The 111,046-nt window shown below is 69.4% G+C and carries 120 protein-coding genes, 4 tRNA genes and 1 pseudogene (2 of these 125 only partly in view); 27 read left to right on the top strand and 98 right to left on the bottom strand.

Annotated features, from left to right (window positions below):
* Positions 1-1,065, top strand: the 3' portion of a protein-coding gene (locus tag AB0C82_RS04405) for a class I SAM-dependent methyltransferase (RefSeq protein WP_362837043.1). Its footprint begins 159 nt before the window's first position; only the last 1,065 of its 1,224 coding nucleotides appear in the window; its start codon lies off the left edge, out of view; its stop codon occupies positions 1,063-1,065.
* Here the strand turns inward: AB0C82_RS04405 and AB0C82_RS04410 are convergent.
* The 8 genes from AB0C82_RS04410 to tsaB all read right to left on the bottom strand — a co-directional run bounded on the left by AB0C82_RS04410 (position 1,028) and on the right by tsaB (position 6,824).
* The gene (locus AB0C82_RS04410; protein ID WP_362836152.1) at positions 1,028-1,699 is read right to left on the bottom strand and encodes a hypothetical protein; all 672 of its coding nucleotides are present in this window, start codon (positions 1,697-1,699) and stop codon (positions 1,028-1,030) included. The genes AB0C82_RS04405 and AB0C82_RS04410 overlap by 38 nt on opposite strands.
* A gap of 188 nt (positions 1,700-1,887) precedes the next feature.
* Positions 1,888-2,349 carry a VOC family protein gene (locus AB0C82_RS04415; RefSeq protein ID WP_362836154.1) on the bottom strand — a complete coding sequence of 154 codons (462 nt, stop codon included), beginning with the start codon at positions 2,347-2,349 and terminating at the stop codon, positions 1,888-1,890.
* 108 nt (positions 2,350-2,457) lie between these two features.
* Entirely contained in the window at positions 2,458-3,699 is a 1,242-nt protein-coding gene (locus tag AB0C82_RS04420) for an RNA polymerase sigma factor (protein WP_362836156.1), read from the bottom strand.
* Positions 3,700-3,773: 74 nt separating this feature from the next.
* Entirely contained in the window at positions 3,774-4,130 is a 357-nt protein-coding gene (locus tag AB0C82_RS04425; protein WP_362836158.1) for a YciI family protein, read from the bottom strand.
* A 105-nt stretch (positions 4,131-4,235) separates the two neighbouring features.
* On the bottom strand, positions 4,236-4,502 hold the full coding sequence (locus AB0C82_RS04430) for a hypothetical protein (protein ID WP_362836160.1): 267 nt from the start codon (positions 4,500-4,502) through the stop codon (positions 4,236-4,238).
* The gene (tsaD, locus tag AB0C82_RS04435; RefSeq protein WP_362836162.1) at positions 4,499-5,599 is read right to left on the bottom strand and encodes a tRNA (adenosine(37)-N6)-threonylcarbamoyltransferase complex transferase subunit TsaD; all 1,101 of its coding nucleotides are present in this window, start codon (positions 5,597-5,599) and stop codon (positions 4,499-4,501) included. The genes AB0C82_RS04430 and tsaD overlap by 4 nt, the downstream gene beginning before the upstream one ends.
* Positions 5,599-6,108, bottom strand: coding sequence for a ribosomal protein S18-alanine N-acetyltransferase (rimI, locus tag AB0C82_RS04440; protein ID WP_362837045.1), 510 nt, complete (start codon positions 6,106-6,108; stop codon positions 5,599-5,601). Before rimI ends, tsaD begins: the two co-directional genes overlap by 1 nt.
* A 53-nt stretch (positions 6,109-6,161) precedes the next feature.
* Complete coding sequence (gene tsaB, locus AB0C82_RS04445; RefSeq protein ID WP_362836163.1) at positions 6,162-6,824, bottom strand: tRNA (adenosine(37)-N6)-threonylcarbamoyltransferase complex dimerization subunit type 1 TsaB; 663 nt, start codon at positions 6,822-6,824, stop codon at positions 6,162-6,164.
* A 128-nt stretch (positions 6,825-6,952) separates the two neighbouring features.
* Here tsaB and AB0C82_RS04450 point away from each other — a divergent pair, with 128 nt between their 5' ends.
* The gene (locus AB0C82_RS04450) at positions 6,953-7,537 is read left to right on the top strand and encodes a hypothetical protein (RefSeq protein ID WP_362836165.1); all 585 of its coding nucleotides are present in this window, start codon (positions 6,953-6,955) and stop codon (positions 7,535-7,537) included.
* A gap of 30 nt (positions 7,538-7,567) precedes the next feature.
* Here AB0C82_RS04450 and AB0C82_RS04455 read toward each other — a convergent pair whose 3' ends face one another.
* The 8 genes from AB0C82_RS04455 to glmS form a co-directional block, all read right to left on the bottom strand.
* Positions 7,568-7,771, bottom strand: coding sequence for a hypothetical protein (locus AB0C82_RS04455; protein WP_362836167.1), 204 nt, complete (start codon positions 7,769-7,771; stop codon positions 7,568-7,570).
* Positions 7,772-7,935: 164 nt separating this feature from the next.
* On the bottom strand, positions 7,936-8,472 hold the full coding sequence (gene tsaE, locus AB0C82_RS04460; RefSeq protein WP_362836169.1) for a tRNA (adenosine(37)-N6)-threonylcarbamoyltransferase complex ATPase subunit type 1 TsaE: 537 nt from the start codon (positions 8,470-8,472) through the stop codon (positions 7,936-7,938).
* Between the two features lie 11 nt (positions 8,473-8,483).
* Positions 8,484-9,698: an alpha/beta hydrolase gene (locus AB0C82_RS04465; RefSeq protein ID WP_362836171.1), complete on the bottom strand. Its 1,215-nt coding sequence runs from the start codon at positions 9,696-9,698 to the stop codon at positions 8,484-8,486.
* An 83-nt stretch (positions 9,699-9,781) separates the two neighbouring features.
* Positions 9,782-10,921 (bottom strand): alanine racemase, encoded by a 1,140-nt coding sequence (gene alr, locus AB0C82_RS04470; protein WP_362836173.1) that lies wholly within the window; start codon positions 10,919-10,921, stop codon positions 9,782-9,784.
* Positions 10,922-10,993: 72 nt separating this feature from the next.
* Positions 10,994-11,374: a DUF488 family protein gene (locus AB0C82_RS04475; protein WP_362836175.1), complete on the bottom strand. Its 381-nt coding sequence runs from the start codon at positions 11,372-11,374 to the stop codon at positions 10,994-10,996.
* 42 nt (positions 11,375-11,416) lie between these two features.
* Positions 11,417-12,871 carry an NAD(P)H-hydrate dehydratase gene (locus AB0C82_RS04480; protein WP_362836176.1) on the bottom strand — a complete coding sequence of 485 codons (1,455 nt, stop codon included), beginning with the start codon at positions 12,869-12,871 and terminating at the stop codon, positions 11,417-11,419.
* Positions 12,872-12,875: 4 nt separating this feature from the next.
* Positions 12,876-13,244 (bottom strand): holo-ACP synthase, encoded by a 369-nt coding sequence (locus tag AB0C82_RS04485; protein ID WP_362837047.1) that lies wholly within the window; start codon positions 13,242-13,244, stop codon positions 12,876-12,878.
* Positions 13,245-13,256: 12 nt separating this feature from the next.
* Complete coding sequence (gene glmS / locus AB0C82_RS04490) at positions 13,257-15,107, bottom strand: glutamine--fructose-6-phosphate transaminase (isomerizing) (protein WP_362836178.1); 1,851 nt, start codon at positions 15,105-15,107, stop codon at positions 13,257-13,259.
* 347 nt (positions 15,108-15,454) lie between these two features.
* Here glmS and coaA point away from each other — a divergent pair, with 347 nt between their 5' ends.
* Both coaA and AB0C82_RS04500 read left to right on the top strand, forming a co-directional pair.
* Entirely contained in the window at positions 15,455-16,450 is a 996-nt protein-coding gene (gene coaA, locus AB0C82_RS04495; RefSeq protein ID WP_362836180.1) for a type I pantothenate kinase, read from the top strand.
* A gap of 19 nt (positions 16,451-16,469) precedes the next feature.
* The gene (locus tag AB0C82_RS04500; RefSeq protein WP_362836182.1) at positions 16,470-17,429 is read left to right on the top strand and encodes a DUF389 domain-containing protein; all 960 of its coding nucleotides are present in this window, start codon (positions 16,470-16,472) and stop codon (positions 17,427-17,429) included.
* Positions 17,430-17,436: 7 nt separating this feature from the next.
* On the opposite strand, the gene glmM is transcribed toward AB0C82_RS04500, so the two are convergent.
* The 4 genes from glmM to AB0C82_RS04520 form a co-directional block, all read right to left on the bottom strand.
* Positions 17,437-18,795, bottom strand: a complete 1,359-nt coding sequence (gene glmM / locus AB0C82_RS04505) for a phosphoglucosamine mutase (RefSeq protein ID WP_362836184.1) — start codon at positions 18,793-18,795, stop codon at positions 17,437-17,439.
* A gap of 248 nt (positions 18,796-19,043) precedes the next feature.
* Positions 19,044-19,580, bottom strand: a complete 537-nt coding sequence (gene rpsI / locus AB0C82_RS04510) for a 30S ribosomal protein S9 (RefSeq protein WP_362836186.1) — start codon at positions 19,578-19,580, stop codon at positions 19,044-19,046.
* A gap of 45 nt (positions 19,581-19,625) precedes the next feature.
* Entirely contained in the window at positions 19,626-20,069 is a 444-nt protein-coding gene (rplM, locus tag AB0C82_RS04515; RefSeq protein ID WP_362836188.1) for a 50S ribosomal protein L13, read from the bottom strand.
* A 224-nt stretch (positions 20,070-20,293) separates the two neighbouring features.
* Positions 20,294-21,916 carry an ATP-binding cassette domain-containing protein gene (locus AB0C82_RS04520; protein WP_362836190.1) on the bottom strand — a complete coding sequence of 541 codons (1,623 nt, stop codon included), beginning with the start codon at positions 21,914-21,916 and terminating at the stop codon, positions 20,294-20,296.
* Positions 21,917-21,983: 67 nt separating this feature from the next.
* Between AB0C82_RS04520 and AB0C82_RS04525 the strand changes: the two genes are divergently transcribed.
* Complete coding sequence (locus AB0C82_RS04525; RefSeq protein WP_362836192.1) at positions 21,984-22,838, top strand: hypothetical protein; 855 nt, start codon at positions 21,984-21,986, stop codon at positions 22,836-22,838.
* Positions 22,839-22,856: 18 nt separating this feature from the next.
* On the opposite strand, the gene truA is transcribed toward AB0C82_RS04525, so the two are convergent.
* The 33 genes from truA to AB0C82_RS04690 form a co-directional block, all read right to left on the bottom strand.
* Positions 22,857-23,711, bottom strand: coding sequence for a tRNA pseudouridine(38-40) synthase TruA (gene truA / locus AB0C82_RS04530; protein ID WP_362836194.1), 855 nt, complete (start codon positions 23,709-23,711; stop codon positions 22,857-22,859).
* Between the two features lie 78 nt (positions 23,712-23,789).
* Positions 23,790-24,296, bottom strand: a complete 507-nt coding sequence (gene rplQ / locus AB0C82_RS04535) for a 50S ribosomal protein L17 (protein ID WP_362836196.1) — start codon at positions 24,294-24,296, stop codon at positions 23,790-23,792.
* A 146-nt stretch (positions 24,297-24,442) separates the two neighbouring features.
* Positions 24,443-25,465 carry a DNA-directed RNA polymerase subunit alpha gene (locus tag AB0C82_RS04540; protein WP_003966937.1) on the bottom strand — a complete coding sequence of 341 codons (1,023 nt, stop codon included), beginning with the start codon at positions 25,463-25,465 and terminating at the stop codon, positions 24,443-24,445.
* Positions 25,466-25,601: 136 nt separating this feature from the next.
* Positions 25,602-26,006, bottom strand: coding sequence for a 30S ribosomal protein S11 (gene rpsK / locus AB0C82_RS04545; RefSeq protein ID WP_003956432.1), 405 nt, complete (start codon positions 26,004-26,006; stop codon positions 25,602-25,604).
* Positions 26,007-26,078: 72 nt separating this feature from the next.
* Positions 26,079-26,459, bottom strand: a complete 381-nt coding sequence (rpsM, locus tag AB0C82_RS04550) for a 30S ribosomal protein S13 (RefSeq protein WP_362836198.1) — start codon at positions 26,457-26,459, stop codon at positions 26,079-26,081.
* Between the two features lie 198 nt (positions 26,460-26,657).
* The gene (rpmJ, locus tag AB0C82_RS04555; RefSeq protein WP_003956441.1) at positions 26,658-26,771 is read right to left on the bottom strand and encodes a 50S ribosomal protein L36; all 114 of its coding nucleotides are present in this window, start codon (positions 26,769-26,771) and stop codon (positions 26,658-26,660) included.
* Positions 26,772-26,831: 60 nt separating this feature from the next.
* The gene (gene infA, locus AB0C82_RS04560; protein WP_014047798.1) at positions 26,832-27,053 is read right to left on the bottom strand and encodes a translation initiation factor IF-1; all 222 of its coding nucleotides are present in this window, start codon (positions 27,051-27,053) and stop codon (positions 26,832-26,834) included.
* Between the two features lie 165 nt (positions 27,054-27,218).
* Positions 27,219-28,055, bottom strand: a complete 837-nt coding sequence (map, locus tag AB0C82_RS04565; RefSeq protein WP_362836200.1) for a type I methionyl aminopeptidase — start codon at positions 28,053-28,055, stop codon at positions 27,219-27,221.
* A 121-nt stretch (positions 28,056-28,176) separates the two neighbouring features.
* Entirely contained in the window at positions 28,177-28,836 is a 660-nt protein-coding gene (locus AB0C82_RS04570) for an adenylate kinase (RefSeq protein WP_362836202.1), read from the bottom strand.
* Positions 28,836-30,155 (bottom strand): preprotein translocase subunit SecY, encoded by a 1,320-nt coding sequence (secY, locus tag AB0C82_RS04575; RefSeq protein ID WP_362836204.1) that lies wholly within the window; start codon positions 30,153-30,155, stop codon positions 28,836-28,838. The genes AB0C82_RS04570 and secY overlap by 1 nt, the downstream gene beginning before the upstream one ends.
* 224 nt (positions 30,156-30,379) lie before the next feature.
* Positions 30,380-30,835: a 50S ribosomal protein L15 gene (gene rplO, locus AB0C82_RS04580; protein ID WP_014047794.1), complete on the bottom strand. Its 456-nt coding sequence runs from the start codon at positions 30,833-30,835 to the stop codon at positions 30,380-30,382.
* A 1-nt stretch (position 30,836) separates the two neighbouring features.
* Positions 30,837-31,019 (bottom strand): 50S ribosomal protein L30, encoded by a 183-nt coding sequence (rpmD, locus tag AB0C82_RS04585; protein ID WP_015610734.1) that lies wholly within the window; start codon positions 31,017-31,019, stop codon positions 30,837-30,839.
* Positions 31,019-31,621, bottom strand: coding sequence for a 30S ribosomal protein S5 (rpsE, locus tag AB0C82_RS04590; RefSeq protein WP_173315042.1), 603 nt, complete (start codon positions 31,619-31,621; stop codon positions 31,019-31,021). Before rpsE ends, rpmD begins: the two co-directional genes overlap by 1 nt.
* 47 nt (positions 31,622-31,668) lie before the next feature.
* On the bottom strand, positions 31,669-32,052 hold the full coding sequence (rplR, locus tag AB0C82_RS04595) for a 50S ribosomal protein L18 (RefSeq protein ID WP_362836207.1): 384 nt from the start codon (positions 32,050-32,052) through the stop codon (positions 31,669-31,671).
* A 3-nt stretch (positions 32,053-32,055) separates the two neighbouring features.
* A complete protein-coding gene (gene rplF, locus AB0C82_RS04600) occupies positions 32,056-32,595 on the bottom strand; it encodes a 50S ribosomal protein L6 (protein WP_362836209.1) in 540 nt (179 codons plus the stop codon).
* 21 nt (positions 32,596-32,616) lie between these two features.
* Positions 32,617-33,015, bottom strand: coding sequence for a 30S ribosomal protein S8 (gene rpsH, locus AB0C82_RS04605; RefSeq protein ID WP_028439249.1), 399 nt, complete (start codon positions 33,013-33,015; stop codon positions 32,617-32,619).
* A 225-nt stretch (positions 33,016-33,240) separates the two neighbouring features.
* Complete coding sequence (locus tag AB0C82_RS04610) at positions 33,241-33,426, bottom strand: type Z 30S ribosomal protein S14 (RefSeq protein WP_003948630.1); 186 nt, start codon at positions 33,424-33,426, stop codon at positions 33,241-33,243.
* A 2-nt stretch (positions 33,427-33,428) separates the two neighbouring features.
* Positions 33,429-33,986 (bottom strand): 50S ribosomal protein L5, encoded by a 558-nt coding sequence (rplE, locus tag AB0C82_RS04615; RefSeq protein WP_073718383.1) that lies wholly within the window; start codon positions 33,984-33,986, stop codon positions 33,429-33,431.
* A complete protein-coding gene (rplX, locus tag AB0C82_RS04620) occupies positions 33,986-34,309 on the bottom strand; it encodes a 50S ribosomal protein L24 (protein WP_018550616.1) in 324 nt (107 codons plus the stop codon). Before rplX ends, rplE begins: the two co-directional genes overlap by 1 nt.
* 2 nt (positions 34,310-34,311) lie before the next feature.
* A complete protein-coding gene (gene rplN, locus AB0C82_RS04625) occupies positions 34,312-34,680 on the bottom strand; it encodes a 50S ribosomal protein L14 (RefSeq protein WP_003966950.1) in 369 nt (122 codons plus the stop codon).
* A 106-nt stretch (positions 34,681-34,786) separates the two neighbouring features.
* A complete protein-coding gene (gene rpsQ / locus AB0C82_RS04630) occupies positions 34,787-35,071 on the bottom strand; it encodes a 30S ribosomal protein S17 (protein ID WP_328905325.1) in 285 nt (94 codons plus the stop codon).
* Complete coding sequence (gene rpmC / locus AB0C82_RS04635; protein ID WP_014047786.1) at positions 35,071-35,295, bottom strand: 50S ribosomal protein L29; 225 nt, start codon at positions 35,293-35,295, stop codon at positions 35,071-35,073. The genes rpsQ and rpmC overlap by 1 nt, the downstream gene beginning before the upstream one ends.
* Positions 35,295-35,714: a 50S ribosomal protein L16 gene (rplP, locus tag AB0C82_RS04640; RefSeq protein ID WP_014154587.1), complete on the bottom strand. Its 420-nt coding sequence runs from the start codon at positions 35,712-35,714 to the stop codon at positions 35,295-35,297. Before rplP ends, rpmC begins: the two co-directional genes overlap by 1 nt.
* Before the next feature lie 5 nt (positions 35,715-35,719).
* Entirely contained in the window at positions 35,720-36,571 is an 852-nt protein-coding gene (rpsC, locus tag AB0C82_RS04645) for a 30S ribosomal protein S3 (protein ID WP_362836212.1), read from the bottom strand.
* On the bottom strand, positions 36,571-36,918 hold the full coding sequence (gene rplV, locus AB0C82_RS04650; protein ID WP_004571827.1) for a 50S ribosomal protein L22: 348 nt from the start codon (positions 36,916-36,918) through the stop codon (positions 36,571-36,573). Before rplV ends, rpsC begins: the two co-directional genes overlap by 1 nt.
* Before the next feature lie 43 nt (positions 36,919-36,961).
* Complete coding sequence (gene rpsS / locus AB0C82_RS04655) at positions 36,962-37,243, bottom strand: 30S ribosomal protein S19 (protein ID WP_003966956.1); 282 nt, start codon at positions 37,241-37,243, stop codon at positions 36,962-36,964.
* A gap of 12 nt (positions 37,244-37,255) precedes the next feature.
* The gene (rplB, locus tag AB0C82_RS04660) at positions 37,256-38,092 is read right to left on the bottom strand and encodes a 50S ribosomal protein L2 (RefSeq protein WP_073718388.1); all 837 of its coding nucleotides are present in this window, start codon (positions 38,090-38,092) and stop codon (positions 37,256-37,258) included.
* A gap of 40 nt (positions 38,093-38,132) precedes the next feature.
* Entirely contained in the window at positions 38,133-38,468 is a 336-nt protein-coding gene (gene rplW, locus AB0C82_RS04665; protein WP_185299090.1) for a 50S ribosomal protein L23, read from the bottom strand.
* A complete protein-coding gene (gene rplD, locus AB0C82_RS04670; RefSeq protein ID WP_362836214.1) occupies positions 38,468-39,118 on the bottom strand; it encodes a 50S ribosomal protein L4 in 651 nt (216 codons plus the stop codon). Before rplD ends, rplW begins: the two co-directional genes overlap by 1 nt.
* A gap of 4 nt (positions 39,119-39,122) precedes the next feature.
* Positions 39,123-39,767 (bottom strand): 50S ribosomal protein L3, encoded by a 645-nt coding sequence (rplC, locus tag AB0C82_RS04675; RefSeq protein ID WP_328905321.1) that lies wholly within the window; start codon positions 39,765-39,767, stop codon positions 39,123-39,125.
* Positions 39,768-39,781: 14 nt separating this feature from the next.
* A complete protein-coding gene (rpsJ, locus tag AB0C82_RS04680; protein ID WP_003948644.1) occupies positions 39,782-40,090 on the bottom strand; it encodes a 30S ribosomal protein S10 in 309 nt (102 codons plus the stop codon).
* Between the two features lie 785 nt (positions 40,091-40,875).
* Positions 40,876-41,490, bottom strand: a complete 615-nt coding sequence (locus AB0C82_RS04685; RefSeq protein WP_362836216.1) for a hypothetical protein — start codon at positions 41,488-41,490, stop codon at positions 40,876-40,878.
* The gene (locus AB0C82_RS04690) at positions 41,487-42,080 is read right to left on the bottom strand and encodes a hypothetical protein (RefSeq protein ID WP_362836218.1); all 594 of its coding nucleotides are present in this window, start codon (positions 42,078-42,080) and stop codon (positions 41,487-41,489) included. Before AB0C82_RS04690 ends, AB0C82_RS04685 begins: the two co-directional genes overlap by 4 nt.
* 550 nt (positions 42,081-42,630) lie before the next feature.
* On the opposite strand from AB0C82_RS04690, the gene AB0C82_RS04695 reads away from it, so the two are divergent.
* A complete protein-coding gene (locus tag AB0C82_RS04695) occupies positions 42,631-44,508 on the top strand; it encodes a PIG-L family deacetylase (protein WP_362837049.1) in 1,878 nt (625 codons plus the stop codon).
* 103 nt (positions 44,509-44,611) lie between these two features.
* Here AB0C82_RS04695 and tuf read toward each other — a convergent pair whose 3' ends face one another.
* From tuf to AB0C82_RS04760, 13 genes are all read right to left on the bottom strand, one after another.
* The gene (tuf, locus tag AB0C82_RS04700; protein WP_362836220.1) at positions 44,612-45,805 is read right to left on the bottom strand and encodes an elongation factor Tu; all 1,194 of its coding nucleotides are present in this window, start codon (positions 45,803-45,805) and stop codon (positions 44,612-44,614) included.
* Between the two features lie 159 nt (positions 45,806-45,964).
* Positions 45,965-48,094: an elongation factor G gene (gene fusA / locus AB0C82_RS04705; protein WP_362836222.1), complete on the bottom strand. Its 2,130-nt coding sequence runs from the start codon at positions 48,092-48,094 to the stop codon at positions 45,965-45,967.
* Between the two features lie 38 nt (positions 48,095-48,132).
* Positions 48,133-48,603 (bottom strand): 30S ribosomal protein S7, encoded by a 471-nt coding sequence (gene rpsG / locus AB0C82_RS04710; RefSeq protein WP_014154599.1) that lies wholly within the window; start codon positions 48,601-48,603, stop codon positions 48,133-48,135.
* Positions 48,604-48,605: 2 nt separating this feature from the next.
* Positions 48,606-48,977, bottom strand: a complete 372-nt coding sequence (rpsL, locus tag AB0C82_RS04715) for a 30S ribosomal protein S12 (RefSeq protein WP_003948652.1) — start codon at positions 48,975-48,977, stop codon at positions 48,606-48,608.
* A gap of 454 nt (positions 48,978-49,431) precedes the next feature.
* The gene (locus tag AB0C82_RS04720) at positions 49,432-53,331 is read right to left on the bottom strand and encodes a DNA-directed RNA polymerase subunit beta' (RefSeq protein ID WP_362836224.1); all 3,900 of its coding nucleotides are present in this window, start codon (positions 53,329-53,331) and stop codon (positions 49,432-49,434) included.
* A 94-nt stretch (positions 53,332-53,425) separates the two neighbouring features.
* Complete coding sequence (gene rpoB / locus AB0C82_RS04725) at positions 53,426-56,911, bottom strand: DNA-directed RNA polymerase subunit beta (protein ID WP_362836226.1); 3,486 nt, start codon at positions 56,909-56,911, stop codon at positions 53,426-53,428.
* Positions 56,912-57,528: 617 nt separating this feature from the next.
* The gene (gene rplL, locus AB0C82_RS04730) at positions 57,529-57,912 is read right to left on the bottom strand and encodes a 50S ribosomal protein L7/L12 (RefSeq protein ID WP_362836228.1); all 384 of its coding nucleotides are present in this window, start codon (positions 57,910-57,912) and stop codon (positions 57,529-57,531) included.
* 84 nt (positions 57,913-57,996) lie between these two features.
* Complete coding sequence (gene rplJ, locus AB0C82_RS04735; protein ID WP_362836230.1) at positions 57,997-58,554, bottom strand: 50S ribosomal protein L10; 558 nt, start codon at positions 58,552-58,554, stop codon at positions 57,997-57,999.
* 407 nt (positions 58,555-58,961) lie between these two features.
* A complete protein-coding gene (gene rplA, locus AB0C82_RS04740; RefSeq protein ID WP_362836232.1) occupies positions 58,962-59,684 on the bottom strand; it encodes a 50S ribosomal protein L1 in 723 nt (240 codons plus the stop codon).
* Between the two features lie 81 nt (positions 59,685-59,765).
* The gene (rplK, locus tag AB0C82_RS04745; protein ID WP_073740413.1) at positions 59,766-60,200 is read right to left on the bottom strand and encodes a 50S ribosomal protein L11; all 435 of its coding nucleotides are present in this window, start codon (positions 60,198-60,200) and stop codon (positions 59,766-59,768) included.
* Between the two features lie 172 nt (positions 60,201-60,372).
* Entirely contained in the window at positions 60,373-61,269 is an 897-nt protein-coding gene (nusG, locus tag AB0C82_RS04750) for a transcription termination/antitermination protein NusG (protein ID WP_362836234.1), read from the bottom strand.
* A gap of 73 nt (positions 61,270-61,342) precedes the next feature.
* Complete coding sequence (gene secE, locus AB0C82_RS04755) at positions 61,343-61,630, bottom strand: preprotein translocase subunit SecE (protein ID WP_362836236.1); 288 nt, start codon at positions 61,628-61,630, stop codon at positions 61,343-61,345.
* Positions 61,631-61,739: 109 nt separating this feature from the next.
* Positions 61,740-61,812: transfer RNA gene (locus AB0C82_RS04760), tRNA-Trp, on the bottom strand.
* A 216-nt stretch (positions 61,813-62,028) separates the two neighbouring features.
* Between AB0C82_RS04760 and AB0C82_RS04765 the strand changes: the two genes are divergently transcribed.
* The 3 genes and pseudogenes from AB0C82_RS04765 to AB0C82_RS04775 form a co-directional block, all read left to right on the top strand.
* Entirely contained in the window at positions 62,029-63,255 is a 1,227-nt protein-coding gene (locus AB0C82_RS04765) for a pyridoxal phosphate-dependent aminotransferase (RefSeq protein WP_362836238.1), read from the top strand.
* Between the two features lie 131 nt (positions 63,256-63,386).
* A complete protein-coding gene (locus tag AB0C82_RS04770) occupies positions 63,387-64,400 on the top strand; it encodes an adenosine deaminase (RefSeq protein ID WP_362836240.1) in 1,014 nt (337 codons plus the stop codon).
* A 135-nt stretch (positions 64,401-64,535) separates the two neighbouring features.
* Positions 64,536-64,661, top strand: a pseudogene (locus AB0C82_RS04775) (epimerase); the annotation flags it as partial.
* 5 nt (positions 64,662-64,666) lie between these two features.
* Here the strand turns inward: AB0C82_RS04775 and AB0C82_RS04780 are convergent.
* The 8 genes from AB0C82_RS04780 to AB0C82_RS04815 all read right to left on the bottom strand — a co-directional run bounded on the left by AB0C82_RS04780 (position 64,667) and on the right by AB0C82_RS04815 (position 69,469).
* Positions 64,667-65,722, bottom strand: coding sequence for a UDP-N-acetylmuramate dehydrogenase (locus AB0C82_RS04780; RefSeq protein WP_362836242.1), 1,056 nt, complete (start codon positions 65,720-65,722; stop codon positions 64,667-64,669).
* Between the two features lie 70 nt (positions 65,723-65,792).
* Complete coding sequence (locus tag AB0C82_RS04785) at positions 65,793-67,223, bottom strand: DHA2 family efflux MFS transporter permease subunit (protein WP_362836244.1); 1,431 nt, start codon at positions 67,221-67,223, stop codon at positions 65,793-65,795.
* Between the two features lie 146 nt (positions 67,224-67,369).
* Positions 67,370-67,930 carry a helix-turn-helix domain-containing protein gene (locus AB0C82_RS04790; RefSeq protein ID WP_362837051.1) on the bottom strand — a complete coding sequence of 187 codons (561 nt, stop codon included), beginning with the start codon at positions 67,928-67,930 and terminating at the stop codon, positions 67,370-67,372.
* A gap of 111 nt (positions 67,931-68,041) precedes the next feature.
* A complete protein-coding gene (locus AB0C82_RS04795; RefSeq protein WP_362836245.1) occupies positions 68,042-68,470 on the bottom strand; it encodes a MaoC family dehydratase in 429 nt (142 codons plus the stop codon).
* A complete protein-coding gene (locus tag AB0C82_RS04800; RefSeq protein ID WP_362836247.1) occupies positions 68,470-68,922 on the bottom strand; it encodes a MaoC family dehydratase N-terminal domain-containing protein in 453 nt (150 codons plus the stop codon). Before AB0C82_RS04800 ends, AB0C82_RS04795 begins: the two co-directional genes overlap by 1 nt.
* Before the next feature lie 102 nt (positions 68,923-69,024).
* Positions 69,025-69,189, bottom strand: coding sequence for a 50S ribosomal protein L33 (gene rpmG / locus AB0C82_RS04805; RefSeq protein ID WP_003956487.1), 165 nt, complete (start codon positions 69,187-69,189; stop codon positions 69,025-69,027).
* An 89-nt stretch (positions 69,190-69,278) separates the two neighbouring features.
* Positions 69,279-69,351, bottom strand: a tRNA-Met gene (locus tag AB0C82_RS04810).
* Positions 69,352-69,396: 45 nt separating this feature from the next.
* Positions 69,397-69,469, bottom strand: a tRNA-Thr gene (locus tag AB0C82_RS04815).
* A 372-nt stretch (positions 69,470-69,841) separates the two neighbouring features.
* On the opposite strand from AB0C82_RS04815, the gene AB0C82_RS04820 reads away from it, so the two are divergent.
* The 3 genes from AB0C82_RS04820 to AB0C82_RS04830 all read left to right on the top strand — a co-directional run bounded on the left by AB0C82_RS04820 (position 69,842) and on the right by AB0C82_RS04830 (position 72,584).
* Entirely contained in the window at positions 69,842-71,200 is a 1,359-nt protein-coding gene (locus AB0C82_RS04820) for an amidohydrolase family protein (RefSeq protein WP_362836249.1), read from the top strand.
* 34 nt (positions 71,201-71,234) lie between these two features.
* On the top strand, positions 71,235-71,891 hold the full coding sequence (locus AB0C82_RS04825; RefSeq protein WP_362836251.1) for an SDR family oxidoreductase: 657 nt from the start codon (positions 71,235-71,237) through the stop codon (positions 71,889-71,891).
* A 186-nt stretch (positions 71,892-72,077) separates the two neighbouring features.
* Complete coding sequence (locus tag AB0C82_RS04830) at positions 72,078-72,584, top strand: cupin domain-containing protein (protein WP_362836253.1); 507 nt, start codon at positions 72,078-72,080, stop codon at positions 72,582-72,584.
* Positions 72,585-72,644: 60 nt separating this feature from the next.
* On the opposite strand, the gene AB0C82_RS04835 is transcribed toward AB0C82_RS04830, so the two are convergent.
* Positions 72,645-72,726 (bottom strand) — tRNA-Tyr (locus AB0C82_RS04835).
* A 188-nt stretch (positions 72,727-72,914) separates the two neighbouring features.
* On the opposite strand from AB0C82_RS04835, the gene AB0C82_RS04840 reads away from it, so the two are divergent.
* From AB0C82_RS04840 to AB0C82_RS04850, 3 genes are all read left to right on the top strand, one after another.
* Positions 72,915-73,403 (top strand): YajQ family cyclic di-GMP-binding protein, encoded by a 489-nt coding sequence (locus AB0C82_RS04840; protein ID WP_185299115.1) that lies wholly within the window; start codon positions 72,915-72,917, stop codon positions 73,401-73,403.
* Positions 73,404-73,600: 197 nt separating this feature from the next.
* On the top strand, positions 73,601-74,128 hold the full coding sequence (locus AB0C82_RS04845) for a methylated-DNA--[protein]-cysteine S-methyltransferase (RefSeq protein WP_362836255.1): 528 nt from the start codon (positions 73,601-73,603) through the stop codon (positions 74,126-74,128).
* A gap of 49 nt (positions 74,129-74,177) precedes the next feature.
* Positions 74,178-74,840 (top strand): alpha-ketoglutarate-dependent dioxygenase AlkB, encoded by a 663-nt coding sequence (locus AB0C82_RS04850; RefSeq protein ID WP_362836257.1) that lies wholly within the window; start codon positions 74,178-74,180, stop codon positions 74,838-74,840.
* 31 nt (positions 74,841-74,871) lie between these two features.
* Here AB0C82_RS04850 and AB0C82_RS04855 read toward each other — a convergent pair whose 3' ends face one another.
* The 14 genes from AB0C82_RS04855 to AB0C82_RS04920 all read right to left on the bottom strand — a co-directional run bounded on the left by AB0C82_RS04855 (position 74,872) and on the right by AB0C82_RS04920 (position 87,453).
* Entirely contained in the window at positions 74,872-75,144 is a 273-nt protein-coding gene (locus AB0C82_RS04855) for a GlsB/YeaQ/YmgE family stress response membrane protein (RefSeq protein ID WP_362836259.1), read from the bottom strand.
* Between the two features lie 132 nt (positions 75,145-75,276).
* Positions 75,277-75,669: a YccF domain-containing protein gene (locus AB0C82_RS04860; RefSeq protein WP_362836261.1), complete on the bottom strand. Its 393-nt coding sequence runs from the start codon at positions 75,667-75,669 to the stop codon at positions 75,277-75,279.
* Positions 75,666-76,529: a zinc metalloprotease HtpX gene (gene htpX, locus AB0C82_RS04865; protein WP_362836263.1), complete on the bottom strand. Its 864-nt coding sequence runs from the start codon at positions 76,527-76,529 to the stop codon at positions 75,666-75,668. Before htpX ends, AB0C82_RS04860 begins: the two co-directional genes overlap by 4 nt.
* Positions 76,530-76,721: 192 nt before the next feature.
* On the bottom strand, positions 76,722-77,186 hold the full coding sequence (mscL, locus tag AB0C82_RS04870; protein WP_362836265.1) for a large conductance mechanosensitive channel protein MscL: 465 nt from the start codon (positions 77,184-77,186) through the stop codon (positions 76,722-76,724).
* Between the two features lie 105 nt (positions 77,187-77,291).
* Positions 77,292-78,839 (bottom strand): NADH-quinone oxidoreductase subunit N, encoded by a 1,548-nt coding sequence (locus AB0C82_RS04875; protein WP_362836267.1) that lies wholly within the window; start codon positions 78,837-78,839, stop codon positions 77,292-77,294.
* Entirely contained in the window at positions 78,836-80,392 is a 1,557-nt protein-coding gene (locus AB0C82_RS04880; RefSeq protein WP_362837053.1) for an NADH-quinone oxidoreductase subunit M, read from the bottom strand. Before AB0C82_RS04880 ends, AB0C82_RS04875 begins: the two co-directional genes overlap by 4 nt.
* 27 nt (positions 80,393-80,419) lie before the next feature.
* Positions 80,420-82,420 (bottom strand): NADH-quinone oxidoreductase subunit L, encoded by a 2,001-nt coding sequence (locus tag AB0C82_RS04885; protein WP_362836269.1) that lies wholly within the window; start codon positions 82,418-82,420, stop codon positions 80,420-80,422.
* Positions 82,417-82,824 carry an NADH-quinone oxidoreductase subunit NuoK gene (gene nuoK / locus AB0C82_RS04890; protein ID WP_362836271.1) on the bottom strand — a complete coding sequence of 136 codons (408 nt, stop codon included), beginning with the start codon at positions 82,822-82,824 and terminating at the stop codon, positions 82,417-82,419. The genes AB0C82_RS04885 and nuoK overlap by 4 nt, the downstream gene beginning before the upstream one ends.
* Entirely contained in the window at positions 82,824-83,432 is a 609-nt protein-coding gene (locus tag AB0C82_RS04895) for an NADH-quinone oxidoreductase subunit J (RefSeq protein ID WP_362836273.1), read from the bottom strand. The genes nuoK and AB0C82_RS04895 overlap by 1 nt, the downstream gene beginning before the upstream one ends.
* Positions 83,429-84,052, bottom strand: a complete 624-nt coding sequence (locus AB0C82_RS04900) for an NADH-quinone oxidoreductase subunit I (RefSeq protein WP_362836275.1) — start codon at positions 84,050-84,052, stop codon at positions 83,429-83,431. Before AB0C82_RS04900 ends, AB0C82_RS04895 begins: the two co-directional genes overlap by 4 nt.
* Entirely contained in the window at positions 84,052-85,020 is a 969-nt protein-coding gene (locus AB0C82_RS04905) for a complex I subunit 1 family protein (RefSeq protein ID WP_362836277.1), read from the bottom strand. The genes AB0C82_RS04900 and AB0C82_RS04905 overlap by 1 nt, the downstream gene beginning before the upstream one ends.
* Positions 85,017-86,444 carry an NADH-quinone oxidoreductase subunit C gene (locus AB0C82_RS04910; protein ID WP_362836279.1) on the bottom strand — a complete coding sequence of 476 codons (1,428 nt, stop codon included), beginning with the start codon at positions 86,442-86,444 and terminating at the stop codon, positions 85,017-85,019. Before AB0C82_RS04910 ends, AB0C82_RS04905 begins: the two co-directional genes overlap by 4 nt.
* Positions 86,441-87,070, bottom strand: a complete 630-nt coding sequence (locus AB0C82_RS04915; protein ID WP_362836281.1) for an NADH-quinone oxidoreductase subunit B family protein — start codon at positions 87,068-87,070, stop codon at positions 86,441-86,443. Before AB0C82_RS04915 ends, AB0C82_RS04910 begins: the two co-directional genes overlap by 4 nt.
* On the bottom strand, positions 87,061-87,453 hold the full coding sequence (locus AB0C82_RS04920; protein WP_362837055.1) for an NADH-quinone oxidoreductase subunit A: 393 nt from the start codon (positions 87,451-87,453) through the stop codon (positions 87,061-87,063). Before AB0C82_RS04920 ends, AB0C82_RS04915 begins: the two co-directional genes overlap by 10 nt.
* 187 nt (positions 87,454-87,640) lie before the next feature.
* Here AB0C82_RS04920 and AB0C82_RS04925 point away from each other — a divergent pair, with 187 nt between their 5' ends.
* From AB0C82_RS04925 to AB0C82_RS04945, 5 genes are all read left to right on the top strand, one after another.
* Entirely contained in the window at positions 87,641-88,834 is a 1,194-nt protein-coding gene (locus AB0C82_RS04925) for a sensor domain-containing protein (RefSeq protein ID WP_362836283.1), read from the top strand.
* A 169-nt stretch (positions 88,835-89,003) separates the two neighbouring features.
* Entirely contained in the window at positions 89,004-90,368 is a 1,365-nt protein-coding gene (locus AB0C82_RS04930) for a sensor domain-containing protein (protein ID WP_362836284.1), read from the top strand.
* A gap of 229 nt (positions 90,369-90,597) precedes the next feature.
* A complete protein-coding gene (locus AB0C82_RS04935) occupies positions 90,598-91,257 on the top strand; it encodes a response regulator transcription factor (RefSeq protein ID WP_362837057.1) in 660 nt (219 codons plus the stop codon).
* A 382-nt stretch (positions 91,258-91,639) separates the two neighbouring features.
* Positions 91,640-93,595 carry a 2-oxoacid:acceptor oxidoreductase subunit alpha gene (locus AB0C82_RS04940; RefSeq protein ID WP_362836286.1) on the top strand — a complete coding sequence of 652 codons (1,956 nt, stop codon included), beginning with the start codon at positions 91,640-91,642 and terminating at the stop codon, positions 93,593-93,595.
* A complete protein-coding gene (locus AB0C82_RS04945; RefSeq protein ID WP_362836288.1) occupies positions 93,588-94,646 on the top strand; it encodes a 2-oxoacid:ferredoxin oxidoreductase subunit beta in 1,059 nt (352 codons plus the stop codon). The genes AB0C82_RS04940 and AB0C82_RS04945 overlap by 8 nt, the downstream gene beginning before the upstream one ends.
* Positions 94,647-94,699: 53 nt before the next feature.
* Here the strand turns inward: AB0C82_RS04945 and AB0C82_RS04950 are convergent, their stop codons facing one another.
* Positions 94,700-95,080: a helix-turn-helix domain-containing protein gene (locus tag AB0C82_RS04950; protein WP_362836289.1), complete on the bottom strand. Its 381-nt coding sequence runs from the start codon at positions 95,078-95,080 to the stop codon at positions 94,700-94,702.
* A 105-nt stretch (positions 95,081-95,185) separates the two neighbouring features.
* Between AB0C82_RS04950 and AB0C82_RS04955 the strand changes: the two genes are divergently transcribed.
* On the top strand, positions 95,186-96,046 hold the full coding sequence (locus tag AB0C82_RS04955; RefSeq protein ID WP_362836291.1) for an SDR family oxidoreductase: 861 nt from the start codon (positions 95,186-95,188) through the stop codon (positions 96,044-96,046).
* Positions 96,047-96,128: 82 nt separating this feature from the next.
* Here the strand turns inward: AB0C82_RS04955 and AB0C82_RS04960 are convergent, their stop codons facing one another.
* Positions 96,129-96,815: an SUMF1/EgtB/PvdO family nonheme iron enzyme gene (locus tag AB0C82_RS04960; protein ID WP_362836293.1), complete on the bottom strand. Its 687-nt coding sequence runs from the start codon at positions 96,813-96,815 to the stop codon at positions 96,129-96,131.
* Between the two features lie 138 nt (positions 96,816-96,953).
* On the opposite strand from AB0C82_RS04960, the gene rarD reads away from it, so the two are divergent.
* Positions 96,954-97,943 carry an EamA family transporter RarD gene (rarD, locus tag AB0C82_RS04965; RefSeq protein WP_362836295.1) on the top strand — a complete coding sequence of 330 codons (990 nt, stop codon included), beginning with the start codon at positions 96,954-96,956 and terminating at the stop codon, positions 97,941-97,943.
* A 66-nt stretch (positions 97,944-98,009) separates the two neighbouring features.
* On the opposite strand, the gene AB0C82_RS04970 is transcribed toward rarD, so the two are convergent.
* The gene (locus tag AB0C82_RS04970; RefSeq protein ID WP_362836297.1) at positions 98,010-98,630 is read right to left on the bottom strand and encodes an ABATE domain-containing protein; all 621 of its coding nucleotides are present in this window, start codon (positions 98,628-98,630) and stop codon (positions 98,010-98,012) included.
* Between the two features lie 21 nt (positions 98,631-98,651).
* Here AB0C82_RS04970 and AB0C82_RS04975 point away from each other — a divergent pair, with 21 nt between their 5' ends.
* On the top strand, positions 98,652-99,101 hold the full coding sequence (locus AB0C82_RS04975; protein WP_362836299.1) for a VOC family protein: 450 nt from the start codon (positions 98,652-98,654) through the stop codon (positions 99,099-99,101).
* Between the two features lie 125 nt (positions 99,102-99,226).
* Positions 99,227-100,045 carry an HAD family hydrolase gene (locus AB0C82_RS04980; RefSeq protein WP_362836301.1) on the top strand — a complete coding sequence of 273 codons (819 nt, stop codon included), beginning with the start codon at positions 99,227-99,229 and terminating at the stop codon, positions 100,043-100,045.
* Between the two features lie 7 nt (positions 100,046-100,052).
* Here AB0C82_RS04980 and AB0C82_RS04985 read toward each other — a convergent pair whose 3' ends face one another.
* From AB0C82_RS04985 to AB0C82_RS05010, 6 genes are all read right to left on the bottom strand, one after another.
* Positions 100,053-102,245, bottom strand: coding sequence for a SpoIIE family protein phosphatase (locus AB0C82_RS04985; protein WP_362836303.1), 2,193 nt, complete (start codon positions 102,243-102,245; stop codon positions 100,053-100,055).
* A 104-nt stretch (positions 102,246-102,349) separates the two neighbouring features.
* Positions 102,350-102,940 (bottom strand): TetR/AcrR family transcriptional regulator, encoded by a 591-nt coding sequence (locus AB0C82_RS04990; RefSeq protein ID WP_362836305.1) that lies wholly within the window; start codon positions 102,938-102,940, stop codon positions 102,350-102,352.
* Positions 102,941-103,136: 196 nt separating this feature from the next.
* Positions 103,137-104,015, bottom strand: a complete 879-nt coding sequence (locus AB0C82_RS04995; protein ID WP_362836307.1) for an ABC transporter permease — start codon at positions 104,013-104,015, stop codon at positions 103,137-103,139.
* Complete coding sequence (locus tag AB0C82_RS05000) at positions 104,002-104,961, bottom strand: ABC transporter ATP-binding protein (RefSeq protein WP_362836309.1); 960 nt, start codon at positions 104,959-104,961, stop codon at positions 104,002-104,004. Before AB0C82_RS05000 ends, AB0C82_RS04995 begins: the two co-directional genes overlap by 14 nt.
* A 146-nt stretch (positions 104,962-105,107) precedes the next feature.
* A complete protein-coding gene (locus tag AB0C82_RS05005; RefSeq protein ID WP_362836311.1) occupies positions 105,108-106,358 on the bottom strand; it encodes a DUF2092 domain-containing protein in 1,251 nt (416 codons plus the stop codon).
* 250 nt (positions 106,359-106,608) lie between these two features.
* Entirely contained in the window at positions 106,609-107,619 is a 1,011-nt protein-coding gene (locus AB0C82_RS05010) for a polyprenyl synthetase family protein (protein WP_362836313.1), read from the bottom strand.
* Positions 107,620-107,775: 156 nt separating this feature from the next.
* Here AB0C82_RS05010 and AB0C82_RS05015 point away from each other — a divergent pair, with 156 nt between their 5' ends.
* The 3 genes from AB0C82_RS05015 to fahA all read left to right on the top strand — a co-directional run.
* Complete coding sequence (locus AB0C82_RS05015) at positions 107,776-108,660, top strand: peptide MFS transporter (RefSeq protein WP_362836315.1); 885 nt, start codon at positions 107,776-107,778, stop codon at positions 108,658-108,660.
* Between the two features lie 10 nt (positions 108,661-108,670).
* Positions 108,671-110,665: a CocE/NonD family hydrolase gene (locus tag AB0C82_RS05020; protein ID WP_362836317.1), complete on the top strand. Its 1,995-nt coding sequence runs from the start codon at positions 108,671-108,673 to the stop codon at positions 110,663-110,665.
* A 147-nt stretch (positions 110,666-110,812) separates the two neighbouring features.
* A protein-coding gene (gene fahA, locus AB0C82_RS05025; RefSeq protein ID WP_362836319.1) for a fumarylacetoacetase crosses the window boundary here: on the top strand, positions 110,813-111,046 show its 5' portion. Its footprint extends 996 nt past the window's final position; 234 of the gene's 1,230 nt are visible here — the first part of the coding sequence; the start codon lies at positions 110,813-110,815; the stop codon falls past the right edge of the window.

Genomic DNA, 111,046 nt, shown 5'->3' on the forward strand with positions numbered 1-111,046 from the left:
CCGGCCGACCTGGTCTCGGCTGCCCTCGGACAGGCCCGGCTGCGGCAGCGGGCCGTGGCCAAGTTCGGCGCCGAGGACGCGTACCGGATGTTCTTCACTCCCAACGGGGTCGAACAGGCGACGCGCACCTCCGTCGCCACCCACCGGGCGCAGCGGTTCGCCGGCCTCGGCGTGCGGAGGGTGGCCGACCTCTGCTGCGGCATCGGCGGCGACGCGATCGCCCTCGCGCGTGCGGGCATCGCGGTGCTTGCCGTGGACCGCGATCCGCTGACCGCCGAGGTCGCGCGCGCCAATGCCGCGGCGCTCGGTCTGGAGGCTCTGATCGAGGTGCGGTGCGCCGACGTCACCGAGATCGACACCGCACCGTACGACGCCGTCTTCGTCGACCCGGCCCGGCGCGGCGGACGCGGCCGGATCTTCGACCCCGAGGCGTACTCCCCGCCGCTGTCCTGGGCCACCGCCGCCGCGCTGAAGGCCCCCCGCGCCGCGCTGAAGATCGCCCCCGGTGTCCCGCACGAGGCGATCGGACCGCAGGCCGAGGCGGAGTGGATCTCGGACGGCGGCGACGTGAAGGAGGCGGTGCTCTGGTACGGCGAGGGCTTCGCACCCGGCTCGTTCCGGGCCACACTGCTGCCGTCGGGCGCCACCCTGACGGCCCCGGCCCCACTGCCCGCCCCGCCCGTCGGCCCCGTGGGCCGCTATCTGTACGAACCCGACGGCGCCGTCATCCGCGCCCATCTGGTCGCGGACGTCGTGGACCGGTGCCACGGCCGGCTGTTCGACGAGATGATCGCGTACGTCACGAGCGACGAGCTGTACGACTCCCCGTACACGACGGCGTACGAGATCACCGACCAGCTCCCCTTCAACATGAAGAGGCTCAAGGCCCTGCTGCGGGAGCGGGAGGTCGGCGTCCTGACCGTGAAGAAGCGCGGCTCCGCCGTCGAACCGGAGGAGCTGCGCCGCAGGATGAGACTCCAGGGACCGAACGCGGCGACCGTGTTCCTGACCCGGGTGGCGGACGCTCCTACGATGCTGGTCGGTCAGCCCCTGAAGCGGCCCTGAACGACGGTTCGCCGGGTGCGGCGGCGAGGACCCTCAGCACCCAGCGACGGTGCGCGAGTGCCTTCACGACGCCGATCAGGCCGGTGAGCCAGCAGATGAGGCCCAGTCCCATGAGGAGGGCCACCTCCCCGTAGGTCTCATCGCCGGCCTCCGCGCCCGCGGGGACGACCACGCACGCGTACAGGCCGAGGGCGCACAGCGCGAAGGACGTCAGCAGCCACAGGAGGCTGATCCCGGGAGCCCGCAGGGGCAGGTCGCGCGCCGGGTCGCGGTCCAGCGCGCCCCACTGGGCGAGCAGCCGGCGGACCTGCCGGTCCCGGCCGAGCCCGACGGCGACGAGCGCGACCGACGGCACCAGCAGGCAGGCGCCCAGGGCGAACCCGACCAGGCCCAGCATCGCGGCGAAGGGGTCGTCGGGCTCCTCGAACGACATGATCGCCCCGCCCACGAACGACCAGCCGAGCGCCGCCAGCATCCCCCACACCCACAGCATCGCGAGCCCCACGTGACCCAGGTGCGCGCGGACCAACTCGGCCAGCACCACCGCCCTGTCGGCGAGCATCGCCTCCCGGTCGGGCCAGGAGCGGAGCTCCAAGGGCGGCGGGGGCGGGGGCAGAGGTGAGCGGCGTGACATGCCCGAGACACTACCGAGCGGACCTGCACGCGGGGATGACGGGCCGTGAACACCGTTGCGCGGGCGGCCACATGGCGAAAGAGGTCGCTCGGTGAAGAGGCCGGGTGGTGAAGGAGGTCGCGGCGCCTGCGTGCTCGCGACCTTCGGTCCGGGGGACGGGCGCGCAGCGCCGTCCCCCGGACGGCCGCTCACGCGTCCCGGAGCGCCTGGATGTCCAGCTTCCTCATGCCGAGCATCGCCGTGGCACGCTCGGCCTTGGCCGGGTCAGGGCCGGACAGCAGCTCGGGCAGGACCTTCGGGACGATCTGCCAGGACAGGCCGTACCTGTCCTTGAGCCACCCGCACTGACCCTCCTCCCCCTCCGCGGTGAACGCCTCCCACAGCCGGTCCACCTCGGCCTGGTCCTCGCAGTCGACGGAGAGCGAGACCGCCTCCGTGAAGGGGAACTGCGGGCCGCCGTTGAGAGCGATGTACTCCTGGTCAGCGAGCCGGAAGCTCACCGTCATGACGCCGCCGGTCTCACCCGGGGCCGTCGCCCCGTAGTGGGTCACGTCCAGAACCCGTGAGTCACCGCCGAAGACGGAGACGTAGAAGTTCGCCGCCTCCTCCGCCTCCTTGTCGAACCACAGGAACGTAGTGATCTTCTGCATGGTCTTCTCCTCGCCGAAAAGCCGGGAACGCCGGAAAGCCGGCGGCACCGCTGCGCAGGGAACGCCGGAAAGTCCCTTCGGAAGGTAGACCCGTCACACCCCCGGAACTCATCGCGACACCCGGTCGGCGCGCGCCAGGAGCAGCGCCTTCTCCTGCTCGTTCCGGGTCAGCTCCGCCGCCCGCACGTACTCCGACCGCGCCTCCGCCCGCCGCCCCAGCCGCTCCAGCAGGTCGCCCCGCACGCTCGGCAGCAGGTGGTACGCCTTGAGCTCCGGTCCTGCCACCAGCGCGTCCACGAGGGCGAGCCCCGCCTCGGGCCCCTCGGCCATCGACACGGCCACCGCCCGGTTCAGCTCCACCACGGGGGAGGGGGTGAGCGCGGCGAGACGCCCGTACAGCGTGGCGATCGCGGTCCAGTCCGTGTCCTCGTACGTCACCGCGTGCGCGTGGCAGGCTGCGATGGCCGCCTGGAGGGCGTACGGCCCCGTGGCCCCGCCCAGCGCGTTCGCGCGCGCCAGGGCCGCGAAGCCGCGACGGATCAGCAACTGGTCCCAGCGCGAACGGTTCTGGTCGGCGAGCAGCACCGGCGCACCGTCAGGACCGGTCCGCGCGGCGGCCCGCGAGGCCTGCAGCTCCAGCAGCGCGACGAGCCCGTGGACCTCCGGCTCCTTCTCCATCAGACCGGCCAGCACCCGGGCGAGCCGCAGCGCGTCCTGGCAGAGGGCCGGGCGCAGCAGATCGTCGCCCGTGGTCGCCGCGTACCCCTCGTTGAAGATCAGGTAGATCACTTCGAGTACGGAGTCGAGCCGGGCGGCACGGTCGGGGCCGTACGGCACCTCGAACGGGACGCCCGCCCGTCCCAGGGTCCGCTTCGCCCGCACGATGCGCTGGGCCACGGTCGCCTCGGGGGCCAGGAACGCGCGGGCGGTCTCCTCGGTGCTGAGGCCGCCGAGGAGGCGCAGCGTGAGGGCGATCCGGGCCTGGGTGGAGAGCACCGGATGGCAGGAGGTGAAGATCAGCCGCAGGAGGTCGTCGTCGATGTGGTCGGGGTCGGCGGGTTCCGGCGGCGGTACGTCCTCCAGGGCGCGGCCGACCTCCGCCAGCTTGCGCGCGTAGGTCTCCTTGCGGCGTACGAGGTCGATCGCCCGGTGCTTCGCGGTGGCCATGAGCCAGGCGCCCGGCCGGTCCGGAACCCCGGACACCGGCCACTGCTCCAGCGCGGCGAGCAGGGCGTCCTGCGCGATCTCCTCGGCGATCCCCACATCGCGCACGATGCGGGCGGCTCCGGCGATGATCCGTGCCGATTCGATCCTGTACACGGCTTCGACGGCACTGCGTGCTTCTGTCACGGCCACCCATCAGAGCAGCCGGGGGCCGGGGCGGCAAGGACCTGCCGCCCCACCCCTGAGCCGGCAGTGGCCTGTCAGCCCTCGGCGATCTCGCGGATCTCGGAGGTGACGGTCCAGTACGTCTCGTGGACCGCGAGGAAGCGCTTGGTCCACTCCAGGATCTCGGCCTTGTCCTTGGCCTGGATGATCGCGTAGCCGCCGATGACTTCCTTCGTCTCGGTGAACGGCCCGTCGGTGACGGTGAACTCGCCGTTGGACCAGGTGACCCTGGTGCCCTGCGAGGTCGGGGTGAGACCGGCGGTGTCCAGCAGGACACCAGCCTTCGTCATCTCCTCGATCAGCGCGCCCATGCGCTGCATGAGCGCTTCGCTCGGGCCCTCGGCCGGGGCGTTGTTCTCGTCGATACGGACCATCGTCAGGTAGCGCGGCACGGTGACTCCTCGGGTCTGGGCGGGGCTCTTTGCCCGCCTCACACTCGTACGTCGAACGGGCACGCCCCGGATCGACACCCCGGCGAATCTTTTTCCCGAGAATTCTCAGCCGACCGACTCGAAGCGCCAGCGGTGCACCGGGCGCGCGATCAGTTCCGGGTGCGGATCCGGCAGTTCGGGCAGCTCGTCACCGTACGAACCCTCCCACCAGGTGATGACGAGCACCCGGTCCTGCGGGGCGCGCAGCAGCTCACGGCGGACGGGCTCGCGGGCCAGCTCCGCCGACCGGGCGCGCGCCCACTCCAGCAGTTCGGCGCCCCGGCCCTCGATGGCCCGCGCCTCCCACATCAGTGCGACGGTCGGAGCGCTCATGAGTAGAGGTTGTCCTTGCTGATCTCGTGCACGTGGTCGTGATCGTGGGTCTGTGCGCCCGGCACGTGGGTCTCCGTCACCGGCAGCGAGGAGTCCGCCGACAGTTCCAGATCCGAGGCCGGCCGGTTGCGGGCCACCATCTCGGCGCCCAGCGCGGCGACCATCGCGCCGTTGTCCGTGCAGAGTCCGGGGCGGGGCACCCGCAGCCGGATGCCGGCCCGCTCGCACCGCTCCTGGGCCAGTGCCCGCAGCCGCGAGTTGGCCGCGACACCGCCGCCGATCATCAGGTGCCCGACACCCTCGTCCTTGCAGGCCCGGACCGCCTTGCGGGTGAGCACGTCCACGACGGCCTCCTGGAAGGACGCCGCGACGTCCCGTACCGGCACCTCCTCGCCCGACGCCCGCTTCGCCTCGATCCAGCGCGCCACGGACGTCTTGAGCCCGGAGAAGGAGAAGTCGTACGCGGGGTCGCGCGAACCGCTCAGACCGCGCGGGAACGCGATGGCCTTCGGGTCGCCCTCCTTCGCCAGCCGGTCGATGACCGGGCCGCCGGGGAAGCCGAGGTTCAGCACCCGGGCGATCTTGTCGAACGCCTCGCCCGCAGCGTCGTCGATCGTCGCGCCGAGCGGCCGTACGTCGTTGGTGATGTCCGGCGCGAGGAGCAGCGAGGAGTGCCCGCCGCTGACCAGCAGCGCCATGGTCGGTTCAGGGAGCGGGCCGTGTTCCAGCTGGTCGACGCAGATGTGCGAGGCGAGGTGGTTGACCCCGTAGAGCGGCTTGTTCAGCGCGTACGCGTAGGCCTTGGCGGCCGAGACGCCGACGAGCAGCGCGCCCGCGAGTCCGGGGCCCGCCGTGACCGCGATGCCGTCGAGGTCGCGCGCGCTGATCCCGGCGTCCTTCAGGGCGCGCTCGATGGTCGGGACCATCGCTTCCAGGTGGGCGCGGGAGGCGATCTCCGGTACGACACCGCCGTAACGGGCGTGCGTGTCGACGCTGGAGGCGACGGCGTCCGCGAGCAGGGTCGTGCCGCGCACGATGCCGACCCCGGTCTCGTCGCAGGAGGTCTCGATGCCGAGTACGAGCGGTTCGTCAGCCATCAGTCAGTCTCAGTTTCTTGTCCGGGCTCTTGACCGGGTTCTTGTACGTGCTCTTGTACGTGCTCTTGCACGTGGAGGCGCATCACGAGCGCGTCCACGTTGCCCGGCTGGTAGTAGCCGCGCCGGAAGCCGATCGGCTCGAAGCCGAAGCGCTCGTACAGCTTCTGCGCGCGGGTGTTGTCGACCCGCACCTCCAGGAGCACGGCGGAGCACTCGAAGGCCGTGGCGTGCTTGAGCAGGTCGGTGAGGAGTTCGGAGCCGAGTCCGCCGCCCCAGTGGTCACGGGTGACCCCGATGGTCTGTACGTCCCCGAGGTCACCGGCCGCGGCGAGCCCCGCGTATCCGACGATCCGGCCGGTGGCCGGCTCCTCGGCGACGACGTAGCGGCGGGTGGCACCGGGGCCGCGGGCGTGTGCCAGCTCCGACCAGAACATCCCGGCCGACCAGGCGTCCTCCGGGAACAGCTCGTGTTCGAGCTCCAGCACCGGATCGATGTCCCACCAGCGCATCTCGCGCAGCACGGCGGCCACGGTCGCCGCGCCTGCCCCTCGGATCACTTCGGTCACTTCGGGGTGACCACCTTGTAGTTCTTCGGCACCTGGGCATCGGGCCTGCGCAGATAGAGCGGCTGCGGCGGGAGCATGTCCTGCCCCGCCGCGAGGCGTTCGGCGGCGAGGGCGGCCAGGGCGCCGGCCGAGACGTGCTCGGGTTCCCGGGCGTCGGGGAACGCCTCCGGGTAGAGCACCGCGCCCGCCCCGACGACGGGCAGTCCCGCGAGCTGTTCGGCGATATCGGCGGGCCGGTCCACCGCGGGGTCACCCGTGCGGGTACGGAAGTCCTCGTACCGCGCCCAGTAGACCTCCTTGCGGCGGCCGTCCGTCGCGACGACGAACGGCCCCTGGAGTCCGGCGAGCCCGGCGGCGTACGCGAGGCCGTCCAGGGTGCACACCCCGTGCACGGGGACGGAGAGCGCGGAGGCGAAGGCCGCCGCCGTCACGAGGCCGACGCGCAGGCCGGTGTACGGGCCGGGGCCGACGCCCACGACCAGGCCGGTGACGGCGTCGAGTTTCGTCCCGGCTTCGGCGAGGACCCGGTGGACGGCGGGCAGCAGCAGTTCGCCGTGCCTCCGTGCATCGACCTGGCTCGTCGCGGCGACGACGGCTGAGCCGTCGTGCAGGGCGACGGTGACGGCGGGGGTGGCGGTATCAACGGCGAGCAGGAGCACACAAACAGCCTACGGCTCCGCCGACGGGGTCACCGCGCCCGTACGTCGTCCCGGCCCGCCCCGCCCCGGCTGCTACCGTCACCCGGTATACGTGTGTACGACATAAACGCTTGTACGACATACGCCGGATGACAGGCGAAAGGGGAGCTCAGGTGGCAAGGGGCAGCTCGGGAATCGTGGCCGGGCTCACTGCGGCGGCCGTCGTCGTGGTCAGTTTCCTCGCCTACCAGGCATCGGCGAACGCCCCTGACTCGGTGGCGGAGACCAGCCCCACCGTCTCCAGCAGCGCTTCGGCCCAGCCTTCCCGGAAGCCGGAGCCGGCCAAGGCGCCGCTGGCGGTGCCCGAGGACTCCGGCACCGGGATGCGCGTCGTGTACGCGTTGCAGGACCGGCGCGTGTGGCTGGTGGACGGCAAGGGGAAGGCGGGCCGGACCTTCACCGTCATGCCCAGCACCGTCAGCCCGTTGCCCGGTTCCTACCAGGTGGGTTCGCGCACCGGCAGCGTCAAGGGTTCGGACGGCGTGATGATCGAGCACGTCGTGCGCTTCACCAACGTCGACGACGTCGCCATCGGCTTCAGCGCCGCGCAGGACGGCACGCTGGCCAGCCCCGACCCGACCGCGAAGACCGGCGGGGTACGGATGAAGCGGTCGGACGGCGACGCGATGTGGACCTTCGCGACGGTCGGCGTCAAGGTCGTCGTCGTCCCGTAAGGGTGAGCGGCCCGTAGCCGCGGGGCGGGGTCAGGCCGCGTCGCGCCGGGGGGACGGCGCCCGGCGGCCTTCGCGGTCCGCCCCTTCCGCGCCCTCGCGCTCGTCCCGCTCGACGCGCGGAGGGGTGGAGACCGCCGACGCGGCGGCGCACGAGGCCAGCAGATCCTTCATGGACACCGTCGACGACGGCCATGCCTGCGGCGACTGCGGCTCTTCACTCTCGGGCGTCGGCATGGATGCCTCCTGGGGCTCCGGTGGAAGGCGTGGTTAGGTAGACCTAACCAAGTCTTCTCTCCATGTGAACACGCCTACGGCCCCGCGCGCAACAATTTACCGACGGCCTGTCGGAAAGTCTCGCGCGGGAAAGCCGGGAACCGGCCGGAACTCGGGAGTGCCCGCTACCGCTCCGGCGCCAGCTCCGCCCGCAGTCCGGCCCAGCGCGGTCCGATGCCCACCAGCGTCACCGTGCGCCGCTCGTCGTCCGTGTCGCCGACCGCCCGGTGGATCACTACCCGCAGGCGGTCCTCCGAGAGCTCCTCGACCTTGCCGTCGCCCCACTCCACGACCACCACCGAGTCCGGCAGCGACACGTCGAGGTCCAGGTCCTCCATCTCGTCGAGCCCGCCGCCCAGGCGGTAGGCGTCGACGTGGACGAGCGCGGGACCGCCGACCAGCGAGGGGTGCACGCGGGCGATCACGAAGGTGGGTGAGGTGACGGCGCCCCGCACCCCGAGCCCCTCGCCGAGCCCCCGGGTGAGCGTCGTCTTCCCGGCGCCCAGTTCGCCGCTGAGCATCACCAGGTCACCGGGGGCCAGCACACCGGCGAGCCGGCGGCCCAGGTCCTGCATCTGTTCGGGTGACTCGACGGCCACACCCAGGGTGACGGTGCCCGGTGCGGAGGTCTCCGCCACCGGGCTTTTCTGCACTGCTTCCATGCCGGTCAACGTTAGACGGTCGGGGCCGTGGTCGGCACGGCACCGATGCCCGCCAGCAGGTCCGCGAGTCGCTCGTTGACCGCCTCGGGGTGCTCCAGCATCACCAGATGGCCCGCGTCCGGCACGATCACCAGTTCCGCGTCGGGCAGGACCTCCCCGATGGCCTCGCTGTGCGAGCTGGGCGTCACCAGGTCCTTGTCACCCGCCAGGATCAGCACCGGCACCTCCCGGAACGCGGGCAGCGCCCCGCTCTTGTCGTGTTCGGTGAAGGCCGGATAGAACTCGGCCACCACGTCGATCGGGGTCGCCTCGATCAGCCGCTCGGCGAACCGCGCGACCGCCGGGTCCACGTCCCGCGAACCGAACGAGTACCGCTTGATGAGGCTCGCGAAGAGATCCGCGGTCGCCCGCCGCCCCCGCTCCACCAGCTCCGTCTGCGAGCCGAGCGCCTTCAGCACCCCGGGCAGCACCCGCCGTACCGCGTTCACTCCCGCCACCGGCAGCCCGAAACTCACCTCGCCGAGCTTCCCGCTGGAGGTGCCGACGAACGCGACCGCGGCCACCCGGTCCCGGATCAGCGCCGGGTACTGGTCGGCGAGCGCCATCATCGTCATGCCGCCCATCGAATGCCCGACCAGCACGAGCGGGCCCTCGGGAGCCGCCGCGTCGATGACGGCCTTCAGGTCCCGGCCGAGCTGGTCGACGGAGACGGGCACGCCGTCGGCCTGCGCCCGGCCGCGCTCCGACCGGCCGTGGCTGCGCTGGTCCCAGTGGACCGTCCGCACCAGACCCCGCAGCGCGGCCCGCTGGAAGTGCCAGGAGTCCTGGCTGAGGCAGTAGCCGTGGCTGAAGACCACGGTCACGGGAGCGGGTGCCCTGCGGCCGAAGAGCCTGCGCCGCCGCGAGCCCGCGGCCGTGCCGGAGCCCGTCGCGGGACCCGTGGCGCCCTCGGGCTCGACCTCCTCGATCTCGTAGTGCAGCGCTGTGCCGTCGTCCGCGACCGCTTTCCCCGGCACGCCCCGCAGGGCGCCGTAGGGGCCCGCGGCGTCCAGTGCCAGCCGGGCCTTCTTGCGCATCCCCCGGCCCATGGTCATCCGCTCGACCGCGACACCGGCCGCGGCGCCCGCCGCGATCACGCCTATTGCCGCACCGGCGATGCCCGCCCGGCGCCAGCCGGCCGCGGCGGCTGCCGTCACCACCGCGTCCCCCGCGCTGCTCTCGCTCACCGTGCCGCGCTCCTCGTCCTCGTCAGTGGAATTTCGAGTGGTCGGTTGCCGGTACGGGCCGCCTGCCCGGACGACCCGCGCCGCTACCGGTTGAGATGGATGCGGGGCACCCGGGGCCCGATCCGCGTGACGATCTCGTACGCGATGGTTCCGGCCGCCACCGCCCAGTCCTCGGCGCTCGGCTCGCCCCGGTCCCCCGGCCCGAACAGCACCGCCTCCGCGCCGGGCTCCGGCTCGTCGCCCTCCAGGTCGACCACGAACTGGTCCATCGCGACCCGCCCCGCGACCGTGCGGAGCCGGCCTGCGACGAGGACGGGGCCCCGGCCCGAGGCATGGCGCGGGATCCCGTCCGCGTACCCGACGGGGACCAGGCCCAGGGTCGTCTCGGCAGGTGTCGTGTAGTGGTGGCCGTAACTGATGCCGTGCCCCGCCGGCACCCGCTTGACCAGGGCGACGGACGCGGCGAGCGTCATCACCGGGCGCAGCCCGAAGTCGGCCGGTGTGCCCAGCTCGGGGCTTGGCGAGATGCCGTACATGGCGATCCCGGTCCGCACCAGGTCGAAGTGGGACTCGGGGACGGTGAGGGTCGCCGGTGAGTTCGCGATGTGCCGGACCTCGGGCCGGACGCCCGCCTTCTCCGCGTACGCCACCAGGTCCCGGAACACGTCGAGCTGGGAGGCGATCGAGGGGTGCCCCGGCTCGTCCGCGCAGGCGAAGTGCGACCAGAGGCCGGTGATCCTGACGGTGCCGGCCTCCTCGGCCGCGCGGGCCGCCGAGACCAGCTCAGGCCAGTCGGCGGGCTGGCAGCCGTTGCGCCCGAGGCCGGTGTCTGCCTTCAGCTGGATACGGGCCACGGCGCCCGCCGCCGTAGCCGCCTCGGTGACCTCCCGCAGGGCCCACATACCGCTCACGGACACGTCGATGTCCGCCTCGACGGCCTCGCGCCACGGTCCGCCCGGCGTCCACAGCCAGCACATCACCCGGCCGCCGAGGCCGGCCGCCCGCAGGGCCAGTGCCTCCTGCGGGGTGGCGGTGCCCAGCCAGGTCGCGCCCGCTTCGAGCGCGGCCCTGGCACAGGGCACCGCCCCGTGCCCGTACGCGTCGGATTTCACGACGGCCATGAGCTCCGCACCGGCCGCCCGCGCACGCAGGGCGCGCACATTGGCGCGCAGTGCGGCGAGGTCGATCTCTGCACGGGCTCTCAGGGGCGCTGTCTCGTTCATCGCGCCCAGTGTCTCAGAGGCGTACGCCAGTACGTGTCGCATGATCGTCGCGGCCGGGGCGCCGCGGCCCGGTCAGGGGCGTGCCAGCTCGTGCTCCAGGTGCTCCACCAGCACCGGGACATGGCTGCGCGGGACGTCCTTCACGGCCGTCACGAGCGTCACCGGACCGCCTTCGCGCAGCAGGGCGAGCAGTTCGCCGACCGCAGCCGTGTGGGCCGGGTCCGCCAGTTCGGTGCGGTACCGGTCGACGAAGTCGTCGTAGCGGGAGCCCGGGTCCTGGTGGTACCAGGACCGGAGTTCGTTCGACGGGGTGACGTCCTTCGGCCACGTGCCGATCGCCGCCTTCGCCTTGCTCACCCCGCGCGGCCAGAGCCGGTCGACGAGCACACGCATGCCGTCCTCGTCCTCCGGCGGCTCGTACACCCGTCGTACGCGTACGGAACTCCTGCCCACGGCCGTTCTCCTTCCGCCGTCCTCCCCCAGCGTGGCGCAGGCTCAGGCGTCCCGCACATCGCGCCAGGCCGCCGGGATGGCGTCCGCGACGTCCTGCGCGGCCACCGGAGCCCCGGCCGCGGCCCGCCGGGCGGCGAGCCCGTGAAGGTAGGCGCCGACCGAGGCCGCGTCGCGCGGGGCGAGGCCCGCGGCCAGCAGTGAGCCGGTGAGACCGGAGAGCACGTCACCGCTGCCCGCCGTGGCGAGCCAGGAGGTGCCGGTCGGGTTGACCCGTACGGGCGTGTCCCGGGCCTCGGCGACCAGGGTCGTGGAGCCCTTGAGCAGGACGGTGGCGCGGTAGCGGGCGGCGAGCTCCCGCACGGCGGTGAGCCGGCCCGCCTCGACCTCCTCGCGCGCCACGCCGAGCAGGGCCGCGGCCTCCCCGGCGTGCGGGGTCAGCACGGTGGGCGCCGAGCGCGACCGTACGGCCGCGGCGTCCAGTTGGCGCAGCCCGTCCGCGTCGACCAGCACCGGTACCTCGGCCGACAGCACGTCGGCGATCGCCTCGGCCGCCCCGGAACCGTCCCCGAGTCCCGGCCCGACGACCCATGCCTGCACCCGCCCCGCCTTGGACGGCGGCCCGGCGTGCACGAGCGTCTCCGGGTAGCGGGCGATCACCGCGCCGGCGCCCGGACCCACGTACCGCACGGCCCCCGCCCCGCCCCGCAGCGCCCCCGCCACCGCGAGCACCGCGGCACCCGGATACCGCTCGGAGCCGGCCGCCACACCCACGACCCCCCGCCGGTACTTGTCGCTCTCGGCGCCCGGGACCGGCAGCAGCGTCGCCACGTCCGCGTACTGGAGCGCCTCCAGATCCGGCGGCTCCGGCAGCTCGGGGCCCAGCCCGATGTCGACGAGCCGCAGCGCGCCCGCCCGTTCGGCGGCCGGGTCGATCAGCAGCCCCGGTTTGTACGTGCCGAAGGTGACCGTCGCGTCGGCCAGCACCGCCGGGCCGTTGACCTGCCCGGTGTCCGCCTCCACACCGCTCGGCAGGTCCACGGCGAGTACGGGTGCCCCGTGCCCGTGTGCGGTGACGGCCGCCAGCAGGGCCACCGCCTCGGGGCGCAGACCGCCACGGCCGCCGATCCCCGTGATCCCGTCGACCACGAGGTCGACCGCGCCCAGCCCTTCCGCGCTGTCCAGCACCTGGCCACCGGCCGCGCGCAGCGCCGCGAGCCCGGCGGAGTGCACCTTGTCAGGTGAGGTCAGCAGCACCCGTACGCCCGCCCCGCGCTTCGCCAGCCGGGCGCCGGCGTACAACGCGTCGCCGCCGTTGTCACCGCTGCCGACGAGCAGGATGACCCGGGACCCGTACACCCGGCCGTTGCGCCGCAGCAGGTCCCCGCAGGCCACCGCGAGGCCCGCCGCGGCCCGCTGCATCAGGGCGCCCTCCGGCAGCCGCGCCCTCAGTGCCGCCTCGGCGGCCCGTACGGTCTCCACGCTGTAAGCGGTTCGCATACGGTCAACCCTCCGCGATCACCACGGCGGACGCCACCCCCGCGTCGTGGCTCAGGGAGACGTGCCAGTGCCGCACGCCGAGCTCGGCGGCGCGTGCGGCGACCGTGCCCCGCACCCGCAGCCGGGGCTGCCCGCTCTCCTCCACGTACACCTCGGCGTCCCCCCAGTGGAGGCCTCCTGGCGCGCCGAGCGCCTTGGCCACGGCCTCCTTGGCGGCGAACCTGGCGGCCAGCGAGGCGATACCGCGCCGCTCGCCGCTCGGCAGTGTCAGCTCGCTGTCGAGGAAAAGCCGTCCGGCCATCTGGGGCGTACGCTCCAGCGCGGCGCCGAAGCGCTCGATCTCGGCCACATCGATACCGACCCCAATGATCACGTGCTCACTCACTCACTCGACTGTCACTGACTTCGCCAGGTTGCGCGGCTGGTCCACCTCGTTGCCGCGGGCCGTCGCGAGTTCGCAGGCGAAGACCTGCAACGGCACGGTGGCGACCAGTGGCTGAAGCAGCGTAGGCGTAACGGGGATGCGGATCAGATGGTCCGCGTACGGGACGACCGCCTCGTCCCCCTCTTCGGCGATCACGATCGTGCGGGCCCCGCGCGCCCTGATCTCCTGGATGTTCGACACCATCTTGTCGTGCAGCACCGAGCGCCCACGCGGTGACGGGACGACCACGACGACCGGCAGCCCGTCCTCGATCAGCGCGATCGGCCCGTGCTTCAGCTCGCCCGCGGCGAATCCCTCCGCGTGCATGTACGCGAGTTCCTTGAGCTTCAGCGCGCCTTCCAGGGCCACCGGATAGCCGACGTGCCGCCCGAGGAACAGCACGGTGTCCTTGTCGGCGAGCGAGCGCGCCAGCTCCCGGACGGGCTCCATGGTCTCCAGCACCCGCTCGACGGCCCCGGCCATCTCGGAGAGCTGGCGTACGACCGTCCGGATCTCGTCCGCCCACTTCGTGCCGCGCACCTGCCCGAGATACAGGGCGACCAGGTAGCAGGCGACGAGCTGCGTCAGGAACGCCTTCGTCGAGGCGACCGCGACCTCCGGGCCCGCGTGCGTGTAGAGGACGGCGTCGGACTCCCTGGGGATGGTCGACCCGTTGGTGTTGCAGATGGCGAGCACCTTCGCCCCCTGCTCACGGGCGTGCCGCAGCGCCATCAGGGTGTCCATGGTCTCCCCGGACTGCGAGATCGCGATGACGAGCGTGCGCTGGTCCAGGATCGGGTCGCGGTAGCGGAACTCGCTGGCGAGCTCCGTCTCGCAGGGCAGCCGGGTCCAGTGCTCGATGGCGTACTTGGCGATCATCCCCGCGTGGTAGGCGGTGCCGCAGGCGATGACGACGACCTTGTCGACCTCCCGGAGCACGCCGGGCGCGATACGCACCTCGTCGAGGCGCAGCGCACCCTCCTCCCCGCCGATCCGGCCGAGGAGCGTGTCCGCGACGGCCTTCGGCTGGTCGGCGATCTCCTTGAGCATGAAGGAGGCGTAGCCGCCCTTCTCGGCCGCGGACGCGTCCCAGTCCACGTGGTACGCCCGGGTCTCGGCGGGGAGGCCCGCGAAGTCGGTGACGGTCACCCCGTCCCTGGTCAGCTCGACGACCTGGTCCTGGCCCAGTTCGACCGCGTCGCGGGTGTGCGCGATGAACGCGGCGACGTCCGAGGCCAGGAAGGTCTCGCCACGGCCGATCCCCACGACGAGAGGCGAGTTGCGCCGGGCGCCGACCACCGAGTCGGGCTCGTCCGCGTGTACGGCGACGAGCGTGAAGGCCCCTTCGAGCCGTCGGCACACCTGCCGCATGGCCTCCGCCAGGCCGGCGCCCGCCGAGTACGCCTCGGCCAGCAGATGGGCCACCACCTCGGTGTCCGTCTCGGACGCCAGGTCGTGCCCGCGCTCGGCGAGTTCGCCGCGCAGCCCGGCGAAGTTCTCGATGATCCCGTTGTGCACGACCGCGACACGGCCCGCGTTGTCGAGATGGGGGTGGGCGTTGGCGTCGGTCGGCCCACCGTGGGTGGCCCACCGGGTGTGTCCGATACCGACGTTCCCGGCCGGCAGCGGCCGTTCCATCAGCTCCTTCTCCAGATTCACCAGCTTTCCCGCCCTTTTCGCGGCGGCGAGCCCGCCGTCCGAGAGGAGGGCGACTCCCGCCGAGTCGTAGCCCCGGTACTCAAGGCGCTTGAGACCCGCGACCACGACGTCCTGCGCCGACTGTCCACCGACATAACCCACGATTCCGCACATAGCGGCACCATAAGGCGGCGGAGCGCGGGTTCGCAGGGATACGGAGAGGGTGGGCGTGGGACGGCCGCGTCCAGCCTCGTCACGGACGCGGCGGGCCGCGAGGCCGTCGCCGTCACCCGGGAGGAGCAGGGCGGCATCGAGCGCCCGGCACAGAGGTACTCCGCCGGCGACGTCACGACCGGCCAGGCGCGCGCGGCGGCGGCCGCCGTCGGCGCCGAGGGCGAGAAGCCCCGAGCCCGCTGCCCCCTCGTCCCGCTCCTCCCGGCACTGTGCGGGAGCCCTTGTGCGGGAGCCCACGTGACCGAGCCCACCCCCCACGGAGTTAAAACTCCCGCAACAATGAACCCGTGATCACTTCGCCGGCACGGAGCACCCACCGTCGCACCGAGCACGCGCCGACGCCCTACGTCGACCTGTCACGGGCCGAGTGGAGCGCACTGCGCGACAAGACGCCGCTTCCCCTCTCCGCCGCCGAGGTGGAGCAGCTGCGCGGCCTCGGCGACGTCATCGACCTCGACGAGGTCCGCGACGTCTACCTGCCGCTCTCCCGGCTCCTCAACCTCTACGTCCAGGCCACCTCGGGCCTGCGCGGCGCCCTCAACACCTTCCTGGGCGACGCGGGCAACGGCCACGGCGCGCAGCGCGGCACCCCGTTCGTCATAGGGGTCGCGGGCAGTGTCGCCGTCGGCAAGTCCACCAGCGCCCGTATCCTCCAGGCGCTGCTGGCCCGCTGGCCGGAACACCCGCGGGTCGAGCTGGTGACCACGGACGGCTTCCTGCTGCCGATGAAGGAGCTCCAGGCGCGCGGCCTGATGTCGCGCAAGGGGTTCCCCGAGTCGTACGACCGCAGGGCCCTGACCCGTTTCGTCGCCGACATCAAGGCCGGCAAGGACGAGGTCACCGCCCCCGTCTACTCACACCTGATCTACGACATCGTGCCGGACGAGCGGCTGACCGTACGCCGCCCGGACATCCTGATCGTCGAGGGGCTGAACGTGCTCCAGCCCGCGATGCCCGGCAAGGACGGCAGGACCAGGGTCGGGCTCGCGGACTACTTCGACTTCAGCGTGTACGTCGACGCCCGGGCCGAGGACATCGAGACCTGGTACCTCAACCGCTTCCGCAAGCTGCGCGAGACCGCGTTCCAGAACCCGTTCTCGTACTTCCGCAAGTACACCCAGGTCTCCGAGGAGGAGGCCATGGACTACGCGCGCACTATGTGGCGGACCATCAACAAGCCCAATCTGCTGGAGAACGTCGCGCCCACCCGGGGCCGTGCCACTCTGGTGCTGCGCAAGGGACCCGACCACAAGGTCCAGCGCCTGTCCCTGCGCAAACTCTGACCTCTCCGGGAGCCCGCCCGTGCTGCACCTGCGCCTGATAGTCCCCACCGACCGCTCGGACGAGGTGGTGGATCTGCTGGAGCGCACCGTCGGCTGCACCCACCTCGCCGTGCTGACCGGCGCGGCCCGTAGCCCGGCGGGCGACGTGGTGCTCTGCGACGTGGCGCGCGAGGCGGGCGACGAGCTGATCGGCGCGCTGCGCGGGCTCGGCATCGACAAGTCCGGCTCGATCACGGTCGAGAACATGGACCTGACGCTCTCCGAGCACGCCGACCGGGCGGAGGAGGCCGCGCCGGGCGACGGCGCGGACGCGGTGCTGTGGGAGGAGCTGACGGAGGCCACCCACGAGGAGTCGACGCTCAGCATCACGTACCTGGCGTTCCTCACCGTCGCCACGATGCTCGCCGCCTGCGGTGTGATGCTCGACAACGCGATCCTGATCGTGGGCGCCATGGCGGTCGGCCCGGAGTTCGGACCGCTGGCCGGAATCTGCACGGCGCTGGTGCAGCGCGCCCCCCGGCTCGCGCTGCGCTCCGCGTGGGCCCTGATCGGCGGCTTCGCGGTGGCCATGGTCATGACCGCCGGCTTCGCCTGGCTGCTGGACGCCCTCGGCCTCTTCACACGCGAGATGGTCGAGGCGGACCGGCCCAATACGGCGTTCATCTGGAAGCCGGACTGGATGTCGTTCGTGGTGGCGTTCCTCGCGGGCATCGCCGGGACGCTCTCGCTGACCTCCGCGAAGTCCGGGGCGCTGATCGGCGTGGCGATCTCGGTGACGACGGTCCCGGCGGCGGCCAACGCGGCGGTGGCGTTCAGCTACGAGGACTACAGCCAGATGTGGGGCTCCGCCGGCCAGCTGCTGGCGAACCTCGGCGGCATCGTGCTCGCGGGCACCCTGACCCTCCTGCTCCAGAGGGGCCTGTGGGCCGCCCACCGCCGCCGGGCGGCCCCGAAGACGGAGCCGGCCGACAGCGTGTGACGGCAGATCAGCCGAGGGCCGACTTCACCGCGTCGGCCAGCCGGCCGGCCACGGCGCGGGCCTGCTCGATGTCCGCGGCCTCGACCATGACCCGTACGAGCGGCTCGGTGCCCGACTGGCGCAGCAGTACGCGGCCGGTGGCGCCGAGCTCGTGCTCCGCCTCCGCGACCGCGGTGGCCAGCTCGGACGAGGTGCTCACCCGGGACTTGTCGACGTCCGGCACGTTGATGAGCACCTGCGGGAGGCGCTGCATGACGCCGGCCAGATCGGCGAGCGTACGGCCGGTGGCGGCGACCCGGGCCGCCAGCATCAGACCGGTCAGCGTGCCGTCACCGGTCGTGGCGTGGTCGAGGACGATGACGTGGCCGGACTGCTCGCCGCCCAGCGCGAAGCCTTCGGCCTTCATGGACTCCAGGACGTAACGGTCCCCGACGGCGGTCTGGACGAGCGCGATGCCCTCCCGCTCCATCGCCATCTTGAAGCCGAGGTTCGACATGACCGTGCCGACGACGGTGTCCTTGCGGAGCTTTCCGGCCTCCCGCATGGCGAGGGCGAGTACGGCCAGGATCTGGTCGCCGTCGATCTCCTCGCCCGCCGCGTCCACGGCGAGGCAGCGGTCGGCGTCGCCGTCGTGCGCGATCCCGAGATCGGCGCCGTGCTCGACGACCGCGGCGCGCAGCAGACCCAGGTGGGTGGAGCCGCAGCCGTCGTTGATGTTCAGACCGTCCGGCTCGGCACCGATGGTGACGACCTCGGCACCGGCCCGCGCGAACGCCTCGGGGGAGACCCAGGCCGCCGCACCGTGCGCCTCGTCCAGGACGACCTTCACCCCGTCGAGCCGGTTGGGCAGCACGGCGATGAGGTGGGCGACGTACCGGTCGAATCCCTCGGCGTAGTCACTGACCCGGCCCACTCCGGCGCCTGTCGGGCGCGCCCACGGCTCACCGGTGCGGTGCTGCTCGTAGACCGTCTCGATGCGGTCCTCCAGCTCGTCGGCGAGCTTGTGGCCGCCGCGGGCGAAGAACTTGACACCGTTGTCCGGCATCGCGTTGTGGCTGGCGGAGAGCATCACGCCGATGTCGGCGCCGAGCGCGCCCGTGAGGTACGCCACGGCGGGCGTGGGCAGCACGCCGACCCGCAGGACGTCCACGCCCGCGCTGGCGAGGCCCGCCACGACGGCGGCCTCGAGGAATTCTCCGGACGCACGCGGGTCGCGGCCCACCACGGCCTTCGGCCGATGCCCCTCGAAGGTCCCCGCCTCGGCAAGTACGTGCGCCGCCGCGACCGACAGACCGAGCGCGAGCTCGGCCGTCAGATCCGCGTTCGCGACGCCGCGCACGCCGTCCGTGCCGAAGAGTCGTCCCACTGGTGTCCTCCGAGATTGCTCCGAAACCACAAACCACGAACCACAGGGTTCACGCCAAGAAAACAAGAAATACGAAAAACAAGGGGGCCCGGCATGGACATGCCGCTGCGAACACCGCGCGACGGGCCCGGCCCTCGGCACTATGAACGTCTCATGCCGTTATACGCCCGCGAGGGCCGATAAACGAACGCCCCAGCGGCACGAAGTGTGCCGCCGGGGCGAACGGGTAACGCTGACGAGCAGGCGGTTTAGCGCTTGCTGTACTGCGGGGCCTTACGGGCCTTCTTGAGACCGGCCTTCTTGCGCTCGACCGCACGGTCGTCACGGCAGAGGAAGCCGGCCTTCTTCAGCGTGGCGCGGTTGTTGTCCACGTCCGCCTCGTTCAGCGAGCGGGCCACGCCGAGGCGCAGGGCGCCGGCCTGACCGGAGACGCCGCCACCCGAGATGCGGGCGATGACGTCGTAGCGGCCGTCGAGCTCGAGCACCTTGAAGGGCTCGTTGACTTCCTGCTGGTGCACCTTGTTGGGGAAGTAGTCCTCAAGGGTGCGACCGTTGATCTTCCACTTGCCGGTGCCCGGAACGATCCGGACGCGGGCGATGGCGTTCTTGCGACGGCCCAGGCCGGCCGCGGGCTGCGGGTCGCCGAAGCGGCCGGCAAGCGACTCGGAGGTGTACTCGCCCTCGACGGGCACCTCGGACTCGAACGTGGTCACCTCGGCGAAAACCTCTTCGCCCTCGGTGCCCTCGGTGCCCTCGACGGGCGTCTCAACAGTGGTCTCGGCCACGATTCTCCTCAGATCTTTCTGTACGTCTTAAGGGGGAGGCCGGAACTACTGCGCGACCTGGGTGATCTCGAACGGGACCGGCTGCTGCGCGCCGTGCGGGTGCTGGTCACCCGCGTAGACCTTGAGCTTCGAGATCATCTGACGGCCCAGGGTGTTCTTGGGGATCATGCCCTTGATGGCCTTCTCGACGGCCTTCTCCGGGTTCTTGGAGAGGAGCTCGTCGTAACGCACGGAACGAAGACCGCCCGGGAAACCGGAGTGGCGGTACGCCATCTTCTGGGTCTTCTTGTTGCCGGAGAGGTGGACCTTCTCGGCGTTGATGATGATGACGAAGTCGCCCATGTCCATGTGGGGGGCGTAGATCGCCTTGTGCTTGCCGCGAAGGAGGTTCGCAGCCGTGGTGGCCAGACGGCCCAGGACGATGTCCTCGGCGTCGATGATGTGCCACTGGCGAGTGACATCGCCGGGCTTGGGGCTGTACGTACGCACTTCGTAGCCTTCGCTTCTTCAGTGGATGGGGTCCAGACACACGGCACCTCTGAAGCGATATGCAGCTGGGGCACACAATGCCGGGGACGCTGCCCGTATGCGAGCCACTGGTAACTGCTCCAGGGAACCTACGTAAGGGCCCTTCGCGTGAGAACGACGAAGCCAATACGCATAACAACCCCGACAGTACCCGCCCCTCCCCGGACGGGTCAAAACGCGCCGCCCTACCGCGCCCGCTCGACCCGCCGCTCGTCCCACACCGGCTCCGCCGTCTCGCGCACCACCCCGTCCGACCCGAAGACCAGGTACCGGTCGAAGGACTTCGCGAACCACCGGTCGTGGGTGACCGCCATCACCGTGCCGTCGTACACCTCGAGCCCGTCCTGCAGGGCCTCCGCCGACTCCAGGTCCAGGTTGTCAGTCGGCTCGTCCAGCAGCAGCGCCGTCGTTCCGGCCAGCTCCAGCAGCAGGATCTGGAACCGCGCCTGCTGCCCGCCCGACAGCTTCTCGAACGGCTGGTCCCCCTGCCGCTCCATCTCGTAGCGCCGCAGCACGGACATCGCCCCGCCGCGGTCCTTGGCGTGCTCGGTCCAGAGAATCTCGACCAGCGTGTGACCCAGCAGTTCCGGATGCGCGTGGGTCTGCGCGAAGTGCCCCGGCACGACCCGCGCCCCGAGCTTCCACTCCCCCGTGTGCGCCACCGACGTGTCGCCGGCCAGCAGCCGCAGGAAGTGCGACTTGCCCGACCCGTTGGATCCGAGGACCGCGACCCGCTCCCCGTAGAAGATCTCCAGGTCGAACGGCTTCATCAGTCCGGTCAGCTCCAGGTTCTTGCAGGTCACCGCCCGCACCCCGGTCCGCCCGCCGCGCAGCCTCATCTTGATGTCCTGCTCGCGCGGCGGCTCCGGCGGCGGGCCAGCGTCCTCGAACTTCTTGAAGCGGGTCTGCATCGCGTGGTAGCGGTTCGCCATGTCCGGGCTGTTCGCCGCCTGCTGCCGCATCCGCAGGACGAGCGCCTTCAGCCGGGCGTGCTCCTCCTCCCAGCGCCGCAGGAGCTCCTCGAAGCGCGCGAACCGCTCCTTGCGCGCCGCGTGGTACGTCGCGAATCCCCCGCCGTGCACCCAGACGTCCGATCCGGCGGCGCTGGGCTCCACACTCACGATCTTCTCGGCGGCCCGGGACAGCAGCTCCCGGTCGTGGGAGACGAAGAGGACCGTCTTACGGGTCTCCTTGAGCTTCTCCTCGAGCCACCGCTTGCCCGGCACATCCAGATAGTTGTCCGGCTCGTCCAGGAGCAGCACCTCGTCGGGCCCCCGGAGCAGCGCCTCAAGGACCAGCCGCTTCTGCTCACCCCCGCTGAGCGTCCGCAGCTCACGCCACTGCGCCTTCTCGTACGGCACGCCCAGCGCGGCCATCGTGCACATGTCCCACAGCGTCTCGGCCTCGTACCCCCGCACCTCCGCCCAGTCGCTGAGTGCCTGCGCGTACTTCATCTGCGCGGCCTCGTCGTCCACGGTGAGGATCAGCGCCTCGGCCGCGTCGACGGCCTCCGCGGCGTCCCTGATCCTGGGCTGGGCCACGGACACCAGCAGATCCCGCACGGTCCGCTCGTCCCGCACCGAGCCCACGAACTGGGCCATCACCCCGAGCCCGCCGCTCACCGACACCGAACCGCCGTGCGGCTGGAGCTCGCCGGCCAGCAGCCGCAGCAGCGTCGTCTTGCCCGCACCGTTCGCCCCGACGAGAGCGACGACGGCGCCGTCCGCGACCCGGAACGAAGCATCGCCGAGCAGCACCCGCCCGTCCGGTAGGTAGTACTCCAGGTGCCCTGCTTCAAGATGTCCCATACCCAGCATTGTCACGGCCCGCGAAGCCCTGGCCCAACCGGTTTTGCCGCGGTCTAAGATTCGCCGCATGAGCTTTGGTCAAGGGGGGCCCTCCTGGGGGCCGGGCGACAACCACACGCCGGACTGGGCCGCACTGGCCGAGGAGTCCGCGGCACGCAGCCGCCGCAAGAGATGGCTGATGATCGGCGGGGGTGCGCTGGCCACCGCCGCGGTCGGCGCGATCGTGGCCACAGCCGTGATCACGGCCAACGGCAACGGCGGTCCGGCCAGGTCGGAGAAGAACGCGAGCGAGCTGCCCGCGCCCGCCGACCTGCCGTCGGAGACCACCGCACCCGAGCCGTCGTTCTCCTCGGTCGCGCCGCCGCCCCCGCCGGACCCGAAGGACTTCATATCCGACGCCGGGAAGGACAAGGCGCCGGTCACCGTCGACGCCTTCTTCCCCGGCAAGCGCCTGACCATGGGCGACCGCGTGTACGCGAAGGGCGCGGCGGCGCAGACCCGCAGCTGCGCGTCCACCACCCAGGGAGCGCTCGGCTCCATCCTCACCGGCAACGGCTGCGAGCAGGTCATACGCGCCACCTACCGCAAGGACGGTGTGGCGGTGACGGTCGGCCTGGCGGTCTTCAGGACCGAGGCCCAGGCCAGGAAGACGGCCCAGCAGGCAGCGGGCGGCATCGCCTCCCTCAGCGGCGCGGGCGTGCCCACCTTCTGCCGCGGCGGCGCGGTATGCCGCCGCACCGCCAACTCCCACGGCCGTTACGCCTACTTCACCGTCAGCGGCTTCACGAACGGCAAGAACGTCACCAGGGCGGACAGCAACGTGTTCGCGGTCGGTGACGACCTGACGAACTTCACGTTCCGTCAGATCCACCACCGCGGCGAGGTCCAGGCGTCGGCGGCCGTCGGCGCACCGGTCGCCTGACCCGCACCGCCCGGGGGCTCAGCAGCAACCGTCCCCGGGCAACGTCCGTACGTTACGGGCCTCCACGGCCCGCGCCGCCAGCAACGCGTCGGCGGGATAGGCCACTTCCTCCAGCGTCAGACCGTGCGGCCTGACCACATGCACCGCGGGGTCCCGCACCCGCGCGGCCAGCACCTCCGCGGGCCACCCGGCGGGCCGCCGCCCGTCCCCCACGAACAGCGCGGCGCCGATCAGCGCCCGCACCATGTTGTGGCAGAACGCGTCGGCCTGCACGGTCGCCGTCATCACGCCGGACGCCTCGTCCCGTACCCAGTTCAGCTTCTGGAGCGTACGGATGGTCGTCGCACCCTCGCGCTTCTTGCAGTACGCGGCGAAGTCGTGCTCGCCCACCATCGGCGCCGCCGCCTCGTTCATCGCGTCCACGTCCAACGGCCGGTCGTGCCACAGGACATGACCCCGCAGCAGCGGATCCACCCCGCCCGGCCGGTCCGCCACCCGGTACGCGTAACGCCGCCACATCGCCGAGAACCGCGCGTTGAATCCGGCCGGCGCCTCGGCGGCCCGCCAGATCCGCACATCCTGCGGCATCCGCCCGGCCATGCGCCGCAGCAGCTTCTCCTCGTGCTCGGCCCACACCTCGGCCGGCAGATCGACGTGCGCGACCTGCCCCCTCGCGTGCACCCCGGCATCGGTACGCCCGGCTACGGTCAGGTCGTACGTGCGCGAGGACCGGGTCACGGTCCTCAGCGCATCCTCGATCTCACCCTGCACCGTGCGCCGGCTGGTCTGCTTCGCCCAGCCGGAGAAGTCCTTCCCGTCGTACGAAAGGTCCAGCCGCACCCGTACGAAACCGGGCTCCACCTCGTCACTCACCCGTGCATCCTCTCGAAGCAGAACGGGCCCGCATCGCCCCGAAGGGTGATGCGGGCCCGTCCAGTGGTCTCAGAACGCTCAGGCGTCCTTGGACTCCGCGTCGGCCTCGGCGGCCGGCTTGGCGTCCTCGACGGACTCGGCCGGGGCCTCGTCCTTCTTGAGGGAGTCTTCCTTGACCGCACGCTTGGTCGCGGCCTCGGCCTCACCGGTGGCCTGCTGCGCCACGGTCAGCGCCTCGACCAGCTCGATGACCGCCATCGGGGCGTTGTCGCCACGACGGTTGCCGATCTTGGTGATACGGGTGTAACCACCGGGGCGGTTCTCGTAGCGCGGGGCGATCTCGGTGAAGAGCGTGTGCACGATGCCCTTGTCCGTGATCGACTGCAGCACCAGGCGACGGTTGTGGATGTCGCCCTTCTTCGCCTTGGTGATGAAACGCTCGGCGACGGGGCGCAGGCGGCGGGCCTTGGCCTCGGTCGTCGTGATGCGGCCGTGCTCGAACAGCGACTTCGCGAGGTTGATGAGAAGAAGCTTCTCGTGCGCAGCGCTGCCGCCCAGACGGGCGCCCTTGGCGGGCTTCGGCATGGTGTGTCTCCTTGTGTGCTGCACCGGCCGTATCAGGTACCGGTGTCAGTTCCCACGAGGCGGTCGCCCCGCGGAAGTCGTTCGAGGACAGAGCCTCGGCCCGGCGAGGGGCACCCGGAATCCAGGGCGCCCCTGCCGGAGGCGGATCAGTACTGCTCGGTCTCCACGAAACCGGCGTCCGCGTCGTCGTCCGCGCCGAACGCGTCAGCGGCGGCGGTCGGGTCGAAGCCGGGAGGCGAGTCCTTCAGCGCGAGGCCCATACCGGCCAGCTTCGCCTTGACCTCGTCGATCGACTTCGCACCGAAGTTGCGGATGTCGAGCAGGTCGGCCTCGGAACGGGCCACGAGCTCACCCACGGAGTGGATGCCCTCGCGCTTGAGGCAGTTGTACGAACGGACCGTGAGCTCGAGCTCCTCGATCGGCAGCGCCAGATCGGCGGCGAGCGCGGCATCCGTCGGCGAGGGGCCCATGTCGATGCCCTCGGCGTCGATGTTGAGCTCGCGCGCCAGGCCGAACAGCTCGACCAGGGTCTTACCGGCCGACGCCATGGCGTCACGGGGACGCATGGCCTGCTTGGTCTCGACGTCGACGATCAGCTTGTCGAAGTCGGTGCGCTGCTCGACACGGGTCGCCTCGACCTTGTACGTGACCTTGAGCACCGGGGAGTAGATGGAGTCGACCGGGATCCGGCCGATCTCCTGACCCACCTGCTTGTTCTGGACGGCGGAGACGTAGCCGCGACCGCGCTCGACGGTCAGCTCCATCTCCAGCTTGCCCTTGCCGTTCAGCGTGGCCAGGACGAGGTCCGGGTTGTGGACCTCGACACCGGCCGGCGGGGCGATGTCAGCGGCGGTGACCAGACCCGGGCCCTGCTTGCGCAGGTACATCACGACCGGCTCGTCGTGCTCCGAGGAGACGACGAGCTGCTTGATGTTGAGGATGAGGTCGGTGACGTCTTCCTTGACGCCCGGCACGGTGGTGAACTCGTGCAGGACACCGTCGATGCGGATGGACGTGACAGCCGCACCCGGGATCGAGGAGAGAAGGGTCCGGCGCAGGGAGTTGCCGAGGGTGTAACCGAAGCCCGGCTCCAGCGGCTCGATCACGAACCGGGAGCGGAACTCGTCGACGACCTCTTCGGTCAGCGACGGACGCTGAGCGATCAGCATGAGGAGAATCCTTCAGTCGTGGGCACCCACTATTTGATGCCCTACAGATAGAACAAGGGTACGGGCGGTACGCCTCCGAAGAGACATACCGCCCGGACCCGAGAAAAACGCAACAACCGTTACCGGCCGTCGTGCGTCAGACGCGACGACGCTTCGGCGGGCGGCAGCCGTTGTGGGGCGTCGGGGTGACGTCCTGGATCGAACCGACCTCGAGGCCCGTGGCCTGGAGGGAGCGGATCGCGGTCTCGCGGCCGGAGCCCGGACCCTTGACGAAGACGTCAACCTTGCGCATGCCGTGCTCCTGCGCGCGGCGGGCGGCCGACTCGGCGGCCATCTGCGCGGCGAAGGGGGTGGACTTGCGCGAGCCCTTGAAGCCGACGTGGCCGGCGGAGGCCCAGGAGATCACGTTGCCCGAGGGGTCCGTGATCGAGACGATGGTGTTGTTGAACGTGCTCTTGATGTGCGCGTGGCCGTGAGCGACGTTCTTCTTTTCCTTGCGACGCACCTTCTTGGCTGCGCCCTGACGACCCTTGGGGGGCATGTCTTTACTCCAGATGGAGAGGGGAGGTGATCGGTCCTACAGCGAAGACCGCTGGATAGCGTCCGCTGAGGACTACTTCTTGCCCGGCTTCTTCTTACCGGCGATCGCGCGACGCGGGCCCTTGCGGGTACGCGCGTTGGTGCTGGTGCGCTGACCGTGCACCGGCAGACCGCGGCGGTGACGGATGCCCTGGTAGCAACCGATCTCGACCTTGCGGCGGATGTCGGCCTGGATCTCGCGACGAAGGTCACCCTCGGTGCGCAGGTTGGCGTCCACGTACTCGCGGATCTTGACCAGGTCCTCTTCGGCCAGGTCACGAACGCGGGTGTTCGGGTTCACGCCTGCGTTGGCGAGGATCTCCTTGGACCGGGTGCGCCCGATACCGAAGACGTAGGTGAGGGCAACCTCCACGCGCTTTTCGCGCGGGATGTCAACACCTGAAACGCGTGCCATTCAATGGCTCCAGTTGTTATGTCGGGGGTCTTCCACAGTGTCACTCCCGGCCGCCGACCTCTCGTACGAAGTACTGAGGTGGTACGTCCGGGTCCCCGGCCCCCGCCGGAGGTGTCGTCAGCCGAAGCTTGGACGGGCACTGCGTATGTACGAATTACGTGCGTCGCGCGAAGTCTGCGAGATGCAGGGGGTCGTGCTTCAGCCCTGGCGCTGCTTGTGGCGCAGGTTGTCGCAGATGACCATGACCCGACCGTGACGGCGGATCACCTTGCACTTGTCGCAGATCTTCTTGACGCTCGGCTTGACCTTCATGGGATGTCAGGTTCTCCGGGTCAGTGCCACCACCGCGCCGAAGCGCGGTGCGGGCAAGATCTACTTGTATCGGTAGACGATCCGGCCACGCGTCAGGTCGTACGGAGAGAGCTCCACCACGACCCGGTCATCCGGGAGGATACGGATGTAGTGCATCCGCATCTTGCCGCTGATGTGCGCGAGGACCTTGTGACCGTTCTGGAGCTCCACCCTGAACATTGCGTTCGGGAGAGACTCGATCACGGTGCCCTCAATTTCGATGGCACCTTGCTTCTTGGCCACGCTTCGCCTTTCGAATCGGCTACCTTGATCGACTTCGGCTTCCATATGCGGACACACGGATGCACGAGAGCCGACGAGTCAGTCTACGTCAGCGGACCCGAAAAGACGAATCCGTCAAGTTTGCCCACCATCGGTGATCCTTAGACCTGCCGGGCGGGCCCGTCATCACCCGAGGGGGTCGGGCGCGGCCTCGATGCCGTACTGGGCCAGCTTCGCGCGGCCGCAGTCGGGGGCGGTGAGGACGAGGGGACCCTGCTCCGTCAGCGCGATCGAGTGCTCCCAGTGCGAGGACCAGGAGCCGTCGGTCGTCAGGACCGTCCACTCGTCGGCGAGGACCTTCGTCTGCGCCGTACCGAGGGACACCATGGGCTCGATGGCCAGGCAGACGCCCGGGACCAGCTTGATGCCCTTGCCGCGCTTGCGGGAGACGTAGTTCAGCAGGTGCGGGTCCATGTGCATCTCGGTGCCGATGCCGTGGCCGCCGTAGTCCTCGATGATCCCGTACTTGCCGGTGGCCGGGCGGGGCTGGCGGCGGATGTAGGACTCGATCGCCTTCGAGATGTCGACGAGGCGGTTGTTCACCTTCATCGCGGCGATGCCGGCCCACATCGACTCCTCGGTCACCCGGGACAGCTCCACGAGCTCCGGGGCGTGACCGGAGCCGACGAACGCGGTGTACGCGGCGTCGCCGTGCCAGCCGTCGATGATCGCGCCGGCGTCGATCGAGATGATGTCGCCGTCCTTGAGGACGGTCTTGTCGTCCGGGATGCCGTGCACGACGACCTCGTTGACCGAGGTGCAGATGGTCGCGGGGAATCCGCCGTACCCGAGGAAGTTCGACTTGGCGCCGTGGTCCGCGATCACCTTGCGCGCGACCTCGTCCAGGTCCTTCGTGGTGGCACCGGGCACGGCCGCCTCACGGGTGGCGGCGTGAATGGCAGCGACCACCAGGCCCGCCTCGCGCATCTTCGCGATCTGCTCGGGGGTCTTGATCTGCACCATTGCTCGGCGCCTCTCTACGTCTGTGGGATACGGGTGCGGCGTACCCCACGATACGGCGCAAACAGTCGGCCGCGACGCCCTGAGGCGCCGCGGCCGGCTGTGAAGGTGATGCGGGGAGGTCTCAGCCCTCGTCGGACTTCTTGAGCGCCTCCATGGCCCGCTCGGTCACGTCGGTGACCTTGCCGAGCGCGGAGATGGTGACCACCAGGCCCTGGGCCCTGTAGTAGTCGATGATCGGCTCGGTCTGCGTGTGGTAGACCTCGAGCCGGGTCCGGACCGTCTCTTCGCTGTCGTCGTCACGCTGGTACAGCTCGCCACCGCAGGTGTCGCAGACACCCTCGGCCTTCGGCGGGTTGTAGGTCACGTGGAAGACGTGCGCGCTCTCGTTCCGGCAGATGCGGCGGCCGGCGATGCGCTTGACCACCTCGTCCTCGGGGACCTCCAGGTCCAGAACCGCGTCCAGCTTCACGCTCTCGCTCCGGAGCATCCCGTCGAGAGCCTCGGCCTGCCCCACGTTGCGCGGGAAGCCGTCGAGCAGGAAGCCGTTGACGGCGTCCGGCTGGGACATGCGGTCCTTGGCCATCCCGATGGTGACCTCGTCCGGCACCAGCTGCCCCGCGTCCATGTAGGCGCGGGCCTGCTTGCCAAGGTCGGTGCCCTGGCTGATGTTGGCGCGGAAGAGGTCGCCCGTGGAGATGTGCGGAATCGACAGGTTCTTGGCAAGGTACGCAGCCTGCGTTCCCTTGCCGGCACCGGGCGGCCCGACGAGGACGATTCGCATCAGCGGAGGAACCCTTCGTAATTGCGCTGCTGGAGCTGACTCTCGATCTGCTTCACGGTTTCCAGACCCACACCCACGATGATGAGGATGCTCGTCCCGCCGAACGGGAAGTTCTGGTTGGCTCCGCCGAAGCCTGCCAACGCCATCGTCGGCACAAGAGCGATCAGACCCAGATACAGCGAGCCCGGCCAAGTGATCCTGTTGAGCACGTAGCTCAGGTACTCGGCGGTCGGGCGACCAGCCCGGATGCCCGGGATGAAGCCACCATACTTCTTCATGTTGTCGGCGACTTCCTCGGGGTTGAACGAAATCGCCACATAGAAGAAGGCGAAGAAAACGATCAACAGGAAGTACGTCGCGATGTAGTAGGGGTGGTCACCCTTGACGAAGTGGTCCTTGATCCATGTCGCCCAGCCCGCGGTGGAGTTGGAGAACTGGACGATCAGGGCCGGGATGTAGAGCAGCGAAGAAGCGAAGATGACGGGAATCACACCCGCCTGGTTCACCTTCAGCGGGATGTATGTGGACGTACCGCCGTAGGACCGGCGCCCGATCATGCGCTTCGCGTACTGCACCGGGATGCGGCGCTGGGCCTGCTCGACGAAGACGACGAGCCCGACCATGACGAAGCCGATCAGGATGACGGTGGCGAACTCGATCCAGCCGTCCGCGAGCTTGCCGCTGGTCTTGATGGCCCACAGCGCGCCGGGGAAGCTGGCCGCGATCGAGATGAACATCAGGATCGACATACCGTTGCCGATGCCCTTGTCGGTGATGAGCTCACCGAGCCACATCACGGCGGCAGTTCCGGCGGTCATGGTGAGAACCATCACGACCGTCGTGAAGATCGACTGGTTGGGAACGATCTGATCCGCGACAGGACAGCCGCTGAACAGAGCCCCGCTGCGAGCGGTTGCCACCAGGCCGGTGCCCTGGAGGATGGCGAGCGCGACGGTCAGATAACGCGTGTACTGCGTGATCTTGCCCTGGCCCGACTGTCCCTCCTTCTTGAGGGCTTCGAGCCTGGGGATGACGACGGTCAGCAGCTGAAGAATGATGCTGGCCGTGATGTACGGCATGATGCCGAGCGCGAAGATCGTGATCTGCAGCAGTGCACCACCGCTGAACATGTTCACCAGGCCGAAGAGGCTGTTGTTGCCCTTGCTTGCCTGATCAACACAGGTCTGGACGTTCTCGTAGCTCACTCCCGGTACGGGGATGTGCGCCCCGAGACGGTAGAGCACGATGATGCCGAGCGTGAAGAACAGCTTCTTGCGCAGGTCGGGCGTCTTGAACGCCCGGGCGAACGCGGTGAGCACGGTGCCTCCTGCGACCCCCGCGCAATGCGTAGAGGTGACGGTCTTGAGGATCGACGATTAGGTAACAGTCAAAGGTCCCCGGGCGGGCGCCCAGGGGGTTAGCACACAACAACGCTGGCCACCTTACCGGCGACCATGCCCCCCTAGGAACGACCAACCGGGGATGCCCCATATGAGAGGCATCCCCGGTCGGATGTTCAGGCCACCAGCTTGTCCGAGTTGTCTCAGACGAGCTCGGTGACAGTGCCGCCGGCAGCGGCAATCTTCTCCTTGGCGGAGCCGGAGACGGCGTCAACCGAAACCTGCAGCGCCACGGAGATCTCGCCCTGTCCGAGGACCTTGACGAGGTGGTTGTTGCGCACAGCGCCCTTGGCGACCAGGTCGGCCACCGTGACCTCTCCACCCTCGGGGTAGAGCGTCGCGAGCTTGTCCAGGTTCACGACCTGGTACTCCGTGCGGAACGGGTTCTTGAAGCCCTTGAGCTTCGGGAGACGCATGTGGAGGGGCATCTGGCCACCCTCGAAGCGCTCCGGAACCTGGTAACGAGCCTTCGTACCCTTGGTACCACGGCCTGCGGTCTTACCCTTGGACGCCTCACCACGACCCACACGGGTCTTGGCGGTCTTGGCGCCCGGGGCAGGCCGGAGGTTGTGGGCCTTCAGCGGGCTGTTCTCCGCCATGTCAGTCAACCTCCTCAACCGTCACGAGGTGGCGGACGGTGTTAGCCATTCCGCGGAACTCGGGGCGGTCCTCCTTGACAACCGAGTCGTTCAGGCGCTTGAGCCCGAGCGAACGCAGGGTGTCGCGGTGGTTCTGCTTGCTGCCGATGTACGACTTCGTCTGCGTGATCTTGAGGCGAGCCATCACACACCTGCCGCGCGAGCACGGAGGAGAGCCGCGGGGGCGACGTCCTCGAGGGGCAGACCACGGCGAGCCGCGATCTCCTCGGGACGCTGCAGGCCCTGAAGGGCCGCCACGGTCGCGTGCACGATGTTGATCGGGTTCGAAGACCCGAGCGACTTCGACAGGATGTCGTGAACGCCGGCGCACTCCAGAACGGCGCGCACCGGGCCACCCGCGATCACACCGGTACCGGGGGAAGCGGGCTTGAGCAGAACGACGCCCGCAGCCTTCTCGCCCTGGATCGGGTGAGGGATGGTGCCCTGGATACGCGGAACCTTGAAGAAGCTCTTCTTGGCCTCTTCAACGCCCTTGGCGATGGCCGCGGGAACTTCCTTGGCCTTGCCGTATCCGACACCGACGGTGCCGTCACCATCGCCCACCACGACCAGCGCGGTGAAGCTGAAGCGACGACCACCCTTCACAACCTTGGCGACGCGGTTGATCGCGACGACGCGCTCGACGTACGCGGTCTTCTCGGCGGCGCTGGCGCCACCGTCACGGCCCTTCCGGTCCCGCCGCTCGCCGCCACCGGCACCGCTTCCGCGGCGCTGGGGTCCAGCCATTGGAATTACCTCTCTCTGTTACGGACGCTGTGCGTAGGAACCGGGGCTTAGAACTTCAGCCCGGCTTCACGGGCGGCGTCAGCCAGAGCGGCAATCCGCCCGGCGTACTGGTTACCACCGCGGTCAAACACGACGGCCTCGACGCCTGCGGCCTTGGCGCGCTCGGCGACCAGGGCCCCGACCTGCTTGGCCAGGGTGCTCTTGTCACCCTCGCCACCACGGATGGAGACGTCCAGGGTCGATGCCGAGGCGAGCGTGTGGCCCGCGACGTCGTCGATGACCTGAGCCACCATGTGGCGGTTGGAACGCGTCACAACCAGGCGCGGCCGCTCCGGCGAACCGGAAATGTGCTTGCGGACGCGGATGTGGCGGCGCTTGAGGGCGGCACGCTTGTAGGCGTCACCCTTGGCGATCTTTACACCGTATGCCATGGCTTACTTACCCGCCTTTCCGACCTTGCGGCGGACAACCTCGCCGGCGTACTTGACGCCCTTGGCCTTGTACGGGTCGGGCTTCCGCAGCTTGCGGATCTTCGCGGAGACCTCGCCGACCTTCTGCTTGTCGATGCCCTCGACACTGAACTTCGTGGGCGACTCGACCTTGAAGGTGATGCCTTCCGGAGCCTCGATGAGGATCGGGTGGCTGTAGCCCAGGGCGAACTCCAGGTTGGAGCCCTTCGCCTGAACTCGGTAACCGACACCGCTGATCTCGAGCGCCTTGCTGTATCCCGCGGTCACGCCGGTGATCATGTTCGCCACCAGCGTGCGGGACAGGCCGTGAAGGGCCTTGTTCTGACGCTCGTCGTTAGGGCGAACGACGTTGAGCACGCCGTCCTCACCCTTGGTGACCTCGATCGGCGCGGCAACGGTGTGCGAGAGGGTGCCCTTGGGGCCCTTCACTGCGACCGTGCGGCCATCGATGGTGACGTCCACACCGGCGGGAACCTGGATGGGGAGCTTGCCGATTCGCGACATGAGCTATTCCTCCGTTCCCGACTACCAGACGTAGGCGAGGACTTCCCCACCTACGCCCTTCTTGCTGGCCTGCTGGCCGGTCAGGAGACCGTGGGACGTGGAGATGATCGCCACGCCCAGGCCGCCGAGAACCTTCGGCAGGTTGGTGGACTTTGCGTATACACGCAGACCCGGCTTCGAAATGCGCTTGATGCCGGCAATCGAACGCTCGCGGTTGGGCCCGAACTTCAGCTCGAGGACGAGGTTCTTGCCAACCTCGGCGTCCTCGACCTTCCAGCCCGTGATGAAGCCCTCCTGCTGGAGGATCTCCGCGATGTGCGACTTGATCTTGCTGTGCGGCATTGCGACATCGTCGTGATACGCCGAGTTCGCGTTACGCAGACGCGTGAGCATGTCTGCGATGGGATCAGTCATGGTCATGAGTTGGCCTTCGGCCTCTCTCGCCGGGGTTTCCTGTATGCGCCATCCCTCTCCCCACTCAGTGGCGGGACGGGTGCGGTGCGGGGACCTACGGCGTAGTAAGTCGGTCTTGGGCGGCAGGCGCCCAACCCCACAAGCCTACGGCATGTAAGGAGGGGCTCCTGCCGACCAGATGCTTACCGAGAGTCTCCGGGAATTCCCAACGCCCCAAGGGGCGAAGGAGAATTACCAGGAGCTCTTGGTCACGCCCGGCAGCTCGCCACGGTGAGCCATCTCACGAAGGCACACGCGGCACAGGCCGAACTTGCGGTACACGGAGTGGGGCCGGCCGCAGCGCTGGCAGCGGGTGTACCCGCGCACGCCGAACTTCGGCTTGCGGGCGGCCTTAGCGATCAGAGCCTTCTTCGCCACGGTCAGTTCTCCTTGAACGGGAAGCCGAGGTGACGAAGGAGGGCACGACCCTCGTCGTCGTTGGTCGCCGTGGTGACCACGGTGATGTCCATGCCCCGGACCCGGTCGATCTTGTCCTGGTCGATCTCGTGGAACATGACCTGCTCCGTGAGACCGAAGGTGTAGTTGCCACGGCCGTCGAACTGCTTCGGCGACAGGCCGCGGAAGTCACGGATACGCGGAAGCGCGAGCGACAGCGTACGGTCCAGGAACTCCCACATGCGGTCACCACGGAGGGTGACGTGGCAGCCGATCGGCTGCCCCTCGCGCAGCTTGAACTGCGCGATCGACTTGCGGGCCTTGGTGACGGCCGGCTTCTGACCGGTGATCGTGGTGAGGTCCTTGACGGCCCCGTCGATCAGCTTGGAGTCGCGGGCGGCGTCGCCCACACCCATGTTGACCACGATCTTGACCAGACCGGGAACCTGCATGACGTTCTCGTAGGAGAACTCCTCACGCAGCTTGCCGGCGATTTCCTCGCGGTAGCGCGTCTTGAGACGCGGCGCTGTGGTGGTAGTCATCAGATGTCCTCACCGGTGCGCTTGGCAACGCGGATCTTGTTGCCCTCGTCGTCAAAGCGGTAGCCGACGCGAGTAACGACCTTGTTGCCGTCCTTCTCAACAACCAGCTGCACGTTGCTGACGTGGACGGGGGCCTCGGTCGTCACAATGCCACCGGTCTGCGAACCGCGAGCGGTCTGACCGGCCTTCGTGTGCTTCTTGACCCGGTTGACACCCTCGACGAGGACGCGGTCCTGAGCAGGGTAGGCAACGATGACCTTGCCCTGCTTGCCCTTGTCCTTACCGGTGATGACCTGAACCAGGTCGCCCTTCTTGATCTTCATGCTTACAGCACCTCCGGCGCGAGCGAGATGATCTTCATGAACTTCTTCTCGCGCAGCTCTCGGCCCACCGGGCCGAAGATACGGGTGCCGCGGGGGTCGCCGTCGTTCTTCAGAATGACGGCTGCGTTCTCGTCGAAGCGGATGTACGAGCCATCCTGACGACGACGCTCCTTGACGGTGCGAACGATGACGGCCTTGACGACGTCACCCTTCTTCACGTTGCCACCGGGGATTGCGTCCTTGACGGTGGCGACGATGACGTCACCGATGCCCGCGTAGCGGCGACCCGAGCCACCGAGAACACGGATGGTGAGAATTTCCTTCGCACCCGTGTTGTCGGCGACACGAAGTCGCGACTCCTGCTGGATCACGTCTATCTCCTGATCGTCTGCCGGTTCCCGGCGGGGGCCACTCCGTTACGGAGCGGACCCCCACCGAGCCTGGCGGAACTGTCCTGAGGGGAAACCCCCTCAGGGATTACTTGGCCTTCTCGAGGATCTCGACGATGCGCCAGCGCTTCGTCGCAGACAGCGGCCGCGTCTCCATGATGACAACACGGTCGCCGACGCCGGCAGAGTTCTGCTCGTCGTGGGCCTTGAGCTTGTTCGTACGGCGGATGACCTTGCCGTACAGCGCGTGCTTGACGCGGTCCTCGACAGCGACGACGACGGTCTTGTCCATCTTGTCGCTGACGACGAGACCCTCACGGGTCTTGCGGAAACCGCGCTGCTCAGTCGTCTCAGTCACATTCTTCTCGCTCATCAGACGCTCTCCACCGTCTCGATGCCGAGCTCGCGCTCGCGCATCAGGGTGTAGATCCGGGCGATGTCCTTACGGACGGACTTGAGCCGACCGTGGTTCTCGAGCTGGCCCGTCGCCGCCTGGAAGCGGAGGTTGAACAGCTCTTCCTTGGCCTCGCGGAGCTTGTTGAGGAGCTCCTCGTTGCCCAGTTCGCGCAGCTCGGACGCCTTGGTACCGGCCGACATCACGACTCACCTGCCTCGCGCCGAACGATCCGGCACTTCATCGGAAGCTTGTGAGCAGCGCGGGTAAGCGCCTCACGAGCAATCTTCTCGTTCGGGTAGGACAGCTCGAACATCACCCGACCCGGCTTGACGTTCGCGATCCACCACTCGGGAGAACCCTTACCGGAACCCATGCGGGTCTCGGCAGGCTTCTTCGTCAGGGGACGGTCCGGATAAATGTTGATCCAGACCTTTCCGCCACGCTTGATGTGGCGGGTCATCGCGATACGAGCGGCCTCGATCTGGCGGTTCGTCACGTACGCCGGGGACAGCGCCTGGATGCCGTACTCGCCGAACGCAACCTGCGTGCCACCCTTGGACATACCGCTGCGCTTCGGGTGGTGCTGCTTGCGGTGCTTGACCCTACGGGGGATCAGCATTTCGGTCAGGCCTCCGTTCCGGTGCTCTCAGCCGGAGCAGCGGCGGCGGGAGCGTCGGCCTTGGGGGCCTCCGCTGCCGGCGCGGACTGCTGCGGCTTGCGGCCTCCGCGACCGCCACGCTCGCCGCCACCACCGCTGCCACCGCGGCCACCGCGACCGGCGGGACGCTCAGCGCCACGGGCCGGACGGTTGCCGGCACGGGCTGCGGCGTTCTCGGCGCGGACCTCGGCGATGTTCTTGACGTCGCCCTTGTAGATCCAGACCTTCACACCGATGCGGCCGAAGGTCGTCTTGGCCTCGAAGAAGCCGTAGTCCACGTTCGCGCGGAGCGTGTGCAGGGGCACTCGGCCCTCGCGGTAGAACTCCGAGCGGGACATCTCGGCGCCGCCGAGGCGACCGCCGCACTGGATCTTGATGCCCTTGGCGCCGGCCTTCATCGTGCTCTGCATGCTCTTACGCATCGCACGACGGAAGGAGACGCGGGAGGAGAGCTGCTCGGCGACGGCCTGGGCCACCAGCTGAGCGTCAACCTCGGGGTTCTTGACCTCGAGGATGTTCAGCTGGACCTGCTTGCCGGTCAGCTTCTCCAGCTCGCCACGGATGCGGTCGGCCTCGGCGCCACGGCGGCCGATGACGATGCCCGGGCGGGCGGTGTGGATGTCGACGCGGACGCGGTCGCGGGTGCGCTCGATCTCAACCTTCGAGATACCGGCACGCTCCATGCCCTTCGTCATCATGCGACGAATGGCAACGTCTTCCTTGACGTAGTCCTTGTACAGCTTGTCGGCGTACCAACGGGACTTGAAGTCCGTGGTAATGCCGAGCCGGAACCCATGCGGGTTAACCTTCTGGCCCATTACCGGGTTCCTTCCTTGCTGCTGACGACCACGGTGATGTGGCTGGTCCGCTTACGGATCCGGTAGGCACGGCCCTGAGCACGCGGACGGAACCGCTTCAGGGTCGGGCCCTCGTCCACGTACGCCTCGCTGATGACCAGCGAAGAGGCGTCGGTGTGGTCGTAGTTGTGTGCAGCGTTGGCAATGGCGCTGTCAAGCACCTTGCCAACCGGCACGCTCGCGGCCTGCGGGGCGAAACGCAGGACCGCCTGAGCCTCCGTGGCATCCATGCCACGGATGAGGTCCACCACTCGGCGGGCCTTCATGGGCGTGACGCGGATGTACCGCGCCTGGGCCCTGGCTTCCATGGTTGTCCCTTCGGTGTAAGTCATAGTCGTTTCCACCCCGCGCTTAGCGGCGCTTCGACTTCCGGTCGTCCTTGACGTGGCCGCGGAAGGTGCGAGTCGGCGAGAACTCGCCGAGCTTGTGGCCGACCATCGACTCGGTGACGAACACCGGGACGTGGATCTTGCCGTTGTGCACCGCGATGGTGTGACCCAGCATGGCCGGGACGATCATCGAGCGACGGGACCAGGTCTTGATGACGTTCTTGGTGCCAGCTTCGTTCTGTACGTCCACCTTCTTGATGAGGTGGCCGTCGACGAAGGGCCCCTTCTTGAGACTGCGCGGCATCTAAACCCGCTCCTAGCGCTTCTTGTTCGTCTTGCGGCGGCGGACGATGTACTTGCTCGATGCCTTCTTCGGCGAGCGAGTACGACCCTCCTTCTGACCCCACGGCGAGACCGGGTGACGTCCACCGGAGGTCTTACCTTCACCACCACCGTGCGGGTGGTCAACCGGGTTCATCGCGACACCGCGGACGGTCGGGCGAACGCCCTTCCAGCGCATACGGCCGGCCTTGCCCCAGTTGATGTTCGACTGCTCGGCGTTGCCGACCTCACCGATGGTGGCGCGGCAGCGGGCGTCGACCAGCCGGATCTCTCCGGACGGCATACGAAGGTGGGCCATGGTGCCCTCCTTCGCCAGCAGCTGCACGGAAGTACCCGCGGAACGGGCGAACTTCGCGCCGCCGCCGGGCCGGAGCTCGATGGCGTGGATGGTCGTACCGACCGGGATGTTGCGCAGCGCCAGGTTGTTGCCCGGCTTGATGTCTGCGGCAGGACCGTTCTCGACACGGTCACCCTGCGACAGGCCACGCGGGGCGACGATGTAACGCTTCTCGCCGTCCGCGTAGTGCAGCAGCGCGATGCGCGCGGTGCGGTTCGGGTCGTACTCGATGTGCGCGACCTTGGCCGGCACGCCGTCCTTGTCGTGACGACGGAAGTCGATCACACGGTAGGCGCGCTTGTGTCCGCCACCCTGGTGGCGAACAGTGATCCGACCGGCGTTGTTACGGCCGCCCTTGCTGTGCAGGGGGCGGACCAGCGACTTCTCCGGCGTGGACCGCGTGATCTCGACAAAGTCGGCGACGCTGGAGCCACGACGGCCCGGGGTCGTCGGCTTGTACTTGCGGATTCCCATTTCTCAGTCCTCGTCCGATTCCGGACGATCCAGACCGCCGTTAGGCGGTCGGACCGCCGAAGATGTCGATACGGTCGCCCTCGGCAAGGGTCACGATGGCGCGCTTGGTGTCAGCGCGCTTGCCGAAGCCGGTCTTGGTGCGCTTGCGCTTACCCTGCCGGTTGATCGTGTTGACCCCGGTGACCTTGACCGAGAAGACCGCTTCCACGGCCTGCTTGATCTGGGTCTTGTTGGAGCCGGGCGCGACGATGAACGTGTACTTGTTCTCGTCGAGCAGCGCGTAGCTCTTCTCGGAGACAACCGGCTTGACGAGAACGTCACGCGGGTCCGAGTAGGTCTTGCTCGTGATGGTGCTGGTAACGGTCGCCTCGCTCATCAGGCGTCGCTCCCTTCGGTCTCAGCGGTCTGGGGGCCAGACACGAAGGACTCGAAAGCGGCCTGGGTGAAGACCACGTCGTCAGAGACGATCACGTCGTACGTGTTCAGCTGGCCCGGCTCCAGGATGTGCACCTGGGGCAGGTTGCGTGCGGACAGCCACGCGGCCTCGTCGGCGCGGTCGACGACCAGGAGCAGGTTGGCGCGCTCCGAGATCTTGCCGAACAGCGTCTTGGCGGCCTTCGTGGAAACTCCACCCTCGACCACGCCGGTGATGACGTGGATGCGGGAGTGACGCGCCCGGTCGGAGAGGGCACCACGCAGGGCGGCGGCCTTCATCTTCTTCGGGGTGCGCTGCGAGTAGTCGCGCGGCTGCGGGCCGTGGACGACGCCACCGCCTGCGAACTGCGGCGCACGGGTCGAACCCTGGCGCGCGCGGCCGGTGCCCTTCTGGCGGTAAGGCTTGCGGCCACCACCACGGACTTCGCCACGACGCTTGGTCTTGTGCGTGCCCTGACGGGCAGCTGCCAGCTGTGCGACAACGACCTGGTGGATCAGCGGAACGCTGGTCTTCGCGTCAAAGATCTCCGCAGGGAGCTCGACGGTACCGGCCTTGTCGCCTGCCGGCGAAAGGATGTCAATGGTGCTCATTACCTCAAGCCCCCTTGGCCGCGGTACGGACCAGGACGAGGCCGCCGTTCGGACCGGGGACTGCGCCCTTGATGAGGAGCAGACCCTTCTCCGCGTCAACCGCGTGGATGGTCAGGTTCTGGGTGGTGACGCGCTCGTTACCCATCCGGCCGGCCATGCGCATGCCCTTGAAGACACGCCCAGGGGTGGCGCAGCCACCGATCGAACCGGGGGAACGGTGCTTGCGCTGGACGCCGTGACCGGCGCCGAGGCCCTTGAAGTTGTGACGCTTCATGACACCGGCGAAGCCCTTGCCCTTGCTCTTGCCCGTGACGTCAACCTTGACGCCGGACTCGAACACCTCGGCAGTGATCTCCTGGCCCAGCGTGTACTCGCTGGAGTCAGGGGTGCGGAGCTCCACCAGGTGGCGGCGGGGGGTCACGTCGGCCTTGGCGAAGTGGCCCTTGAGGGGCTTGTTCACCTTGCGCGGGTCGATCTCGCCGAAGGCGATCTGGACCGACTCGTAGCCGTCGCTGTCGTTCGTACGGACCTGCGTCACGACGCACGGACCGGCCTTGACGACGGTCACCGGGACAACCCGGTTGTTCTCGTCCCAGACCTGGGTCATGCCGAGCTTCTCGCCCAGGACGCCCTTGATGTTCTTGCTCATCTCGGCCCGTCCCCTCAGAGCTTGATCTCGATGTCGACGCCCGCCGGCAGGTCGAGGCGCATCAGCGAGTCAACCGTCTTCGGCGTGGGGTCGAGAATGTCGATGAGGCGCTTGTGCGTGCGCATCTCGAAGTGCTCGCGAGAGTCCTTGTACTTGTGCGGCGACTTGATGACGCAGTACACGTTCTTCTCAGTGGGCAGCGGCACCGGGCCCGCGACCGACGCACCAGTGCGGGTCACCGTCTCGACGATCTTCTTCGCCGAGGAATCGATGACCTCGTGGTCGTAGGCCTTGAGCCGGATGCGGATCTTCTGTCCCGCCATGGCTACTAGTAGTCCTGTCTCTCATAACGCTCTGGAACCCGGGGGTTCTCGTAACTCCGTCTCCGACCCACGCGGTCGGGCGTGTCGCATCCCCTCTACGAAAATCTCCCGAAGGAAATCCCAACCAAGGGGGTGCGGGCCAACAGACCTCGCGAACCGGGGGCGGAACACCCACCGGGTGCCTGGCCGGCGCCCTGCTGAACTTCCCGAAAGATTCCCGTACGTCCGACCCGCATGGGGTCGACGAGTACCGTGGGACTCGCTTCCGGTCCTCCCGGCGGGAGGCGCGCAACATTGACACTCAACCGAGCAACCTGGCTAGTGTGCCATACGGGGCACGAGCCTGGCCAATCGGGCGGAGGATCTTACCCCTCGCGGGGGAACGGTCAAACGCGGGCGCCTTCGGGGCGCCGCCCGGCGGTGAACGGGCCGAGGCGCGGGTGATGGGTCGAGCCCCGACCGCCCTGTCCCTACAGGGGATGCCCCTGGCACATCATGACCGGCGGGGCCGTGAACCATGCGTACGAACCGTCCACGGACTCCTCGTCTTCCCTGGTCACCGGGTGCTTCCTCGGACGACGTACGGACCGCGGATCCGTCCGGTCCGGCCGGCCGCGAGGTCGTCGTGAGCGAGAAGCTCGACGGCGAGAACACCAGGCCGCTGTCCGGGAGCGCTCCGATCGCACGCTGGAGCGCGATCACCTGCGCGAGCGGCCGGACACGCGGCGGCCCGGTGCGTCGTCCGCGAAGGACCACGCACCGGGCCGCCGTACGTCGAAGACCGCTCAGATCCGCAGGAGCTGCTCCCCGGAGTCGCGGTAGCGCTGCAGAGCCAGCCGCAGTTCCTCGGTCCGGCCCGCAGCGTCCTCGCCCTTCCAGCTCGCGCGCAGCTCGCGCCTGCGTTCTTCGAGCGCCTCTGTCAGGTCCGCCACGATCCGGTCGAAGGCACTGTCGGCCTCCTCGACGGCATGGCGCGGATTCTCGACGAAGTCGGTGACGGCCTGCTGCATGCGTTGCGACAGGGCGTCCCTCCCTTCGGGGGGCAGGAGGGACCGGTCGGTGTGCGCGCCTTCGGCCCCGTCCGTGGGCCGGACGCCCGACGGAGCCTTAGCGGCGGCGGACGTGGTGTCCCGGCCGGTGGCCTCCGTGCCGGGCATCCGGGTCCCGCCGCGCTCCGGACCTGCGGAGAGCTGCGATCCGGGCGCGGCGGTGTTGCGCTGCCGGTCCGGGGCCTCGCTCGGCGGCGCGGCCTGCTGAGGTCCGCCGACGGGGCGGGGCTGCGTGGTGCGCCGCGCTTCCGGCACGGACCTGGGCTTCTCGTCGGAGGGAAGTCCCTTCTCCTCGGGAGGGCTTCCCTTCTCGTCGGAGGGAGGTCCGAAACGTTCGGTGTGGTGCGTCATGCTGCTGTCCTTCCGCCAGTCCCGTGCCGGCTCGTCTTCCCGTGGTCCGGGCGGACGGGCTCGGTGGGCGTGTCTCCGAGCAGTACGTCGAACAGCGCCCGCGCCTCGACCAGCGCCTCGCGCAGTTCCTCCGTGCTGCTGCTGTCGCGCACCGCTCGGTGCACCTTGCGGTACCCGTCGATCTGCTCGGCGTGGTGCACGGAGAGCGCGGCCGACTGCTCGTCGAAGCCGGCGCCGTCCGGGAAGCCCCGGTCACCCGCCAGCCGCGCCAGGAGCGCGTCGGCCTCCGCGACGGCCTCCCCGGGCGAGTCGATGAAGGTCTCCTGGACCATCGCCCAGCGGCCGGCGTAGGCCTCGCGTGCCTCGGGGCTCAGCGGCCTCTCCTGCAACGAGCCGTGCAGCCTCACCCGCTCGGCGAGCTCGTGCTCAGCGGCCTTCGTGTCCCCGTCGTGCCGGGCGACCGTACGGTCGTACTCGGGTCCGAAGCGGCGACGCAGGCCCTGGCCCCCGCCTTTCCTGGCACGGACGAGGAAGTATGCAATCGCTGCCGATAGGACGACGGCAACAATGATGACCACGGTCGTCGTCATGTCAGACGCTCCTGTCGGTCGGCGGTCGATGCGTCGTGCGGTCCCACGCTCGTCAACTCCTCTCGGATCAGGCCCCGTTCGATGCTCTTGCCCAGGGGTTCACAAGCTGCGTGTACCCTCCTTCGCCCGTTCATGCCAAGGCGCGTCCCGATATCGCGAAGGTCCCGGAAGTGAGCGTCGCCGCGGACAGCGGCACGCCGCGTCGTGCCGGTCGTCGTGGTGCCTTCCGCGTCACACCGTGCGCGACGCAGGCAACCCGGCCGCCCCGATCACCGTCTGACCCTCCGCGAGTAAGCAGCACCGGGCCATTCGGCGCCCGTCCGCTGCGGGGGGAGCGGACGGAGTGCGCAACGTGTCGAACCAGCTCGGCCTGCCCGGAAACGGTGGACTCCCCGACCGGACACGGGGAACACCCCGGCGGAGCGTTCTCACCGCCGCCGTCCTCGCCGCCGCCCTGAGCGCCTGCTCCGTACCGGCGCCCCGGCGGAGGAATCCCACGGCGAACCCCGCTCCCGGCCTGGCCGTCAGCACGGCCGGACAGGCCCGGCTGATGCAGATACTCGCCCACCCCGACGACGACCTGTACTTCATGAACCCGGACGCCCAGCGCGCGCTCGACGCCGGTACACCGCTGGTCTGCGTCTACCTCACGGCGGGCGAGGCCGACGGACTCAACAAGGTCCCCGGCGGACCCCGCCCCGCCGCGAACAAGGCCGCGTACTCGTCCTCGCGCCACCAAGGGCTCCGGCAGGCATACGCGACCCTGCTCGGCCTGGACACGTTCACGCCCTGGGAGACCTCCGTCACCGAGCTGCACGGACGGCACCGGGCCGAGGTCGACGTGCTGGTCCACGACGGTCGCCGGGTCGAACTGGTCTTCCTCAACACGTCCATGCGGACCGGGCGCCGCCGCCTCGGCCTGCCCAGCCTCTGGCACGACCGCAGACTCACCCTGCGTACGGTCGTCGCCGAGGACTCACCGCTGCGGCGCGCCGGTTCGTACACGTACGACGGGCTGATAGACGTCCTCGTGGGGCTGATGGAGCAGTACCGTCCCACCGTCGTCCACACCCTGGACCCCGATCCGGACATCCAGCACAGCACCGAGGCCGTCCGCCGCAGGAACAGCGAGCAGCACGGCTACTCCGACCACGCCGACCACACGGCCGCCGCCTGCTTCGCCTGGGCCGCGATGATCCGCTGGGTGGCCAGGGCAACCGGGAGCGGTGAGGCCGTACCCGGGTTCGCCGTCACCGCGTTCCGCGGCTACTACAACCGGCACTGGCCGAAGAACCTGCCGCCGCGCGTCCTGGACGAGAAGGCCGGACACCTCGTCCCGTACGGCGGATCGCCCGACTGGGAGTGCGGCAACCCGTCCGGATGCGGCGACTACAACGTGGGCGGCGACCGCCCGCTGACCAACAGGAAGGGGTGGGTGCGGTCCACCCACCACCGCTATCCCGGTCCCCGCGTCGTCCTCGCCGCCGAGCCCGACGGGCGGCTCGCCGCGTACGCCGTACGAGGGATGCGGGCGGTCAGGTGGCAGGAGACGGAGGCCGGCAGCGGTGTCTGGGGTGCGCCGCACGACCTCGGTGGCGGACCGCTCGCGCCCGCTCTGGGATCGGCGACTGCGGGGAACGGAGGGCTGCTGCTGTTCGGGTTGCGCTTCGCGGCACTCTCCGGGCACGGCGCCGACAACGAGCGCGAGGTCGTGGTGCTGGAGCAGCGCACGCCCGACGGCGGTTTCTCCGCGTGGCGCGGTCTCGGCAATCCCTCGCCCGGCCGCGACCGGGGACGGCGGATCGGCGTCCCCACCGCCGTCACCGCACCCGACGGACGGGTCCACCTCTTCGTCCGCAACGCGGAGAAAGGGCTCAGTACGCGGGTACGCGACGGGGCCGGCCGGTGGAGTGCCTGGCGGGACATGGGCGGCGGCGAGGTCCAGGAGGGGCTGACCGCCGTGGTGGACGGAGCCGGGCGCGTCCATGTCTTCGGGGCCGGGCATCACGCGGTCCACCACTGGGCCCAGGACGCGCCCGGCGACGCGCTGACCGCCCGGACCCGGATCGACGCCGGGCCGCTGCCCGGTCACGCGCCGGCCGCGCTCCTCGCCACCGACGGCTCCGTGGACCTGTACTACCGCGCGGCGGCCGACGCCGGGCTCACGGCCGTACGGGCCGGGGCGGCCACGGACCTGACCGGCTTCGACGGGTACGGGCCGGTGGCCGCCGCCGCCTCCCCCCGGGGCACCGTGCTGCTCGGCCGCACCGCGGAGGGCCTGATCCAGCTCCGTGCGGGCGACGTGGTGTCCGTACGGTCACGGGGGCCGGTGGCGCTGGACGGGGCCGTCCTGCACATCGGCGGAGACGGACGGCCGGCCGTCGTGGGGCTCGGCCCCGACGCCCTGCCGTGGATCTGGCGGCCGTAGCTGCTCCCGCCCACGCAGAAGGGCCCCGGTCCACCGCTCACGCGGCGGGCCGGGGCCCTTCTCGGTGCTCTGTGCGGAGCAACCAGGTCAGACGGTCAAGTGATTACTTGACGATCTGGGTGACCTGGCCGGCGCCCACGGTCCGGCCACCCTCACGGATGGCGAACTTCAGGCCCTCTTCCATGGCGACGGGCTGGATCAGCGAGACGTTCATGAGGGTGTTGTCGCCCGGCATGACCATCTCGGTGCCCTCGGGAAGGGTCACAACGCCCGTTACGTCCGTGGTACGGAAGTAGAACTGCGGGCGGTAGTTGTTGAAGAACGGGGTGTGACGGCCACCCTCGTCCTTCGACAGGATGTAGGACTGCGCCACGAACTCGGTGTGCGGCGTGACCGAACCCGGCTTGATGATGACCTGGCCGCGCTCGACGTCCTCGCGCTTGATGCCACGAAGAAGCAGACCGACGTTCTCACCGGCCTGGCCCTCGTCGAGCAGCTTGCGGAACATCTCGATACCGGTGACCGTGGTGGTGACCTTCTCGGTCTTGATACCGACGATGTCGACGGTCTCGTTGACCTTGAGGACACCACGCTCGATACGACCGGTGACGACGGTGCCACGACCGGTGATCGTGAAGACGTCCTCGATCGGCATGAGGAACGGCTTCTCGACGTCACGCTCGGGCTGCGGGATGGACTCGTCGACGGCCTTCATCAGGTCGAGGACGGTCTGGCCCCACTCCTTGTCACCCTCAAGAGCCTTGAGCGCCGAGACCTTGACGACCGGAAGGTCGTCGCCCGGGAACTCGTACTCGGAGAGGAGCTCACGAACCTCGAGCTCGACGAGCTCCAGGATCTCCTCGTCGTCCACCATGTCGGCCTTGTTCAGCGCGACGACGATGTAGGGGACGCCGACCTGGCGGGCCAGGAGCACGTGCTCCTTGGTCTGCGGCATCGGGCCGTCGGTGGCGGCGACCACGAGGATGGCGCCGTCCATCTGCGCCGCACCCGTGATCATGTTCTTGATGTAGTCGGCGTGACCCGGGCAGTCGACGTGCGCGTAGTGACGCGACTCCGTCTGGTACTCGACGTGCGCGATCGAGATGGTGATACCGCGCTGGCGCTCTTCGGGAGCCTTGTCGATCTGGTCGAAGGCCGAGGCCTCGTTCAGGTCCGGGTACGCGTCGTGCAGCACCTTGGTAATGGCGGCCGTGAGGGTCGTCTTACCGTGGTCGATGTGACCGATGGTGCCGATGTTGACGTGCGGCTTAGTCCGCTCGAACTTTGCCTTCGCCACTGGGGTCCTCCTGAGTGGTTCTGTACGCCTTGCTTCATCGGCGCCAGGTGATCTTTGCTGGGATGCCGGGGCCCGGGGGCATTCGCCGCATCGCTCGCGCGCCGCGTCAAATGCCCCACCGGGCTCCGGTGATAAGCCTAAAGCGTCAACTCGGGGGAGTTACTCGCCCTTGGCCTTCGCGATGATCTCCTCGGCGACGTTCCGCGGAACCTCGGCGTAGGAGTCGAACTGCATCGAGTAGCTTGCGCGACCCGAGGTCTTGCTGCGGAGGTCTCCGACGTAGCCGAACATCTCCGAGAGGGGCACGAGGCCCTTCACGACGCGAGCGCCGCTGCGCTCCTCCATGGCCTGGATCTGGCCACGGCGGGAGTTGAGGTCGCCGATCACGTCACCCATGTAGTCCTCGGGCGTGGTGACCTCGACGGCCATCATCGGCTCGAGAAGCACGGGGGACGCCTTGCGAGCACCCTCCTTGAACGCCTGCGAACCGGCGATCTTGAAGGCGAGCTCGGAGGAGTCGACCTCGTGGTAACCACCGTCGAGAAGGGTGACGCGGACGCCGACCATCTCGTAACCGGCCAGGATGCCGAACTGCATGGCTTCCTGAGCACCCGCGTCCACCGAGGGAATGTACTCACGGGGGATGCGGCCACCGGTGACCTTGTTGACGAACTCGTAGGACGAGTCGCCACCCTCGATGGGCTCGAGGGCGATCTGCACCTTCGCGAACTGGCCGGTTCCACCAGTCTGCTTCTTGTGCGTGTAGTCAATGCGCTCGACGGTCTTGCGAATCGTCTCGCGGTAAGCGACCTGCGGCTTGCCGACATTCGCCTCGACGCGGAATTCACGCCTCATGCGGTCGACGAGCACCTCGAGGTGAAGCTCGCCCATACCACCGATGATGGTCTGGCCGGTCTCCTCGTCGGAGTGCACCTGGAAGGAGGGGTCCTCCTCCGAGAGGCGCTGGATGGCGACACCCAGCTTCTCCTGGTCACCCTTGGACTTGGGCTCGATGGCGACCTGGATGACCGGGGCCGGGAAGTCCATGGACTCCAGGATGACCGGGCTCTTGTCGTCACACAGCGTCTCACCGGTGGTGGTCTGCTTCAGGCCCATGACGGCGACGATGTCACCGGCGCCCACCGAGGGGATCTCCTCACGCTTGTTCGCGTGCATACGGTAGATCTTCCCGATGCGCTCCTTCTTGCCCTTGACCGAGTTCAGCACCGCGGTGCCGGCCTCGAGGCGACCGGAGTAGATCCGGACGAAGGTGAGCTTGCCGAGGTGCGGGTCGCTCGCGATCTTGAACGCCAGGCCGGAGAACGGCTCGTCGTCCGACGGCAGACGCTTGACGACCTTCTCCGGGTCCTTGACGTCGTGGCCCTCAATCGCCTCGACGTCCAGGGGGGAAGGCAGGTAGCGGACGACCGCGTCGAGCAGGGGCTGAACGCCCTTGTTCTTGAACGCCGTGCCACAGAACACCGGGGTGACGGTGACGGAGTCGGCCGAACCCTTCGACGCGAGGGTGATACGGCGGATCGCCGCGTAGAGCTGGTCCACGGAAGGCTCGACGCCCTCCAGGTACAGCTCCATCATCTCGTCGTCGTTCTCGGAGACGGCCTCGAGCAGCTTGCCGCGCCACTCCTCGGCTGCCTCGACGTGGGTGTCCGGGATGTCGACGGTGTCGTACATCTCGCCCTTGGCGGCCTCTTCCGACCAGACAAAGGCCTTCATCGTCACGAGGTCGACGACGCCCTTGAAGTCGGCTTCGGCGCCGATGGGAAGCTGCATGACCAGCGGAACCGCACCGAGACGGTCGATGATCATGTCGACGCAGCGGTGGAACTCCGCGCCGGTGCGGTCGAGCTTGTTGACGAAGCAGATACGCGGCACGCCGTAGCGGTCCGCCTGACGCCAGACAGTCTCGGACTGGGGCTCGACGCCCGCCACACCGTCGAACACGGTGACGGCACCGTCGAGGACGCGGAGCGAACGCTCCACCTCGACGGTGAAGTCGACGTGACCGGGGGTGTCAATGATGTTGATCGTGTGATCAACCTCATTGAGCGGCCAGTGACAGGTCGTCGCGGCAGACGTGATCGTGATGCCGCGCTCCTGCTCCTGCTCCATCCAGTCCATCGTGGCAGCGCCATCGTGGACTTCACCGATCTTGTAGCTCACACCGGTGTAGAAGAGGATCCGCTCGGTGGTGGTCGTCTTGCCCGCGTCGATGTGGGCCATGATCCCAATGTTGCGGACCTTGGCCAGGTCAAGCGAAGTGGTGGCCATAAGGCTCAATCTTCTCTCGGTCTCGATGGGGTAAGCGACTACCAGCGGTAGTGCGCGAAGGCCTTGTTCGACTCGGCCATCTTGTGGGTGTCCTCGCGCTTCTTGACGGCAGCGCCAAGACCGTTGGAGGCGTCGAGCAGCTCGTTCATGAGGCGCTCGGTCATGGTCTTCTCGCGACGGGCGCGGGAGTAACCCACGATCCAGCGCAGCGAGAGGGTTGCGGCACGACCGGGCTTGACCTCGATCGGCACCTGGTAGGTGGCGCCACCGACACGGCGGGACTTGACCTCGAGCGAGGGCTTGACGTTCTCAAGCGCGCGCTTCAGCGTGATGACCGGGTCAGCGCCGGTCTTCTCGCGGAGGCCTTCCATGGCGCCGTACACGATCCGCTCGGCGGTGGAACGCTTGCCGTCGAGGAGGATCTTGTTGATCAGCGAGGTGACAAGAGGAGAGCTGTAGACCGGGTCGATGATGACCGGGCGCTTCGGGGCGGGGCCCTTACGAGGCATTCTTACTTCTCCTTCTTGGCGCCGTAGCGGCTTCGGGCCTGCTTGCGGTTCTTGACACCCTGGGTGTCGAGCGAGCCGCGGATGATCTTGTAGCGAACACCCGGCAGGTCCTTCACACGGCCACCACGCACGAGCACGATGGAGTGCTCCTGCAGGTTGTGTCCCTCACCCGGGATGTAGGCCGTGACCTCGATACCGGAGGTCAGACGCACACGCGCGACCTTACGGAGCGCCGAGTTCGGCTTCTTCGGGGTGGTCGTGAACACACGCGTGCAGACGCCGCGACGCTGGGGCGAACCCTCGAGCGCGGGCGTCTTGTTCTTCTCGACCTTGTCCTGCCGGCCCTTCCGGACCAGCTGCTGGATCGTAGGCACTACTTCTCCGGTTTCTGTGTGCCGTTCGTTGAAACTAACCTGGAACCCACCGACCCACGCGGTCGGGTGTGTCGAATACTGCAAGCTCCTGCCCGAGGGCCGGAGAAGCGCAGATTGCGGTGGCCACTTACGGACTCGCGATGCGGTTGAGGACACGCACCCGAGCCCAGGCACACCCCAGGCACAAGGCTTGAGCGTACCTACCTCACGGACTCCGGTCAAAACAAATGCTGTCCATCACCACAGGCCCGCGCCGTCGCGATCCCGTACGAGCGGCACAGACCACTCCCCCGCACGTCGCGCCCCCGTCGGGCCGACCCGGCGGCCGCGATCGCGCAGAGGACCGGCAGGGGGCCGTCACGACGGCAAGCCGCCGACCGCCGGCCCCCGTATACGCCGGAGGGCGGCCACCCCGCAACGGGATGACCGCCCTCCGGTCGTTCAAGCGACTCGCTTACTGGTTGTACGGACCGTAGTCGTAGTCCTCCAGCGGAACGGCCTGGCCGGAGCCCGTGCCGAACGGCGAGTAGTCGATGTCGTCGTAGCCGACGGCCGAGTACATCGCGGCCTTGGCTTCCTCGGTCGGCTCGACCCGGATGTTGCGGTAGCGGGACAGACCCGTACCGGCCGGGATGAGCTTACCGATGATGACGTTCTCCTTGAGGCCGATCAGGGAGTCCGACTTGGCGTTGATCGCCGCGTCGGTCAGGACCCTGGTCGTCTCCTGGAAGGACGCCGCCGACAGCCACGACTCGGTGGCGAGCGAGGCCTTGGTGATACCCATCAGCTGCGGACGGCCGGAGGCGGGGTGACCGCCCTCGGTGACCACACGACGGTTCTCGACCTCGAACTTCGACCGCTCGACCAGCTCGCCCGGCAGCAGCTCCGCGTCGCCGGACTCGATGATCGTCACTCGGCGCAGCATCTGCCGGATGATGATCTCGATGTGCTTGTCGTGGATCGACACGCCCTGCGAGTTGTAGACCTTCTGGACTTCGCCGACCAGGTGGACCTGGACCGCACGCTGACCGAGGATCCGCAGCACGTCGTGCGGGTTGGTCGCACCGACGGTGAGCTTCTGGCCCACCTCGACCGCGTCGCCCTCGCCGACCAGCAGACGGGCGCGCTTGGAGATCGGGAACGGCGTCTCCTCGCTCCCGTCGTCCGGGGTGACGACGAGCTTCTTCGTCTTCTCGGTCTCCTCGATCCGGACGCGGCCCTTGGCCTCCGAGATCGGGGCGACACCCTTGGGCGTACGCGCCTCGAAGAGCTCGACGACACGCGGCAGACCCTGCGTGATGTCGTCACCCGCCACACCACCGGTGTGGAAGGTACGCATCGTCAGCTGGGTACCGGGCTCACCGATGGACTGGGCGGCGATGATGCCGACCGCCTCACCGATGTCGACCAGCTTGCCGGTGGCGAGCGAGCGTCCGTAGCAGAAGGCACAGGTGCCGACCGCGGACTCACAGGTCAGGACCGAACGGGTCTTGACCTCCTCGACGCCGGCGCCCACGAGGGCGTCGATCAGGACGTCACCGAGGTCGACGTTGGCAGGCGCGATGACCTTGCCGTCGATGACGACGTCCTCGGCGAGCATACGGGCGTACACCGAGGTCTCGACGTCGTCCGTCTTGCGGAGCACGCCGTCGGCACCCTTGACCGCGATCTTCAGCTTGAGGCCACGGTCGGTGCCGCAGTCCTCCTCGCGAATGATCACGTCCTGCGAGACGTCCACCAGACGACGGGTCAGGTAACCCGAGTCGGCGGTACGCAGGGCGGTGTCCGCCAGACCCTTACGGGCACCGTGCGTGGAGATGAAGTACTCCAGAACGGTGAGGCCCTCACGGAAGGACGCCTTGATGGGACGAGGAATGGTCTCGTTCTTGGCGTTGGACACCAGACCACGCATACCGGCGATCTGACGCATCTGCATCATGTTTCCTCGGGCACCCGAGTCAACCATCATGAAGATGGGGTTCGTCTTGGGGAAGTTCGCGTTCATCGCCTCGGCAACCTCGTTGGTCGCCTTGGTCCAGATCGCGATGAGCTCCTGCGTGCGCTCGTCCTTGGTGATCAGACCGCGCTCGTACTGCTTCTGGACCTTCTCGTCCTGCTCCTCGTAGCCCCTGACGATGGCCTTCTTGGCCTCGGGGACGACGATGTCGGCAACCGAGACGGTCACGCCGGAGCGCGTCGCCCAGTGGAAGCCCGCTGCCTTCAGGTTGTCGAGCGTCGCCGCCACGATGACCTTGGGGTAGCGCTCGGCGAGGTCGTTGACGATCTCGGAGAGCTGCTTCTTGCCGACCGAGTAGTCGACGAACGGGTAGTCCTCGGGCAGCAGCTCGTTGAAGAGCGCGCGGCCCAGGCTCGTACGCAGCCGGAAGGTGTCACCCGGCTGGTACTCGGGCTCGCCCTCCTCGGCGACCGGCGGCACCCAGCCACGCGGCGGGATGGTGCCCACCGGGAAGCGGATGTCGACGGACGACTGGAGCGCCAGCTCGCCGGCGTCGAACGCCATGATCGCCTCGGCCGTGGAGCCGAACGCGCGGCCCTCGCCCTTGGTGTCACGGAGCTCACCGTCGGTGGTGAGGAAGAACAGACCCAGCACCATGTCCTGGGTCGGCATGGTGACGGGACGACCGTCGGCCGGCTTCAGGATGTTGTTGGAGGACAGCATCAGGATGCGGGCCTCGGCCTGCGCCTCCGCGGAGAGCGGAAGGTGCACGGCCATCTGGTCACCGTCGAAGTCCGCGTTGAACGCGGTGCAGACGAGCGGGTGGATCTGGATGGCCTTGCCCTCGACCAGCTGGGGCTCGAAGGCCTGGATGCCGAGGCGGTGCAGCGTCGGCGCACGGTTCAGGAGAACCGGGTGCTCGGCGATGACCTCTTCCAGGACGTCGTACACGACCGTGCGGCCGCGCTCGACCATGCGCTTGGCGCTCTTGATGTTCTGCGCGTGGTTCAGGTCGACCAGGCGCTTCATCACGAACGGCTTGAAGAGCTCCAGCGCCATGGCCTTGGGAAGACCGCACTGGTGCAGCTTCAGCTGCGGACCGACGACGATCACGGAACGTGCGGAGTAGTCCACACGCTTACCGAGAAGGTTCTGACGGAAACGACCCTGCTTGCCCTTGAGCATGTCGCTCAGGGACTTCAGCGGGCGGTTACCGGGACCGGTGACCGGGCGACCGCGGCGGCCGTTGTCGAACAGTGCGTCGACGGCCTCCTGCAGCATCCGCTTCTCGTTGTTCACGATGATCTCGGGGGCACCGAGGTCAAGGAGACGCTTGAGGCGGTTGTTGCGGTTGATCACACGGCGGTACAGGTCGTTCAGGTCGGAGGTCGCGAAGCGGCCACCGTCCAGCTGCACCATCGGACGCAGGTCCGGCGGGATGACCGGCACGCAGTCGAGCACCATGCCCTTGGGCTTGTTGCTGGTCTGCAGGAACGCGGAGACGACCTTGAGGCGCTTGAGCGCACGGGTCTTCTTCTGGCCCTTGCCGGTACGGATGATCTCGCGGAGGCGCTCGGCCTCCTCGTCGAGGTCGAACGACTCAAGGCGCTTCTGCAGTGCAGCGGCACCCATGCAGCCGTCGAAGTACGTGCCGAAGCGGTCACGCAGCTCGCGGTAGAGCAGCTCGTCGCCCTCGAGGTCCTGGACCTTGAGGTTCTTGAAGCGGCTCCACACCTCGTCGAGGCGGTCGATCTCGCGCTGCGCACGGTCGCGCAGCTGCTTCATCTCGCGCTCGGCACCTTCGCGCACCTTGCGGCGAACGTCGGCCTTGGCGCCCTCGGCCTCGAGCTCGGCCAGGTCGGTCTCGAGCTTCTTGGCGCGGTTCTCCAGGTCGGAGTCGCGACGGTTCTCGACCTGCTGACGCTCGACGGAGACGTGCGCCTCCAGCGAGGGCAGGTCACGCGTACGGCGCTCCTCGTCCACGAACGTGATCATGTACGCGGCGAAGTAGATGACCTTCTCGAGGTCCTTCGGAGCGAGATCAAGCAGGTAGCCGAGGCGCGACGGGACGCCCTTGAAGTACCAGATGTGGGTGACGGGAGCGGCAAGCTCGATGTGGCCCATCCGCTCACGACGCACCTTGGCGCGAGTGACCTCGACGCCGCAGCGCTCACAGATGATGCCCTTGAAGCGGACACGCTTGTACTTGCCGCAGTAGCACTCCCAGTCCCGGGTCGGACCGAAGATCTTCTCGCAGAAGAGTCCGTCCTTTTCGGGCTTGAGCGTGCGGTAGTTGATGGTCTCCGGCTTCTTCACTTCGCCGTGCGACCAAGTCCGGATGTCGTCCGCGGTGGCAAGGCCGATCCGCAGCTCGTCGAAGAAGTTGACGTCGAGCACTTGTCGTCAATCCCTCTTTCAGGGTCGAGTGTCAAACATGGTCTGAACGGTCCGGGGCGGCCGGGGCCTCACGAGGAGGCCCCGGCCAGGCCCGTCAGACCTCTTCGACGCTGCTCGGCTCACGCCGGGACAGGTCGATACCGAGCTCTTCCGCAGCGCGGAAGACGTCCTCGTCCGTGTCGCGCATCTCGATGGACATGCCGTCCGAGGACAGCACCTCCACGTTGAGGCACAGCGACTGCATTTCCTTGATGAGCACCTTGAAGGACTCGGGAATGCCGGGCTCGGGGATGTTCTCGCCCTTGACGATGGCCTCGTAGACCTTCACGCGGCCGGTCACGTCGTCGGACTTGATGGTCAGCAGTTCCTGGAGGGCGTAAGCGGCGCCATAAGCCTCGAGCGCCCACACCTCCATCTCACCGAAGCGCTGGCCACCGAACTGGGCCTTACCACCCAGCGGCTGCTGGGTGATCATGGAGTACGGACCCGTCGAACGAGCGTGGAGCTTGTCGTCGACGAGGTGGTGGAGCTTCAGGATGTACATGTAACCGACCGAGACCGGCTCCGGGAACGGCTCGCCGGAGCGGCCGTCGAAGAGGTTGGCCTTGCCCGAGGGCTGGACCAGCCGGTCTCCGTCGCGGTTCGGGATCGTGGCCTTGAAGAGGCCGGTGATCTCGTCCTCACGGGCACCGTCGAAGACCGGGGTCGCGACGTTGGTGCCGGGGGCGACCTGGTCGGCGCCGATGCTCTGCAGGCGCTGGGCCCACTCGTCACCGAGGCCGGAGACGTCCCATCCGCGGCTGGCGAGCCAGCCGAGGTGAATCTCCAGGACCTGTCCCGGGTTCATTCGGGACGGGACACCCAGGGGGTTGAGGATGATGTCGACCGGGGTGCCGTCCTCCAGGAACGGCATGTCCTCGATCGGCAGGATCTTCGAGATGACGCCCTTGTTGCCGTGACGGCCGGCGAGCTTGTCACCATCGGTGATCTTGCGCTTCTGCGCGACGTAGACGCGGACCAGCTGGTTCACGCCCGGCGGCAGCTCGTCGCCCTCTTCGCGGTCGAAGACCCGGACGCCGATGATCTTGCCGATCTCGCCGTGGGGGACCTTCAGCGAGGTGTCGCGCACCTCGCGCGCCTTCTCACCGAAGATCGCGCGGAGCAGGCGCTCCTCCGGCGTCAGCTCGGTCTCGCCCTTGGGCGTGACCTTGCCGACGAGGATGTCTCCGGCCGTGACCTCGGCACCGATACGGATGATGCCGCGCTCGTCGAGGTCCGCGAGGACCTCTTCGGAGACGTTCGGGATGTCCCGGGTGATCTCCTCCGGGCCGAGCTTGGTGTCACGGGCGTCGACCTCGTGCTCCTCGATGTGAATCGAGGAGAGGACGTCGTCCTGCACGAGGCGCTGCGACAGGATGATCGCGTCCTCGTAGTTGTGACCCTCCCACGGCATGAACGCCACGAGCAGGTTCTTGCCGAGGGCCATCTCACCGTTCTCGGTGGCCGGTCCGTCGGCGAGTACCTGTTCGGCGACGACCCGGTCGCCCTCGGAGACGACAACCTTCTGGTTGACCGAGGTGCCCTGGTTGGAGCGCATGAACTTGGCGATGCGGTACGTGGTGTACGTGCCGTCGTCGTTCGTGACGGTGATGTAGTCCGCGGAGACCTCCTGGACCACACCGTCCTTCTCCGCCTTGAGCACGTCACCGGCGTCGGTGGCGCAGCGGTACTCCATGCCGGTGCCGACGAGCGGCGCCTCCGACTTGATGAGCGGCACCGCCTGCCGCATCATGTTCGCGCCCATGAGGGCACGGTTGGCGTCGTCGTGCTCCAGGAAGGGGATCATCGCGGTGGCGACGGACACCATCTGGCGCGGCGACACGTCCATGTAGTCGACGTCCGTGCCGGGCACGTAGTCGACCTCTCCGCCACGACGGCGGACCAGGACGCGGGGCTCGGTGAAGCGCAGCTCGTCGGAGAGGAGCGCGTTCGCCTGGGCGATGACGTAGCGGTCTTCCTCGTCGGCCGTGATGTAGTCGACCTCGTCGGTGACCTGGCCGTCGACGACCTTGCGGTACGGCGTCTCGATGAAACCGAACGCGTTGACGCGTCCGTACGAGGCGAGCGAACCGATCAGACCGATGTTCGGGCCTTCAGGGGTCTCGATCGGGCACATGCGTCCGTAGTGGGACGGGTGCACGTCACGGACCTCGAAGCCGGCCCGCTCACGGGACAGACCACCCGGGCCGAGCGCCGACAGACGGCGCTTGTGGGTGAGACCCGACAGCGGGTTGTTCTGGTCCATGAACTGCGACAGCTGGCTGGTGCCGAAGAACTCCTTGATGGAGGCGACGACCGGCCGGATGTTGATCAGGGTCTGCGGCGTGATGGCCTCGACGTCCTGGGTCGTCATCCGCTCACGCACGACGCGCTCCATACGAGCCAGACCCGTACGGACCTGGTTCTGGATGAGCTCGCCGACGTTACGCAGACGACGGTTGCCGAAGTGGTCGATGTCGTCGGTCTCGACGACGATCTCCCGGCCCGACTCCCCGACCGTCTCGGTCTCGCCCGCGTGCAGCTTCACCAGGTACTTGATCGTCGCGATGACGTCGTCACTGGTGAGCACGCCGGCGTTCAGCGGCTCGTCGGCGCCGAGCTTCTTGTTCACCTTGTAGCGGCCGACCTTCGCGAGGTCGTAGCGCTTCGGGTTGAAGTAGAGGTTCTCGAGCAGCGTCTGAGCAGCCTCGCGCGTGGGCGGCTCGCCCGGGCGCAGCTTGCGGTAGATGTCGAGAAGCGCGTCGTCCTGGCCCTGGGTGTGGTCCTTCTCCAGGGTGGCGCGCATGGACTCGTACTCGCCGAACTCCTCGAGGATCTGCTCGGTGGTCCAACCGAGAGCCTTCAGGAGAACGGTCACGGACTGCTTGCGCTTGCGGTCGATGCGGACACCGACCATGTCGCGCTTGTCGATCTCCATCTCCAGCCAGGCACCCCGGGAAGGGATGATCTTGGCGGAGAAGATGTCCTTGTCGGACGTCTTGTCGATGGAGGAGTCGAAGTAGACACCCGGCGAGCGGACCAGCTGCGACACGACGACACGCTCGGTGCCGTTGATGACGAAGGTGCCCTTGTTGGTCATGAGCGGGAAATCGCCCATGAAGACCGTCTGGGACTTGATCTCGCCGGTCTCGTTGTTGGTGAACTCGGCGGTGACGAAGAGCGGCGCGGCGAACGTGAAGTCGCGCTCCTTGCACTCCTCGATCGAGTTCTTCGGGGGCTCGAAGCGGTGGTCGCGGAACGTAAGCGACATCGACCCGGAGAAGTCCTCGATCGGTGAAATCTCCTCGAAGATTTCCTCCAGGCCGGACTTGGTGGGGACGTCTTGTCCACTGTCCAGAGCAGCCTCGACGCGAGCCTTCCAGGCGGCATTACCGAGGAGCCAGTCAAAGCTCTCGGTCTGCAGCGCGAGGAGGTTCGGAACCTCGAGGGGCTCCTTGATCTTTGCAAAAGAGATGCGCAGCGGGGCGGTGCTGGCGCCGTGGTTCGTATTCGCGGTCGAGGCGTTGCGCGAGGCGGCCAAGAGGGGGTCCTTCCGAGGGCTCGGACTCACTACGCGCGTACCGGTCCCAAGTGGACACGAAGAGAGTTCGTCCCGTTTTAGCCTTAAATGGCCAGGTCAGAGGTGAACGGTCATCGGTGCTCAGATTGGGTATGCCCCTGGTGACGGGCAGGAGGCAGCTAACAGGCAGCGCAAAGGGTCAGTGTAGCCAAGTGCCACACTGATGTCCAGTCGGGGTTCTCAGAGACCCGCGTTGCTCTCAACAGCTGTTCTCAACACCTATGCCTAGCCCTCGCGCGGTGTGCGCACTTCTTTACTGCCCGCTTCACTCTCGATCCATGCCTCGGATACGGATCGATGTGACGACGCGTCCTGAGAATTGCGCGCCGCGTGCGGTTCGTCAAGGCCCCTCCGCCGGAACGTGGTCCCGGCGTCGCCCTGCGACGGCCCCAGAACGCCTGCTGGCGGCCCCTGAGAGGCGCACGGCGAAGATCACGATACTCGTCACCGGCGGAAGATCAAGGCAGGCACCACGGGTACGCCAAAGGGCGACCACCCGAACGGGTGATCGCCCTTTGCGATGTGACATCCCCGCCTTGCGGCAGAGACGGTCCTGAGGAGTCAGATGACTCGCAGGGTCACTTGACCTCGACGGAGGCGCCGGCGGCCTTGAGGGACTCGGCAGCCTTCTCGGCGGCCTCCTTGGCGACCTTCTCGAGGACGGGCTTCGGGGCGCCGTCCACGAGGTCCTTGGCCTCCTTGAGGCCCAGGGAGGTCAGCTCACGCACGACCTTGATGACCTGGATCTTCTTGTCACCGGCGGCGGTGAGGACGACGTCGAACTCGTCCTGCTCCTCAGCGGCCTCGGCGGCGGGGCCACCCTGCGCCGGACCGGCAACGGCGACGGCCGCGGCGGCGGTGACGTCGAACTTCTCCTCGAACGCCTTAACGAACTCGGAGAGCTCGATGAGGGTGAGCTCCTCGAACTGGGCGAGCAGGTCTTCCTGGCTGAGCTTCGCCATGATGGCGGGTCCTTCCACTAATTCGGCAGGTGCCGGATGTATATGTCGGCGGGCGTACGTGGTGCCCGCTGGACTGCCGAGTGGTTACTCGGAAGCCTCGGCGGGAGCCGGCGTACCGGCACCGCCCTGCTCGGCCCTCTTGGCGCGAAGCGCTTCCGCGGTGCGGACGAACTTCGACGGCAGAGCCTGGAAGAGCTGCGCAGCCTGAGTCTGCTTGCCCTTCATGGCGCCGGCCAGCTTGGCGAGCAGAACCTCGCGGGACTCGAGGTCCGCGAGCTTCTTGATCTCATCGGCGGACAGCGCCTTGCCGTCAAGGACACCGCCCTTGATGACGAGGTTGGGGTTCTCCTTGGCGAAGTCACGAAGACCCTTCGCCGACTCCACCGGGTCACCGGTGATGAAGGCAACCGCCGTCGGACCCGAGAACAGGTCGTCCAGCGTGTCGATCCCGGCCTCGTTGGCCGCAATCTTGGTCAGCGTGTTCTTCACCACGGCGTACTGGGCGTTCTCACCGAGCGAACGGCGCAGCGTCTTGAGCTGCGCCACGGTGAGACCCCGGTACTCGGTCAGCACAGCGGCGTTCGAGCTGCGGAACTGGTCCGTCAGCTCGGCTACCGCGGCAGCCTTGTCGGGCCTTGCCATGAGCGTCGGCCTCCTTCCGGGTGATGAGGACCGCTCAGAAGGAACCGCGAAAAACAAAACGCCCCGGCACAAGTGCCAGGGCGTAGCTCAACCGCACGAAGTCCGGGAGCTTTCCACAGTCACCTGCGCAGGTCGTCCGTTGTTCACGGATCCTTCGGTCACCGGTCCCTCTTGCGAGAGCACAGCAACGACCAGCGGTCTTTGGCTTCTTCAGGAGAGTACGCGACCGGAGGCACGCGGAGCAAATCCGTCCCGGTTCGAGTAGTGCGGGAGGTTTGGAACGCCCGCGTCCGGGTCCTGTCAGGCCCCGGAACGCGCTCCTGCGGGTACGGGGACGGGCCCCGTACCTCGGAAGGTACGGGGCCCGTCGGAATGCCGTGACGCGGCTACCGGGTGAGCACGGGGGCTCAGACGGAGGCCGGGTCCTCCTCGACGAGGAGGTTGCGCACGCGGTTGGAGTCCAGCGGGATGCCGGGGCCCATCGTCGTGCTCATGACCGCCTTCTTGATGAAGCGGCCCTTCGCTGCGGACGGCTTCAGACGGAGGATCTCCTCCAGAGCCGCGGCGTAGTTCTCGACCAGCTTCGTGTCATCGAAAGAGACCTTGCCGATGATGAAGTGCAGGTTCGAGTGCTTGTCGACGCGGAACTCGATCTTGCCGCCCTTGATGTCGTTGACAGCCTTGACGACATCGGGGGTGACGGTGCCGGTCTTCGGGTTCGGCATCAGACCACGCGGACCGAGCACGCGGCCCAGGCGGCCGACCTTGCCCATGAGGTCCGGAGTGGCGACGACGGCGTCGAAGTCCAGACGGCCCTTCGCCACCTCGTCGATGAGCTCGTCGGCGCCGACGATGTCGGCGCCCGCGGCTTCCGCGGCCGCAGCACGGTCACCGGTCGCGAAGACCAGGACCCGGGCGGTCTTGCCGGTGCCGTGCGGGAGGTTCACGGTGCCACGGACCATCTGGTCGGCCTTGCGAGGGTCAACACCCAGGCAGAACGCGACCTCGACGGTGCCGTCGAACTTGGTGGCGGCGGTGTCCTTGGCGATACGGACGGCCTCGAGCGGGGCGTAGAAACGCTCCCGGTCGATCTTTGCGTCCGCAGCGCGGAGGTTCTTGCTGCGCTTCACTTCTACTCCTGTGGTTTCAGAGTGTGGAGTCGTGGTGCGGACCAGCGCTTGGTCCTACCACTGAGGGCTTGAAGGGCTGGATCAGCCTTCGACCGTGATGCCCATGGAACGGGCGGTGCCAGCGATGATCTTCGACGCGGCGTCGAGGTCGTTGGCGTTCAGGTCGGGGAGCTTCGTCGTGGCGATCTCGCGGACCTGGGCAGCCGTCAGCTTGGCAACCTTGGTCTTGTGCGGCTCGCCGGAGCCCTTGTCCACACCCGCGGCCTTGAGGATCAGCTTGGCGGCCGGCGGAGTCTTCGTGATGAAGGTGAAGGAGCGGTCGTCGTAGACCGTGATCTCCACCGGCACGACCATGCCACGCTGCGACTCGGTCGCGGCGTTGTAGGCCTTGCAGAACTCCATGATGTTGACGCCGTGCTGGCCCAGCGCGGGGCCGACCGGCGGAGCCGGGTTGGCCGCACCGGCGTTGATCTGGAGCTTGATAAGCCCCGTGATCTTCTTCTTCTTGGGAGGCATTGCTCTCTCCGGGTCCTAGTGAGAGTTTTTCGCCGACATCCAGTCATCCGGATGCAGGCATACCGCACAACGATAACGGGTATAGCTGCGCGACCAAAAACGAGCAGGTCAGACGGCTGCGAGAGCCTGTCTGACCTGCCCGTTAGGCATGTGTCCAGAAACCTGCGGAAAGCTAGTTCTTCTGGATCTGGTCGAAGCTGAGCTCGACCGGGGTCTCGCGGCCGAAGATCTCGACGAGGCCCTTGACCTTCTTCGAGTCGGCGTTGATCTCGTTGATCGTCGCCTGCAGCGTCGCGAACGGGCCGTCGGTGACGGTGACCGAGTCGCCCACCTCGAAGTCCAGCACCTGGACCTCGACCTTGCGGGACGGAGCCGGCTTGCCCTCGGCCTCGGCGGCCTCGCGGGCTGCCTTCTCCTCGGCCTCGGGGGCGAGCATCTTGACGATCTCGTCGAGAGTCAGCGGGTACGGGTCGTAGGCGTTGCCCACGAAGCCCGTGACGCCGGGGGTGTTGCGGACAACGCCCCACGACTCGTTCGTCAGGTCCATGCGCACCAGGACGTAACCCGGGAGCTTGTTCTGACGGACGTTCTTCCGCTCACCGTTCTTGATCTGGACGATCTCTTCCTCGGGGACTTCCGCCTGGTAGACGAACTCCTCGACGTTGAGGGAGACGGCACGCTGTTCGAGGTTGGCCTTCACGCGCTTCTCGTAACCGGCGTACGTGTGGATGACGTACCACTCGCCGGGGAGGGTGCGGAGCTCCTCGCGGAGGGCTGCGACGGGGTCGACGGGGGCGGCCGGCTCGGCCTCTTCCTCGTCGGCGCTCTCGTCGTCGGCGGCCTCTTCGTCGGCGAGGTCCTCGTCGGACTCCTCGTCCGCGGACTCCTCAGCGTCGGACTCGACGTGCACGGCGTCCTCCTCGGAGGACTCACCCGCGGCTTCGTCGGCAGCTTCGGCCTGGTCGGGCTCCACGGAATCCGCCGCCTCAACGATGTCGAGCTCGTCCTCGGCGGACTCGACGGCGTCCACCGTAGGTTCGGCGGCGTCGTTCAGGTTCGGGTCAGACACGATGGCTGCTTCTTCCTGGATACAAATGGGTGGAACATGCGAAAGGGGCGCCGGTGAGGCGCCCTCCGCGGGATCAGCCGAAGACGTACTTGATGACCCGCGCGAATCCGAAGTCAATCACGGTAACGAGGCCGATCATGACGACTACGAACACGATCACCACGGATGTGTACGTCGTCAGCTGACTGCGCGTCGGCCAGACAACCTTGCGCAGCTCGGCGACGATCTGGCGGTAGAACAGCGCGAGACGGCCCAGGGGGCCCTTCTTTCCGCGCTTACCGCCCTTCCGAGTCTTCTTCTTCGACTCGGGGACTTCATCCTCGGCATCAGGCATGTCGATGGAGCCCACGGCGTCCGTCACGCTACTCACCTGATTCCGGGTCGTGGCCGTGCCGCGCCCGGGGGGAGCCGCACGACTGTGCAATGAAGTACGTACATGCGCGCACACATCCTGGCGAAGATGTGTGTAGCAGGGCCGGAGGGACTTGAACCCCCAACCGCTGGTTTTGGAGACCAGTGCTCTACCAATTGAGCTACGACCCTTTGTGGTTTCCACCAACCTACCGCATCCCTCCCGGATGGACCGGGTGTGGAAAACGGTGTGACTGGTGAAGGCCAACGACAGGTGAGTGTACGTGCTCAGGGCCGCCGCGTCGAACAGATAGGAACCGACCACTCCTGTCCGCATCCTGTCCAAGTGCTGTCCGGTCCCTGAAACCCGTGTGCCGACGCCTTTTCCGGTCTGGGAGCATGGGCGCCATGAGCGCTGCAACTTCTCCGTCCGAGCGTCGGGTCTCCGCCCGCATCGGTGCGATTTCCGAGTCCGCGACCCTCGCCGTCGACGCCAAGGCCAAGGCCCTGAAGGCCGCCGGCCGTCCGGTGATCGGCTTCGGCGCCGGTGAGCCCGACTTCCCGACGCCCGACTACATCGTCGAAGCCGCGGTCGAGGCATGCCGCAACCCGAAGTACCACCGCTACACCCCGGCCGGCGGGCTCCCCGAGCTCAAGGCCGCCATCGCAGAGAAGACGCTGCGCGACTCCGGCTACGAGGTCGACGCCTCCCAGGTCCTGGTGACCAACGGCGGCAAGCAGGCCATCTACCAGGCATTCGCCGCGATCCTCGACCCGGGCGACGAGGTCATCGTCCCGGCTCCCTACTGGACCACCTACCCGGAGTCCATCCGTCTCGCCGGCGGTGTCCCCGTGGATGTCGTGGCCGACGAGACCACCGGTTACCGGGTCTCCGTCGAGCAGCTCGAAGCGGCGCGCACCGAGCGTACGAAGGTCGTCCTGTTCGTCTCGCCGTCCAACCCGACCGGCGCCGTCTACAGCGAGGCCGACGCCGAGGCGATCGGCCGCTGGGCGGTCGAGCACGGCCTGTGGGTGATGACCGACGAGATCTACGAGCACCTCGTCTACGGCGACGCCGCGTTCACCTCGCTCCCGGCGATCCTGCCGGAGCTTCGTGACAAGTGCATCGTCGTCAACGGTGTCGCCAAGACGTACGCGATGACCGGCTGGCGGGTCGGCTGGATCATCGGCCCCAAGGACGTGGTGAAGGCCGCGACCAACCTGCAGTCGCACGCCACCTCCAACGTCTCCAACGTCGCCCAGGTCGCCGCGATCGCCGCCGTGTCCGGGAACCTGGACGCCGTCGACGAGATGCGCACCGCCTTCGACCGCCGCCGCCAGACCATCGTGCGGATGCTCAACGAGATCGACGGAGTCGTGTGCCCGACCCCCGAGGGCGCGTTCTACGTGTACCCGTCGGTGAAGGGCCTGCTGGGCAAGGAGCTCCGCGGCAAGCGTCCGGCCACCTCGGTCGAGCTCGCGGCGCTCATCCTGGACGAGGCCGAGGTCGCCGTCGTGCCGGGTGAGGCCTTCGGTACGCCGGGCTACCTGCGGCTCTCGTACGCCCTCGGTGACGACGACCTCGTCGAGGGTGTCTCGCGGCTGCAGAACCTCCTGGGCGAGGCCAAGGACTGACGGTCCCCCGTCCCGCCCGTCGAACAGGCAGACCCCCGGCTTCCGTCCGGGGGTCTGCTTTTTTGTTCGAGCACCTGCCCAAGAGGGAAAGCGGCTACCGCGAGGCCCCGCCCGTACGGCAGGATCCGGGGATGGAGCGTGATGTACGTCTGTTGCCCAAGGCCCACCTGCACCTGCACTTCACCGGGTCGATGCGGCCCACGACGCTGCTCGAACTCGCCGACAAGTACGGCGTGCACCTCCCCGAGGCGCTGACCGGCGGCGAGCCGCCGAGTCTGCGGGCGACGGACGAGCGGGGCTGGTTCCGTTTCCAGCGCCTCTACGACATCGCCAGGTCCTGTCTCAGGTCGCCGGAGGACATCCGCCGGCTCGTGCGCGAGGCCGCCCAGGAGGACGTGGCGGACGGTTCGGGGTGGCTGGAGATCCAGGTCGACCCCACCTCGTACGCCCCGCTGCTCGGCGGGCTGATTCCGGCGATCGAGATCATTCTCGACGCCGTGGACACCGCGTCCCGGGACACAGGCCTCGGCATCCGGGTCGTCATCGCCGCCAACCGCATGAAGCATCCGCTGGACGCGCGGACGCTGGCGCGGCTGGCCGTGCGGTACGCCGACCGCGGGGTCGTCGGCTTCGGCCTCTCGAACGACGAACGGCGCGGGATGGCGCGCGACTTCGACCGGGCCTTCGCCATCGCCCGTGAGGGTGGGCTGCTCGCGGCCCCGCACGGCGGCGAGCTGGCCGGTCCTTCGAGCGTCCGGGACTGCCTGGACGACCTGGACGCCTCCCGGATCGGGCACGGCGTGCGGGCGGCCGAGGACCCGCGGCTGCTGCGCAAGCTGGCGGAGAGCGGGGTGACCTGCGAGGTCTGCCCCGCATCCAACGTGGCGCTCGGGGTCTACGAGAAGCCGACGGACGTCCCCATCCGGACCCTGTTCGAAGCGGGCGTACCGATGGCGCTCGGCGCGGACGACCCCCTGCTGTTCGGCTCCCGCCTGGCCGCCCAGTACGAGCTCGTACGACGGCACCACGCGTTCACCGACGAGGAGCTGGCCGAGCTGGCGCGGCAGTCCGTGCGGGGATCGGCGGCGCCGGTGGAGGTACGGGAGAAGCTCCTCGGCGGGATCGACGACTGGCTGCTCGGCTGATCCCGCCGGCTCAGCCGATCCCGCGCGGCAGGGTGCGGGCCAGCGAGGCGGCGAAAGCAGGGAAGCGGCGGTGTAGGTGTCCGCGCGTACGCGGCCCAGGCACTGTTCGGCGCGCAGATAGCTGTCGACGGGATCCGGACGGTCGTGGGCGGCACACCGCGCAGCGGCCGCTCCATCTCACGGGCCGATGTGGCGCACGCGATGCCGGCCCTGATCGACGATCCGGCGGTGGTGAAGCAGGGCGCGGGCGTGGCCTACTGATGCCCCTACAGGGTGACGCCGACCGTCACGGGCTCGTTGACGAGGGTGACGCCGAACGCCTCGTGGACGCCGGCCACGACGTCGCGGGCGAGGGCCAGGAGATCCTCGGTGGTCGCGTCGCCCCGGTTGGTGAGGGCGAGCGTGTGCTTGGTGGAGATGCGGGCGGGGCCCGTGCCGTACCCCTTGGTGAAACCGGCCTTGTCGATCAGCCAGGCGGCGGAGGTCTTCGTGGCGCCGTCGGCCGCGGGGAAGGCGGGCGGGGTCACGTCATCGCCCAGGCGGTCCTTGGCGCGGGCGAGGAACGCCTCGTACTGCGCCGGGCCGAGGACGGGGTTGGTGAAGAAGGATCCGGCCGACCAGGTGTCGTGGTCCTCGGGGTCGAGCACCATGCCCTTGCCCGCACGCAGGGCGAGGACCGTTTCCCGGGCGTCCTTCGCGGGAACGCGCTCGCCCTGCTCAACGCCCATGGCGCGTGCCGTCTCGGCGTACCGCAGGGGGGCGGACAGGCCGTCCGCGTCCTCCAGCTGGAAGCGGACCCGGAGCACCACGTAGCGGTCGGGTTCGGCCTTGAAACGGCTGTGGCGGTACGAGAAGGCGCACTCGGCGTTCGGGAGGGTGACGGTCTCCTGGGTGCGGCGGTCGTAGGCGACCACCTCCGAGATGGTGGAGGACACCTCCTGCCCGTACGCACCGACGTTCTGGATCGGCGTCGCACCCGCGGAGCCGGGGATGCCGGCGAGGCACTCGATTCCCGCGAGGCCCGCCTCGACCGTGCGGGCGACGGCGTCGGTCCAGACCTCACCGGCGGCCAGTTCCAGCGTCGTACCGGACAGGGTGAAGCCCTCCGTCGCGATACGCAGCGCGGTGCCCTCGAAGCCCTTGTCGCCGATGACCAGGTTGGAGCCGCCGCCGATCACCAGGAGCGGGGTGGACGTCTCGTCGGCGTCGCGCACGGCGGAGACCACCTCGGCGTCGGTGGTGGCCGTGAGGAGGCGGGTCGCGGGTCCGCCGAGCCGGAAGGTGGTCAGGGGGGCGAGGGGGGCGTCGTGGAGTTCCTGCACGGGGACAAGAGTACGGTCCGTGGCCCCCCCGCTCGGGCGGGGCCACGGACCGTACGGGCGACGCGGCCGGTCAGGCGGCGACGGGGGCCCGCTTCTCGGTGGCCGCCGGGGCCGGGGCCGACGGGGCGCCGCGGCGGGGGATCAGCAGGGCGACGAGCGCGGCCAGGGCCACTGCTGCGGCGCCGATCCAGAGGGCGGGCACGGTCCCGTCCGAGAACGCCTGGGGCGATTCGTACCCTCCACGGGCCGCGAAGACGGATGCGAGCACGGCGACTCCGAGCGCGCCTCCGACCTCCCGCAGCGCGTTGCTCGCCCCGGAGGCGATGCCCTGCTCGCTGCTGCGGACGCTGGACATGACGAGGCTGGAGGCGGGGGCGAAGTACATCGCCATGCCGACGCCTCCGACGATCAGGCCCGGCAGCTGGGCGGCGTAACTCACATCGGGCGCGAGAACGATCGCGAAGAGCCCGAGGCCGGCGGCCTGGAGCGCGAGGCCGGTCACGACGACCGGACGGCCGCCGTAGCGGTCGGAGAGGTAGCCGGCTATCGGGGCGACCAGCATCGGCATCCCGGTCCACGGCAGCATCCGGAGACCGGCTTCGGTGGGCGTGTAGCCGAGCCCGCTCTGCAGGAACTGGCTGAGCAGGAAGATCGACCCGAACATCCCCAGGAACATCAGCAGACTCGCGATGTTGATCCCGAAGAAGGCACGGTCACGGAACAGCCGCATGGGCAGCATCGGGTTCTTCGCCCGGAAGCCGTGGTGCACGAACCCGGCCAGGAGCGCCGTACCCACGAGGAAGCCGGTCAGGACGGTGGGGCTGGTCCAGCCGTCGCCGGTCGCGCTGACCAGCGCGTAGACGATGCCGAAGAGACCACCGCTGACGAGGAGGGTGCCGGGGACGTCGAGGCGGGCGTCCGGGGCGTACGACTCGCGCAGGCGCAGCCGGGCCACGGGGAGCAGGACCAGTCCGATCGGGACGTTGAGCCAGAAGATCCACTGCCAGGAGATGTGCTCGGTGAGGGTGCCGCCGATGAGCGGCCCGCTGGCGACCGCGAGGCCGGTGACGGCACCGAAGACGCCGAGAGCCATGCCGCGCCGGGCCGGCGGGACGGCGGCGGTGAGCAGGGTGAGCGTCAGCGGCAGCATGATCGCCGCACCGACGCCCTGGACCGCTCGGAAGGCGATGAGCTCGTTGATCCCGGGCGAGAGGGCAGCCGCGGCGGAGGCTCCGGTGAAGACGGTGAGGCCCACCTGGAAGAGCCTGCGGCGGCCGAACCGGTCGCCCAGCGAGGCGCCGAACATGAGCAGGACGGCGAAGGTGAGCGTGTAGGCGTTGACCGTCCATTCGAGCTCTTCGAGACCGCCGCCGAGGCTGTCCTTGATGGACGGCAGGGCGGTGGTGACGACGAGGTTGTCCAGGGCTGCCATGAAGCTCGCGACGCTGGTGATGACGAGGGCCCAGACCGCTCCCCCGCGGCTGGCTGTGTGCTGGTCCACTGCTCCCCCAAAGGGTTAGTTATTGATGACTAACTTTCCTGGGCAGAAAACCGGGCCGAGCCCGGGCCGCACCGCTCACCCGCCGCGGATCGGGCCACCCGGCCCGGCGGCGGATGCGGGCCACAAGGTCCGGCGGCGGATCCAGGTCACCCGGCGGACGGATCCGCCGGCCTGGCCGAGAGGTGGAACCCTGACCACACGCGGTGGTCCGCCGGAAAGCCAAGCGAGGCCAGGGTGTTGACGAGCATCCCGTACGCCAGGAACGTGGTGGTCTCGTTCTCGTCCGCGCCCAGGGCCACATGGATCTCGTCCCACATCCGGACCCAGCCTTCGCGCACCGACTCGCCGAACCCGTGGTCCCCCGAGGCCCCGGCCGCCGCGATGGCCGCGTACATCTGCATCTGCATCAGCAGTTTGTCGGCGTCCTCGACGATGAGCCGCTGGTACGCAGCCGCCATGGCGTGGAGCGCCTCCTGCCCCTCCAGCCCCTCGGCGGCGTCCATGAACACCTGCCGGGTGTCCGTGAGGCAGCGCTCGGAGGCGGCGAGGAACATGGCCTGCTTGTTCGGGAAGAGACGGAAGAGGTACGGCTGCGAGACGCCCACCCGCCTGGCGATCGCCTCCGTGGAGGTGCCGTTGTATCCCCCGCGCGCGAACTCGGTGATCGCCGCCCGCACGACGCTCTCGCGCCGGTCCTCCGCACTCATCCTTGCCATGACCGTAAGTTATTGGCTAATCACTAACTTGGCAAGGAGGTAGCCGGAAAGACGTAAGGGGCGTCCCCTCGGGAGGGACGCCCCTTACGCACAGCCACCGATTCAGGCGAGCCGGACCACGGCGCGGGACATGCCCAGCACCTTCTGGCCGTCGCTCACGGCCGTGAGGTCGACCCGCACGCGGTTGTCGCCCAGCAGGGCGGCCACCTTGCCGCTGACCTCGACGAGCACGCCCTTGTCGTCGTTCGGGACGACGACCGGCTTGGTGAACCGCACCCCGTACTCGACGACGGCGCCGGGGTCGCCGACCCAGTCCGTGACCACGCGGACCGCCTCGGCCATGGTGAACATGCCGTGCGCGATGACGTCCGGCAGCCCGACCTCGCGCGCGAACTTCTCGTTCCAGTGGATCGGGTTGAAGTCGCCGGAGGCTCCCGCGTACTGAACCAGCATCGCCCGTGAGACCGGGAAGGACTGCGCCGGCAGCTCCGTACCGACCTCGACCGACTCGTAAGAGACCTTCGCCGTCATCACGCCTCCTCGGCGGCGCGCGCCACCAGCGTCGTCCAGGCGGTCACCACGTGCTCGCCGGTCTCGTCATGGACCTCACCGCGGACTTCCACGATGTCGTTGCCCGCGAGGGACTTGATGCCCTCGATCGTCGAGGTGACCGCGAGCCGGTCCCCCGCCCGCACCGGACGCGTGTACGCGAACTTCTGCTCCCGGTGCACCACGCGGCTGTAGTCCAGACCCAGCTGCGGGTCCTTCACGACCTCGCCCGCGGCCTTGAACGTGATGGAGAAGACGAAAGTCGGCGGAGCGATCACATCGGCGTGACCGAACGCCGCCGCGGCCTGCGGATCGGTGTACGCGGGATTCGTGTCGCCCACCGCCTCGGCGAACTCGCGGATCTTCTCCCGGCCTACTTCGTACGGCGTGGTGGGCGGATAGGTCCGTCCCACGAAGGACTGGTCGAGCGCCATGGACTCGTTCCCTCCTGATGCAAAGACGAATGGGCCGGAGTGCGGCCCTGACAAACGACACGAGGCCGCCCCCAATGGGGACGGCCTCGTGTACGAGCCTGTTTAGCGGGTTTCGCGGTGCGCGGTGTGCGAGTTGCAGCGCGGGCAGTGCTTCTTCATCTCAAGACGGTCCGGGTTGTTACGCCGGTTCTTCTTGGTGATGTAGTTCCGCTCCTTGCACTCCACGCAGGCCAGCGTGATCTTCGGGCGGACGTCGGTGGCAGCCACGTGAGTGCTCCTTGGACGGACGGATGGACGGATGAACGCAAAAAAGAGTAGCCGATCGAAGGACCGACCCCACAATCGGCTACCGTAAGTAGCGGTGACCGGACTTGAACCGGTGACACAGCGATTATGAGCCGCTTGCTCTACCGACTGAGCTACACCGCTTTGATGACGAGTCCCCCCGCCGAAGCGGGGTTTCCCGATCACCAGAGCCCCAATGCGGAATCGAACCGCAGACCTTCTCCTTACCATGGAGACGCTCTACCGACTGAGCTATTGGGGCGAGCGATGAAGACATTACACGGTCTGCGGCCGTCGCCCAAATCCGTTTCCACGGCCTTCGTCCCGGCGCGGATCCGAGCCGTGCCGGACCCTTCGATCCGGCCCCGACGGGGGCCCTGACCAGGGCCTTGATCGGACTCCTGAGCGAGTTCCCGAACAGACTCCTGAGTGGCGGCCGCGAACGGTCCGGACCGTGAGCCGGACAGCCGTCCGGCCGGCTCACGGGGCACTTCACCGCCGCTCGCTCGCACCGGCCCCACACGCCCCACCAGGCCACGCCGGTACGACTATTTCGCTCCTCATCGAAGCGGACCGGGCGTCGCCCTAGGCTCGACTCACTCTGTGTGATCGACACCCGTCTTCCAGGAGCGCGATGCCCGACAGCCAGCCGCGGCGGCCCGACGACAGCGCGGCCGACGGCGCCGACGCGGCCGGCCCCGCGAGCAGCCCCGCCGCCGGCCTTGTCCCCGACGCCGCACTCGTGCTGTGCGGCGCCAGGCTCACCGACGGCCGCATCGTGGACGTACGGCTCTGTCGCGGCCGCATCGAGGCCGTCGGCACCGCGGGCAGCCTGACCGCCCGGGGAGCCCGCCTGGACCTGCGTGGCTATCTGCTGCTGCCCGCGCCCGCCGAACCCCACGCGCACAGCGACACGGCCCTCACCGCCGACAGCGCCGGGCCGGACAGCCCGGGCCCCGCGTCCCATCTCGCCGAGGACATCCAGCGCCGCGCCACCGAGGCCGCCCTGCTCCAGGTCGGCCACGGCGCGACGGCGCTGCGCTCCCACGTACGCATCGGGGACGTCCAGGGGCTCGCCCCGCTCGAAGCCGTCCTCCAGGCCCGGCGCTCGCTGCGCGGGCTCGCCGACCTCACTCCCGTCGCCGTACCCCGCCTGCTCACCGGTATCGCGGGGGCGGACAGCCTCGCCATGCTGCGCGACGCCGTGAAGATGGGCGCGGGCGTGGTCGGCGGCTGCCCCGACCTCGATCCCGACCCCGCCGGCTACGCGGAAGCCGTCCTGGAGATCGCCGCCGAGCACGGCTGCCCCGTGGATCTGCACACGGACAGTGACGATCCGGCTCGGCTGGCGCGGCTCGCCGCCATGGCCGGAGGGCTGCGCCCCGGCGTCTCCATCGGCCCGTGCGGGGGTCTGTCCCACCTGCCCCCGGAAGCCGCGAACCGCGCCGCCGATCAGCTGGCGGCTGCCGGAGTGACCGTCATCTGCCTCCCGCAGGGCGGCTGTTCAGGCACCGAACGGCGGGGCGCCGCGCCCGTCCGGCTGCTGCGGGCCGCCGGAGTCCGGGTGGTGGCGGGCAGCGGGGCGCTGCGGGACGTCGCCAACCCCGTGGGCCGGGGCGACCCACTCGAAGCCGCCTTCCTCCTCGCCTCCCAGCACGCAATGCCCGCCGAGCACGCCTACGAGGCCGTCTCCTCGGTGGCCAGAGCGGCCATGGGGCTGCCCGAGGTGCGGGTGGAGGCGGGCTTCCCCGCCGAACTTCTCGCGGTGCGCGGAGAGCGGCTCGCGGGCGTGCTCTCCCTGGCGTACAGCAGGATCGTGGTCCACCGGGGACGGGTGGTCGCGCGGACCAGCGCGGTGCGCGAGTACTGCGACTCGGAGGCGGCCGTCGCGCTCGATCTGCCCCGCCAGGGGCGCGTGGAGAAGGGCCCGCCCCCGGGAGGTGCGGGCACCTCGGACGCCGGGCCCGGCAGGGGCCCCTGCCAGGGCTCGTGAGCACGGCCGTCCGGCGCGGCGTACGGTCGGGGACATGCGCATTGTCATCGCAGGTGGACATGGTCAGATCGCGATGCGGCTTGAGCGACTGCTCGCTGCGCGCGGAGACGAAGCGGTCGGAGTCATCCGTGATCCCAAACAGGCGGACGATCTCCGGGACGTGGGCGCCGAACCGGTCGTCCTCGATCTGGAGTCGGCTTCCGTCGAGGAGACGGCGGAGGTGCTGCGCGGCGCGGACGCCGCGGTCTTCGCCGCCGGGGCGGGCCCGGACAGCGGTTCCGCCCGCAAGGACACCGTCGACCGGGGTGCGGCGGTGCTCTTCGCCGACGCCGCGGAACGGGCGGGCGTGCGGCGGTACGTCATGGTCTCCTCGATGGGCGCCGATGCCCACCACCAGGGCGACGAGGTGTTCGACGTCTATCAGCGCGCCAAGGGCGCGGCCGACGACTACGTGCGCTCCCGGCCCTCACTGGACTGGACGATCCTGCGCCCCGGGATGCTCACGAACGACGCCGGTACCGGCCAGGTCCTGCTGGCGGCCTCGACGGGGCGCGGCCCGGTCCCCCGCGACGACGTGGCCGCCTCGATCGTGGAGCTGCTGGACACGCCGGCCACCGCGGGCCTCACGCTGGAGCTCATCTCGGGCAACGTGCCGGTGATGGTCGCGGTGAAGGACGTCGCGGGCAACTGACCCTGCTGCGGAGCACGTTCGCGGATCACCAAGAAGCCCTCCGGCTCGCCTGACAGCGAGTCAGGGGGGCTTCCTCGTCACACACCGGTGACGGCCGTCCGGGAGGGCGCACCGGTCCCGATGCCTGAGACGCGAGACCGGCATAGAGTTGAGAAGAGGGAGAAGGCCGACATCTGGGAGGCCGTCGTGAACGCTCTCCGATTCGTGGTCGAACCGGACGAGGGCAAGTCGATCTGGCTCGGAGGCATCGGGGTCGATTTCAGACTCTGGGCCGAGGAGACCGGGAACCAGTTCGCGGTCGTGGAGCACCCGATCGAACCGGGCCGTCTCGTACCACCGCATGTGCACAGCCGCGAGGACGAGTTCTCGTACGTCCTCCAGGGGCACGTCGGCGCACGGGTGGGCGACCAGGAGGCCACGGCGGGTCCGGGCTCGTACATCCTCAAGCCGCGAGGGATCCTGCACACGTTCTGGAACGCGGGGCCGGAACCGGCGAGGATCCTGGAGATCCTCTCCCCCGCCGGCTTCGAGCGGTTCTTCGACGAGATGGGCACGATCGCCGAGACAGCGTCCGGTCCCGAGGAGTTCGTCCGCCGGCGGGCGGAGCTGGCCGAGCGGTACGGCCTGGAGTTCTCCGACGCATGGGTCGCCGAACTGACCGACAGGTACCGGCTCAAGCTCGTGGGCGAGTAGCCGCAACGCAAAAGGGCCCGTGATCAGCATCTCTGCTGGTCACGGACCCTTTCGTTCCTGTGGCGGCGCCAGGGTTCGAACCTGGGTAGGCTGAGCCGGCAGATTTACAGTCTGCTCCCTTTGGCCACTCGGGCACACCGCCTGGAACGGCGCCTCGGCAGTCCGTGAGGACCCCCTTGGCGACGACGTAAACGATACCCGATGACTGGGGGTGCTCCGCTACCCAGTTGATCAGCCGTTCTGGCGGGCCGGGATGGCTAGGCTTTGGGTGTATCCCAGACGCAGCTTTGGGTGTATCCACAACGCATTCGACGCAAGGAGCCACACGTCATGGCCGACTCCAGTTTCGACATCGTCTCGAAGGTCGAGCGGCAGGAGGTCGACAACGCCCTCAACCAGGCCGCCAAGGAGATCTCGCAGCGCTACGACTTCAAGGGCACGGGCGCCACGATCTCGTGGTCCGGCGAGAAGATCCTGATGGAGGCGAACGGCGAGGAGCGGGTCAAGGCCATCCTCGACATCTTCCAGTCCAAGCTGGTCAAGCGCGGTATCTCGCTGAAGGCGCTGGACGCGGGCGAGCCGCAGCTGTCCGGCAAGGAGTACAAGATCTTCGCCACGATCGAGGAAGGCATCTCCCAGGAGAACGCCAAGAAGGTGGCGAAGATCATTCGGGACGAGGGTCCCAAGGGCGTCAAGGCGCTCGTCCAGGGCGACGAGCTGCGGGTCAGCTCGAAGAGCCGTGACGACCTGCAGGCGGTCCAGTCGCTGCTGAAGGAAAAGGACCTCGACTTCGCGGTGCAGTTCGCGAACTACCGGTGACGCGGTGACTGCCGTGCGGCAGTCGCGGACGGGGCGGGCGTGCCGGTCGGCACGGTCGCCCCGCGTGCGTTCCGGTTCGCTGCCGGGGCCGTCGCGGTGCTCCGCGACGCGATGTCCGAATACCGCCGGTCGTGAGGCGGTGCGGGTCGCAGAATCGGCAGGGCAGGAAGCGGTTCGGGCGAGGGAGTGTGACGGTCATGACGATGTACGCGAGGGTCACCAGCCCACTGGGTGAGCTGCTGCTCGTCGGCGAGCGGCCGGCCGGGGCGGCCGGCGCCGTGGGTTCGTCCGGTGTCGCGCTGGTGTCGCTGTCGCTGCCGGGCCAGAAGGGCGGTTCGCAGGTCCAGGACGGCTGGTTCCATGAACCGGAGGCGTTCGCCGGGATCGCCGCTCAGCTGGCGGCGTACTTCGACGGGCGGCTGACCCGCTTCGACATCGCGTACGCCGACGGTGCGGGCACGGAGTTCCAGCGGCGCGTCTGGAAGGCCCTGGACTCGATTCCGTACGGCGAGACGGTGTCGTACGGCCGCGTGGCCGAGCAGGTCGGCTCCGCCGGGCCGGGCGTACGGGCCGTGGGGACCGCGATCGGGCGCAACCCGCTGCTGATCGTGCGGCCCTGCCACCGGGTCATCGGCGCGGACGGCGCCCTGCGGGGCTACGCGGGCGGTGTGGAGCGTAAGAAGATGCTGCTGGGGCTGGAGGGCGCTCCGATGGCCGGGCGGTGAGCACGGTGGGCAGGATGGCCCTCCCGCGCGGCTGAAGGGTGGTGTCCCGGTGTCAGGTCTCTTTCCACGGCCTCGGACCGTCGTCGCTCCGGGCGCCGTCCATGTGCCCGGCTGGCTTCCGGTGGAGCGGCAGCGGGAGTTGGTCGAGGCGTGCCGGGAGTGGGCCCGGGGGCCCGTACCGCTGCGGCACACGGTGCTGCCGGGCGGTGGCGTGATGTCGGTGAGGTCGCTGTGTCTGGGGTGGCACTGGCAGCCCTACCGCTACTCGCGTACCGCCGATGACGTGAACGGCGAACGGGTCGCCCCGTTCCCTGACTGGCTTGGCGAGTTGGGGCGGGCGGCGGTGGCCGAGGCATACGGGGACGAGGGCGCCGCCGCGGCGTACGCGCCGGACACCGCGCTGATCAACTTCTACGACGGTGCCGCACGGATGGGTATGCACCAGGACAAGGAGGAGCGCTCGAAGGCTCCTGTGGTGTCACTGAGCATCGGCGACCGGTGCGTTTTCCGCTTCGGGAACACCGAGGACCGCGGACGTCCCTATACGGACGTCGAGTTGGACTCGGGTGATCTGTTCGTGTTCGGCGGCCCGTCGCGCTTCGCGTTCCACGGGGTGCCCCGGGTGTATCCGGGGACGGCCGGTCCCGGATGCGGGATGCGCGGCGGGCGGCTCAATCTGACCCTGCGCGAGACGGGGCTGAGCAGGCGCTAGTGCGGGACGGGCGGTGGTCCGGTGTCGTCGGTCAGCGCCGTTCGCGGGAGTTGCCGAAGAGCAGCCGGTAGGCGATGAGCAGGACGAGCGAACCACCGACGGCCGCGACCCAGGTCGCCGTGTCGTAGAAGTCGTTGCTGATGGGGCGGTCCAGGTAACGCGACGACAGCCAGCCGCCGATGAAGGCACCGACGATCCCGATGAGCGTCGTGCCGATGATGCCGCCCGGGTCGCGGCCGGGCAGCAGCACTTTCGCTATCGCTCCGGCAAGCAGTCCGAGAATGATCCAGCTGATGATGCTCATGCCTGGCCCCTACCCCTCGTACGATCTTGGAATCCAAGACGTCGGAGAGGTACGTGGGGGTTCCCGGGGCGGTGGGTACTTCTCACCACCCCGTCGGCCGGGCGCCCAGGCGGCTTGACGCCCCGTCGGCTGCTACCGGGGGACGAACGGCTGGTCCGACCGGACGATCTCCTTGCCGAACGGCATCAGGGAGACCGGGATGAGCTTGAAGTTCGCGATGCCCAGCGGGATGCCGATGATCGTGATGCAGAGGGCGAGGCCCGTCACGATGTGGCCGAGGGCGAGCCACCAGCCGGCGAGGACCAGCCAGAGGACGTTCCCGACGCAGGACGGGCCTCCGGCGTCCCGGCGGTCCACCACCGTGTAGCCGAAGGGCCAGAGGGCGTAGACGCCGATGCGGAACGCCGCCAGCCCGAACGGGATGCCGATGATGGTGATGCAGAGCAGGAGCCCCGCGGCCAGGTAGCCGAGGAACATCCAGAATCCGCAGAGAACCAGCCATATGACGTTCAGAATTGTCTTCACGGGCGATGACCTGCCATCTGCTCGAGTCGGGCAATGCGTTCCGCCATCGGCGGATGCGTGGAGAACATCTTGGACATGCCCCGGCCGGGACCGAAGGGATTCGCGATCATCATGTGACTCGCGGTCTCGATCTTCGGTTCGGGCGGCAGGGGAAGCTGCTTGGTGCCGGCGTCCAGCTTGCGCAGGGCACTGGCCAGGGCCAGCGGGTCGCCGGTGAGCTGGGCCCCCGAGGCGTCCGCCTCGTACTCCCGGGAACGGCTTACGGCGAGCTGGATCACCGAGGCCGCGAGCGGCCCCAGGATCATGATCAACAACATGCCGAAGAGCCCCGGGCCGTCGTCGTCGTTGGAGCGCCCGACCGGGATCAGCCAGGCGAAGTTCACCAGGAACATGATGACGGAGGCGAGAGCTCCGGCGACGGACGAGATCAGGATGTCCCGGTTGTAGACATGGCTGAGCTCGTGCCCCAGAACTCCCCGCAGCTCGCGTTCGTCGAGGATCTGGAGGATGCCCTCGGTGCAGCAGACTGCCGCGTTGCGCGGATTGCGGCCGGTGGCGAACGCGTTGGGTGCCTGGGTCGGCGAGATGTAGAGCCTGGGCATGGGCTGTCTGGCGGCGGTCGAGAGCTCACGCACGATGCGGTAGAGCTGCGGAGCCTCGAACTCGCTGACGGGCCTGGCGCGCATGGCGCGGAGCGAGAGCTTGTCGCTGTTCCAGTACGCGTAGGCGTTGGTGCCGATCGCGACGACGAGAGCCACGATCAGACCCGTACGCCCGAAGAAGCTGCCGATGACGATGATGAGGGCTGACAGGCCCCCGAGGAGTACGGCGGTTCTCAGCCCGTTGTGCCGGCGGTGCACGGTACGCCCTCCAAATGGTGCGGCAGGGGAACCCTTTGCTTGGTGGTGCTCCACTCACCAGTGGAGCCTCCCGTACTGGTCAACGCCAGGCGGGGAGAGCTAGTTCCCTTGTGCGCGCGGGCGAAGGCGTAGGCCGTCCGGGTGTCGGGGCGCTGCCTGTGCCGTGTTCGGAGGGCGTCCTCGCGGGCTGTCTCAGCGCTGGGCGGGCAGACCCGCGAGCACCAGGGCCTCGTGGTCCGGCTCGACCTCACTGGTGCAGTGACCGCAGCGGGAGGCGACGGCCGGGATCTCCGAGAAGCAGCGGGGGCAGTCGCGCAGAGCGGCCTTGATGTCGGCCTTCGCCTCTTCCTCCTTGGCGGTGAACCGGTTCTGCACCTTGGCCATGGGGACGACGACGAGGAAGTAGAGGACCGCGGCGGTGATGAGGAAGGCGATGGCGGCGGCGAGGAACTTCCCGTACGGGAAGATCGCGCCCTCGACGGTGAACTGGGCCGCGCTGAAGTCGCCCACGGAGCCGGTGGCGAGGCCGATCAGCGGGGTGATGAAGGCCGTGCTGAAGCCGGTGACCACGGCTGTGAACGCAGCTCCGACGGCCAGGCCGATGGCCATCGAGATGACGTTGCCGCGCAGGATGAAGTCCTTGAAACCGTTCAGCACCGCTGTCGCTCCTCTTCGCTCAATACGTGACGTATGCAGCCAAGACCATGCCGTGCGCCGACGGCTCCGGGCAAACCGATCTTGCGCGGGTCCGGGGAGGAGGGGTCAGAAGAGGCTGACGGCGGCGAACCTGAGGACGAGTTGCGGGGCTCCCGAGAGGATGACGCCGACGACGGTCGTGAGGACGATCGCGGTGGTGAGAGGGGCCGGAACACGCAGCCGGGACGCTACGGGAGCCACGGCGCCGCCCTCGGTGGCCTCCGGGGCCCTGAAGAGGGCCGCGGTCCACTGGAGGTAGTAGTACAGCGCGATCACGACGTTGACGGCCATCACGACCGCGAGCCAGCCCAGCCCGGCGTCCACGGCCGCCGAGAACACGGTGACCTTGGCGAAGAGGCCGATGATGCCGGGCGGCAGACCGGCCAGGCAGAGCAGGAAGAAGCCCATCGCCAGCGCGGTGAGGGGGCGGGTGGCGTACAGGCCCCGGTAGTCGGAGATCCGGTTGCCCGGGTGCGTACGGGCCACGAGCGCGGCGACCGCGAAGGCGCCGAGGTTCACGACGGCGTACATGAGGGCGTACGCGACGGTCGATCCGATCTGCTCGTCGCTGGAGTAAGCGGCGGCGGCGACCGGGACCAGGAGGTAACCCGCCTGGGCGACGGACGACCAGGCGAGCAGGCGTACGGCGCTGCGGGCGCGCGTGGCGCTCTGGCGGAGGGCCGCGACGTTGCCGACGGTCATGGTGAGCGCGGCGAGGACGGCGACGGCCGGGCCCCAGACGTCGGCATACGACGGGAACGCGATCACGGTGACGAGGATGAGGCCGGAGAAGCCGACCGCCTTGCCGACGACGGAGAGGTACGCGGCGATGGGCAGGGGCGCGCCCACGTAGGTGTCCGGGACCCAGAAGTGGAACGGGGCCGCGGCCGTCTTGAACGCGAATCCGACGAGGGTGAGGACGACACCGGCAGCGGCGAGGGTCTCGAACCGGCCGGGTACGTCGTCGAGGCGGGCCGCGATCTCGGTGAGGTGCATGGTGCCGGTCGTCGCGTACACGAAGCTGACGCCGAGAAGCATGACGGCGGTGGCGACGACGGAGGACAGGAAGAACTTCAGCGCCGCTTCGGACGAGCGCCGGTCGCCGCGCTTGATGCCGACGAGCGCGAACGCGGGGAGCGAGGCGACTTCGAGGGCGACGACGAGCGTGGCGAGGTCGCGGGAGGCCGGCAGGAGCGCGGCACCGGCGGCGGAGGAGAGCAGCAGGAACCAGTACTCGCCGGCGGGGAGCTTGCGGGTGTCGTCGAGGGAGAGCAGCGCGGTGAGCAGCGCGCCGCCGAGCACGAGGGCCTGGATGACCAGGGCGAAGTGATCGGCCGTGTAGCTGCAGGCGTCGACGTCGGCGGCGCCGGAGACGCAGAACGTGGAACGGTCGCCTTCGCGCAGCGGTACGAGGAAGGCGAGCGCGGCGACGAGTCCGGCGATGGACGCGTAACCGAGGAGCGGCTTGTGGCGTTCGCTGATGAAGAGGTCGGCGACGAGTACGCCGAGGGCGACCGCGGCCACGATGACGGGGGGCGCGATCGCGAGCCAGTCGACGGACTGGACGAGGCTCGTGGTGCTCTCGGCCGCGGTGGTGACGACGGCTGCGGTCACGACTTGCCTCCTGCGAGGAGCTTCTGCACGGCCGGGTCGGTGAGGCCGAGGAGGACGGCGGGCCAGAGTCCGGCGAGGACGGTGAGGGCGACGAGCGGGGTCCAGGCGGCGAACTCGTAGGTCTGGATGTCCGCGATCCGCTGCTGCTGCTGGTGCTCGGCGGGTTCGCCCATGCAGACGCGGCGTACGACGAGCAGCATGTACGCGGCGGTGAGCAGGGTGCCGAAGGCGCCGATCGACATGAAGGTGAGGAAGGCGGGGCGGCTGAGCCCTTCGGCGGGGTCGAACGCGCCGAACAGGGTGAGCATCTCGCCCCAGAATCCGGCGAGGCCGGGGAGGCCGAGGGAGGCGACGGCGGCGAAGGCGAGAAGGGCACCGAGGCGGGGGGCCCGGCCGTAGAGCGCGGCTCCTGTCGCACCCGCGAGGGTGTCGAGGTCCGCGGTGCCGTAGCGGTCCTTGACCGCGCCGACCAGGAAGAACAGGAGGCCGGTGATGAGGCCGTGGGCGATGTTGGCGAACAGTGCGCCGTTGACGCCGGTGGGCGTCATGGTCGCGATGCCGAGCAGCACGAAGCCCATGTGTCCGACGGAGGAGTACGCGATCAGGCGCTTGAGGTCGCCCTTGGCGCCGGAGCGTACGAGGGCGAGACAGGCGAGCGACCCGTAGATGATGCCGACCACCGCGAACGCGGCGAGGTAGGGCGCGAAGGTCTGCATCCCGTCGGGGGTGATGGGGAGCAGGATGCGTACGAAGCCGTACGTGCCCATCTTCAGCAGGACGCCCGCGAGCAGGACCGAGCCGACGGTCGGTGCGGCGGTGTGGGCGTCGGGGAGCCAGCTGTGCAGCGGCCACATCGGGGTCTTCACCGCGAGGCCGATCCCGATGGCCAGTACGGCGATGACCTGCACGGACGAGGTGAGCCCACGGCCGTTGTCAGTGGCGAGTGCCACCATGTCGAAGGTGCCACTCTTCAGGCCGATGAGGAGCAGGCCCAGCAGCATGACGACCGAGCCGAGCAGTGTGTAGAGGATGAACTTCCAGGCGGCGGCCTGCTTCCTCTCGCCGCCCCAGCGGGCGATGAGGAAGTACATCGGGATGAGCACCATCTCGAACGCCAGGAAGAACAGCAGCAGATCGAGGACGGCGAAGGTCGCGAGGGTGCCGGACTCCAGCACGAGGACCAGTGCGACGAATGCCTTCGGGGAGGGGCCCGCCGGCATCTTGAAGTAGCTGTACAGCGCGCAGAGGAAGGTCAGCAGCGCGGTCAGGACGATCAGGGGGAGCGAGATGCCGTCCACACCCAGGTGGATCCGGACGTCCAGCGCCGGGATCCAGCTGATGTCCGTACTGGCCTGCATCTTAGACGGGTGGTCGTGGTCGAAGCCGATGGCCAGGACGATCGCCGCGAGGAGGATCACGCCGGTGACGGTCACTCCGTGGCGGAGCACGGCCTGGCCGGGGTTCTTCCCCTTCAGTCCGGGCGGCGCGGGGAGCAGGGCGGCCGCGGCGCCGAGGAGCGGGGCGACGACGATGAACGCGAGAAGGAACTGCATCACTGATTCGCTGATATCGAACACGGCTCACGACCCGGCGTTGGCGTTGGCAAAAACGACGGCGGCGATCGCCAGGACAAGGGAACCGGCCAGCAGTGCGCTGAGGTAGGTCTGCACGTTGCCGGTCTGGGCACGGCGGACGGCGGTGCCGAGCCAGCGTGCGCCGGTGCCGGAGCCGCGTACATAGGTGTCGACGACCTCGCGGTCCAGGAAGCGGACCAGGCGGGCGGCGGCCTCGACGGGCCGGACGAACAGCTTCGCGTACAGGGCGTCGAGGTGGAAACCGGTGGCCGCGTGGTGGTGGAGCGGTCCGAGCAGGAGCCGTCCGGGGTCCGCGGGGTCGGGGGCGTCGCCCGCGGGGCCGTAGGCGGCCCGGTGCGCTGTCAGTGCCTCGATCTCGACGAGCGCGGGTTCCTCGTCGGGGTGGGCGACGACCATGCCGGCCGGGGTGGCGGCGGCGAGGGCCGTGGTGTGACGCCAGGCGCCGTAGGTGACGAGCCCTCCGACGAGGCCGACGCCCGTGGACAGGACGGCGGTGGTCACGGACGGGGTGAGGCTGTGGCCGTCGAACCAGTCGGTGATGACGCCGACGGTCAGGCCGAAGCCGATGGTGGGGAGGGCCAGGAGCCAGAGGACGGATGTCATCGCGACGGGCTGCCTGCCGTGGTCGGGGACCTCGGGGCCCCGTCCCTTGAAGGCGAGGAGCCAGAGGCGGGTGGCGTACGCGGCGGTGAGGACCGCGGCGAGCAGTCCGGCGATGAGGATCGTCCAGCCGGCTGCGGCCGGGGCGACGTCACGGTCGCCGAGGGCGGCGTGTTCGGCGGCGACGAGGACGGCTTCCTTGGAGAAGAAGCCGGCGAACGGCGGGATGGCGGCCAGGGCGAGCAGGGCGACGGTCATCGTCCAGTAGGCGTCCGGGATGCGCTTCGTCAGGCCGCCCATGCGGGACATGGCGGCGAGCGAGTTGGTCCCGGCGGCGTGGATGACGACGCCTGCGGCGAGGAAGAGGACGGCCTTGAACGCACCGTGCGAGATGAGGTGGAACACGGCGGCCCCGCGGTCGGCGACGGCCAGAGCGCCCGCCATGTAGCCGAGCTGCCCGATGGTCGAGTAGGCGAGGACGCGCTTGATGTCGTCCTGCGCGAGGGCGGCGAGACCGGAGCCGATCATCGTGACGGCGGCCATCACGGCGAGCACGACCAGCGCCGCGCCCGATTCGGCGAAGACGGGAAGGAGCCGGGCCACGAAGTAGATGCCGGCGGCGACCATCGTCGCCGCGTGGATGAGCGCGGAGACGGGGGTGGGACCGGCCATCGCGTCGGGCAGCCAGGTGTGCAGGGGGAACTGCGCGGACTTGCCCGCGACGCCCGCGAGGAGCAGGAGGGCGATGAGGGTGGGGTGATCGAGGCCACCGTTCGCGACGGCCCCGAGGATGCCGGTGATACGGAAGGTGCCGGTGTCGGCGGCGAGCGCGAACAGACCGATGAGGAAGGGGACGTCGCCGAGCTTGGTGACCAGGAAGGCCTTCAGAGAGGCGGCGCGGGCTTCCGGGGTCTCCCAGTAGTGGCCGACGAGGAAGTAGGAGCAGATGCCCATGATCTCCCAGCCGACCAGGAGCACCATCAGGTCGCCCGAGTAGACGACGAGCAGCATCGCGGAGGTGAAGAGGGAGACGAGGGCCGCGTACGAGGGGTAGCGGGGATCGTCGCGCAGGTACGCGGTCGAGTAGATCTGCACACAGGTGGCGACGAGTCCGACGAGCACGGCCACGAGGACCGCGAAGCCGTCGAGGTGCAGGGCGAGATCGATCGGTACGGAGCCGGTGGGCGTCAGCTCGGTGGCGGCGTCGATGGCCGGGCCGCCGCCCTGACGTGCCGCGACGACGACGGCGATCACGGCCGCGGCGAGCGTGGGCAGCACCGCGAGAGGACGGACGAAGCCGGCTGCCGTGCGGCCGAGCAGCAGGCCCGCCACGGCGCCGAGGAACGGCAGGAGGGGGACGAGAACGGCGAGGGTCGTGGTGGTCACGCGGTGGCCTCAGCCTTCTTTGCCTTCCCTGCCGGAGCAGTGGCCTGGTCTTCGGTGCCGTGGACGTCCTCGTCACCGGGGAGCGTCTCGGCCTCGTCGGTCTCGGCGGTGTCGCGGAGACGGTCGACGTCGGAGCTGCCGCGGTTGCGGTAGACGGCGAGGACGATCGCCATGCCGATGCCGATCTCGGCGGCGGCGATGGCGATGGTGAAGAGCGTGAGGGCCTGGCCGGTGTGGAGCGCGTCGCGCAGCCACACGTCGAAGGCGACCAGGTTGAGGTTGACGGCGTTGAGCATCAGCTCGACGGACATCAGGACCAGGATCGCGTTGCGGCGGGCGAGGACTCCGTACAGCCCGGTACAGAAGAGGAGGGCGGCGAGCACGGCGGGATAGGCGAGGTGCATCAGCTCTTGTCCTCTCGGTGGCTCTTGCCCTCGCGGGTGTTCCCGCCCGCGCGAAGGCTCTTGTCCGCCGGGTCCTTGCGGGACAGGACGATCGCGCCGATGAGGGCGGCGAGCAGCAGGACGGAGAGCGCTTCGAAGGGCAGCACCCAGTGCCGGAAGAGGAACTCTCCGGTGACGTCGGTGGAGCCCTGGGCCGGGCCTTCGAGGTCGATCCACGTGGTGCGGAAGGCGTCGACGACCACCCAGACGAGAGCGGCGGCGGCCGCTCCGGCGACAGCCAGGGCGACCCACCGGTTGCCCGAGTCGGCGTCCGGGGAGCGGCCGATGGGGGCCTTGGTGAGCATCAGCCCGAAGAGGAGGAGGACGACGACCGAACCGACGTAGATCAGTACCTGCACCCAGGCGATGAACTCGGCGGTGAGCAGGAGGTACTCGACGGCGATGCCGCCGAGCGCCACCACGAGCCAGAGTGCGGCGTGCACGAGCTGCCTGGTCGTGACGGTGATGACGGCTGCGCCGAACGTGGCGAGGCCGACCAGGAGGAAGGCGATCTCCACACCGGTCGGGGAGAGGAAGCCGGGGTGGGCCGCGGCTGCTGCGAGAGTCACTCCTGGCCCTCCTGTCCGGGTTCCTCGGGCCGACGGGGCTGCTCGGTCGGCTGGGGGTCCTCAGACCGCTGCGCCTGCTGGGCCTGTTCGGCTTCCTGGGCCGCCTTCAGCTTGTCCGCCGTCTTGCGGGCGGCGGCCAGCTCCTTCGGCTCCTCGGCTCCCGGGTCGAGAGCCGGCGGCTCCGGCACGGTCCACATCCAGTCGCGGAGCTTGTCGCGCTCGTGGGTGAGGTCGAGGATGTCCGTCTCGGCGTACTCGAACTCCGGCGACCAGAACAGCGCGTCGAAGGGACAGACCTCGATGCAGATACCGCAGTACATGCAGAGGGCGAAGTCGATGGCGAAGCGGTCGAGGACGTTGCGGCTGCGCTCGCGGCCGCCCTCCACGGCGGCGGGCACCGTCTCCTTGTGGGAGTCGATGTAGATGCACCAGTCGGGGCACTCACGGGCACAGAGCATGCAGACGGTGCAGTTCTCCTCGAACAGCCCGATGACACCCCGGCTGCGGGGCGCCAGTTCGGGCTGGACGTCGGGGTACTGCGCGGTGACCGTGCGCTTCGTCATGGTCCGCAGGGTGACGGCGAGGCCCTTGGCCAGGCCGGCGCCGGGGATCGGGGCCATTAGTTGATCGCCACCTTCACGATGCCGGTGAGCGCGATCTGCGCGAGGGCGAGCGGGATGAGCGTGGTCCAGGCGAGCTTCTGCAACTGGTCCTCGCGGAGTCGGGGGTAGGTGACGCGCAGCCAGATGACGACGAAGGCGAGCACCGCGATCTTGAGGAGCGTCCAGACCCAGCCGAGCCCGTCGGCGCCGAGCGGTCCGTGCCAGCCACCGAGGAAGAGGACGGTGGTCAGTCCGCAGAGGACGACGATCCCCGCGTACTCGGCGAGCAGGAAGAGCGCGAAGCGCAGGCCGGTGTACTCGGTGTACGCGCCGAAGATGATCTCCGAGTCGGCGACCGGCATGTCGAACGGGGGCCGCTGGAGTTCGGCGAGGCCGGCCACGAAGAAGACCAGGGCTCCGACGATCTGCCAGGGCAGCCACCACCACTCGAAGGCGTTGAGGATGCCCGGGAGGGAGACCGTGCCCGCCGCCATGGCCACGGAGGCGGCGGCCAGCAGCATCGGCAGCTCGTACGCGAGCAGCTGCGCGGCGGTGCGCAGTCCGCCGAGGAGGGAGAACTTGTTGGCCGAGGCCCATCCCGCCATGAGCGAGCCGAGCACACCGACACCCATCACGGCGAGTACGAAGAAGATGCCCGCGTCGACGACCTGACCGACCGCGCCCTCGCTCGGCCCGATGGGGATGGCGACGAGTACGAGGAGGTACGGGAGCAGGGCGACGGCGGGGGCGAGCTGGAAGACGCGCCGGTCGGCTTCCGCCGGGACGATGTCCTCCTTCTGCACGAACTTCACGCCGTCGGCGGCGAGCTGCGCCCAGCCGTGGAAGCCACCCGCGTACATGGGGCCGAGGCGGCCCTGCATGTGGGCCATCACCTTGTGCTCGGTCTGGCCCACGACGAGGGGGGCGATCATGAAGACCGCGAAGACGATGAGGAGCCGGAGGGCGACGTCGAGTACGTCGTTCACGCGGTATCGCCTCCGGCGGGGGGTCGGGTGTCGGGGTCGTTCTCGGTGCTGGTGTCGTTCTCGGTGCCGGTGTCGGGGCGCGCGGGGGGCGCGTCCGTCGGACCGGTGTCTGCGGCGTCCTGGGGAGCTGCGTCCGCGTGCCCTGCGGTGGGGGGTTCGGCGGGCTCGGGGGTGGGGGCGCTGCGCTGGGCTTCTCCCCTGCCCGCCCCTTCCCGGCCCGGGGGCTCCGCCCCCGGGCCCTCGCTCCTCGAACGCCGGAGAGGCTTGGAGTCGTCCGGGGCCTCGCCCTCGCCCGGTGCGGGCTGGGCGGCCGGCTCGGCAGGCTCGGACCGCTTGGCAGGTGCGGCCGGTCCGGACGGCTCCGCGGGGCCGGCGGGTCCGGCCGGCTCGGCAGGCCCTGCGGGCTGGGCGGGCTCCGCGGGCCCCGCGGGCTCGGACGCCTTCGCAGGTGCGGTCGGCTCGGGCCGTCCGGGAGTGCCGGTTTGCCCGGCGTCGTGCCACGGGGCGTCCGGGGTGCGGGGAGTCGGTTCCTGCGCCGTGGCCGGTTCCTGGCTCGCCGAGCCCTGGGACACGCTGCGCGTGCGGCGCGCAGCGGGGGCCGGAGTCGTGGGCGCGCCCTCAGCCGCGGCGGCGGTCCGGCGGGCCGGGCGGTCGCCCGCGGGGCGGGCCGCCCGTGCGGGGCGGGCCGGGGCAGGGGGGAGCTGGCCCTTGAGGGGGCCCCACTCGTTGGGGTCGGGAACTCCCGGCGGGAGCATCGTGCGCCGCTTGGGGCCGCCGTGTTCGGACTCACCCGGCTCCTTGGCGCCGGGCCATGCCTTGGCGACGCGCGCGGCCAGGACGAAGTCCTTGCGCAGCGGGTGGCCCTCGAAGTTCTCGGGCAGCAGCAGCGGGACCAGATGCGGGTGGCCCTCGAAGGCGATGCCGAACATCTCGTGCGTCTCGCGCTCGTGCCAGTCGGCACCCGCGTACACACCGAGGGCGGTGGGAAGGGAGGGCGCGTCGTGCGGGACCGTCGTGCGGACCAGCAGGCGCCGCACCTTTGCGGGCCCGGAAGCCGTGACGGGAGCCTCCGCGGCGGCGGCCGTGCCGGAATCCGCGCCGGAAGTCTCGCCCGGAGCAGTCCCGGAAGTCTCGCCCGGAGCCGTGACCGGAGCCGTGGCTTTGGACGCCGCAGAAGCAGTCCCGGGAGCCGCGACGTGCACGCAGACGCGGAAGCCCTTCTCGCCCTCGTCGACCGCGCTGAGCCAGTCGAAGTAGCTGAGGCCCAGCTCGTCGCGTGCCGTTTCGAGTGCGGCGGTCCAGGAGGCCGGCGGAACGTCGACGGTCAGCAGGTCGTAGGCGTACTCGGCCGTGGCCTCCGCGCCGAAGATCTCGGTGACGGCGTCCGGGAGGCGGTCGTAGAGGTGCGACGCGTCCGCGTTCACTTCGTCCCCTCCACCGGCGTCGTCGGGGGCGCGACCAGGCCGCTGCGGAGTGCCGCGGCGGAGGGGCGGCCCGTGTCGGGGGTGCCGTACCGCTCGGCGAGCGACTCGCGGGCGATCTTCTCCTGGAGCTTGATGATGCCCTGGAGCAGGGCCTCCGGCCGGGGCGGGCAGCCCGGTACGTACACATCGACCGGGATGATCTGGTCGACGCCCTTCGTCACGGAGTACGAGTCCCAGTAGGGGCCGCCGCAGTTGGAGCAGGCCCCGAAGGAGATGACGTACTTCGGCTCGGGCATCTGCTCGTACAGCCGCTTCACGGCCGGCGCCATCTTGTCCGTCACCGTGCCGGAGACGACCATGAGGTCCGCCTGGCGCGGCCCCGGGGCGAACGGGATCACCCCGAGCCGCATGAAGTCGTGGCGCGCCATGGACGCGGCGATGAACTCGATGGCGCAGCAGGCGAGCCCGAAGTTGAAGACCCAGAGGCTGTAGCGGCGGCCCCAGTTCAGGACCACCTTCATGGGTTCGGGCGCGAGCCGGGACAGCACGCCGAGCTTCTTCGGCTCCAGCAGTGTCGGGTCCGGCAGCGCGACGGGGCCGGGCTGCGGTTCGCTCGTCACGCCCATTCGAGGACGCCCTTCTTCCATGCATAGAGCAGTCCTACGGCCAGGAAGCCGAGGAAGATGAACATTTCCACCAGCGTCGTCGCCCCGTATCCGGGGGCGGCGAATACCGTCGCCCACGGGAAAAGGAAGATCGAGTCGACGGCGAAGATCACGTACAGGAAGGCATAGACGTAATACCGGACCTGAGTGTGGGCCCAGCCCTCTCCGACGGGGTCGACACCGCACTCGTAGGTGAGGAGCTTCTCCGGCGTCGGGACCACGGGCCTCAGCAGCCGGCCGGCGCCGAATGCGACGGCGACGAAGAGCACGCCGATGACGGCGAGCAGTCCGACCACTGAATAACTCTCAAAGTACTCCGCCGCGAGAACGGTCGGCTCCGGCATACTCCGCACGTCCGCCACGTCCGCCCCTCGCTCCCTCGAACCTGTTCGACGATCTGTACGCACGGGAGTCTAGGCCCTGCTAAAGAGACGGTAAGCAGCCGCGTCGCACAACGGTGGGGTTATCCCTACTTCACCCCACCCACGTACCCCATGGCGTGCGCAGGTCCCGCCCGGCAGGCTGGGCCTCATGACGATGACCCCTTCTGTGCCGGACAACGACCGGCCGCCGCCCGCCCGCTTCGCCCTGGGCCCGTGGGCCTGGAAGGAGATCGCCTACCTCCTGGCCAATCTCCCCATGGCGATTGCCGGCTTTGTTTACACAGTGTTCATGATCGGTGTCGGCGTGGGGCTCTCCGTCACGGTCATCGGCCTTCCGCTCCTGGTGGCGGGGCTCCAGGGGGCGCGTTGGTTCGGCCGGATGGAGCGTGGCCGGGCACGGGGGATGCTCGGGGTGCGCGTCGAGGAGCCGAGCTCGTTCACCCGGGGCAGTCGCGAGAAGGGGTTCTTCACCTGGCTGTGGGCGGGGCTCAAGGACCCGGTGGGGTGGCGTTCGCTGCTGTACGCGTTCATCCGGCTGCCCTGGGGCGTACTGACGTTCACGGTGGCGCTGGTCAGCCTGTTCGTCCTGTGGCCCGTCCTCCCCTTCATCGCACGCGGTCTGACCAACGCCGACCGCGCCATGGTGCGCGGGCTGCTCTCCCCCTCCGACGAGCTGGAACGCAGGATCGCGGAGCTTGAGTCGGACCGGGGTGTCGTCGTGGACACGGCCGCCGCCGACCTGCGCCGCATCGAGCGCGATCTGCACGACGGCGCGCAGGCCCGCCTCGTCGCCCTCGCCATGGGGCTCGGTCTGGCCAAGGAGAAGCTGACCGACGACCCCGAGGCCGCCGCCCGCATGGTCGACGAGGCCCACGGAGAGGTGAAGGTCGCCCTCCAGGAACTCCGCGACCTCGCCCGCGGCATCCACCCCGCCGTCCTCACCGACCGCGGCCTGGACGCCGCGCTCTCGGCCATCGCCTCCCGCTGCACCGTCCCCGTGACGGTGGGGGTCGAACTGCCGGGGCGGCCTGCGGAGGCGATCGAGGGCATCGCGTACTTCACGGTGTCGGAGCTGCTGCAGAACGTCAGCAAGCACAGCCGCGCCCGGGCGGCGTCCGTCGAGGTGTGGCGGTCGGGGGACCGGCTGCTGATCCAGGTGCAGGACGACGGGGCCGGTGGCGCGCGCATGGACGGCGGTACGGGCATGGCCGGGCTCGCGGAGCGGCTCGGGGCGGTCGACGGGATGTTCGTGCTCGACTCCCCGGAGGGCGGTCCGACGACGGTCACGGCGGAGCTGCCGTGGCGGGACCGCGTGACCGCCGCGGCGGTCAAGGCCCAGTAGCACCGTCGCGATACCAGGGGGGCCTGCCGAGTCCGGTACTCCGGGGGTGGGGAAAACCCCCGCCCCGATACGGCGACCGTCCTCATGGTGCGCGGTCCCCCGGCACAGCACTCTTGAGACGTAGGACCAGCCCGGTGAGAAGACCGCTGAGAAGAAACGGACGGCACCCATGGCCACCGCATACGGACCGGACACCCGTGGACCGCGCACCCGGGACCCCCGGAGGTACGGCTCCGGGGATCTGCCCCCGGTGAAGCACTTCTTCCCTGCGGCGCTGCGCGCTCCGTTCGAGGGCCGGACCTGGCGCGAGTTCGGCTATCTGATGCTGAGCCTGCCGATCAGCACGGTGCTGTTCTGTTTCGCGATCACCATGAGCTCGCTGGGCATCGGCATGCTGATCACCTTCCTCGGGATCCCGATACTCGCGGCCGGTCTCGCCATGTGCCGGGGCTTCGGCGCGCTGGAGCGCGCCCGGGCACGCGCGCTGCTCAACCTGGACGTGGCGGACCCCGCACCGGTGCGCGGCAGGACGGGCGGCCTGATGTCCTGGGTCGGCGCGGTCCTGAAGAGCGGCGTGTCCTGGCGGCACCTGCTCTACGCGCTGCTGCACTTCCCGTGGGCGGTGTTCGCCTTCTCCGTCTCGCTGACGCTCTGGTCCTACGGATGGGCCGCGCTCACCTACCCGCTGTGGCACTGGGTCTTCCCGGTGTTCGTGGGGGTCGACGGGATCCAGCTGTACGGGGACAGGGGCCACACCGTCTACCTCGACTCCCCCTTCGAGCTGGCCATGACCAGCGCCGTCGGCGTGTTCCTCGTCGTGGTCACGCCGTGGATCATCCGTGGTCTGACGTCGGTGGACCGCCTGATGGTCGTGGGTCTCCTCAGCCCGTCCCGGCTGGCGACCCGGGTCACCGAGCTGGAGTCGGACCGGGGTGTCGTCGTGGACACGGCCGCCGCCGACCTGCGCCGCATCGAGCGCGATCTGCACGACGGCGCGCAGGCCCGCCTCGTCGCCCTCGCCATGGATCTGGGCCTGGCCAAGGAGAAGCTGACCGACGACCCCGAGGCTGCCGCCCGCATGGTCGACGAGGCCCACGGAGAGGTGAAGGTCGCCCTCCAGGAACTCCGCGACCTCGCCCGCGGCATCCACCCCGCCGTCCTCACCGACCGCGGGCTCGACGCCGCGCTCTCCGCCATCGCCTCCCGCTGCACCGTCCCCGTGAGCGTCGACGTGGACCTGGACGCCCGTCCCGCGCAGGCGATCGAGGGCATCGCGTACTTCACGGTGTCGGAGCTGCTGCAGAACGTCAGCAAGCACGCCCGCGCGACCCGCGCCTCCGTGGACGTCTGGCGCTCGGCGAACCGGCTGATGCTCCAGGTCACCGACGACGGCCGGGGCGGTGCCGATGTGACAGCCGGCAGCGGGCTGGCCGGTCTGACGGAGCGGCTGGACGCGGTGGACGGCATCCTGGTCGTCGACTCCCCCGCGGGCGGCCCGACCAAGGTCACCGCCGAGCTGCCCTGGCGCGGCTGAACGGGGCGGCTCCCCCGGGCTGCCCCATCGCCTCCGCCCCTCACCTCCCCCTTTTCCTCGCGTTCTCCCGATGCAACCGGCCCGAAAGTGTCCCGGCCCGGCCCACGGCGGCGCCGATGCTGGGATGCTGGAATCCGCAAGGGGCGGGGCAGCCGTCCGCGGACGGCTGCCGGCGCGACATACGCGCTTACACATCAACAGTGGGGGACACAGCGTCGTGGAGGACAGGGTGCGGGTGGTCATCGCCGAGGATTCGGTGCTGCTCAGGGAAGGACTCACCCGGCTGCTGACCGATCTCGGGCACGACGTCGTCGCGGGGGTGGGGGACGCCGAGGCACTGCTCAAGACCGTGGCGGATCTCGCCGCGCAGGACACGCTGCCCGATGTCGTGGTCGCCGATGTACGGATGCCGCCGACGCACACGGACGAGGGAGTGCGGGCCGCTGTGCGGCTGCGCAGGGATTACCCCCAGATCGGGGTACTCGTACTGTCCCAGTACGTGGAGGAGCAGTACGCCACCGAGCTGCTGGCAGGCAGCACCCGGGGCGTGGGCTACCTGCTGAAGGACCGGGTCGCCGAGGTCCGGGAGTTCGTGGATGCCGTGGTCCGGGTGGCTCAGGGCGGTACGGCGCTGGACCCCGAGGTCGTGGCGCAGCTGCTGGGAAGGAGCCGCAAGCAGGACGTGCTGGCGGGGCTGACGCCGCGCGAGCGGGAGGTCCTCGGTCTGATGGCGGAGGGCCGGACGAACTCGGCGGTCGCCAAGCAGCTGGTGGTCAGTGACGGGGCCGTGGAGAAGCACGTCAGCAACATCTTCCAGAAGCTGGGCCTGTCTCCCAGTGACGGCGACCACCGTCGTGTTCTGGCCGTTCTGACCTACCTGCGCTCGTGATGGCCTGACAGGCGGTCAGGGCTGTGACGGGGGTCCCGGGGGGCCGGGTCCCCCCGTGGGTCAGGCCGGATCCCGGCCCCCCGCGAGCCCGCATGGTCCGAACGGCAGGCACCGCGGCGTGTTTCGAAAGTAGCGTCGTCCACCGGAAGGGCGTACAGCACCTTCGAAACACGCCTAGGTCCAAAGAACGAGCGCACGGCGTCGTCGACGAACGGCTGGGGGGCCTGTTAACTATGACGAACCAGGACAAACGCGCGTCTCAAAAAGACGTCCACCATATGAGCGGTCCAGGGAAGGTGACCCTTACCGTCGTAGGGTGGGTTGCGGGACCGCCGGTGGGCCGGCCGATCCCGAGCCGCCGCCCCGAGGGAGGTCCAGTTCAGTGACCCAGGTCAGTAGCCCGGCCGAGAGAGCCGACGAGGCCAGTGAGGCTGTCGTCGGGGAACAACGAATTCCCGTGTCCGGCAGCGTGGGCGGCGTGGGTGAGAAGGAAGTCCGCCGCCTGGACCGGGTCATCATCCGGTTCGCCGGTGACTCCGGTGACGGTATGCAGCTCACCGGAGACCGCTTCACGTCCGAGACGGCGTCCTTCGGGAACGACCTCTCGACGCTGCCCAACTTCCCCGCCGAGATCCGGGCCCCCGCAGGCACCCTGCCGGGTGTCTCGTCCTTCCAGCTGCACTTCGCCGACCACGACATCCTCACGCCGGGTGACGCGCCGAACGTGCTGGTCGCGATGAACCCGGCCGCGCTCAAGGCGAACATCGAGGACGTGCCGCGCGGCGCCGACATCATCGTCAACACGGACGAGTTCACCAAGCGACCGATGGCGAAGGTCGGTTACGAGACGAGTCCGCTGGAGGACGGGTCGCTGGAGGCGTACAACGTCCATCCGGTGCCGCTCACCACACTGACCGTCGAGGCGCTCAAGGAGTACGGACTCTCCCGCAAGGAGGCCGAGCGCTCCAAGAACATGTTCGCGCTCGGGCTGCTGTCGTGGATGTACCACCGGCCGACCGAGGGAACCGAGAAGTTCCTGCGGCAGAAGTTCGCCAGGAAGCCGGAGATCGCCGAGGCGAACGTGGCGGCCTTCCGCGCCGGGTGGAACTTCGGTGAGACCACCGAGGACTTCGCGGTGAGCTACGAGGTGGCGCCCGCGTCCAAGGCGTTCCCCACCGGCACGTACCGCAACATCTCCGGCAACCTCGCCCTCTCCTACGGGCTCGTCGCCGCGGGCCGGCAGGCGGATCTGCCGCTGTATCTGGGGTCGTACCCGATCACCCCGGCCTCGGACATCCTGCACGAGCTCAGCAAGCACAAGAACTTCGGTGTGCGGACCTTCCAGGCCGAGGACGAGATCGCGGGCATCGGTGCCGCGATCGGCGCCGCGTTCGGCGGTTCGCTCGCGGTGACGACCACGTCCGGTCCGGGTGTGGCGCTCAAGTCGGAGGCCATCGGGCTCGCGGTCTCGCTGGAACTGCCGCTGCTCATCGTCGACATCCAGCGTGGCGGCCCCTCCACGGGGCTGCCCACCAAGACGGAGCAGGCCGACCTGCTCCAGGCCATGTTCGGGCGCAACGGCGAGGCCCCGGTGCCGATCGTGGCGCCGATGACCCCGGCCGACTGCTTCGACGCCGCGATCGACGCGGCGCGGATCGCGCTGCGCTACCGCACCCCGGTGTTCCTGCTCTCCGACGGCTACCTCGCCAACGGCTCCGAGCCGTGGCGCATCCCCGAGGTCGACCGGCTCCCCGATCTGCGGGTGCAGTTCGCCACCGGTCCCAACCACGAACTGGCCGACGGCACCGAGGTGTTCTGGCCCTACAAACGCGACCCGGAGACCCTGGCCCGTCCATGGGCCGTACCCGGCACACCCGGTCTCGAACACCGCATCGGCGGCATCGAGAAGCAGGACGGCACGGGCAACATCTCCTACGACCCGGCCAACCACGACTTCATGGTCCGCACCCGCCAGGCCAAGGTCGACGGCATCGAGGTCCCCGACCTGGAGGTCGACGACCCCGCGGGCGCCAGGACCCTGGTGCTCGGCTGGGGTTCGACGTACGGGCCGATCACGGCGGCCGTACGCCGGCTGAGGGCGGCCGGGGAGCCGATCGCCCAGGCCCATCTGCGCCACCTCAACCCCTTCCCGAAGAACCTCGGTGAGGTGCTGAAGCGTTACGACAAGGTGGTCGTCCCGGAGATGAACCTCGGTCAGCTGGCGATGCTGCTCCGGGCGAAGTATCTGGTGGACGCCCACAGTTTCAACCAGGTCAACGGAATGCCGTTCAAGGCCGAGCAGCTCGCCACAGCTCTCAAGGAGGCCATCGATGCCTGACACCAACGAGCTTCTCCAGCTGGTGCCCAAGGCCGAGGCGAAGCAGTCCATGAAGGACTTCAAGTCCGACCAGGAGGTGCGCTGGTGCCCGGGCTGCGGTGACTACGCGGTCCTCGCCGCCGTCCAGGGCTTCATGCCCGAGCTGGGCCTGGCGAAGGAGAACATCACCTTCGTCTCCGGCATCGGCTGCTCCTCCCGCTTCCCGTACTACATGAACACGTACGGGATGCACTCCATCCACGGCCGCGCCCCGTCCATCGCGACCGGGCTCGCCACCTCGCGCCGCGACCTGTCCGTGTGGGTCGTCACCGGCGACGGCGACGCGCTGTCCATCGGCGGCAACCACCTGATCCACGCGCTGCGACGCAACGTCAACCTGAAGATCCTGCTGTTCAACAACCGGATCTACGGTCTGACTAAGGGCCAGTACAGCCCCACGTCCGAGGTCGGCAAGATCACCAAGTCGACGCCGATGGGCTCGCTGGACGCACCCTTCAACCCGGTGTCGCTGGCGATCGGCGCCGAGGCGACCTTCGTCGCACGCACCGTCGACTCCGACCGCAAGCACCTCACGAGCGTGCTGCGGGCGGCGGCCGACCACCCGGGCACGGCACTGGTCGAGATCTACCAGAACTGCAACATCTTCAACGACGGCGCCTTCGAGGTCCTCAAGGACAAGGACCAGGCCCAGGAGGCCGTGATCCGCCTGGAGCACGGCGAGCAGATCCTCTTCGGTGAGTCGGGCTCCAAGGGCGTCGTACGGGATTCGGTCACCGGCGAGCTCGAAGTCGTCGCGGTCACCGAGGAGAACAAGTCTCAGGTCCTGGTCCACGACGCGCACGCCGCGTCACCGGCCACGGCCTTCGCCCTCTCCCGGCTCGCCGACGCCGACACCCTGCACCACACCCCCATCGGGGTGCTGCGCAGCGTCGTCAGGCCGGTCTACGACACCCTGATGTCCGAGCAGCTGGACACCGCCATCGAGCTGAACGGCAAGGGCGACCTCAGCTCCCTGCTCGCCGGCAACGACACCTGGACCGTGGTCGGCTGACCTGCCGCCACTTCCGCACCACCGACGAGGCCCGGCGCCGACCCCGAACGGGGTCAGCCCCGGGCCTCGTCGTATGTCTCACGCGCCGCGAGTACGTCCGGGACGTGCTTCTCCGTCCAGCGCGCCAGCGCCCACACCTGCTCGGCGGCCTCCCTGCCGAGCGGGGTGAGCGTGTAGTCCACCCGGGGCGGGATCACCGGCTGGGCGTCCCTGACGACGAAGCCGTCGCGTTCCAGCGTGCGCAGGGTCTGGGCGAGCATCTTCTCGCTGACGCCGCCGACCGTACGGCGCAGCTCGCTGAAGCGGTACGAGCGCTCCAGCAGCGCGGCGAGTACGAGGACGCCCCAGCGGCTCGTCACGTGTTCCAGCACCAGGCGGGAGGGGCACATCGCCTGGTTGACGTCGGGGCCTCGGTCCATAGCGCTCACGGTCATGCAAGTACCTTACTTCAAAGTGGGTACTTTCGCTGAGTTAGTACCCGCCGTACGGTGAGGGCGGAAGCCGATACGGATCACAGCACCACGAAGGAGCAGGACCCCATGAGCATCGTTGTCACCGGAGCCACCGGAGAGCTCGGCCGTCTCGTCATCGACCAGCTGCTCGCTACCGTCCCCGCCGCGTCGGTCGCCGCCGTGGTCCGCGACAAGGACAAGGCCGCCGCTCTCGCCGCGCGCGGCGTCGAGCTGCGCATCGCCGACTACGACCACCCGGAGACGCTGGCCGGCGCCTTCCGGGCCGGTGACCGGGTTCTGCTCATCTCCGGCAGCGAGGTCGGCCGGCGGGTGGCGCAGCACTCCGCCGTGATCGAAGCGGCGAAGGCCGCGGGCGTCGCGCAGCTCGCGTACACCGGTGTGCTGGGCGGCCCGGACGCAGACTTCCAGCTGGCGGCCGAGCACCAGGTCACCGAGCAGCTGATCCTCGGATCGGGGCTGCCGTACACGTTCCTGCGCAACGGCTGGTACACGGAGAACTACACGGCCAACCTCGCACCCGTGCTGGAGCACGGCGCCGTGGTCGCCAACGCGGGCGAGGGCCGCGTCGCATCCGCCACGCGCGCCGACTACGCGGCCGCGGCCGTCGCCGTGCTCACGGGCGAGGGCCACCTCGACGCCACGTACGAACTGAGCGGCGATGTCGCCTGGTCGTTCGCGGAGTACGCGTCGACGGTCGCCGCGGCCACCGGCAAGGAGATCGCGTACAACAACGTCCCGGCCGCCGTGCACCAGGAGATCCTGGTCGGCGCGGGGCTGCCGGAGGGTTTCGCCGCGATCCTCGTCGACGTGGACGAGGCGGTCGCGCGCGGACTGCTCGCGGGGACCGGTGGCGACCTGTCCCGGCTGATCGGCCGCCCCACGACGCCGCTCGCGGACACGGTGAAGGCAGCGGTCGCGGGCGCCTGAGCCCGCACCGGAGGACCGGCCGAGGGCCTTCCGTCCGGATCGTGCCGGCTCCCGCGAGCCCGGCACGATCCGAACGGGAGGCCTAGGCCCGGACGGTCCTGGCGACGCGGAATCCCACGTCGTCGATCCGGAACGTCGGGTGGCTCCGGCGCCGCACGGAGGCCCGGCAGCTCCAGGGCTCGTCGAACCAGCCGCCGCCCCGCAGCACCCGGTAGGTGCCGTACACCTCGGCGTCGTAGACGTCCCAGCACCACTCCCAGACGTTGCCGAGCATGTCGTACAGGCCCCACGGGTTCGGCTCCTTGCCGCCCACGTCGTGGATGCTCTCCCCCGAGTTGCCGCGGTGCCAGGCGATCTCGTCGAGCCGCCCGTACCTCGCCCCCTCCGTTCCGGCGCGGCACGCGTGCTCCCACTCGGCCTCGGTCGGCAGCCGGTAGCCGTCGGCCGAGGTGTCCCACGCGACGGCCTCGGGACGGCCCGGTTCACCGGAGCCGAGGGCGTACGCGGGCGCGTACCCCTCCTGCCGCGACAGGGCGTTGCAGAATTCGACGGCGTCCAGCCACGAGACGCCCTCGACGGGCACCCGGTCGCCCTTCGCGGTGCCGGGCCGCAGACCGGTGACCGCCGCGTACGCGCCCTGGGTCACGGGACACGCGGCGAGGCGGTAGGCCGCCAGATCCACAGGCCAACTCCGTCGCGTACGCCGGTCGGACAGCGTCACGCGGCCCGGGCGGACGGCGATCATCTCGTTCTCGGCACTCGGCTCCATGGGTCGAAGACCCTACCGAAATCGCCCCGCACCCGTGCGTCACGACCGTTTCCCTGAGACGGCCATGACACCGCACCCCTCGCGGCGCTACCTTCGTCAGGTCGGCCGTCGGCGTCGACAAGGACGCCGGGAGGGCCCGTGCAGGGAAAGAACGAACAGCGGGCAGGTCTGCTGTACGGAATAGGCGCGTACGGAATGTGGGGCATGGTCCCCCTCTTCTGGCCGCTGCTGCAGCCCTCAGGGGCGATCGAGATCCTGGCGCACCGGATGGTCTGGTCGCTGGGCGTCGTCGGCATCGCCCTTCTGCTCGTGCGCCGCTGGGCGTGGATCGGCGAGTTGCTGAGGCAGCCGCGCAAGCTGGGCCTGATCGCGACAGCCGCGGCCGTCATCACGGTCAACTGGGGCCTCTACATCTGGGCCGTCAACAACGGCCAGGTCGTCGAGGCCTCGCTCGGCTACTTCATCAACCCGCTGGTCACCATCGCCATGGGAGTCCTGCTCCTGGGTGAACGTCTGCGGCCCGCACAGTGGGTGGCGGTCGGCACGGGCGTCGCGGCCGTGCTGGTGCTGGCGATCGGGTACGGGCGCCCGCCCTGGATCTCCCTGGTGCTGGCCTTCTCCTTCGCCACGTACGGCCTGGTCAAGAAGAAGGTCAACATGGGCGGGCTGGAATCGCTGGCCGCCGAGACCGCGGTGCTCTTCCTGCCCGCCCTGGGATTCCTGCTGTGGCTGGGAGCGAACGGCGAGGCGACGTTCACCGCCGGGGGCGCCTGGCACGGGGTGCTGCTCGCCGCGACGGGCATCGTCACGGCGTTCCCGCTGGTCTGCTTCGGCGCGGCGGCGATCCGCGTGCCGCTGTCCACGCTGGGGCTGCTGCAGTATCTCGCGCCCGTCTTCCAGTTCGCGCTCGGCATCGTCTACTTCCACGAGGCCATGCCGCCCGAGCGCTGGGCCGGCTTCTCGCTGGTGTGGCTGGCGTTGGCGCTGCTGACCTGGGACGCGCTGCGGACGGCCCGGCGGACGAGGGCGCAGGCGGTACGACTGGCGGTGGCCGCGGCGGCGGCCGGTGCCGGTTCGCTCACGCCTCCGGGGGGAGCCGTTCCCTCCGAGCGCACGATCTCCACCTAGCCGGCACGGGGAACGGGGGCCGGATCATCCGGGCCCCGCTCCCCGTGCCGGGTGCCCGCTTCCCCGTCAGGCGTCCCCTTCGGCGGATTCCGCGTGGCGGGCACGGTGGGCCCGCACCTTGTGGCGGTTCCCGCAGCGCTCCATCGCGCACCAGCGCCGCCTGCCGGGGCGCGAGGTGTCGACGAACAGCAGGGCGCAGTCGTGGGCCTCGCAGACCCGGACGCGCACGGCGGACGGGCCGGTGAGGAGATCCACGGCGTCGCGGGCGACCGTCGACAGCAGGGCGGTGCCCGTCGCCCCCGGCGCCCACACACGGCCGCCGCCGGCGTCGATACGGGCCACCAGGGGCGGGGCCGCGGCCACGGCGTTGACCACGGCCAGGTCCTGCGCGCCGAACTCCCGCCCTTGTGCCCGGCTCCCGGCCAGCCTCCAGAGCGCGGCGCGCAGTTCGCGCGCACGCTCCAGCTCAGCCTCGCTCACCGAGAGCGCGAGCCCTGCCGGCAGCCGGCTCTCCCCTGCCCACCGCACCAGGTCGGCGGGCTCGTGCAGGACCTCGAACGCCGCGTACCGCCCGAGTCCGCCAGTGGGCAGCAACTCCAGGCACAGCGCCCCCGGATCGAAGCGGAACGGGCGCCCCTCCCTCGTACGGAGCACCAGCCCCGGTGTGTCCCTTGCCGCCTCCGTCATGTAACCACTATAAACGGTTGCATGACTCTGGACTGGAAAGTCGTCATCGACGCAGCCGATCCGCACGCCCAGGCCGGCTTCTGGGCCGAGGCCCTGGGATACCGGGTCGAGGACAACAGCCCCCTGATCGAGGAGCTGCTCGGCATCGGAGCCGTGCCCGAGGCGATCACCGTCGAAGCACACGGACGCCGCGCCTGGCGCGACCTGGCCGCGGCGCGGCACCCGGACGATCCGTACGACGAGAAGTCCGGCGCCGGTCAGGGGCGACGGCTGCTGTTCCAGCGCGTACCGGAACCCAAGACGGTGAAGAACCGCGTCCATCTCGACCTGCACGCGGGCCCGGCGGGCCGGGAGACGGAGGCGGCACGGCTGGTGGAGCTCGGGGCGAGTGTCCTGCGGACCGTCGAGGAGCAGGGCGGGTCCTGGGTGGTGCTCACCGATCCCGAGGGAAACGAGTTCTGCGTGCAGTAGAGCCGGTAGGCCGAACAGGCGGTACGAGACCTCGCGCGTCGCACCGCCGGCCGGGTGCGGGCACTCCGGTACGTACCGCGACAGCGGCGCGTACCGGAGCTCGCTCACTCCATAGGGTGGCCCTCATGCCCACCCCACCCGCACCCGCGTTCACTCTGGTCGCAACCGATCTCGACGGCACGCTCCTGCGCCCGGGCGACCTCGTCAGCCCCCGCTCCCTCGCCGCCCTCGCCCTGGCCTCGGCGGCAGGCGCCCGGCATCTGGTCGTCACGGGCCGTCCCGTGCCCGGCATACGGGACCTGCTCGCCGCGCTGGGCTCCGACGGCCCGGTCGTCTGCGGGCAGGGAACCCAGCTGTACGACGCCGGGACCGGCCGGATGCTGCGTTCCGTGACCCTCGACAGGGAGCTCGCCGAGACCGCGCTCGGCAAGATCGAGGCGGAGGTGGGCGCGGTCTTCGCGGCCGTGGACCAGGACGGCGTCGAGGGCCGGACGCTCATCGAACCGGGCTACCTGATGCCCCATCCGACGCTGCCCGCCGTACGGACGCGGGACCGCGCCGCCCTGTGGGCCGGCCCGATCATCAAGGTGCTGGTGCGCCACCCGGAGCTCTCGGACGACGCCCTCGCGTCCGCCGCACGTGCGGTCGTGGGCGATCTGGCCACCGTCACCATGGCCGGCCCCGGCACGGTCGAGCTGGCTCCGTACGGCATCGACAAGGGAACCGGTCTCGCTCTGGCGGCCGAGGTGCTCGGGCTGGACCCGGCCGAGGCCATCGCGTTCGGTGACATGCCCAACGACCTGCCGATGTTCCGCCGTTCCGGCCACGGGGTGGCGATGGCCAACGCGCACCCGGAGCTGAAGGCGGCGGCGGACGAGGTGACGTCGTCGAACGATCAGGACGGGGTCGCCGAGGTCCTGGAGCGGGTGTTCGGCCGGGGTTGAGGGCCCCTCAGGGTCCTTCCGCCTCCTGCCCCTCCTCGACACGTGGCACGTCCTGTTCCGTCCACAGCGCCTTGCCCTCGCGGCTGAACCGCGTACCCCAGTGGCTGGCAAGCTGCGACACGATGTACAGCCCCCGTCCGCCCTCGTCGACGGTCCGGGCATGGCGCAGGTGCGGCGCCACCGAGCTGCTGTCATGGACCTCGCAGGTGAGGGTGCGGTCCAGCAGGAGCCGCAGCTGGAGCGGCGGGGTGCCGTACCGGACGGCGTTGGTGATGAGCTCGCTCACGATGAGCTCGGTGGCGTAGACCGTGTCCTCGTCGAGCTTCCACGCTTCGAGCTGTTCGCGCACCAGCGCCCGGGCCACCTTCGGCGTCGTACGGTCGTGGTCCAGCTGCCAGGTCGCCACGCGATGGGCGGACACGGTGCCGGTGCGGGCCAGCAGGAGGGCGGCGCCGTCCGGGTGGGAGTTGCGGGGCAGGCTGTAGACGACGTTGTCGCACAGTGCCTGGAGCGGCGTCTCCGGGTGGGCGAGCGCCTCCTCCATACGGCTGGTCGAGCCCGCACCGGACACGAACGAAGCGGTGAAGAAGGCGAGGACGCTGCCCTCTTGGAGGGGGATGACGGCGGGGGCGAACGGCGCGGCGTCCACCGCGAAGAGGCCGGGCCCCTCGGGGACGTCGGTGTCCACCGGGCTGCCGTCGGGTCCGATGACGACGGGTCCCGGGTGGTTGGCGCGGGCGATCGTGCAGGTGCGGGCGAACGGGTCGTAGACGCCGTACATGCAGGTCGCCGTCAGCGTCTCCTGCTGCAGCGAGTCACCGGGCGGCAGTGCGGCCCGCTCCGCCGCCAGCCGGTCGGCGGTGTCCTGGAGCCGGGCCAGCACCTCGTCGGGCTCCAGGTCGAGACCGGCGAGCGCGTGGATGACCGTCCGCAGCTGGCCCATGACGATGGCCGTCTGGAGTCCGCGTCCGGCGACCGTGCCGATGACCAGGGCGGTGCGGCCACCGGAGAGCGGGATCGTGTCGAACCAGGAGCCGCTGTTGCGCCCGGCCAGCAGCACGTGCGCCGTGTCGATCGCCGTCCGGTGACCCTGGTCCTGCGGGAGCAGCCTGCGCTGGACCATCGAGGCGATCACGTGGTCGCGCTCGAAGCGTCGGGCGTTGTCGATGCTCAGCGCGACACGGGTGGCGGCGGCCGTGGCGAGCTCGACGTCGTCCTCGTCGAAGGGCGCCGTGCCCTCGCACCGGTAGAGGCTCAGCAGTCCCAGCAGCGAGCCCCGCAGCGTCAGCGGGACGACCATCAGCGAGTGGGCGCAGGTCGCCTCGATCAGCCGGGCGGCGTCGGGGTCGGCGTCCAGCCACGGGGTGTCCCCGCCGAGCGGGGCGACACGGACGCCGAGGTCGGCGGCGGCCAGGGCGTACGGGGTACGAGGGACCAGCCGCCGCAGTTCGGGCACGTGGGGCCCCTGGCCGTCCCCGCCACCCGGGACGTAGGCGGCGTCGCCGCCCTCGTCGCTCGACGGGTCCTCATCGCCCGTCTCCTCCTCCTCGGCCGCGAGGCCCCGGAACCCCGTTCCGGCGGCGCGCCGCAGCGGGACGTCGGGGCCCAGCGGCCCCAGGGGCGGGTCGGCGCCGCGCAGCACGTCGTCCACCACCTCGATCACCGCGAAGTCGACGAACTGCGGCACGACCGCGTCGACGAACGCCTGGCAGGTGGTCGCGACGTCCAGAGAACTGCCGACGTGCTCGCGGACCGCGGTCAGGCACCTCTCCCGCGCCCGCTCCTTCTCCTGGAGGGTGACGTCGACGACCGCTGCCAGCAGGCCGATGGGCAGGCCCTCCGCGTCGTCCAGCCGGTACACGGAGACGGTCATGCTGCGCACGGGGCCCGTCGCGTCCGTACCCCGCCCGTGCACCAGATGATCCACGACGGAGACGCCGGTGCGCAGCACCCCCCGCAGCAGTTCCTCCGCCTCGCGGGGCGCTTCGAGGATGTAGACCTCGTCGAAGCGGAGTCCCAGCAGCGGGTCCACCGGGCTGTCGTACAGAAGGTTGACCCGCACCAGACGGAGGTCGGTGTCGAGCACGTGCAGGCCGACGGCGGACTGGTCGAACAGCGCGTTGAGGAGCGCCTCCCCCAGGCCCTCGGCGGCCTTGTCCCACACCCGGGACCCTGGTGGTCCCGTACCTGCGTCCGCCACGAATTCACCCCACGTCGATGGGTCCGCGCGTCTCGCGCGCCGGTTTTGCCTGCAACCAGCATCAAGGCGCCCGGCCCACTCCGCCACCGGTCGTGGCGCCGGGGTCAGGCCTCCCGCGCCCCCAGCGAACGCAGTACGTGGGCGACGAGCGCGGCGACCGTCGCCTCGTCCTGGGGCGGTTTGCGCAGCACATGGCGGTAGTAGACGGGGCCGTACAGCATCTCGACCGCGAGTGGCAGATCGGCGTCCGGGGGGATCTGCCCCTGCTCCTGGGCCTGCTCCAGGCGTGCCACCGCACATGCGAAGCGAGGTTCGACCAGGTCTTCCCTGACGGCCTTCGCGAGTACGTCGTCGTGGTGCATCTCGGAGAGGATCCCGGCGTAGGCGGGCCCGAACGGCGAGGTGGACAGCAGGCGTACCGCCGCGCAGATGTGGGTGCGCAGGTCGGCGGCGATGTCGCCGGTGTCGATGAACGGGGTGGCGACGACGAGGCCCTCGGTGAACGCCTCCAGCATCACGGCGCCCTTCGAAGGCCACCAGCGGTAGATCGTCTTCTTGCTCACGCCCGCGCGGGCGGCGATGGCCTCGATCGTGACGCGGGCGTAGCCCTTCTCCGTACACAGCTCCAGCGCGGCCTCCAGAGTGGCCTTGCGTGATCGCTCGCTCCGGCGCTGAGAACTCGGCGATGTGATCATTCGGTGAGCATAGGGGGATTCGAGCCATTCTTTGTTGACAGCGTGTCGTCAGAAGTCGAACAATAACCAAGCGGAAACGGAACGTGCCGTGTCGCCACGTTCCTGCTGTTCGCACCGTTCGTGCCGTCGTGCCGCGGCGAGCCGATCGGGGGACGGCTCGACCGGCCGACGGCACGGACGAATCTTCCCCGCGCGCTCATGTGGTGATGTCCTTCGCCGTGAACCGTGCCCAGGCCGCCGACCCGAAAACCCCCGCGTAAAGCCCCTGCAGCGTGAAGTTGTCGGCGAGCCCGTCCCAGCGGACCGGCTCGCGCAGGATGTCCGCGAAGGACAGCCAGTGGTGCGGGAAGAGATACGGGTGGACCGCGTCGAGCTGCGGGATCGTGTCCAGGATCTGCGCGCTGATCAGCACCCCGACGGTGGCGGCCATCGCCGCGATACCGCTGTTGGTCAGCGTCGAGACGAACAGGCCGAGCGCCGCGAACCCGACCAGTGACCCGGCCACCGCGACGGCGATCAGCCCGGCGCGCACCAGCCCCTCACCGAAGCCGATCCGGGTCCCCGAGATCGTCGTGACGTCGCCGGCCGGGAAGAGCAGCAGGCCCACGGCGAGCGCGGACGCCGCCACGACCAGCGTGGCCGCCAGGCAGAACGCCAGCACGGACGCGTACTTCGCGAGCAGCAGCCTGGTCCGGCCCGCCGGGGCGACCAGCAGGTAGCGCAGGGTGCCGCCGCCGGCCTCCCCCGCGACCGAGTCACCCGCGACGACGGCGACGGCCATCGGGAGGAACACCGGAAGCGTGGCGGCGAGCGAGGCGAAGACCAGGAACAGGCCGTTGTTGGTGACCTGGGCGAGGAAGGCCGGTCCCGCGCCGTCCCGAGCGCCCGAGGGACCGCCTCCGCCCGTCTCCATCCGCACCGCGATGCCGATCAGCACGGGCACGGCGGCGAGCACCGCGAGCAGGGCGCAGGTACGCCGGCGGCGCAGCGTCGTGACCAGCTCGGAACGCAGGATTCCGAAGGTCCACAGGGGGTTGCGGGGCGTACTGACGCCGGTGAGTTCAGCCTGCGACATCGAATCCCTCTCCGGTGAGTGCGACGAAGGCGTCCTCCAGTGAGGCCCGTTCGACCCCGAAGGACCGTACGCGGACGCCGCCCCGGACCAGCGCGGCGTTCAGCTCGGCCGGGTCGGTGCCGGGCAGGGGGGCGTCGGCGGTCAGCCGCTGCCCGTCGGCCGCCAGGCCGGTGACCCCGTGCTCCTTCAGGATGCGGGCGGCGTCGGCCGGGTCGGGGGTGGTGACGGCCAGCCGGGCGCGGGAGCCGGCCGCGAGTGCGGCGACCGGGCCCTGGGTGAGCAGCCGGCCCCGCGCCATGACGGCGACGTGCGTGCAGACCTGCTCGATCTCGTCCAGGAGGTGGGAGGAGAGGAAGACGGTGGTGCCCTCCGCGGCCAGCTCCCGGATCAGGGACCGGATCTCCCTCATGCCCTGCGGGTCCAGGCCGTTCGTCGGCTCGTCGAGTACGAGGAGGCGACGCGGTCCGAGCAGGGCGGCGGCGAGCCCGAGGCGCTGCTTCATGCCGAGCGAGTACGCCTTCGCCTTCTTGCCTGCGGCCGACGCGAGCCCGACCCGGTCCAGGGCCCCCTCGATCCGTGCGCGGCGGGTGCGCGGGTCAGCGGCGGCGTCGGCGGAGTCGAACCGCACCAGGTTGTCCCGGCCCGTCAGGAACCCGTACAGCCCTGGCCCTTCGATCAGTGCCCCGACCTGGGGGAGGACGGTTCGGGCCCCGGCCGGCATCGGTCTGCCGAGGACCCGCGCGGTGCCGGACGTCGGGTCGATGAGGCCCAGGAGCATCCGGATCGTGGTGGTCTTCCCCGAGCCGTTGGGACCCAGGAAGCCGAAGACGCTGCCCGCGGGCACGCACAGGTCGAGTCCGTCCACGGCGAGCGAGCCGCCGCGGTACCGCTTCGTGAGACCTCTCGTCTCGATGGCGGCCGCTTCTCCGGCCCCTGCGTCGGTCATGCGCACTCCCAGTCACAGTCCGGGTGACAGTCCCCGTCAGAGTCCCCGCAGGACCGCCCGGACCGTCCCACCGTACGGAGCCGCCCCGCCGTACGAGCGTACGGCGGGGCGGGTTCGTCCAGCGGTGCCCGCGGGGCGGTGTCGGGCTACTTGGCGCTGTCGGCCGCGCGCACCAGCGCGTCCTTCGTGACCGCGCCGACGTAGACCTTGCCGTCGTCCGTCATCAGCGCGTTCACCAGACGGGTCTTGAAGACCGTGCCCGAGCCGAAGGAGCCGGTGACCCGGTCGCCCAGCGCGTCCAGGAACTGCTGTGCCTCGGCCGGGACGCCCTCGGCACCCTTCGCGGGGAGCCCTGCGCCGCCGGGTACCTCGATCTCGGCGACGGACGTCCAGCCCTCGCCGATCACGTTGAGCCCCTGGAAGTCCTTGAGCGCGCCGAGTTCCTCGGGGGCCTTGTCCGCCTTGCCGTTCTTCTCGGCCTCGGCCTTCAGGTCCTCGGCCTCGGTCACCTTGGCGCCCTTGGGCGGGGTGAAGGTGAAGGAGGAGGCGGCCGGCTTGCCGAAGTCGACCTTGGTGAAGCCCGCGTCGACCACGGCCTTGCCGCCGCCGCTCGGAGCGAGCGTGAACTTCAGCGGTACGCCGTTCTCCGCGTCGACCGCGACCGTGACCGAGCCGATCGTCGAACCGGACTGCTTCGGCTTGATCAGCAGCTTGTACGCGTCGCGGCCCGCGACCTGCGCCGTCCCGTCGACCGTGACCGACGTGGTGTCACCGGCGGCCGCGAGCGCCTCCTCGGCCAGCGCCCCGGGTGTGGCCGGCACACCCTTCGGCGCCTTGTGCTCCTTGCCTCCGGCGCTCCGGTCCCCGTGCCCGGCCTCGTCCGCCTCGGCGTGGTAGACCTCCTCGGACGCGCTGTCGTACGCCCAGACCTCGCCCGCGTTGTGGATCAGGCTGTACTCGGACGCGTCCCCGAGGATCGAGAGGCGCTGCTTGTCGGGGCCGTCGGCCGCCAGCCGCAGGGTGTGCGTGCCGGAGGTGAGTTCCATCAGCTTGGCCTGCGGGTCGGCGGCGGAGCCGTCGCCCCCCTTGTCCGCGCCGCCGTCCGGGGCGAAGGAGCCCGCGAGCCCGCCGACCGACGGGATGCCGAGGTCGGCGGTGACCTTCAGCGTGCCGGACAGCTGCTGCTGGTCCGAGGCGGCGATCTTCTCGATGAGCTGCTGAGCGGTGATCTTCGGCAGCTCCGGGTCTCCGGAGTCCGCGAGCGCCGGGACGAGTCCGATCGTCGCGGCCGCCACCCCCGCGACCGCGACGGGGACGATGTAGCGGGCCGCCTTGCGGCGGCCCACGGCCGTGCCCGTGGTCGTGCCGGTGGTCTCCGTGCTGTCGTTCGATGCCATGTGTGCCCTACCTCCGTGGTCGGCGGCTGCCGTCCGCACTGGGCCACTCCCTGCCGCCCTGCCAACCCGATGTGGTCAGGAGTGGTTGTTCTCCATCTGACCAAATCGGGCGCCGACAAGCGTCAGCCCGCGGGATCAACTCCGCGTACTGCTCCGGTATGACACCGAGCCGCCCGGGGTCACCCTTCCACTAAGGGTTGCCGTGCGCGGGCCCGGCCGAAACCAGGGCGGGCGGGCACCCGGCGGGCTTTCAGCCCGCGCGGTGCACCACGGCGTCGCAGAGCTCTTCGAGCGCGGCCTTCGCGTAGCACTCGGGCAGCGGTGCCAGCGATGCCCGCGCCTCCTGTGCGTACCGGATGGTGTCCCGTCGCGCCTGGTCCAGCGCCGGGTGGGCGCGCAGCCTGCGCAGCGCCTCCGCCAGCCGGGTGTCGTCGCTGAGGTCGCCGTCCAGGAGCTCCACGAGCTCCAGGTCGTCCGGCTTGCCGTCGGCAGCCGCCTGAGCGCGCAGCAGCAGGACGGGCAGGGTGGGGATGCCCTCGCGCAGGTCCGTGCCGGGCGTCTTGCCGGACTCGTGGGAGTCGGAGGCGATGTCGAGGACGTCGTCGGCGAGCTGGAACGCGACGCCCAGCCGCTCCCCGTACTGGGTGAGGATGTCGACGACCGAGTCGTCGGCGCCGGCCATCATCGCGCCGAACCGGCCGGACACGGCGATCAGCGAGCCGGTCTTGCCGGCGATGACGTCGAGGTAGTGGCCGACCGGGTCGCGGCCGTCGCGCGGGCCCGCGGTCTCCAGGATCTGACCGGTGACCAGACGCTCGAACGCCTCCGCCTGGATGCGCACGGCCTCCGGGCCGAGGTCGGCCAGGATGTGCGAGGCACGGGCGAAGAGGAAGTCTCCGGTCAGGACGGCGACCGAGTTGCCCCAGCGGGTGTTGGCGCTGTCCACCCCGCGGCGTACGTCCGCCTCGTCCATCACGTCGTCGTGGTACAGCGTCGCAAGGTGGGTCAGCTCGACGACCACGGCCGAGGGCACGACACCCGGCGCGTCGGGATCACCGAACTGCGAAGCCAGCATCACCAGCAGCGGACGGAACCGCTTGCCTCCTGCACGGACCAGGTGCTGCGCGGCCTCCGTGATGAAGGGCACCTCACTCTTGGTCGCCTCCAGCAGCCCCGCCTCGACAGCGGACAAGCCGGCCTGGACATCGGCCTCAAGAGCCTGGTCCCGCACGCACAGTCCGAACGGCCCGACGACGGTCACGAGGGGATCTCCTGTCTGCTGACGATCACACGGAATGTCGATGTGTCGCTGTCTTCACTCAACTCAGCGTATCCGGTCCCGTTTGGATCACCGTGGGCGCCTTCCCGCGACCGCCGGTATGTTCGGGATCAGCTCATACGATCAGGAGTTGTCCCTTTGTCCCACACTGCCAGCGACACCGAGCCGGCCCGGCCGCCCGTGGAGGACGACCGCGCCTTCTTCGGGCAGCCGAGGGGTCTGATGACCCTGTCCGGTCTGGAGGTCTGGGAACGCTTCTCGTTCCTGGGGATGCAGGCGATCCTCGTCCTCTTCTTCGCCGACAAGGTGTCCGACGGCGGCACGGGGATGGACCCGGGAACGGCCGCGTCGGTCTCGGCCGCGTACGGCACCCTGGTCTACCTGGTCTCCGTAGCGGGCGGCTGGCTCGCCGACCGGATCCTCGGCTCGTACCGCGCCGTCCTGTACGGCGGCATCCTCATCGCCTGCGGCCACTACTCGATGGCCGTGCCGACCGACACCCTGACCTGGGTCGGCCTGGGACTGATCAGCGCCGGAACAGGCCTCCTCAAGCCCAACGTCGCCTCGATGGTCGGCAAGCTCTACCGCACCGACGACGACCGGCGCGACGCCGGCTTCGCCCTCTACTACATGGGCATCAACATCGGAGCCTTCGCCGGCCCGCTGATCACCGGCTGGCTCGGCGAGCACGCGAGCTGGCACTGGGGCTTCTCGGCCGCCGCGGCCGGTATGACGTTCGGCCTCATCCAGTCCGTGGCCGGCCGCCGTCACCTGGCCGGGCGTAAACACGCGGCCGAGTTCGCCCTCGCGCCGGAGGCGATGCGGCGGGCCCTGCTGCTCATCGCCACCGGGCTCGTCGTGGCGGCCCTCGCCAACGGCATCCAGGCACAGATCGTGAAGCTGTACGGCGAGATCTCCAACCCCGCCTACTTCGGTGTCAATGGTGCGATCGCGGTGTTCGCCGGGTTGGCCGTCATGGCCGCCGGACCGTGGCTCAAGCGCACCATGCACCCCGTCCACTGAGGTGCCCTCCATGCACATCCGCACAGAATTCCCGTACGAGACGACCCGCGAGGACCTGTACATCCCGCTGCCGGACGGCACACGGCTGTACGCCCGGATCTGGCGGCCGGTCACCGAGGAACCCGTACCGGCGCTGCTGGAGTACCTGCCCTACCGGCTCGGCGACTGGACGGCTCCGCGCGACTGGCAGCGCCACCCCTGGTACGCGGGACACGGCTACGCCTCGGTACGGGTGGATGTGCGCGGGCACGGCAACAGCGAGGGGATGCCGGGCGACGAGTACGACGCCACGGAACTGGCCGACGGGGTCGCGGTCATCCACTGGCTGGCACAGCAGGAGTGGTGCTCGGGCAACGTGGGCATGTTCGGCATCTCCTGGGGCGGCTTCAACTCGCTCCAGCTCGCCGCGCTCGCCCCGGAGCCGCTCAAGGCGATCGTCACGGTCTGCTCGACGGACGACCGCTACAACAACGACGTCCACTACATGGGCGGCTCGGTGCTCGCCGTCGACATGCACGCCTGGGCGGCCACGATGCTGGCCTTCGTCTCCCGGCCGCCCGACCCGGAACAGGTCGGCGACGTGTGGAAGGAGATGTGGCTGAACCGGCTGGAGGCGGTCGAACCGTTCATCCACACCTGGCTGGCGCACCAGACCCGCGACGCGTACTGGAAGCACGGCAGCGTCTGCGAGGACTACGGCGCCGTCAAGGCGCCCGTCCTCGCCGTGGGCGGCTGGCACGACCCGTACCGCGACACGGTGCTGCGGCTGGTCGAGCACCTGGACCCGGCGAAGGTGCGCGGGCTGATCGGGCCGTGGTCGCACCAGTACCCGGACCGCGAGCTGCCCCCGGGACCCGGAATCGGCTTCCTCCAGGAGACGCTGCGCTGGTGGGACCACCACCTCAAGGGCGCGGACAACGGGGTGATGAACGAGCCCCTGCTGCGGTCCTGGATCAGCGGTTCGCACCCGCCCGCCACGGTGTACCGGACGCTGCCCGGCCGCTGGGTCGGCGACGCGAGCTGGCCGTCGGAGAACGTCGTCCCCGTCGTGTACGCCCTCCAGGGCGGCCCGCAGATCGTCCGCTCGCCTCAGCACACCGGGGTGGACGCCGGCCGCTTCTTCCCCTTCGGCAACGACGGCGACCTGCCGCCCGACCAGCGTGACGAGGACGCCAGGTCCGTCTCGTTCGAATTCCCCGTCGAGGACGCCCCCATCGAGATCCTGGGCCGCCCGAAGGTCAAGCTCCACATCCGGATGGAGGTGCCTCGCGGCCAGGTCGTCGCCCGGCTCTGCGACGTGGCACCCGACGGCTCCTCCACTCTGGTGACCCGAGGCGTCCTCAACCTCTCCGCACGGCACGGCCGCGACCGTTCCGACGACTGGCCGGCCGGGGCCACGGAGGACGTGAACTTCGAGCTGAACGGCATCGGGCACACCTTCCCGCGCGGGCACCGGATCAGGCTCGCGGTCTCGTCCTCGTACTGGCCGTGGATCTGGCCGCAGGCCGGTTCGGCGGGCTTCACGCTCGACGCGGACGGCAGCTTCGTGGAACTCCCGGTGCGCCGTCACACCGAGGACAACGGCATCTCGTTCGGCGAACCGGAACAGTCCGAACCGCTCGGCGTCGTGCACCCGGCGACGCTCGACGAGCAGCGCCCGGAGCGCCTGGTGGTCCGGGACGTCGCCAAGGGCGAGTGGCGCATGGAGGTCGACCCTCGCTACGGGGGCACCCGTGTCTACCCGGACGGGCTCGAATTCACCGAGGACGCGGTGGAGACGTACACGATCCAGGAGCAGGACCCGCTCTCCGCCCGCGCCCGCTCGGACTGGACGATCCGGCTGCACCGGCCCGAGATCGCCTGGGACGTACGGATCGAGACCCGCTCGGAGACCGGCGCGGACGCCCAGGACTTCATCACCTCGAACGAAGTGATCTGCAAGCACGGTGACGAGATCGTCTTCCACCGGACCTGGGAGAAGCGCATTCCACGCACCGCGGGCTGATCCGGACATGATTGGCCCTGGAGCCCCCGGCTTTCCGGGGAATGCAGGGAACTTTCCGGGCAATAAGCACAGTTGAGACACTCCCGCTGGGTAGCAACACCGACGTAACGTGTCCTCCAAGTGACCTGGAAAGCGAGGCAGCAACACATGCCCGAGCAGAGCAGCCCGCTCGATCTGGCCGAGGGCGACCCCTTCGGTCCGCACAACCTTCCGTACGGTGTGTTCTCCACCCCTGACCACACCGGCCACCGCAGGGTCGGTGTCCGCATCGGCAACCACGTGCTGGACGCCGGAGCAGCCGCCCACGCGCTCGGCTCTCCCTACGCGCAACTGCTCGCCCAGCCCAGCCTGATGCCACTGCTCGCGGCCGGCCGCACCGCC

This window comes from Streptomyces sp. NPDC048560, assembly GCF_040650955.1.
GTDB lineage: Bacteria > Actinomycetota > Actinomycetes > Streptomycetales > Streptomycetaceae > Streptomyces.

What these genes read in the sequence shown, in the direction of transcription:
- AB0C82_RS04410 (WP_362836152.1), bottom strand. Translation starts at nt 1,699, where the DNA reads ATGTCACGCCGCTCACCTCTGCCCCCGCCCCCGCCGCCCTTGGAGCTC.
- AB0C82_RS04415 (WP_362836154.1), bottom strand. Translation starts at nt 2,349, where the DNA reads ATGCAGAAGATCACTACGTTCCTGTGGTTCGACAAGGAGGCGGAGGAG.
- AB0C82_RS04430 (WP_362836160.1), bottom strand. Translation starts at nt 4,502, where the DNA reads ATGAGCGCTCCGACCGTCGCACTGATGTGGGAGGCGCGGGCCATCGAG.
- tsaD (WP_362836162.1), bottom strand. Translation starts at nt 5,599, where the DNA reads ATGGCTGACGAACCGCTCGTACTCGGCATCGAGACCTCCTGCGACGAG.
- rimI (WP_362837045.1), bottom strand. Translation starts at nt 6,108, where the DNA reads ATGCGCTGGTGGGACATCGATCCGGTGCTGGAGCTCGAACACGAGCTG.
- AB0C82_RS04450 (WP_362836165.1), top strand. Translation starts at nt 6,953, where the DNA reads ATGACAGGCGAAAGGGGAGCTCAGGTGGCAAGGGGCAGCTCGGGAATC.
- AB0C82_RS04455 (WP_362836167.1), bottom strand. Translation starts at nt 7,771, where the DNA reads ATGCCGACGCCCGAGAGTGAAGAGCCGCAGTCGCCGCAGGCATGGCCG.
- tsaE (WP_362836169.1), bottom strand. Translation starts at nt 8,472, where the DNA reads ATGGAAGCAGTGCAGAAAAGCCCGGTGGCGGAGACCTCCGCACCGGGC.
- alr (WP_362836173.1), bottom strand. Translation starts at nt 10,921, where the DNA reads ATGAACGAGACAGCGCCCCTGAGAGCCCGTGCAGAGATCGACCTCGCC.
- AB0C82_RS04480 (WP_362836176.1), bottom strand. Translation starts at nt 12,871, where the DNA reads ATGCGAACCGCTTACAGCGTGGAGACCGTACGGGCCGCCGAGGCGGCA.
- glmS (WP_362836178.1), bottom strand. Translation starts at nt 15,107, where the DNA reads ATGTGCGGAATCGTGGGTTATGTCGGTGGACAGTCGGCGCAGGACGTC.
- AB0C82_RS04520 (WP_362836190.1), bottom strand. Translation starts at nt 21,916, where the DNA reads ATGGGACATCTTGAAGCAGGGCACCTGGAGTACTACCTACCGGACGGG.
- AB0C82_RS04525 (WP_362836192.1), top strand. Translation starts at nt 21,984, where the DNA reads ATGAGCTTTGGTCAAGGGGGGCCCTCCTGGGGGCCGGGCGACAACCAC.
- rplQ (WP_362836196.1), bottom strand. Translation starts at nt 24,296, where the DNA reads ATGCCGAAGCCCGCCAAGGGCGCCCGTCTGGGCGGCAGCGCTGCGCAC.
- AB0C82_RS04540 (WP_003966937.1), bottom strand. Translation starts at nt 25,465, where the DNA reads ATGCTGATCGCTCAGCGTCCGTCGCTGACCGAAGAGGTCGTCGACGAG.
- rpsK (WP_003956432.1), bottom strand. Translation starts at nt 26,006, where the DNA reads ATGCCCCCCAAGGGTCGTCAGGGCGCAGCCAAGAAGGTGCGTCGCAAG.
- rpsM (WP_362836198.1), bottom strand. Translation starts at nt 26,459, where the DNA reads ATGGCACGCGTTTCAGGTGTTGACATCCCGCGCGAAAAGCGCGTGGAG.
- rpmJ (WP_003956441.1), bottom strand. Translation starts at nt 26,771, where the DNA reads ATGAAGGTCAAGCCGAGCGTCAAGAAGATCTGCGACAAGTGCAAGGTG.
- map (WP_362836200.1), bottom strand. Translation starts at nt 28,055, where the DNA reads ATGGTGCAGATCAAGACCCCCGAGCAGATCGCGAAGATGCGCGAGGCG.
- AB0C82_RS04570 (WP_362836202.1), bottom strand. Translation starts at nt 28,836, where the DNA reads ATGCGAATCGTCCTCGTCGGGCCGCCCGGTGCCGGCAAGGGAACGCAG.
- rplO (WP_014047794.1), bottom strand. Translation starts at nt 30,835, where the DNA reads ATGGCGGAGAACAGCCCGCTGAAGGCCCACAACCTCCGGCCTGCCCCG.
- rpmD (WP_015610734.1), bottom strand. Translation starts at nt 31,019, where the DNA reads ATGGCTCGCCTCAAGATCACGCAGACGAAGTCGTACATCGGCAGCAAG.
- rpsE (WP_173315042.1), bottom strand. Translation starts at nt 31,621, where the DNA reads ATGGCTGGACCCCAGCGCCGCGGAAGCGGTGCCGGTGGCGGCGAGCGG.
- rplR (WP_362836207.1), bottom strand. Translation starts at nt 32,052, where the DNA reads ATGGCATACGGTGTAAAGATCGCCAAGGGTGACGCCTACAAGCGTGCC.
- rplF (WP_362836209.1), bottom strand. Translation starts at nt 32,595, where the DNA reads ATGTCGCGAATCGGCAAGCTCCCCATCCAGGTTCCCGCCGGTGTGGAC.
- rpsH (WP_028439249.1), bottom strand. Translation starts at nt 33,015, where the DNA reads ATGACCATGACTGATCCCATCGCAGACATGCTCACGCGTCTGCGTAAC.
- rplE (WP_073718383.1), bottom strand. Translation starts at nt 33,986, where the DNA reads ATGACTACCACCACAGCGCCGCGTCTCAAGACGCGCTACCGCGAGGAA.
- rplX (WP_018550616.1), bottom strand. Translation starts at nt 34,309, where the DNA reads ATGAAGATCAAGAAGGGCGACCTGGTTCAGGTCATCACCGGTAAGGAC.
- rpsQ (WP_328905325.1), bottom strand. Translation starts at nt 35,071, where the DNA reads ATGAGCGAGAAGAATGTGACTGAGACGACTGAGCAGCGCGGTTTCCGC.
- rpmC (WP_014047786.1), bottom strand. Translation starts at nt 35,295, where the DNA reads ATGTCGGCCGGTACCAAGGCGTCCGAGCTGCGCGAACTGGGCAACGAG.
- rplP (WP_014154587.1), bottom strand. Translation starts at nt 35,714, where the DNA reads ATGCTGATCCCCCGTAGGGTCAAGCACCGCAAGCAGCACCACCCGAAG.
- rpsC (WP_362836212.1), bottom strand. Translation starts at nt 36,571, where the DNA reads ATGGGCCAGAAGGTTAACCCGCATGGGTTCCGGCTCGGCATTACCACG.
- rplV (WP_004571827.1), bottom strand. Translation starts at nt 36,918, where the DNA reads ATGGAAGCCAGGGCCCAGGCGCGGTACATCCGCGTCACGCCCATGAAG.
- rpsS (WP_003966956.1), bottom strand. Translation starts at nt 37,243, where the DNA reads ATGCCGCGCAGTCTCAAGAAGGGGCCCTTCGTCGACGGCCACCTCATC.
- rplB (WP_073718388.1), bottom strand. Translation starts at nt 38,092, where the DNA reads ATGGGAATCCGCAAGTACAAGCCGACGACCCCGGGCCGTCGTGGCTCC.
- rplW (WP_185299090.1), bottom strand. Translation starts at nt 38,468, where the DNA reads ATGAGCGAGGCGACCGTTACCAGCACCATCACGAGCAAGACCTACTCG.
- rplD (WP_362836214.1), bottom strand. Translation starts at nt 39,118, where the DNA reads ATGAGCACCATTGACATCCTTTCGCCGGCAGGCGACAAGGCCGGTACC.
- rplC (WP_328905321.1), bottom strand. Translation starts at nt 39,767, where the DNA reads ATGAGCAAGAACATCAAGGGCGTCCTGGGCGAGAAGCTCGGCATGACC.
- rpsJ (WP_003948644.1), bottom strand. Translation starts at nt 40,090, where the DNA reads ATGGCGGGACAGAAGATCCGCATCCGGCTCAAGGCCTACGACCACGAG.
- AB0C82_RS04685 (WP_362836216.1), bottom strand. Translation starts at nt 41,490, where the DNA reads ATGACGCACCACACCGAACGTTTCGGACCTCCCTCCGACGAGAAGGGA.
- AB0C82_RS04690 (WP_362836218.1), bottom strand. Translation starts at nt 42,080, where the DNA reads ATGACGACGACCGTGGTCATCATTGTTGCCGTCGTCCTATCGGCAGCG.
- AB0C82_RS04695 (WP_362837049.1), top strand. Translation starts at nt 42,631, where the DNA reads ATGCAGATACTCGCCCACCCCGACGACGACCTGTACTTCATGAACCCG.
- fusA (WP_362836222.1), bottom strand. Translation starts at nt 48,094, where the DNA reads ATGGCCACCACTTCGCTTGACCTGGCCAAGGTCCGCAACATTGGGATC.
- rpsG (WP_014154599.1), bottom strand. Translation starts at nt 48,603, where the DNA reads ATGCCTCGTAAGGGCCCCGCCCCGAAGCGCCCGGTCATCATCGACCCG.
- rplL (WP_362836228.1), bottom strand. Translation starts at nt 57,912, where the DNA reads ATGGCGAAGCTCAGCCAGGAAGACCTGCTCGCCCAGTTCGAGGAGCTC.
- rplJ (WP_362836230.1), bottom strand. Translation starts at nt 58,554, where the DNA reads ATGGCAAGGCCCGACAAGGCTGCCGCGGTAGCCGAGCTGACGGACCAG.
- rplK (WP_073740413.1), bottom strand. Translation starts at nt 60,200, where the DNA reads ATGCCTCCCAAGAAGAAGAAGATCACGGGGCTTATCAAGCTCCAGATC.
- AB0C82_RS04765 (WP_362836238.1), top strand. Translation starts at nt 62,029, where the DNA reads ATGAGCGCTGCAACTTCTCCGTCCGAGCGTCGGGTCTCCGCCCGCATC.
- AB0C82_RS04770 (WP_362836240.1), top strand. Translation starts at nt 63,387, where the DNA reads ATGGAGCGTGATGTACGTCTGTTGCCCAAGGCCCACCTGCACCTGCAC.
- AB0C82_RS04790 (WP_362837051.1), bottom strand. Translation starts at nt 67,930, where the DNA reads ATGAGTGCGGAGGACCGGCGCGAGAGCGTCGTGCGGGCGGCGATCACC.
- AB0C82_RS04795 (WP_362836245.1), bottom strand. Translation starts at nt 68,470, where the DNA reads ATGACGGCGAAGGTCTCTTACGAGTCGGTCGAGGTCGGTACGGAGCTG.
- AB0C82_RS04800 (WP_362836247.1), bottom strand. Translation starts at nt 68,922, where the DNA reads ATGGCGCTCGACCAGTCCTTCGTGGGACGGACCTATCCGCCCACCACG.
- AB0C82_RS04820 (WP_362836249.1), top strand. Translation starts at nt 69,842, where the DNA reads ATGCCCGACAGCCAGCCGCGGCGGCCCGACGACAGCGCGGCCGACGGC.
- AB0C82_RS04825 (WP_362836251.1), top strand. Translation starts at nt 71,235, where the DNA reads ATGCGCATTGTCATCGCAGGTGGACATGGTCAGATCGCGATGCGGCTT.
- AB0C82_RS04840 (WP_185299115.1), top strand. Translation starts at nt 72,915, where the DNA reads ATGGCCGACTCCAGTTTCGACATCGTCTCGAAGGTCGAGCGGCAGGAG.
- AB0C82_RS04845 (WP_362836255.1), top strand. Translation starts at nt 73,601, where the DNA reads ATGACGATGTACGCGAGGGTCACCAGCCCACTGGGTGAGCTGCTGCTC.
- AB0C82_RS04855 (WP_362836259.1), bottom strand. Translation starts at nt 75,144, where the DNA reads ATGAGCATCATCAGCTGGATCATTCTCGGACTGCTTGCCGGAGCGATA.
- AB0C82_RS04880 (WP_362837053.1), bottom strand. Translation starts at nt 80,392, where the DNA reads ATGCAGTTCCTTCTCGCGTTCATCGTCGTCGCCCCGCTCCTCGGCGCC.
- nuoK (WP_362836271.1), bottom strand. Translation starts at nt 82,824, where the DNA reads ATGCACCTCGCCTATCCCGCCGTGCTCGCCGCCCTCCTCTTCTGTACC.
- AB0C82_RS04900 (WP_362836275.1), bottom strand. Translation starts at nt 84,052, where the DNA reads ATGGCCCCGATCCCCGGCGCCGGCCTGGCCAAGGGCCTCGCCGTCACC.
- AB0C82_RS04915 (WP_362836281.1), bottom strand. Translation starts at nt 87,070, where the DNA reads ATGGGCGTGACGAGCGAACCGCAGCCCGGCCCCGTCGCGCTGCCGGAC.
- AB0C82_RS04920 (WP_362837055.1), bottom strand. Translation starts at nt 87,453, where the DNA reads ATGCCGGAGCCGACCGTTCTCGCGGCGGAGTACTTTGAGAGTTATTCA.
- AB0C82_RS04925 (WP_362836283.1), top strand. Translation starts at nt 87,641, where the DNA reads ATGACGATGACCCCTTCTGTGCCGGACAACGACCGGCCGCCGCCCGCC.
- AB0C82_RS04930 (WP_362836284.1), top strand. Translation starts at nt 89,004, where the DNA reads ATGGCCACCGCATACGGACCGGACACCCGTGGACCGCGCACCCGGGAC.
- AB0C82_RS04945 (WP_362836288.1), top strand. Translation starts at nt 93,588, where the DNA reads ATGCCTGACACCAACGAGCTTCTCCAGCTGGTGCCCAAGGCCGAGGCG.
- AB0C82_RS04950 (WP_362836289.1), bottom strand. Translation starts at nt 95,080, where the DNA reads ATGACCGTGAGCGCTATGGACCGAGGCCCCGACGTCAACCAGGCGATG.
- AB0C82_RS04955 (WP_362836291.1), top strand. Translation starts at nt 95,186, where the DNA reads ATGAGCATCGTTGTCACCGGAGCCACCGGAGAGCTCGGCCGTCTCGTC.
- AB0C82_RS04960 (WP_362836293.1), bottom strand. Translation starts at nt 96,815, where the DNA reads ATGGAGCCGAGTGCCGAGAACGAGATGATCGCCGTCCGCCCGGGCCGC.
- AB0C82_RS04970 (WP_362836297.1), bottom strand. Translation starts at nt 98,630, where the DNA reads ATGACGGAGGCGGCAAGGGACACACCGGGGCTGGTGCTCCGTACGAGG.
- AB0C82_RS04975 (WP_362836299.1), top strand. Translation starts at nt 98,652, where the DNA reads ATGACTCTGGACTGGAAAGTCGTCATCGACGCAGCCGATCCGCACGCC.
- AB0C82_RS04980 (WP_362836301.1), top strand. Translation starts at nt 99,227, where the DNA reads ATGCCCACCCCACCCGCACCCGCGTTCACTCTGGTCGCAACCGATCTC.
- AB0C82_RS04990 (WP_362836305.1), bottom strand. Translation starts at nt 102,940, where the DNA reads ATGATCACATCGCCGAGTTCTCAGCGCCGGAGCGAGCGATCACGCAAG.
- AB0C82_RS04995 (WP_362836307.1), bottom strand. Translation starts at nt 104,015, where the DNA reads ATGTCGCAGGCTGAACTCACCGGCGTCAGTACGCCCCGCAACCCCCTG.
- AB0C82_RS05000 (WP_362836309.1), bottom strand. Translation starts at nt 104,961, where the DNA reads ATGACCGACGCAGGGGCCGGAGAAGCGGCCGCCATCGAGACGAGAGGT.
- AB0C82_RS05005 (WP_362836311.1), bottom strand. Translation starts at nt 106,358, where the DNA reads ATGGCATCGAACGACAGCACGGAGACCACCGGCACGACCACGGGCACG.
- AB0C82_RS05020 (WP_362836317.1), top strand. Translation starts at nt 108,671, where the DNA reads ATGCACATCCGCACAGAATTCCCGTACGAGACGACCCGCGAGGACCTG.